Below are 115,343 nucleotides of genomic sequence, written 5' to 3'. Positions count from 1 at the left end.
GGTTATGTGGATAGCCAAAGTATTTTTCAATGGAGTGCGCGCCAAGCATATATTGTAGCAAGCTCAATGATGGACTGCGCAGCGTATTTAGGAGTAGATTCTTGTGCGATTGAGGGCTTTGAGAAAGATGGCGTTGAGCGGTTTTTGGGCTTAGATACCTTCGCGTATCAAGTGGCTTTGATTATGACTTTTGGCTATCGCCTAGAAGAACCAAAGCGAGTTTCACCTCGTATTGATATAAATGAATTTGTGCAATATATTTAAGGAAAAGGGCAAACAATGGCAATGACGGGGATAAAAGTAGTAAAGAGAAGTGGGCGTATTGAAACGCTTGATATACGAAAAATACAAAAATACACCGCAAGTGCCATAGCCGGACTAAATGGTGTGAGTCAAAGTGATTTGGAGTTAGACGCAAAATTACATTTCAAAGATGGCATTACAACCAAAGAAATCCAGCAAGCACTTATTAAGGCAGCTGTCGATAAGATTGATATTGATGCGCCCAATTGGACTTTTGTCGCGGCTCGTTTGTTTCTTTATGACTTATATCATCGAGTAAGTAGATTTACAGGTTATAGGACATTACAAGAGTATTTTGATAAAGCTGAGAAGGCTGGCAGAATTGTTATGGGCTTGAGAGAAAAATTTGATCTAGACTTGCTAAACTCCCACATCAATCCTGAACGAGATTTGCAGTTCAACTATTTGGGGATCAAAACTCTCTATGATCGGTATTTGATCAAAGATGCAAGTGGCGAGCCTATTGAGCTACCCCAGCATATGTTTATGGCTATTGCGATGTTTTTGGCACAAAATGAACAAAATCCCAATGAATGGGCAATAAAATTCTATGATCTAATTTCAAAGTTTGAAGTTGTATGTGCGACTCCAACTTTAGCGAATGCACGCACTCCAAGGCACCAGCTTAGCTCGTGCTTTATAGGCAGCACGCCTGATAATATCGAAGGTATTTTTGACGCATACAAGGAGATGGCACTGCTTAGTAAATATGGTGGTGGTATTGGCTGGGACTACTCTAAGGTAAGGGGGCTTGGAAGCTTTATTGATGGGCATAAGCGTGCTGCTGGAGGTGTTGTCCCGTTTTTGAAAATCACCAATGATGTAGCCATTGCCGTGGATCAGCTAGGCACACGCAAGGGAGCTATTGCTACATATTTAGAGGTGTGGCATTTTGATGTAACTGACTTTATTGACTTGCGTAAAAACTCTGGTGAAGAGCGTAGGCGCACACACGATTTATTCCCGGCGTTATGGATTCCAGATTTGTTCATGAAGCGTGTAGTAGAAGATAGGCTTTGGACTCTTTTTGATCCCTATCAGTGCCCAGAGCTTACAGAGCTATATGGAGAAGAGTTTGAAAAACGCTATATTGAGCTAGAGAATGACCCAAATATCATCAAAGAAGAAATTCGAGCAAAAGACTTGTGGAAAAAGATTCTTACAAATTATTTTGAGACAGGATTGCCTTTTTTGTGTTTTAAAGATAATGCTAATAGGGCTAACCCTAATGGGCACGCTGGCATTATCCGTAGCTCAAATCTCTGCACAGAAATATTCCAAAATACCGCACCAAGTCATTATAAGGTGGAGATAGAGTTTGAAGATGGTAGCAAAGAGATCTTTGAAGAACGGGATATGGTAGTTACTGATGGTGGACTTAGTAAGAAAGCTAACAAGCTAACAAGTCTAGATTCTGTTGGTGGGAAGAGAGTTTTCATCACACAAAGAATTCAAGAAGGTGGGCTCACAGCAGTTTGTAATCTTGCGAGTATTAATCTCAGTAGAATTCACACCAAAGAGGATATTGAGCGGGTAGTACCTGTGGCTATTAGGATGCTTGATAATGTGATTGATCTTAACTTTTATCCTAATCGCAAGGTGAAGGCTACAAATCTTCTTAACCGAGCTATAGGACTTGGTGTAATGGGCGAAGCAGAGCTACTCGCTACAGAAAAGATCCACTGGGGATCGCTAGAACATTTATGTAAGATTGATGAGCTTATGGAGATGATAAGCTACAACGCTATCCTAGCTAGCTCTAATCTCGCTAAAGAGCGCGGTAGCTATCCACAGTTTGAAGGATCAAATTGGAGTAAAGGGATTTTCCCTATTGATTTAGCAAATAAAGAAGCCCTAAGGCTTGTTGATAGAGGGGGACTTTTTAGCCTAAGTTGTGATTGGCAGAGTTTGCGCAAGATTGTGCGTGAAAATGGTATGCGCAATGGTTATCTTATGGCGATTGCGCCTACTAGCTCCATTAGTATTCTTGTGGGGACGACACAAACTATCGAGCCAATTTATCGTAAAAAATGGTCAGAAGAGAATTTAAGCGGGCTTATCCCAGTAGTTGCCCCTAAGCTCACGCTGGATACTTGGGAGTATTACAAGAGTGCTTATGATATTGATCAGCGCGACATTATTAAGGCTGCCGCAGTGCGACAAAAATGGATTGATCAAGGGCAAAGCACAAATATTTTCATCAAACTTAATCAAGTAAATGTAAGCGGTAAGATGCTTCACGAAATCTATACGCTTGCTTGGAAGCTCGGGTTAAAATCTACCTACTATCTTCGCTCCCAGAGTCCAGAGGCAGAAGAAGTGCTAGATAGAAGTATAGAGTGTGTGAATTGTCAATAGCAAGGAGAAACTATGGGCTTTGTTAGTGTGATTATGGGGAGCAAGAGTGATTATGAGATTATGCGCCAATGTTTGGTAGTGTTGGAGTCCTTTTCTGTCTCTTATGAGGTGGTAATTAGCTCTGCACACAGGAGTCCGGATAGGACGAAGCTCTATGTTAAAGAAGCAGAATCTAAAGGCGCGCAAGTATTTATCTGTGCTGCTGGTATGGCAGCTCATCTTGCTGGAGCAGTATGCGCGCAAACGACAAAGCCTGTCATAGGTGTACCATTATCTGGTGGGGTGCTTGATGGGCTTGATGCTTTGCTCTCTACCGCACAAATGCCCGGTGGTATGCCTGTAGCTTGTATGGCAGTGGGCAAGGCTGGCGCAGTAAATGCTGCATATTTGGCGATGCAGATTTTAGCATTGGTTAACACGGATTTAGCGGAGAAATTGCTTGCAGATAGGGCAGTGAAGATAGAGCAGATAGAGAAAGATTCTAAGAGCATTGAAGTAAGACTACCAAGTAGGGGTTAAATATGGAAGCGAAAAATACCGCGTGGTTGGAGTTGAGCGAGTTTATCAAGCTTTCTGGTCTTGAAGAGCAAAAAGTAAGAGAGATGATAGAGAGCGGTACTATTGCAAGCAAGGAAGAAGGCGGACAGTTGCTTATTGAAGCACAAAGTAGCACAAATGCGCTTATTAATCGCGTCCAAACAGGATTGACCTCAGCAGAAGCTAATGGCGTGGCGTATGACCCCGTATTTGTGGAGCGCACGATCCATACGATTATGGGACTACACGAGAAAGTAATTGGTGCAAAAGATGAGACAATAAGTGCATTTAAGAGTGAAAATAGTTTTTTAAAAGAAGCATTGATTTCTATGCAAGAAGTTTATGATGATGATAAAAAGACCATTGATATAATGCGCGAAGAGTTAAAATCTGCTAGGGAAGAGCTAGAGTTTATGAAGCGTAAGTATCGGCTTATGTGGGGAAAAGTTTCTGACCTTAGTGGTAATAAATAGTGCGTGCTACGCCAGAGTGTCTTGAGTGTTTGCGCACTCAAGCTAAACGCACTTTGTCTTATCATATAGCTGCGCAAGATTCTTTTGCTTTACCTATTTTAGACTCTCTTCCGTTATGTCCGCCACCAAAGCTTGCCGTATCTGTTTATGAGAACATTAGTGCTTTTGTGGGTAAGAAAGATTTATATAAGGAGCAAAAGACTAGAAGCATACAAAAAGCGCGTCGAGTTTTGCAGCAGCTTCAAGCTTGTTTTACTGCATCGCATTCTTTAGAATTTGGCATAAGGCTCGCTGCTCTTGGTAATATCATCGACTATGGGAGTGCGAGTGAGTTTGATGTAGAGTCGTGCTTGTTTGATATGGATTCTATGGAGTTTGCTATTTATGATATAGGGTATTTGGAACAGAAGCTTGCTAGTGCGCAAGATCTTATTTATATTGGTGATAATGCTGGAGAAGATGTGTTTGATAGTGAGTTTATCAAAATACTGCTAGCTCTTTACCCTACACTTAGAGTGTATTATTTCACGCGTGGAGCACCTATCATCAACGACATTACTTTGCAAGATTTGCACGATAATAATTCTCCCATCTTGGAAGTGTGTGAAGTGGTGGATTCTGGTGTGCGCTCACCCGGGTTTTTGTATGAGTGTGCTTCATCGCAGGCTAAAGAGTTATATGATAGGGCAGATGTGGTTTTGGCAAAGGGCATGGGGAATTTTGAGTGTTTAGAAGCTAGTGTAGATCCTCGAGTATTTTTGTTGTTTAAAATCAAGTGTGCGGTGGTGGCTAGGTTCTTACAGCAGTCACAAGGGAGTTTTGTGCTAAAAAATCTTTGCAGTAGTTAGGTGGATGTTATGAAAAAAATATATTGGACTGTACTACTTGCTTTTATGTGTCTTGCAGCAAAAGATCCAGCGAGTAGTATTTACACTGCATATAATGGTAAGCTTTTTATCGCTTACAGCTCTAGCTCAGATCCTGTGCCATTAGAGCTAGGTGGGCGCAAGATTGCGTGGATCAATCATCCAAAGCATTTGGGGCAAAAGATAGCCCTAGTGCCGATTAGTTACCACACTAAGTCATCAACCCTCAAGCTCTCCAAAGACATAACACTTGCCATCACCCAAGCACAGTATAAGAAAGAATCCATTGTAGTTGCAGATCGTAGTAGGCTTTACCCAAACAAGCAGGTTCAAAGGCGTATCGATAAAGAGCGCGATGAAGCACACGCGATCTATCAAAAATCCCATGAGAATCAGTATTGGAAGCAGCCTTTTGCTCACCCAGTGAAACGCGTATTTGTCACAAGTCCCTTTGGCACTGCTAGGGTGTTTAATGGATCGGTACAGAGCTACCACGGAGGTGTGGATTTTCGTGCGCCACAGGGGACACCTATTTATGCAGCAAACGATGGCATGGTAGTTTTAGCCAAAGATCGCTTCTTGTCTGGGAAGTCGGTTGTCATCGATCATGGCAATGGAGTTTATACGACATATTTTCATTGTAGTAGATTGTTAGCTCGTGTAGGAAAGTTTGTGCGCAAAGGTGAGACAATCGCCCTAAGCGGTGCGACAGGCAGGGTAAGTGGTGCGCATTTGCATTTTGGTGTGGTGTGTAACGGCGTGCAGGTTGATCCGATGGATTTCATTAAGCAAATCAACGCGCTTTTTGCTAGCTAGGCGGAAAGTAAATAGATTCTAGCTAGAATCTGTAAAGTTGGGTTAGTCCTTTGTTCTTTAAGCCATTAACCTTGGCATCTAAATTTAAGTTCAATCTCCAGTGTAGTATTGAAGCTATTCTTGCGTTGATCATATACTGCGTGTTTGTATAGTCTTGGGTAGGGGGTAGGGAAGTTTTGGTATCTGGCATAGATTTTACATTAAGAGTGTAGCGCGGCGTGAGATCAAAGCTCATACCAATGCTCGCTAGTATTATTTGATTAGCAGCGTTTGTGCGTGCGCTTAGTGCGAGATTAAAGGTAAAAGAAGAGTTTGGATGGGGTCATACACATAAGTCTGCGGAGTAGCACTTGAGCTTAGCGGGATCTTACTCTCTAGTTCGCCACCTGTGTCAAATGTAGATTGTCCAAAGTTTAGATTATGCTAAGCAAATCTTTGCATTTTTGTATATGAGACAAAATTGACATCAAGTAGAAAAGATCTCATTAAGATATTCAATCAAAATCTCTAGATCGCTTCAAGATCCATTACCATAGATTTCCTAAATCATCATAGCTTCCGTCTGTAAGTGGGAATCTTGTGTAAGCAGAGACCTGTCGCCACCTAATATATCGCCCTCATTGCTAAGAGACCTATCCGTAAAAGCTCTGGGTACTCTTCCCTATGTTATTGGCTCGATATACCATCTATGCCATAGATCAATAGGAGTTTCACTCTAAGTGGAGTAGCCTATAATGGAATTTGCAAGGTTTGTTCAATAAGTGCGTAATGAAGTAGTTTTGCCTGTGACAATCTCATTAACAGCTTTTTGTAAAATGAAGTATATAAGGCAGTAGAAACAGAATCTATGTATAATCAAAAAGACAACAGCGCAAGTGGTTGTAGAATTCATCAAACTTGTAGCATTCTTATGGCAATTGTGTATAATGCGGTATTTTTTTGGGGGTTTAGTATGATTGCTATGCTACACACTAGTCAAAGTGGTTTTACACAGAAGTTTGATGCTATTGTCCAAAGGGGACAAGATGACTTGCATAGTGCTGAGCAAATCGTTTTGCCGCTATTAGAAGAGATTCGCACACAAGGGTTAGAGGCTCTATTATCGCAAGTGGCGCGCTTTGATGGCTTTGCTCCAAAGAATCTAACTGATCTTACAATTACACAAGAAGAGTGTGCTAAAGCCTATCAGAATCTAGATTCTACAACAAAGGATACTCTGCATATTGCCTATGATAGAATCACGGCATTTCACACAAAGCAGAAGCAAAAATCGTGGTTTGATAGTGATGAGTACGGATCTATACTTGGACAAATTCACACGCCCATACAACGCGCAGGACTTTATATCCCCGGTGGTAAAGCTGCTTATCCAAGTTCAGTGCTTATGAATGCTATCCCAGCTCTTGTGGCAGGGGTGCGCGAGATCATTGTCTGCACACCTACGCCACAGGGACAGGCAAATCCACTGCTGCTAGCAGCATTGCATATTTGCGGGATCAAAGAGATGTATCGTGTGGGTGGGGCTAGTGCGATCGGTGTATTTGCCTATGGACTAGAATCTAGTGGGAAAACGCTAGTGCCAAAGGTTGATATCATAAGCGGACCTGGGAATGTCTTTGTCGCCACGGCAAAAAAACTTGTTTTTGGCAAGGTTGGGATTGATATGATCGCAGGTCCAAGTGAAATTGCTATTATTGCAGACTCTAATGCTAATGCTGCATACATTGCTAGAGACCTACTCTCGCAAGCAGAGCACGATGAGATGGCTTGTTCCTTGCTTTTTACCACAAGCCAAGAGCTTGCTGAAGAAGTGGCAAGCAAGGTGGAAGATCTTCTCCCAAGCCTGCCAAAATCTGCCATCGCCAATGTTTCTATACAAAATCGTGGTGCTATTGTTGTGTGCAAAGATATTAATGAAGCTATAACGCTTTGTAATGATCTAGCCCCCGAACATTTGGAATTAATGTTTGATAATGCCTTTGCTCATTTGCCAGCTATCAAAAATGCTGGGGCGGTTTTCATCGGGGCAAACACCCCAGAAGCCATAGGAGATTATCTCGCAGGACCAAACCACACGCTTCCTACGGGCGGAAGTGCGAAGTTTTTCTCTCCACTTAGTGTGGATACTTTTATGAAAAAAAGCTCTCTCATCGCATTTAGTCAGCAAGGTATTAATGAGCTCGCTGAGCCTTGTGCGCATTTAGCGGAGCTTGAGGGGCTTTATGCGCATAAGATCTCTGTCTTAGCGCGTAAGTCTTAGGTGCAGATAGTCAAAGTAGATTCTAGTTAAGGAGTAACTATGTGGAAAGAATGGGAAGATTTAGAAGTGCTAGCGGGTGATCCTACACAAAAATGGAGTGAGATTATCCTACACGCCTCGCCAACACTTGCAAAAAAGGAGCTTGATAGGCTCTTGGAGCTTTTGGCGATATATGAAGTGGCATTTGAAGAGAGTGGGGCAGATTTACGGAAGTTTATCCATACACATAAAGAAGCTATAGAAGTGCAAAAGCGCAATATTGCCATAGAGTCTAGCGCGAAAATTTTAAGTGAGAATGAATAGAGTCGTGCCGCTTCTTGCGAAATCGTGCATTGTTGTTTGGTTTATTTGGCTAGCTTGTATGCAGAATCTTTATGGGGCTAAGCCGATTTGGGATATACAAGAACAGCTATCACTGCGTAAAGATGAGATTTATGTGCAGGATTTTGCGCTCTCAGGCGTGTCAAAGACACTTAAGATCTATTGGACTTTGTATAAAAACTATGGGCTTGTAGTGCATTTGCAGTATGATAAATTCCCATATCAATTTGTGCTTTATACAGACTATAAGCGAAAAAGTTTTACACTTCCACTCTCACAAGGTCAAGATATTGACAAGACAGCCTACTTACTTTTAAGCTTCCAAGATTTTGATGAGCAAGAGAAAGTAGCAAACCTTGGATTGTTTATTATGCTTCCTAAAAAGCCAATATCTAGCCACATCAAGGACTATAATGAGTAAAGCAAGAGACAAAGCCAGCGAGCAGGAGGCTTTGAGGGCGATACAGCATCGGTGTGAGGCGTGGGTGCAGGAGCAAGATTCTGCGTTGATTGGCTCTATGTATGCGGCTATTAACCACGGTAAAATGCTACGCTCAAGGCTGATTCTAGCTATCGCAGCAGGGCAGTTTTCCACATATCAAGAACCCATCATCGATCTTTGTGCAGTTATTGAGCTTATCCAATGCGCCTCCTTGCTGCATGATGATGTGATAGATTCTGCTACTTCTAGGCGCAATCGTCCAAGTATTAATGCGCAATTTGGCGATAAAAATGCGATTATGCTGGGCGATGTGCTTTATGCTAATGCCTTTGTTAAGCTTTGCGGCTTTTCTTCCACTATTGCTCGTTGTGTCGCTGGCTCTGTAGCCCTGCTTGCAAAAGGTGAAATTGAAGATGTTGCATATAGCAAAGAGTTTCAATCTAGTTTGGAAGTGTATTACCAAATCTTGCGCAACAAAACCGCCTCGCTTATCGCTGCTAGCGCGCAAGCTGCAGCACTGCTTGTGGGATTAGATTCTAGTGCGTATCAAACTTATGGATACAACTTGGGTATGGCGTTTCAAATTATCGATGATATATTGGATATTACACAAGATGAGCAGACTTTGGGCAAGCCTGCTATGAATGACATTAGAGAGAGGAAAAGCACTCTGCCTTGCATCTTGCTCTATCATAAGCTAGATTCTAGTGAGCAGCAGGCATTCTTACACGCTTTTACTCGTGCTAACAATGAAGATATAGCTTTTATCAAGCAACTTTTGCTTACATATTCTATCATTGATGAAGCTAAGCACATTGCTTATGAATTTGTCCAAAATGCCTTGCACTCCATTGCTAGTGAGCAAAACAGCGCATTGGAATCTATTGCTAATGCATTGATTGAAAGGACATACTGATGCAAGCCCATTATCTTACTCTAAGCTTTTCACACAAAAACACCTCCATAACCTTGCGTGAAAAACTAGCGCTACCCCAACATAGGCTAGTGCCTTTTGTCAAATCTCTACGCGCAATCCCAAGCATAAAGGAGGTGTTATTACTTAGCACTTGCAATCGTGTGGAATTCTATCTTTATACGCACACACCACAAGAGTGTATAGTTGCAGTGCTAGATGCGTTCGCGCGCGAGATTGCACTGCCCTTGCATATTTTAGAGTCTCACTGTCATAGTGCGCTTGGTCAAGAGGCGGTGCATCATATTTTTAGTGTAGTAAGTGGGCTAGATAGCATTGTGCTAGGGGAGACACAAATTGTGGGGCAAATGAAAGAAGCATATAAGCTATGCTTTGAGCTAGAGTCTTGCGCACAGGAGATGACTAGGCTTATGCACTTTGCATTCCGCACAGCAGCCAAAGTGCGCACGCAAACCACCATTGCTAAAACCCCTCTCTCCATAGCTTCTGTCGCGGTGAAAAAAGCTTTGGAATCTAGCCCCAAATCAGCACTTGTGCTAGGGGCTGGGGAGATGGCGCAGCTTGCAGCAAGGCATTTGCTAGATTCTGGCGTAGCAGTATGTATGAGTAATCGCAGTAAAAATCGCGCTATCAACTTCGCCACTACTCTACTCCAAGAGAAGAAAATCAAGCAAATCGTCCATATTACCCAAGAGAGTCGCGCTGGTATGCTTAGAGACTTCGGGTTAGATTCTAGTGTGTTATGTTTGCTGGATTGGCAGGATATGCCAAACTTGTTTAATGACTTTGGTATTATCATCAGTGCCACAAGTGCGCAAGAGTTAATTATACGCAGGCAAATGTGTGAGTTTAGGGATATGAAGCGCGCGTGGTTTGATCTAGCAGTCCCTAGAGATATAGAATCTACTTGCGCAGATCTTGGCATAGAAGTGTTATGTGTCGATGATTTGCAGCAAGTCATAGAAGAAAATCGCTCACACAAAAAGGCTCAAGCCCACCAAGCTCACGCGCTTGTTGGTGTAGCGGTAGTGGAGTATTTTCACTGGATACAAAGCCTAGATGTTCTGCCATTGATTAAGTCTATGCGAGAGCAGGCAAAGCAAGCTTCTGTGCAAGAAGTAGCGCGTGCGATCAAAAAAGGCTATTTGCAAGCAGAACAAGAAGAGAGGGTGCTTAGGATTTTACATAATGCTTTTAATGTGTTTTTACATAATCCTACGCTTAATCTCAAAGAGCTATCTCACCACAAAGAGGGTGATACTATTATTCAAGCACTACAAAAAGTCTTTACGCAAAATGATAATCTTAAGCTCTTAGATCGCTACAAATGCGAGTATGATGATATATCTTTATAAGGAGGTTTTATGTTGCAATCTCGCTTACTAGCTCCAACAAGCAAAGAAACTCCAAAAGATACCGTACTAAAGAGTCATAAGCTGCTTGTGCAAGCAGGCTATATTTATCAAAGTGGTAGTGGGGTTTATAGCTTGCTACCACTTGGCAAAATTGTCCTAGACAAGATCGCTAATGTCGTGCGTAAATATATGAATGAGGCTGGCGCACAAGAAGTACTACTAAGCTTCGTAACACCAGCGGAGCTATGGAGAGAGTCCGGGAGATATGAGCTTTATGGTAAGGAGCTTTTACGCTTTAAAGATCGCAAGGATAATGAGTTTATCCTTGCACCAACGCACGAAGAGAGCATTACCCAGCTTGTCAAATCCTATGTTAAATCCTACAAGGCTCTCCCGCTTAATCTCTACCAGATCCAGCTAAAGTTCCGTGATGAATTGCGCCCGAGATTTGGGCTTTTGCGCACACGCGAGTTTCTTATGAAAGATGCTTATAGCTTTCATAACTCTAAGGAATGTTTGCTTAAAGAATTTGAGAATATGTATCAAGCTTATAGTAAGATTTTTAGCGAATTGGGACTGGATTTCCGCGCTGTGGAGGCAGACTCTGGAGCAATTGGGGGAAGCGAGAGCAAGGAGTTTATGGTGTTGGCAGATTCTGGTGAAGATACGCTTGTGGTCTGCACGCAGTGCGAGTATGCAGCAAATATAGAAGCCGCAAAGCGCGCGAAAAGAGTGGAGCCAGATTCCGCGCCTAGAGCTCAGTTTGCGCGCTTCCCTACACCAAATGTTAAAACAATCGATGATGTGTGCAAATTCTTTCATATTGATCCTTATTATGCACTAAAGGCAGTGGTAAAGGCTTACACGCAAAAAGTGGGTTCTAGGGAGAATTTAGCTTATGGGTTAGAATCTCAAAATGGCGATAAAAAACAAGCCTATGACCTAGAATCTACTTTTGAAAAAGCGCAGAGTGTAGATTCTTTAAAAAACCCAACATCCCAAATAAAAAAATTTGCAGTGTTTTTTTTGCGCGGAGATGATGCGCTAGAAGAGACTAAAGCTCTTAATGCTCTGCGTGCTAGTGGCTATGATGCTTTAGAGCTACTAGATGTAAGCGCGCAAGAGTTAGAATCTTTGGGGCTTGTTGCCGGGAGTATTGGTGCGGTAGGAATTCGCGCGATTATGGGGGACTCTCCTATAATATTTGATGAAGATTTGCGCTACGGGAGAGATATTATTTGTGGTGGCAATGAGAGAGATACACATATTGTGGGGGTGGATTTTACAGAGTTTGCTGATATGGTGTATGCTCCATTAGCCTCGGTGCGAGATGGCGATATATGTGTGTGTTGCAAAGGAGCTTTGACGCACAAAAAGGGTATAGAAGTAGGGCATATTTTCCAGCTAGGCGATAAATATTCAAGCGCGCTTAAAGCCGAGTATCTAGCGCAAGATTCTAGCTCTAAGCCCTTTGTAATGGGCTGCTATGGGATAGGGATCTCACGCTTGTTGCCAGCGATACTAGAGCAAAAGGCTGATGAAAAAGGCTGTGTGTGGAGTAAGGCTAGTGCGCCCTATGCTGTGCAAATTATCGTTGCAAATACCAAAAATGAGCAACAATCACGCTATGCCCTAGAGCTATATCAAGCTTTGTTGGCAAGGGGTGTAGCAGTGCTGTGTGATGATAGAGACTTACGCTTTGGGGTGAAAATGGCAGACTTTGAGCTAATCGGGGCGGCATTATATGGGATAGTTGTGGGCAAGGGGCTAGAATCTGGTGTGATAGAGTGTATTAAGCGTGATGGATTAGAGAAGCAAGAGTTAATCGCTAGTGAAGTACAGGCAGTGTGTGGAGCGATTATGGAGCGGCTGGAGCGATAATGCGCGGAATTGTTGTGTGGCTTATGATGGGCTATATCGCACTAGAACTGCTTGGATTTAGTATATTTATCGATTATTTTGGCGTGTTGTTTGCTGTGATTGAAGTGTTTGTATCAGGTATGCTTGGCTTCTGGCTACTTAAAAGAGAGCTAGCCCAGCTAAGTTTGATTCAGCTTTTTGTGCGATTTAGACAGAGGGATATGTTTGCTCTATTGCGCAATAGTATGCTTAGTGGCTTTGGGGCAGTACTTTTGCTACTGCCTGGGATTTGCAGTGATATTGTAGGGGTGGTTATGGTGCTTTGCGCGCTAGTTTTCTACCCTAAATCTAAGCTAGATTCTAGTCTAGAATCTAGAGGATATCAGGGCTTTGATGATTGCTTCACAAGCTCTATGCGCTACGCTTATCAAACAAAGTCTAAAGATGATGATGTGATCGATGTGGAAGTACTAGAGCCTACAAACTCACAGAAGCCAGGAGAGCAGCTATCGCAGAAAAAATCAAGGAGTGTGGAATGAGAAAGCTAGTCATTGGCACAAGAGGGAGCGCACTAGCTTTGTGGCAGGCGCACTATATCCAAGATCGCTTATTGCAAGAGTGCGGAGTAGAATCTAGCTTAGAAATCATCAAAACCAAGGGCGATAAAATCCTTGATGTCCCACTTGCAAAAATCGGTGGCAAGGGACTTTTCACCAAAGAGTTAGAAGAAAAGCTTATTGCAAAGGAAATTGATTTGGCGGTGCATTCTCTTAAAGATGTTCCAGTGGATTTGCCAGAATCTTTGGTGCTGGCGTGCATTACAGAGCGAGAAGATGTGCGAGACTGCTTTGTAAGCTATAAATACGCAGATTTGAATACACTTGCGCAAAATGCACGAGTTGGCACGACTTCTTTGCGTCGTAGTATGCAACTTAAGGCAAGGCGTATGGATATTGCTTGCCTGTCGCTACGCGGAAATATCCAAACGCGGCTAAAAAAGTTAGAATCCGGTGAATTTGATGCCATTATCCTTGCGTATGCTGGGCTAAAGCGGCTTGGCATTACACATATTCCGCATATCGTGCCACTAAGCACTACGGAAATGATTCCTGCTATGGGGCAAGCAGCACTAGGGATAGAGTGCAGGGAAGATGATGAAGACTTGCGCGCAGTACTAGATACACTTGTGTGCCCAAAAACTGCTCTTTGCACGCAAGCAGAGAGAGAGTTCATCAAAGCGTTAAATGGTGGGTGTCAAGTGCCAATTGGTGTGCATTGCAAGCTTTTAGGGGAGATTAGGAAGGGGATGATATGTATCAATGCTATTGTTGGTATGCCTGATGGAAGCAAAATACTACAAGAATCCACAAGTGCAAGCGCACAGGAAGCAAACATAGCTGCAAAGGAGCTGGCACATATATTAATCAAGCAAGGTGCTAGAGAGGTGCTAGAGCAAGCGCAGAGGTTTTTTCTCCAAGCTTAAGAGAAGTTAGAATCTACTTGGGACTAGATTGGTGGTATGTCTTTGCCCACGCTTTTTTGCTAAACCACAACACCCCAAACACTAAAGTTAAGAACACGCCAATTACCACATAGGAATATTGCCCATAAGATTCTACAAGCTCAACCACTACCTTTGAGAAATAGAATGCCAGTAGCCCCAAGCTAGTTGCCCAAATCACGCTAGCAAGCAGATTAAATATAAGAAACTTTTTAAGATCATAGCGACTCGCGCCAATAGCTACAGGAACAAGAAACTTCGCTCCGTAGATGTATTTGTTAAATAGAATTAGGATTGCGCCATACTTTTTGAGCCATATGTGCATAAGTGCGATTTTTCTGCGATGTGATGCAAAGAATCGCTCGAAGTCCTTTTTTTGATAGCGTGTTAGGAACACAAGCAGAGAGCTACCTGCGAAATTTCCAGTAGCGGCAATGATAATGCTTGCAGCAAGGCTAATATGCCCAAGAGTTGCCAGCGTGCCAGCAGCTAGAATCCCCACATATCCACTCCCCATACAATAAACGAACAGTGCCACATAGCCCCAAGTCTCAAAAGAGTCCTTAAATGAAGCGATAAAGCTTTCCATTTTTCGCCTTTAAGTTTTATTATCATTTTTGTAATTATACATACTACAAGTATATTTGTAAATTTTTTTAAGGAAAAAAAAACTTTCAAAGTTATATAATCTCGGCTTTGTAGGAGTGAATACATTAAGGAAAGTAGTATGGCAATACCTGAATGGGACGATAAGTTTAGTATCCATAATGATATCATCGATGTTCAACATAAAAAGCTGTTTGATATTGCTCATAGGGCGGGGCTACTTATCAGTAAGCAAGTTGATGGAAATGAGATTAAGAAAATTTTAGTCGAGCTTTTTGAGTATATGAAGGTGCATTTTCACGATGAGGAAGTCTATATGGCAAGTATAGGCTACCCTGATCTCGAGAGGCAAGCTACTATGCATCAGCGGATTATCCGCGATATGACAGATCTTATCCAAAATATCCGCTATGACTTTAAGCAAAAGCTCGCTATCATCACTGAAGAGTGGCTTATCAACCATATCCTAAAAGAAGATATGCAGATAGAAAATTACCGCAAAGCTCATGAAGAAGAGATCAAGGCTATGCAGGCAAAGCAAAGTGGTGAAAAGGAAATTATCCATATCTACAAATGTGCCTGTAAACCGGCGTTTAAAGTACTAAACACAGTGCATGAGAAAATCCAAAGCGGGCAGGTGTTTCACTGCAAAAAATGTGGCGAGAGTATTGTATTTGTGCGTGATGAGTAATGCTAGGCTTCGTGGCTTCTCGCCTAATTATTGCGCTGCTGCTCTGCTCTGCGGTGTCTGCTAGCGAGCCAGCACTTAGCGCGCAAGATTTTTTGCGCTACTATGAGCGCAATCTCAAAATTGCCCACCAAGCTATTTTACAAGGATCTGTGAGTAGGGAGTTTGTGCGATTTCGCGGGTATAGCTTGATTGACTACACGATTTATAAGCAAATGGATAAGCAAGAAATAAAAAATATCAAAAAACCTTTGGTATTTTTTAGTGGGGTGCTTATTGGGAGTCCTTTGTATAGCGAGTTTGGCGGTGTGAGTATCGATGCTTATGCGGATAATGAAGTGCGCGCGCATTTAAACTTTCAGGGGCGGTATTTTAGCGATCTAATTGCCATTGGGCAGGATAGATTCTACGCGCTATGCGCACTTAGCGCGATCAATCGCTGCTTGCTGTTGGGGATTGGTGAGCGGTGGTAGCCCCTATCGTCATTGTAGCAAGCACTGCTCACAATGACAGAAAAGGGAAAGAGTGAAAAATCGTGTTTGTGATACCACGCACGCAGGCGGCAGGATTTTGCGATGATTTTCTAAAGAAACTGCGCTTTGCTTGTTTTCTAAAGAAACCTGCTTCAGCTTCGCCTTGCACCGCTGCCGCTGGCTTTATGGGTTGTCAAGGCGGAGGCGAAGGGATTTACCTAAGCGGTAATGAGCAAGCATCCGCCGCAAACTCCCACAAAAGCGCACAAAAGCCAACGCCCAAAACGCGTAAAGCTGAATCCATCAACCCACAAAGGAGACCCAATGAAAACCCTTGCCATAATTATCCCTGTCTATAATGTAGAGCAGTATTTGCTAGAGTGCCTGGAGTCCTTAAGTGCGCAGAGCTATGGGGATTTTGTAGTGATATGCGTTGATGATGGCAGCACAGATTCTAGCGCGCAAATCATCACTAAGTATGCCAATCGCGACTCACGCTTTATCCTCCTAACGCAAGAAAATCAAGGCATAGGTGCTGCTAGAAATGCGGGGCTTAGGTATGTCTATGCGCATTTGCCCGAAGTGGGCTACATCGGCTTTATGGATCCAGATGATGCAGCAGGGGTGGATTACTACGCTAATCTTATCTATACGCTAGAGTCTAAGCGCGCGCAGATGGCGACCACACGCGATGTGTGTCGGTTTTTAGATTCTAGCTATGATAGCGCGATGTTTGCTCTAAGGCAGCCTAAGACTAAAGGCATTGTCCGCAAGGTTACAAGCAAAAACATCGCGCATAAAATCGAAGCCCCACGCAGTGTATTTACGCGCGCATTGCTGCAAGATCTGCGCTTCCCTATAAACCGTTTTGCTGAAGATGTGGGCTTTAGTGTGTGCGCGCACGCTCTGGCTGGTAGAGTGGCTTTAAGCAAAAGTGCTCGCTACTTCTATCGCGTGCGTAGTGGCTCACTCACTAGCAAAACCCACCCACCACAAGAGTTTTTCCAAGTTTTTGGCTTTGTGTATGAGTTTTTTAAGAAGCGCGGCTACCTAGAGTCCTACCACTTGCCTACAGATTTGCTCCGCCCCAATCGCTTCGCACAGCTAGATTCTAGCTACCTTGCACTTTTACAAGACTTTTTGCGCTCTTTAGAGCTTAGCCCAAGCGTGCTGGAGAAAAATAAGCCCCTAAAGACTGCCCTACAAGCAAAAAGCTTAGAAGAGTTTATGGCTAGGACTAGGAGCTTTAGAGAGTGGAGGGCGGATAAATTTTGCCTGCATTTGACCAAAAATCGCAAGACGATCATACTCTTTGGCAAGAGGCTTTTAGACACTTCTGCGAGCGTGCGTGCTAGATCTACCCTAGCCGCAGAGCCCAAGCAAAGCATAGCTATCATCGCTAAAGACATCACAGAAGCAGGTGGGGGCGAGCGCGTGGGCGTTAATCTGGCAAACGCCTTTGTGGAATGTGGCTTTAGGGTTAGGGTCATAAGCCTTTTTAGTAGCAATAATGTCCCAGTGTATCGGCTAGATTCTAGGGCGGAGCTACTCTCTCTCTCTCTCTCTCGTAAGCCGCGCGCGCAACACCCAGCAAATAGCATAAGCCCAAATACCCACATAATCCCCCCAAGACACCTAAGCAAGCTTACAAAGCTTTGGCAGAAGCTCTTGCGCCCCTTACTTATCTATAAGGTAGAGAGAGTCCTGCGCACCTATAAGCCTAGTATCGTGCTAAGTAACGATGGCTGGTATATCCCCCGCGCCAAGCTAGATTCTAGTGCGTATTGGCGGCTTTGGCACTTAAACGCCCCTAAGCACCTAAGCGCGCGTAAAGCTCGCAATCTAGCTAAGTTTGACACTTTAGTCGTGCTTTCAAGCAAAGAGCTAGCAATTTGGCGAAGCTACCATAAAAGCGTGTGCGTGATCCCAAACTTTCTCCCAGAGCTGCCAGATTCTAGCAGGCTTGCTAATCCTAGCACCAAAGTCGTGCTATCAGTAGGGCGGCTAAGTGGGGAGAAGGGCTTTGATAGGCTGCTTGATATCTGGGAGATGGTGCAAGATCGCGCCAAAGATTCTAGCGGATTGGCGCAGTGGCAGCTACATATCGTAGGTAGCGGGGATTTGCAAAGTGAGCTAGAATCTAAAATCGCGCAAAAGGGCTTGAAAGAAAGCGTGCGCTTAGTTGGCTTTAGGCAGGATATGGAGCGTGTGTATCTAGGGGCTAGTATTTATGTAATGTGTAGCTACTTTGAGGGCTTTGGTATGGCATTGGCAGAGGCGTGTAGCTATGGGCTAGCTGGCATAGCCTTTGATATTGCCGCTGGTCCTAGTGATATTATTGCACAAGGCGAGAGTGGGTATTTGATAGAAGATGGCGATAAGCAGAGCTTCGTCAATGGGCTTTGCCTGCTTATGAGCGATGAAGCAAAGCGTGCGGAGTTTGGCGCAAATGCTAGGGAGCTTATGGCGCGAAACTTTAGTAAAGAAGCCATAGTTCCAAGGTGGCAGGAGCTTTTTAGCAGTTATGACTCGATTGCTAGATTCTAGTTGGCTGGTTATGGATTGCCACGATTGTTTGCGCAAACTTGCAATGACAAACAAGATCTAGATTCTAGCTAGAATCTCGTTGTAAGCCCAGCACTTGTGAGCGGAGTGAAGTTAAGGATAAGCCGCACGAAGTAATCTTGCTGGATATAGAAAGGATTGTTGATGTTATTTGTCAAAATTGGTCGGCGGCGATTGACAAACTTTAGCCCTATGCCAAAACAGCGGATATTTTTATATAGCCCTATGTCCCAATCTAGCAGGGTGTTTCTTTCAGTGTCATAGCCCGCAGAAGCCGAGAAAGCAAATACGCGAAAGTCGTGCGCAATGTTTGCGCGTAAATATTGCGCGCCTGCTTGTGTAAGGATAGTGTTAGATAAGAAATCATAAGCTTCTTTATCTTTGAAAAAGTAGCTTGCAGAAGCGGAGAAAGCCCCACGGCTAAAGCTTGTAGCTAGAGCTAGCTCAGACATTTTCTTCACATAAAATGAGTAGAAAAAGCTTGCAGAAAAGTTTAGCCCAGCGATGGGGGAGAAGTTAAGCTTGTTTTCTAAAGGTCGCTTGACCATCACGCTAGAATCTACGCTCCCGCTGTTAGTGTTTAGCTCGTGGCGTAGCTCATCGAAGTTTAGCCGTTGAAACACTCTCCAATCAACAATATTGCGCCCAGTGTTGGTGAGAAAATACTGCGAGAGCTTAAGGTCAAGAGTTTGATTGACAATAGTGTAGGCACTAATGCCTGATGGATCCCAGATATCATCATAGAAATACATACTGCCACTAGGGGAGACAATGGGGAATTTGCTAAGATAGTCTGCTGCTGTGCCAAACTGCTCTCTTAATGCGATAGAGGTTTGGCGGATTTGTGCAGCTTGATCGCCGGTGGCTTGGCTTAAGAGTCCGTTATGATAGAAGAGATATGGACCGCTAAGGAGAGCTTCAAGCTGGATTGTGTGGAAGAATTTATTGTAGCTTTTGGAGAGATCGGAGTTGAGCGAGACAGAGTAGTTGGCTGAAAAGATATTGCCATTTTTGTTTGTGCCATCATTGCTTGGGATATAGCTGTTTTGCGTTTTGGTTAGGACTAGGTTTTCTGCGTAGAACTCATTCCAAAGACCGAGCGAAAGGTATTTTTTAAATAGTGAAAACTGCAGTCCTACAGGGATTCTCAAGCCATTTTCTGCATAGCCATAGCCGACTTGGCGTGTGGTGTTTTTAAACTGATAGTCTATGGCATACATAAGCTGGCGGAAAAATAGCAAGTCCATATATTTGTGGTATTGAAAGTTTGGCACAGACTGAAAGGTGCTGGAGTTATCTAGCTTTGAGAGATTGAGAAAGTACTTAAAATTTAGCCCGACATAGTGCTTTTGCGTTTGAACAAAGGCGTTTGCCTTAGAAGTGTAGGACATATCATAGACGCGTTTGTTGATCTGGCGCAAGCGGTAATAATCTAGATCATTCATATGCGCGAAGTTGATATAGACTCCATTATCAAGCTCGCTTTTAAGCTTGAAGTATTTTTGCAAAGGGCGGTTACCTAGATGATAGAGTCTAAATCCATAGATATAGTGGTTTTTAAGGTTAAATCGCTCCATATACTCATCAAAGTTATATAAATACCCAAGTTCTGCATAGGTGCGATCTAGCTTAGAATCTAGCGCGCGGAACTCTATTAGCCCACCTATACCACGCTCAGAGCGAACTTGTGGGGTTAGTGTGATGTCCCAATTTGTCTTTGGCGCGATGTAGTAGGGCAAGAAAAAGGCAAAGCCCTCAGTGCTTGAGGTAACAAAAGATGGCATAAGTAGCCCGCTTGTGCGCGACATATTAGTAGAGACATTAAAGTAAGGGAAGTAGAAAATAGGCACATCACCGATATATACGCGTGGATTCCATAGAGAAACACTCTTTTTGCTATCAGAGTATGAGCCCGAAGATGCTTCCATACGCCAAATTGGGTTTGGCACTGTGCAGCCAGAGAGGGTAGCCCTTTTAAAAGTGTAGAAAGTATCTTGCGCGGTGGCAAGACTAGAGCTTACCCATAGCCCACTCTCTATATCTTGGAGGTAAAGTGGCTCGATCACGCCATATTTGTCATCTAGGGAGAAATGTGTTTGATGAGTGCGTACAAGTAGATTTCCATCACGATAGATTCTCACTTCACCACTTGCTTGCACTTCGCGCTTTTGCATATCGTAGCGGATTGTGTCAGCTAGCACATAAAGCTCTTGGTTTATGAGAATCGCATCGCCTGTGGCGTGGATCGTGCCTTCTGCACTATGTACAGAATCTGCTAAAAGCTCAAAGACTTTTTGATTGTCTTTGTTGTATTGAGTTACGCCCTTTTTCTGCTCGGTTTTGGTGGAGCTAGAATCTGTGCTGATAGATTCTGGCTCTAAAGGCTTGGCATTAAGATATAGGGCTATACACCCTAGCAAAAACCCTGCACGCAGTTTGCTGCACCCTTTGCTCACTGGATTCTAGCTCTTTTGCATAATTACGATTGTGCGTGTGGCGCGGTCATAGAGCGTGCGCTTGAAGGCATCGCTAAAGGCAAAAATAAAGGGGATGTAATACGCTGCTTGAGAGAATGTCCTTAGGGTTGCGCGCAAAAAGCTAGCCAAAAAGCTTGGAGAATCTAGCAAGTCAATGTTGATTACTTGGATTTTGCATACAATTTTCCCAAGACTCGCCCCATACCAAAAGGTAAAAAGCCCTTGGTAAATAATCTCTAGTAAGAAAATCTGCACAATAAGCGAAGAGATTTGCTTCTGTATCTTTTGCTCTATGTTTTGCCCTAGTGGTTGGGCTTTGACACTATCTTTTAGCATAATGGCACTTGAGTTGCTATTGTGTATTTCCTGTAGTGTTTGTGGCTCGCTTAGGGCAAGGAAGGTGTTGAGATTTATCATTACCACAAGTACGCTAAGTAGCAATGCGTCAATCAAAAAGGCGTAAGATCTCCTATCAAGCGGGGCTAGGGTTAGTCCCTCTCTATCAAGGGTGTCTTGCAGGACTTCATCTCTAGAGCTTGCCATATTATACCTTTAGAGCTTTGTTGGCAATGTCTGTGCGTAGTAGCTTGCCATCAAAGTTTATAGCCTTAGCGATTGTGTAGGCATTGTCTTTGGCAAGTGCGAGTGTGCTAGCTACTCCTATGGCAAGAGCCACGCGTCCGCCACTTGCTAGCAGCTGGCTTGTGGTACTCTCTTGACTAACACCCGCATAGCAGATATGCCCTAGCTTGCTATCAAAAGGGGTGATGGATATTGGATGTGAGATGGAGCTACCAAAGGGATAATTATGGCTTGCAAGCACGACTCCTACGCAGTAGCCATCGCGGAATTGTATAGGTAGCTTAGCGATCTGCTTAGATTCTATGGCTTGGCAAATATCAAGCAAAGGTGTTTGCAAAAGTGGCAGTAGCACTTCACACTCTGGATCGCCAAAGCGGACATTAAACTCGAGTAAATATGGCTCATTATTTACCACCATAATCCCAGCAAAAAGTACACCGCTAAAGGGCGTGCCACGCTCTCTCATACCAGCAAGCGTTGGGGCAAATATCTTTGTAGCAATTTTATCAAGCAGGGTTTTATCACATAGCGGGCTTGGTGTGTAGGCTCCCATACCACCGGTATTTGGACCTTTGTCATTATCATAGAGCTGCTTGTGATCTTGGCATGGTGGTAGAAGCGTGAAGTTATTGCCATCACATAGCCCAAATACAGAGAGCTCATAGCCAGATAGAAATTCCTCTACTACCACACACTCCCCAGCTTTGCCAAACTCCTTGCCACTTAGCATACTATCGATTGTCTCTTGCGCCTGTTTATAGGATTCTGCGATGATTACACCCTTGCCCGCGCAAAGCCCACTGGCTTTGATGACCACGGGTAAATCAAGTGTGCTAGCAAAGTCTTTTGCTACTTTTGGGTCGCTTGTTTGGATATAGCGTGCGGTGGGGATATTACGCATAGCGACAAAGTCCTTCATAAAGGCTTTTGAGCCTTCAAGCTCTGCGGCTGCACGGCTAGGACCAAAGACCTTGATCCCTTGTGCGCGTAGATCATCGCTAAGTCCATTTACAAGCGCACTTTCTCCGCCGATGATCACCCAAGTGATAGAGCTACTTTGACAAAACTCTACAATGTCTTGATTGTGCGGAAGCGTGAGATTTGTGCCAAGCATTGCTGTACCAGCATTACCGGGAGTGAAAAATAGCTCCTGTATCCTAGAATCTTGTTTTAGGTGCAAGCCTAGAGCGTATTCTCTCCCACCATTCCCTACAATTAAAACCTTGTGAAAATTCTCTTGTGGATTATGTGTCTGCATAAAAGCCCTTGCGATAATACTACCCAAATAACCGCTACTTATGTTGCGTAGCCCAAAATGCCAGCTACAAATAAGGCAGGAGAGCTCTCTTAGGCGGCAGATTCTAACCCCTGTGGGGCTACAAGCGAAAACACCGACACACAAAAACTACTACCAAGCCTAAAATACTAAACAATCAACGGACTCACCAAAAAAGAAACACGAGTTATTCAGGCGACGCCATTATAGGCACTCTAGGTTTAAAATTGGGTTAGAAAATGCGAAGTTTGCTATAATGAGAGCTTTTACTCGCGCTCTTTAGCGTGATACTCTACTTTTAAGGAAGCTTATGAAAAGGGCATTGATCACAGGTATTACTGGGCAAGATGGCGCGTATTTGGCGGAGTTTCTCCTTAGTCGTGGCTATGAGGTGCATGGCATTAAGCGCAGAAGCTCGCTTTTTAATACTGATAGGATCGATCATCTCTACCAAGACCCACACATTGATAATCGCAACTTTTTCTTACATTATGGGGATTTGACAGATTCTACAAATCTTATCCGTATTATCCAAGAAGTGCGTCCAGATGAGATCTATAACCTTGCGGCAATGAGCCATGTGCAAGTAAGTTTTGAGACACCAGAATACACCGCAAACGCCGATGGCATAGGCACACTTAGGATACTAGAGGCAGTGCGCTTGCTTGATCTAATCAAGCACACCAAAATCTACCAAGCCTCCACAAGCGAGCTCTATGGGCTAGTGCAAGCTGTGCCACAGAGCGAGAGCACGCCATTTTACCCGCGCTCGCCCTATGCTTGTGCTAAGCTCTACGCCTACTGGATTACGATCAATTATAGAGAGGCATACGATATGTTTGCTTGTAATGGGATTTTGTTCAACCACGAGAGCCCTATCCGTGGCGAGACATTTGTTACGCGCAAAATCACGCGCGCTGTGAGCAAGATCGCCCTAGGCTTGCAGGATAAGCTCTATCTAGGCAATCTCTCTGCCAAGCGCGATTGGGGGCACGCCAAAGACTATGTAGAGGCGATGTATCTCATCTTGCAGCAGCAAAAGCCTGAAGACTTTGTCGTAGCCACCGGCGTTACGACACAGGTGCGCGACTTTGTGGCACTGGCATTTGGGGAGCTTGGCATTGAAGTGGAGTTTCGTGGGGAAGGGGTTGATGAAGTGGGCGTGGTCAAAGCGTGTAGGGGTGAGTATCAGCTACCGCAGGGGCAAGAAGTGGTCGCGGTGGATTCTCGCTACTTCCGCCCCACAGAAGTAGATCTACTTCTAGGTGATCCCAGCAAGGCGCAGAAGCTGCTAGGCTGGAAGCCTAAATACGACCTAGCAATGCTTGTCAAAGATATGATGCAAAGCGATATAAAGCTTATGCAAAAGGAAAAATTCTTGCAAGATAATGGCTACAACATCTTGCGCTATTTTGAGTAGCAGGATACAAATGCCGGTATTGCACGATGTTTTAAATAATAGTGATTATATGCTTGATTTATGTGCTGATAAATCGCTTACAATGGCAGATTAGATTCTAGCAGGGTGTTTCTCTGTCGTTGCTAGATAGCCAAAGCTTCCCATAAAGATTAAGAAAATATGGCTGTGTAAAGAGAGTTTAGTTAGAGTTCGTGTTAATTTTATAAAAAAGGATTGTAGTGTTAGAACAACTTCCAAAGATTTTAGAAGAGAGTAGAAAGCAGGTGGAGAGGGCGTTAAACTCGCCACTTAAGTTAAAGGCACGACCGACAAGGTCGCTAACCTTTCACAAAATCTGCAAAGCTCCCACAGCCCCACCGCAAATCTTAGAATCCTTGAAGCAGACAATCGGGGCGAAAGTGAAAAAGCCCTCTCCCCGTCATTGCGAGGCGTAGCCGAAGCAATCCATAAAAAACAAGTGGATTCTAGTATGGATTGCCACGCTCGCTATGATGATAAAGGGGTGGATTTTGTGATTGCCCCCCCCCCCTTAAAAGATTCTTACTTTTATGTGTGCGCTATGGCTTATGTGAGGTAGAATCTGTTTTGATTCTAAGTAGATTCTAGTTGGAATGTAAGTTGCTTAATAAGGGGTATAAGTTACTTCAAGCCCTAAGGATAGGATATGATAAATGGCTACTACTCTGCCACAGGTGGAATGATCACGCAGTTTAACCGCTTGGATGTCGTCTCAAACAACCTTGCCAATCTCAATACCAATGGCTTTAAGCGCGATGATGTGGTAATAGGCGATTTCTTGCGGCTTTATAAGCAAACGCAAGATACCTTGCCACTCAAAGACCACACGCGTGCTGCTGCACAATACCAAAACCGCAACCTAAACCGCGTCCCAATCATCAGTGAGGAATACACAGAGTTCTCAAGTGGTGCGATTGCGCAAACAGAGAACCCACTAGACTTCGCCCTGCAAAAGCCCAATGCCTACTTTGCTATACAAACCCCAGATGGCGTGCGATATACGCGTGATGGAAGCTTCACTATTGATAATGAAGGCTATCTTAGCACTAAGCAAGGCTTCCGCGTGCTATCTCGCGCTGGGCTTGATGGAGAAGGTGGGATCATCATAGGGCAGGGTATGCAGGTAGAAGCGGACAAAAATGGCAATCTCTTTTTCCGCTCTAGTGCTAATGAAGAGCAAAATGCCCCAGCAGAGGGCGGTGCGCTAGCGATTGTAAGCTTTGATAACCCTAAATACCTGCAAAAAGTGGGCAACAATCTTTACAGCTACCCACAAGAGCGCATAGAAGACCGCGTGATTTCTATCAATGATGGCTCGCTTGCGCAAGGATTTATCGAAAAGAGCAATGTCAATGCGGTTAAAGAAATGACCGCACTTATTGAGACAAATCGCTTAGTGGATATGTATTCTAAAGCAATGCGAACCTTTGTCGATGACTTCGCGCCTGAAGCTATTGGCAAGCTTGCTGTGAGAGCATAGGTGATAAAGCGTAAAAGTGTGCAATGATAATCGCGCAAAGGTTGTGAAAGGGGAGGCTATGAGTATGCAAGAAAAAAAAGTGCTAAAAAGACTCCAGCATTTATGCAAGGCGTTTGGGGAGTATGAGACAAACTGCTATATCGTGCAAAGTGAGCAGGGGGAGTTTATTATCGATCCGGGTATGGGAAGCGCGCAGTGGGTGCTAGAATCTAGCCCAAATCCTTTAGCGATTTTACTTACACACGGGCATTTTGACCATATCTTTGATGTGGCAAAAATCAAGCAAGCGCGCCCAGAGATTCCGCTGTATTGCCCTAGAGATGATAGCTTTATGCTAGAGAACGATTGCTTTGGCACTGGGCTTATGCCCTATGAGTTTAGTGCAAATGATGTGCTTGTGAGCTGCGATAAGGGGAGAAGTGAGTTTGTGCTAGGTGGGGTGGAGGTGAGCTACCTACACTTCCCGGGGCATACGCCGGGCTGCTCTGCGGTATGTCTAAGTCAAAGAGATAGCGCAGGTAGAATCCAAAAGTCTAGTATGTATAGTGGGGATTTTGTCTTTAAGCGTAGTATTGGTCGCTATGATTTCCCATATTCTAGCCCTAGCGATATGCGCGACTCTTTGCAACGATTTGGCGCGCTTGGGGCACAGGAGTTCGGCGGGGCAGATATAGAGATTTTCCCCGGGCACGGAGAGAGCACTTATCTAAGCTACGAGCAGAGCAATGTCGCCTTATGGTTACCTAGAATCTAGCTTTGATATTTGGTAGCAGGCTTGTCATCTAGAAGTAGAATCTAGGTAGATTTTAGGAGCTTGCAGCGCGTTAAGTGCTAGGAGTAGGGTTATAAGCACACTTTCTCGTCCTATACCTAGAATCCGCTCACGCAGTGTAGAAGCCTGCGCTAGGCTCGGGCTGCTTGCGTGTGCTGCTGGGTTGCGGACTGCTTGAAGAGTGTTAATAAATGAGCCAAGCTTTATGCCAGCAAGGTAGCTAATTTCGTGTTTATTCAAGCTAGAATCTAGCTTATAGGCTTTGTCGTGTTTCCACTGCTCTAGCACTTGTTGGGCGCATTTGCGTAGGTGCTTTGTCGTGCCAAGGGCTGGAGTGCTTTTCGCCTTGCCTTCAAGCCACTCTTGCACGCTAGATTCTACCTCCTGCACGCTGTAGGTGATCGCAGCTAGGGGGGACTCTACCTCTGTAAGCGTGCTCTCAAACTCAACGAGCGTAGCAAAAAGCACGCGGTAGAATCGCATAATTTCTTGCTCCATTGATTTGGCATAGAGTAGGACAATGCCTGTGCAGTCATAGAGCGGGTTCTCTCTGTTGGCAAGGTATTCTATCTCGGCGTTGATAAGGCTCTCCATAGAATCTGGCAGGAGCGCGTTGGCAAGCTTTGTGCCAAAGGTATAGTCGATTAAGTGCTGGCGGATTTGGATTTGCTCATTTGTTTTAAACATATTGTGGTAGTGGGACTCATCTTGGGCGAAGTAGCTTTGATTGGACTTTAGCGTGATGAAAAGCGGGTAGGTGTAGTCGTTGCCATAGATGGCAAAGGTGCGGTTATTGTGCAAGGTGATAAAATTTGCCAAGAAGTTATCGCGCACAGATGTGAAGTCATCTCGCACCAGCTCACGCATATCTGTGATTAGAAACCACAGCTCCACATCAAGCTGCTTTTGCTCGTAGTAGGCGGGGGACTCAGCTGGCTGCTCTTTGGCTATGGAAGTAACTTTGCAGACATAAAGATTAGCATAATCGCTCAAAAATAGCTGCAAGGGACTATCGCTAGAAGTGCTAGCCATAAGCTGCGCCCACGACTCATTGGCAAAGGTGGTGCTAGGTGGCTCTAGAATCTGGGCAGGCTTGCTAGGCTCTGCTTGGGCGTGTGGCTTTGGCGCGCGCATTTTGGATTTCACCTTGCCAAAGGCGACTTTGCCTTGTGCTTTAAGGATTGCAAGGTGAGATTCTATGACATTGTTTTCATAGTAGGGATTGTAGAGTATGAGTAGTGCGGTGGGGTTTGTGGGCTGGGTCATTACACGCCTTTAGGGTGGATATTGGGTATTATAGCTTAAGGTGGTGGTTTTGTGTAGTGCTGGCGATAGTAGAATCTACTTTGAAATTTGCTAGATTCTACTTAGAGTCTATGTGCTTACCTATAAATAAACTTGATAGTAAATGACTAAATTTATATAATGCTAAGCATATAAAACTTAGCAGTGATAGCTATTTGGTGTGTAGTCATTGCTTTGGGTTATATGATTATGTGGATATTAAGGAGTAAGAGATGTTTGAGAAGCTAACTAACCAAAGCAAAGAAGCCCTAGATTCTGCGGCTTCTTTGGCACTGCACGCCAATAATCAAGAAATTACTTCTGCCCACTTGCTTTGGGCTATGCTTACTGATACGCAAAGTATCTTAAACCAAGCCCTAAATGCTATGAACGCTGATAAAGCTGTTATTACACTAGAGGCAAAAAGCGCGGTAGAAAATCTCCCCAAATCTTCCCAAGTAAGCAAAGAGAGTTTGCGACTCTCCCAAGAGCTTGCCAATGCCCTACATAATGCGCAAGGATATGCCACGCAAAATGGTGATAGCTATATCGCGCTAGATAGCATTATCATCGCAAATGCTAAGAGTGAAGTGTTTGCCAAAATTTTAGGAAAGTATGTCGATATGCGCGAGCTAGCAAAGAGCCTAGAATCTATGCGTGCAGGTGCGAAAATCAGCAATCAAAATGACGATAGCACCTTGCAGTCTTTGGCGAAGTTTGGGATTGATCTAACGGCAAAAGCGTTGGAAAACAGCCTTGATCCAGTCATTGGTAGAGATGAGGAAATTATGCGAATGATGCAAATCCTTATCCGCAAGAGCAAAAATAATCCTATTCTACTAGGTGAGCCGGGCGTGGGGAAAACGGCTGTGGTAGAGGGACTAGCGCAAAGGATTGTGCAAAAGGAAGTGCCTATAAGCTTACAGCATAAGCGAGTTATTGCGCTTGATATGAGTGCGCTTGTGGCTGGGGCGAAGTATCGCGGGGAGTTTGAAGAGCGATTAAAAGCAGTTGTTGATGAAGTCAAAAAGGCTGGAAATGTGATTTTGTTTATCGATGAGATACATACCATTGTAGGGGCTGGGGCGGCTGAAGGCAGTATGGATGCGGCAAATATCTTAAAGCCAGCTTTAGCGCGTGGTGAGCTACACACCATTGGTGCAACCACACTCAAAGAATATCGCAAATATTTTGAGAAAGATGCCGCACTTACGCGCAGATTCCAGCCTATTGCGCTTAATGAGCCAAGTGTGAGTCAATCTTTACAAATTTTGCGCGGGATTAAAGAGCGGCTTGAAGCCCACCATAAAGTGAGCATTACAGATTCTGCGCTTGTGGCAGCAGCAAAGCTCTCAGCGCGCTATATTGCAGATAGGTTTTTGCCTGATAAGGCAATTGATCTAATCGATGAAGCCGCCGCGGAGCTAAAAATGCAGATAGAGTCCCAGCCAAATGCACTTGCTTCTATTAAGCGCGAAATTGAGAATCTAACCATTGAGCAAGAAGCTATTAAAATGGAGGCAAGCAATACTTCCAAAAAAGGTGCGAGCACCGATAGGCTTGCTGAAATTGAAAAAGAGCTGGGTAATACCAAAGAAGAGCAAAGGCGGCTTGAAGCGCAGTTTGAAAATGAAAAGCAAGTCTTCCAAGAAATCGCACAAAGCAAAGACAAGATAGATGCCTTGCGCAGTGAGTGTGAGATCGCTAAGCGTGAGGGTAATTTGCAAAGGGCTGCCGAGATTGAATATGGGCTTTTACCAGCAGAGAAAGAAGCATTACAGGCATTGGAGCAGAAGTGGGAAAGTATGCAAGAGGGCGGAACACTGCTGAAAAACTCTGTAACACAAGAGAGCATTGCAGAGATTGTAAGCCGTTGGACACACATTCCTGTGCGCAAAATGCTCCAAAGTGAAAAAGATAGGATTCTGGGTATAGAAGATGAGCTGGCACAGAGTGTGGTTGGGCAAGATGAAGCTTTAAAAGCCATAGCACGCGCAATAAAGCGCAATAAAGCGGGGCTAAGCGATAGTAATCGCCCCATAGGCAGCTTTTTGTTCCTAGGACCAACGGGTGTGGGGAAGACAGAATCTGCCAAGGCATTAGCGCGCTTTTTGTTTGATAGCGAGAAGAATCTTATCCGCTTTGATATGAGTGAGTATATGCAAAAGCACGAAGTGAGTCGCCTAGTGGGTGCAGCTCCGGGCTATGTGGGTTATGAAGAAGGCGGTCAGCTTACAGAAGCTCTGCGCAGAAAGCCTTATAGCGTGGTGCTTTTTGATGAAATTGAAAAGGCGCACCCAGATGTGTTTAATCTACTTTTACAAGTACTTGATGATGGGCGGATTACTGATAATAAGGGCGTAACGATAGATTGCAAAAACACAATTATTATCCTAACGAGCAATATCGGTAGTCAAAAGATTATGGATATGGTTGATAAAAAGGCGCGTGAAGTAGCGGTACGCGATGAGCTAAAATCCTACTTTAAGCCAGAGTTTATCAATCGGCTTGATGATATTGTGCTATTTAACCCACTCTCACTTGCCAATATTACACAGATTGTTGAGAATCTACTTGCCCATATTGCTACAAAGCTAAGTGATAGGGGTATTAGCATTGAGCTTACACAAAGTGCGAAAGCCTTTATTGCAGAAGTTGGGTTTGATCCAGTCTTTGGTGCGCGCCCACTAAAAAGAGCGATGTATGAAGAGATTGAGGATAGGCTTGCGGAATTGATTTTAGAAGCAAAGGTGCAAGAGGGAGACAAAGTGGTGTTTGATGTGAAAAATTCTGCTTTGAGTGTAGAGATCATACATCGAGATTTGGGTTAATATCAGTGATGTAGAGCCTTGCACTAGATTCTAGCCAGCTTAAGAATCTATCCCCATTAAGCTGAAAATAAAGCTTATTAAAAGCAAAACTTAGCTAGAATTGCCACATTTTTCATAAAGGCAAATGACAATGTTGAAAGTTTTGGATGATACAGAGGATAATGGCGAGTTCGCAAGAATGCTCGCAGAAAGAGAGAAGCAAGAAGAGCTAGGGCAGGTGAAAATAGGCAAGGTAATTGCTATTCACGACAATGGCTTACTTGTTGATGTGGGCGAGAAGATAGAGGGGTTTTTAGGGTTAGCAGAGGTTGCTGATGAGAGAGGGAAAATCCCCTTTAATGTGGGTGATGAAATTATCGTGTTCGTATCCTCTGGGAAGGGTGAGCGACCTAGTGTGTCGCACAAAAAGGCAATTAAGCTTGCTAATGTCGAGCGGAAAATCAAAGAGCTAGGTAGTGATTTCAAAGATAAGGTCGTTGAGGGCAAGATCGTTCGCAAGAATAAAGGTGGTTATGTGTTAGAAGCTGATGGGGTGGATTACTTTATGCCTCGTGCTGCTGCCGCACTTAAAGATTCTGCCAAAAACATTGGACAAAGGATCAAGGCTTGCATTATTGATGTGCGTCCAGATGAGCGCTCCATCATTGTATCTCGTAAAAGATTTTTTGAAATTGATGATGCAAGACAGGCAGAAGGTGTGAAAAAGCTTTTAGGAGAAGAGGGTAAGGTTTTTGAAGGAGTTGTCAAAAGCATCACAAGCTTTGGGATGTTTGTGGAAGTTGATGGAGTTAAGGGGCTTGTGCATTACACAGAGATTAGCCATAAAGGTCCTGTCAATACTGCAAAGCTCTATAAAGAAGATGATCGTGTATCTCTTAAGGTCGTAGGTTATGATGAAGAGAAGAAGCGATTGTCTTTCTCTATCAAGGCTGTTACGCAAGATCCTTGGCAAGAAGTACAAAAAGAGTTGAAAAAGGGCTATACAATTAAGGTTGTTGTCAGTAATATTGAAGCGTATGGTGCGTTTGTAGATATTGGCAATGATATGGAAGGCTTCTTGCATATTTCTGAGCTTTCTTGGGATAAGAATATTAAACATCCGAGCGATATTGTGAAAGTTGGTGATGAGATTGATGTCGAAGTGATTGAAATTAACCCTGCTAATCGCAGACTGCGTGTATCCTTAAAGAATCTTTTAGAAAAGCCTTTTGATAACTTTATGAAAACCTATAAGCTTAATGATGTTGTAAAGGGCAAGGTTGCTACCTTGACAGATTTTGGCGCATTTATTAGCCTAGGACAGGTTGATGGACTACTACATAATGAAGATGCTTTTTGGGAGAAGGGTAATAAGTGCAAAGATGCTTTTAAGGTTGGACAAGAGCTTGAGGTAAGAATCGTCAAAATCGATAGTGCTAATCAAAGAATCTCCCTTAGCAGGCGTACCCTTGAGGAGTCCCCAGCAGAAGTGTTTAGCAAGACACATAAAGTCGATGATATTGTCAAGGGCAAGGTGATAGATAGCAAAGATTTTGGTGTGTTTATTGAAGTTGATGGTGTTGATGCGCTTATTCGTAATGAAGATTTATACCCCTTAAAAAAGGAAGAAATAGAGATTGGTAGTGAGATTGAAGGTGTGATTGTTGCTATTGATAAGCAAAATAACCGCGTGCGTATATCTGTAAGGCGACTAGAGCGACAGAAGCAAAAAGAAGAAATCCGCGCAATCAATAGCACTGATAAAATGACGCTTGGAGACAAATTGAAAGATAAAATCCAACGCTCATAAATTGGGGCTATATGAAAACAAGGACCATCTTTATTGTCTTGCTTGTGAGTGTGTTTGTGGGGGGTAGCTTTGGGTGGCTACTCTACTATAAGACACAAGTTGGGGCTAGGCAAGTTGATGTTGAGTTCGCAACGGAAGCTCCGGTTGCGTTAGCACCAAATCTCACAAAAGACAATTGGCTTGATAATCTTAAAAATTTTAATAAAGCCTATTCTTATCCGGCGCATGAGTTTGATATTTTTGTGGATTTTGTTGATCCAGACATTCAGGCTATTCCGCAAAAGATTTTTATTGCGGCAGTAGATCAGTATTTGTTTTTCTGCTTAAATGAGCTCTTTAAGCAAAAGAATATTGAGTTTGCTTATAGTAAAAATAGCAACTCCATTGACCTAATTGTCTATATCCCTAAAGAATACCTAAAGGCGCAGCAGCTTATAAAAGAGTTGCAATACTATGAAGTGCCATACACCTATCAATAAGGAGACGCCCAATGTATAAAATAGCCGTGTGCGATCATATACATCAAAAAGGTTTGGATATGCTCGCATCCCAAAGCGACATAGTTTTGCTAAATTTAGCAGATTTGCCCAAAGATGAGTTGCTGCAGGCACTGCAAGAAGTCGATGTTGCTATTACCCGTAGCTCTACACCAGTTAAAGAAAAGTTTTTATCAGCTGTGCCGAGTCTTAAGGCAGTGGTGCGCGCTGGCGTGGGTGTGGATAATGTAGATATAGATGGTTGCTCAAAACAAGGAATTGTGGTGATGAATATCCCCACGGCTAATACCATCGCTGCCGTAGAGCTTACAATGACACATATATTAAGTGCTATACGCAATTTCCCCAGTGCAAATGCTCAGCTCAAAAATGAGCGAAAGTGGAAAAGGGAGGATTGGTATGGCACAGAGCTTAAGGGCAAAAAAGTAGGAGTAATTGGCTTTGGCAATATTGGCTCTAGGGTTGGTATCCGTTGCAAGGCTTTTGAAGCAGAAGTTTTGACATACGATCCATATATCCTGCCATCTAAGGCGATCAATGCTGGGGTATCGTATGTGAAAGATTTTGATAAAATTTTGTCGTGCGATATTATCACAATTCATACCCCAAAAAATGCAGAAACCACAAATATGATCACCGCTAAAGAGCTAGCAAAGATGAAAGATGGAGTGATTTTGATTAATTGTGCGCGGGGTGGGCTATACAATGAGGATGATTTATATCAAAGCTTACAGAGTGGTAAGGTGCGCTGGGCTGGGATTGATGTGTTTGATAAAGAACCCGGGACAAGCTGCAAGCTTTTAGATTTACCAAATGTCTATGTTACCCCACATATTGGCGCAAATACACTAGAATCACAAGAAGAAATTGCCAAGCAAGCTGCACAAGTTGCTATGGAGGCAGCGCGCGGTATCGCCTACCCTAATGCGCTCAATCTCCCAACAAGCACCACCCAGCTTCCCGACTTTGCTAGTCATTATATGGAGCTTACGCAAAAGCTAGGCTTTCTTTGCTCGCAGTTGGATAAAAGCGTGCTTACCTCCATTAAAATTACTGCACAAGGTGAAATTAGCAACCATATAGATTCTCTTGAGACTTATGCGATTGTTGGTGTTTTAAAACCATCTCTTGGCGATAAAATCAACTATGTAAATGCACCTTTTCTTGCCAAGGAGAGAGGGATAGAAATCGTCAAAGAAGCAAGCGAGAGCTCAAAGTCTTATAAAAATCTCATCACTCTCACCGCCTATACAAATAACGGCAGCCTAAGTGTATCCGGGACGGTCTTTGATGACAATATTATCCGCCTAAGTGCAATTAATGAATTTGAAGTATTGATTGAACCAAAGGGAAGAATGTTACTTTTCAAAAACACTGATGTGCCCGGTGTTATAGGAAATGTTGGACAGATTCTAGGCAAGCATAAAATCAATATTGCAGATTTTCGACTTGCTCGCAATGCTAAAAATGAAGCGCTTGCAGTGATCTTGGTGGATAATGCAGTCTCTAGCGAAGTGCTACAAGAGCTTGCGCAAGTAGAAGCCTGCATTTCTCTACATATGGTAGTTATCTAGTATGGTGGCAGTTTATAGTGTGCTTAAATCATATAAAATTAAACTTCCGTGGTGTATAATCATACCATTTTTGAATCGGTGTAAGGATGTGCGATGACGCAAGAAGAGCTAGATGCATTGATGAGCGAGGGAGATTCTGGCTTGCAGAGTATTGATATGCCAGAATCTAGTGAAGAGTCAGTAGGGATGACTGATGAGATTGCTGTTAAAGATGGGTTTGACCCTGACAATTTCCGTGTCCAAGCCTCAAGACACTGGCCACCACCTCCACCGACAGAAGACCACAAAGTCGTCCATCAGCTTGATGAAGTAACAAAAGATACAGAAGTTAAAGGTACGCAGATCTTTGACCAGCTTGAGATTATGGGCGATAGTGCGGGTAAGATTCAAAAACAAGCCAAAAGTCTTAAACAATACCTTGAAACACAAGAAGAGCTTTTCTCCAAGCTTTGTGTGGCGTTTCCACATATCCAAAGTTTTCAGAATGCTTTAGAATCTACACAATCAGTCAAAGATAATATCAAAGGGATTTTAAGTGCTTCAGATGAGATTAATGACGCATCTATGCAGGCTATGGACTTAATGCAGTATCAAGATATTCATCGGCAAAAAATTGAACGCGTTATCAATGTAATGCGTGCGTTGGCTCAATATATGAACTCACTCTTTGAGGGCAAGATAGATGATAGTAAGCGCGTGAGTTCGGCAGTATTTATCGCTGGGGACAATAAAGATGATGTGGCAAATGAAGAGGATATTGAGGCGTTGATTGCTTCATTTGGTGCGAAGCAATAGTGTTTGCCACGCTTACACCATAGAATTATTATTTTTTATGAGACATTATTATGCAGCATAGTACAGAGTGTATATCCAAAAAGGTGCAACTTCTCTCCCCTGCTGGGAATTTACATAAGCTAAAAATCGCCCTTGCTTATGGGGCGGATGCGGTATATGGTGGGGTTAGCCACTTCTCACTACGCACAAGAGCGGGAAAGGAGTTTAGCTATGAAGACTTTGCTAAAGGCGTGGAATACGCTCATAAGCTAGGTAAAAAGGTATTTGTTACCATTAATGGCTTTCCTTTTAATTCTCAACTTAAACTCTTAGAATCTCACATCGCTAAAATGGCTGATTTATCCCCTGATGCGTTTATTGTAGCAGCTCCCGGGGTGGTGCGCTTAAGCAAGAAAATAGCCCCGCAAATCCCTATCCACCTATCCACTCAAGCCAATGTCCTAAATGTGCTTGATGCAGAAGTTTTCTATGAAATGGGAGTGAAGCGCATAGTCGCGGCACGCGAGATAAGTCTAAAAGATGCAATAGAGATTAAAAAGCATTTGCCGGACTTAGAGATTGAGATTTTTATACACGGTAGTATGTGCTTTGCCTTTTCTGGGCGATGTCTTATCTCTGCATTGCAAAGTGGGCGCGTGCCAAACCGCGGAAGCTGTGCGAATGACTGCCGATTTGATTATGAATATTTTGTGCGAAATGTGGAGAACGATGAACTTGTGAAATTTGATGGCAAGGAATTTTATGTCAAAAACCCTGATAATGGCGTGATGATGAGACTAGAAGAGGAAGAGGGCTTGGGGACGCATATCTTTAACTCTAAGGACTTGAATCTAAGCGGACATATTAAGGAGATTTTAGATTCTGGGGCGATTGATGCGTTAAAGATTGAAGGTAGAACAAAGTCAAATTATTATGCAGGGATTACTGCTAGGGCATATCGTGCAGCCATTGATAGCTATTATAGTGGCGCAAGTAGCGAAGTGGATTCTAGCTTTTATATCAATGAGTTGCAAACACTTAAAAATCGTGGCTTTACTGATGGCTACATTGTGCATCGCCCTTATGAAAAGCTTAACACCCAAAATCATCAAACTGCTATAAGCGAGGGAAGCTATCAAGTCAATGCTGAAGTTGATGAAAGCGGGGAGTGGGCCGTATGTAAGCATACTATAAGAGTGGGGGAGACAAAGGAGATTGTTATGCCTTTTGGCAAAAATGTGGAATGTGGCACAAGTGATTTGGGAGAGATATTTATAGAAAATGGCGTGCAGTATATGCGATTTGATAGAATCTGCCTAGCAGATAATAAAGAGCTAGATTCTATCCATAGCGGCAATGTCAATGCTTTTAAACTCGCCTTGCCCTTGCCACCTTTTAGCTTCTTACGAGAAAAGCTTTAGCATAAAAGCTTTGGAGACTCTTACCCACTTTTAGCACCCACACTGCGTGTATTCTGCTTGATTCTACCCAAGCCACTTGTATAGCCCTACCTAGTTTTCTTGCTTAAATTCTGGCACACACTAGAGTTAATATTTGGATATAGAATTTAAAATAAGTTTAATTATTATTAAATTATAATAACGCGTTTCATTTTTGAAGCAACCAATTTTTATGAGATAGAGGAGAATTTATGAAAACACTCTCGTTACTTTTGGTGAGCATTATTACCGCTCCTTTACCTGTACTTAGTGATACCATTGTCGCTGATCAGGATTCTATGCAAAAGCGCAAAAATGTAGAAGGGGGGGGACATCTATAAACAACGATAGCGCGCCTAGCAAGGTAGCTAATGTGGTAGAGACAAAAAGTCTTGATGAGCAGGTCGTAACCGCTACTGGATATGGGCAAACTATCAAAGAAGCTCCAGCTAGCATTAGTATAATCGACAGAGAAGAGATTCTAACGCGACCTATTCGCGATCTTGGTGATGCGGTGCAAGATGTCCCCGGGGTTTATGTCGAGCAGGATAAAACAGGGCAAAACACCATCACTATGCGCGGACTTGGCTCGGCATACACGCTTATTTTGATCGATGGCAAGAGGCAAAACACCACGCGTGGCTTTGTGCAAAACGGATTTGGGAATCAAACCTCCTTTATACCACCACCTTCGATGATAGAAAAAATAGAAGTAGTCCGCGGTCCTGCCTCTATCATTTATGGAAGCGATGCGATGGGTGGGGTTATCAATATCATCACCAAGAAGCACACCAGTAAGCTTGCAAGCGGAGTTCAGTTAGAATCTAAAATGTTTGAGCCAGGTAGTGAGTGGGGCAACGCCTATGGTGCAAACGCCTATATCAACACCCCGCTCATTAAAGATAAGCTTTCTCTAAATTTGCGTGCTTCAGGGCGGTTTAATGAAGCTAATAAATTTCTAAGACCTTCTTGGGTAACATCAAACAATAATAATAACCCCTATGCTACACACTCTTCCACAGGCTCGCACAACTTTAACGGAGGCTTTAGACTCAACTATACGCCTACAAAACGCGACTATATCTACTTAGATTCTGAAGTTTATAATGGTCGTCTTGGCTCGCTTAATACTTCTAGTCGAGCGATAACTTCTATTCAAGAGCTTTTTAAGGTCAATTCCGTGCTAAACCACGAGGGGGATTATGAGTGGGGGAAGCTCTCTAGCTATGTGCAGCACTCTCTCAATCTTATAGCCCCGCACGCTAATGTCCCTGTTGGTGGGAATCGGGGCGGGTATATCAATTGGGCAAATGAGCGCATAGCCCAAACTGCGATCGCCCAAAGCGTTTATACACATAACTTTGACCTAGAAGATTATGGTGTGATCACCTTTAATGGCGGTGTTTTCTACCATTATGAGAATTTAGTTGGGACAATTTCTTCAAGGTGGAGGAATATGCACCAAAATCAAGCTGCTGCTTTTGCTGAGGGGAGCTATCTTATCAACCAATACATTAACGCCACGCTTGGTGTGCGCTTTAATTATAGTGATAGATTCTTCAACACGCTAAACCCACGCTTTTATGTCAATTACAATCCTACTAGGTGGCTTACCTTTAAAACCGGGGTCGCAAGTGGGATGCTAGTCCCCACGCTTTTGCAGAGCATTGATGGGGTGGTTAGCACAGATACCAGTAACGGCAGCACTACTACTTATGGTAACCCAAACCTAAGACCAGAGCAAAGCTGGAATTATGAGCTAAGTGCTATTATTGATACCAATCCAGCGATGTTTATCTTAACGGGCTACTACACAGATTTTAACAACCAAATCGAAACTCTAAGCATAACAGGCGCAAGTAATACACAAATCCCCGGGATTAACCAAATTTGCGCTAGTGGTACTTGTAACACCTATCGCAATATCGAGCGATCGCTTGTGACGGGCTTAGAGTTTGGCGCGAAAATTAAGCCGTGGTATGGGGTATCCCTTGATGCAAATTATAGCTACACCTACACACAAGCCCTAAGTGGCGCAAGCAAAGGCGAGCCGATTAACTCCATCCCGCGCCATAGCTTCACCCTAACGCCCAAATACCAATGGCGAGATTTTAGTATCTATGTGCGCTGGAGTGGGAAGTTTGAAACACCCACACCTTTTGCAGGGGCTAACTCGCGCACCAATGTAAGACAAATTGTAGGCAAATACTACAAAGACTATCAGATCGTTGATGTAGCAGCTACTTATAAATTCGCTAAGCACTACGCACTAACTTTTGCAGTAAATAATCTCTTTGATGTGTATTTTATGGATTATGCTGCAGGTAGCAACAACTCCGCGCAAAACAGATACCAAAGAATCTTACCAAGTAGAAACTATTGGCTAAGCTTGCGTGCAGATTTTTAAGCCCTAGCTTTAGCTAGGTAGATCTAATACCAAAGTGCAAGCTAGATTCTAGCTTTAGATTTGGCTGTGTAGAAGTCTTTGCTACAATACAGAGTCTAAAGCCTTAATGTGTAAGGATATATATGGGATCTAGCTTGTGTGGTATTTATGCGATTTCTAATGAGTTAGTAACACCCTACGAGATTCTGCCATTATGCGTAGAATCTGCACTTAAAGCAGGGGTGAAAATTTTCCAACTACGCGATAAAACCCATAGTGATGAGTGGCTCTACCCCTATGCCAAAGAGCTTTTAGAGCTATGTGAGCACTATGGCGCACTCTTTGTGCTAAATGATAGGTTAGAACTAGCACTAAAGCTTAATGCCAAAGCTTTGCATATTGGTAGAGATGATGCCAGCTCTCAAAGCGCTCTCTCTCGCGTGCGTCAAAGATTTAAAGGGATTTTAGGAGTCTCAAGCTATGGGGATTTGCAAAGGGCAAAATTCCTAGAATCTATGGGTGTGGATTATGTGGCGTTTGGAGCGTTTTTCCCATCATCAACTAAGCCAAATGCCCCGCGTGCGTCGCTAGAGATTCTAGCTCGGGCTAAAGCTGAGCTAACTCTCCCAATTTGTGCAATTGGTGGGATTAGCACTAGTAATATCCAGCTGCTAAAAATCGCCGATATGCACGCAGTGATAGGATCTCTATGGGGTGGAGGTCTGCTAGATTCTAGCCTTAAAGGCTTACAGTCCTACACAGAATTTATTGCACATAATGTCAAGGCATTACAAAATGCGCTAGAGTATCACTAAGTGTTTTAAGGATTGAGTGTGCAGGAGTTTTTCACTAGGTTAGGGTGTGTGCTAGCTACTAAAGATATGCGATCAAAGCATTTGTTGTTCTTGGATTTGTATGAAGACTTTTTATCCCATAGGCTAACAATTGCACACCACTTACCCATAGAATCCATCGCGCCCTATACTTGCGCCCCCATAAAGCCCGCGCGCCTCATTAAGCAAGGCAAGCTAGAATCTAGTAGCGGATTTGCTAGAGCATTGCACGCAATCGCCCATATAGAATACAGTGCAGTAACGCTAGCACTAGATTCTGCTTATAGGTTTCGCCACCTGCCATACGAGTATTATGCAGATTGGCTAGGAGTGGCAGAAGAAGAGTTTAGGCACTTTTTTCTCCTAGATGGTTTGCTTGGGGAGTTTGGAGCGCGGTATGGGGACTTTGCTGTGCATAGTAATCTCTATATGGCAAGTTTTGAGACTAATGCAAGCTTACTTTATCGTATGGGTGTGGTGCATAGGGGGCTTGAAGCGCGTGGGCTTGATGCCAACCCTTTTGTCTCGCGCAAGTTTGCTGCCTCTAAGCACCCAATGTTTGGCAAAATCGATGAAGTGTTGCAGTGTATCTTGCGTGATGAAATAGGGCATGTAAGCAAGGGGGATCGCTGGTGGAAATTCGCACTTTGCAGTGCTTTATCATCTCGCCACCAAGCTGTGGAATCTACCTTGCCAGCGCGCATAGCAGAATCTATACGAGCAGATGTGCAGGTACTTTTGCGCTATGGGCAGTTAGATTCTAGGGTAAGCAAGATATGGGAAGAGTTTGTGCCTACGCAAGAGCAAGAGAATGGGCTAGGGCACACTCAAGTGACTAGTGACATAAGCGAGCAAGTGTTTTTAGCATTGTGTGCAAAATTTACAAGCTTTAATCTATGTGGCAAGACCCCAAATACCAAAGCACGACTGCAATGTGGCTTTAGCGAGCGTGAGATTAGGCAGCTGGAGAGATTTTATGCAAAGGCGTTTGCCTACTAGAATCTAGGAAAAGCTTATAGCTAGGGTGTATGACTCTCTAGGGCTAGGATTTTGTTTGCTCCAAATTACATAAAAGTTAAGATTCTATTAAACTTTTTCGGTTTAAAATTTAATTTCATTTAGCTATGCATAGAGATACCCTAGCATTACTTACCTACCTTGATACAAGGAGTAATATGTCTGCCTTAGATTCTGTAGAGCAACTACAAGAGTTTGCGCCAGAGCTTGTGGGCGTAAAATATTTTGCTAGCACGCAAGCTTCATCGGTATTTACTGATCACGCGTATTTTGGGGTGTTTGTTTTATTTGTGTTAAGCTTTGTTGCGTTTAACTATACACTTAAAATCCAGCGATTTATCTCCCGCAAGCTTGCTAGAAAAAACAATGAAAAGCTAAAGATGGCACCTTATGAGTGTGGACCCGTGCCAATCAAGCAGCCAGCCAAAATTTCTCACCATTTTTTCATCATCGCGCTTTTGTTTGTGCTATTTGATATTGAAGTGGTGTTTATGATCCCTTGGGCTGTAGTGTATAAGAGTTTTGTCGCAAGTGGGCTAGGATTGTTTGTGTTTGTTGAGATGGTAAGCTTTGTCCTACTGCTTGTTGTGGGACTGACTTATGCGTGGAAGAAGGGGGCATTGCGATGGCAGAATATGGAGTAAAAGACTTGCAGGCTATGGGTGTGCCTGTTGCACTTGGCACATTGGATAAACTACTAAATTGGGGGCGGAGCAACTCGCTTTGGCCTATGACTTATGGACTAGCGTGTTGTGCAATAGAGATGATGGCAACTGGTGGGAGTCGCTTTGACTTTGACCGATTTGGCACGATTTTCCGTGCTTCTCCTAGACAGAGTGATGTGATGATTATTGCAGGCACTTTGACCAAAAAGCACGCAGAATTTACGCGGCGACTTTATGACCAAATGCCCGAGCCAAAATGGGTGATTTCTATGGGGAGTTGTGCAAATACAGGCGGTATGTTTAATACCTACTCCACCGTGCAGGGGGTAGATAGGATTATCCCCGTGGATATTTATTTGCCCGGTTGCGCACCTCGCCCAGAGACCTTGCAATACGCACTTCTAGTCTTGCAGCGCAAAATCCGCTCTAGCAAAGCATTGCCACCGAAGGCAAAGCGGATCATATAGGCTAGATTTTAGAGAGTTAAGGAGAGAGTATGTCTAGTGAAAATACCCAAAATCCCCAGCAGGATTATGACTATCTCTTGCCATCTACTACCCATGCTCCCGTAAAACCAGAGCATTCGGCGCATATTGATGTGCAAAGAAAGCCCACACATACACCTAGATTCTATCAGCCTATAGAGACAATAAAGCTGCCCATACAAGGGAGCGCGTGGGAGGTTATCTACAATCATCTAGCCTATAGTTTTAGGATTGATAGGGTGTATGTCGAGCTTGGAGTAGCAGTGTTTTGGGTGTGTAAAGATGATATTGTAGGGGTATTAACAAAGCTTAAAAGCCTAGGCTATGAAGTGCTTAGCGAGATGAGTGCAGTTGATATGCTCGCTAAAGACAATCGCTTTGAGATGTTCTATCAGTTGCATTCTGTACAAGAAGGCTTTGATGATAAGCGGCGTGTGCGTGTAAAATGCTACCTTGGTGAAAATGAGCAAATGGACTCTATTTCTTCGATTTTTTCTCTGGCTTTGTGGAGCGAGCGAGAGGCGTATGATATGCTTGGCATAAGGTTTGTCAATCACCCAAACCTTACCCGTCTGCTTATGCCAAAGGATTGGGTGGGGCATCCCCTGCGTCGCTCTTACCCTTTGCAGGGCGATGAATATGCTGCTTGGTATGAGATTGATAAAATCTTTGGCAAGGAGTATAGAGAAGTGATAGGAGCAGAGCAGCGCGATAGTGCGCGTGTAGATCCTAATGATGCGCGTAGCTTCTCTAAGCTTGATGCAATTGGAGAGGAGAGTGAAGGGCTCTATATGGATGCTTCTAAGGCTCTTTTTGTCAAAGACATTGCTAGGGCGAAAAAAATTCGCCTTGAAAGAAGGAAATAATGGGACAAAACTACACGCGTTTAAAACCGCAGTTTGAAAACATACATTTTGAGCGCGATGACAACACAATGGTGCTAAATTTTGGACCGCAACACCCATCAACGCACGGGCAGCTACGATTGGTGTTAGAGCTAGATGGTGAGAGAGTAAAAAGAGCTACCCCAGAGATTGGTTACTTGCATAGAGGCATAGAAAAGCTTGCAGAGAATATGATCTATAATGAATTTATGCCTACAACTGATAGGCTTGATTATATTTCTGCTATTGGAAATAACTATGCATTTGCGCTTGGGGTGGAGCGACTACTTGGCATACAAGTCCCACGCAAAGCTCAAGTGATACGCACGACACTCTTAGAGCTTAATCGCATCATCTCCCATATCTTTTTTATCGCTGTGCATGCTATGGATGTGGGTGCGCTATCGATGTTTTTATACGCGTTTAAGACGCGTGAGTATGGGCTGGATTTGATAGAGGATTATTGCGGTGCTAGGCTTACGCATAATGCTATTCGTATAGGTGGTGTCCCGCTAGATTTCCCAAGTGGCTGGCTAGAGAATTTGGAGCAGTTTTTACAAGAAGCAAGCAAAAGTGTGGATTTGTTTGAGGGTTTGCTTGATGAAAATCGCATTTGGAAAATGCGCCTTGAAGGTGTGGGAGCGGTCTCTCAAGAGATGGCAAAGTCGTGGGGGCTTAGTGGGATTATGCTACGCGCTACGGGCATTGCCTATGATATTCGTAAGGAAGAGCCCTATGAGCTTTATAATGAACTAGATTTTGCTGTGCCTATTGGGCATTATGGGGATAGTTATGATCGCTATCGACTCTATATGCTTGAGATTAGAGAGTCTATTAAGCTATTGCACCAGCTCATTGCGCTTTATCCAAGTAGTAATACCACTAGCACAGGAGATGACCTTATGGCGCGTGCCCCAGAGTATATCTCTGCACCAAAAGAAGAGATTATGACGCAAAATTACTCGCTTATGCAGCATTTTGTGCTAGTTACTCAAGGTATGCGCCCGCCAAAGGGTGAAGTTTATGTTCCTACAGAGTCTCCGCGTGGTGAGCTTGGATTTTTTATCCACTCGCTTGGGGAGGCATACCCCCAGAGAATGAAAATCAAAACTCCAAGCTTTGCGCATACAGCGATTTTACAAGAAATGCTTACAGGCGCATATATTGCTGACATTGTTACAATTGTGGGCTCGTGCAATGCTATTTTTGGTGAGGTGGATCGATGAGTTTATACATCTCTTGTGCAAATACAAAGCAAAGGGGTAGCAGATATGAAGCGATTTGACTTACGGCATTTGCACAATGACTTTTGTGCCCGTATGGGAGAGCTAATCAACACAGAACTAATGCAAGGTGAGGTGGGGATATTTCTCTTTGAGATTGATGACTTTTCTAATGTGGCTAAAAGTGCCGAGTTTGTCTGCAGTATGGGACATGAAGTGATGAATTCTGTGCGGTTTAACCATAGAGATTGGACACTTGTGGTGCGCAAAAGCTCCTCACAAATGTCCAATCTAGAATCTATCTCGCAAAAAGAGCTACAATCACCCATCTCACAAGAGAGTGCAAAGGTGGGCGATGAATAATCTAGCAGCTAAGGGAGTCGGCAATATGGCTAAAGCAATGGATGAAAGCTTGAGCGATGGAGCTATGTGGCTTTATGATCTAGAGGGGCTTGATAAGAGCGCGTATCGGGCATTTTTTCAAAGTGATGTTGTCTTAGCTCTAGGTGCTGGGGCATTTGAGTTTAGGGCATTGATGGATAGCTTGGGTGATTTTGATCAGTCTGTGCAAGCGCGAGTTTTGTGCTTGCATCCTTTTGTGGATTCTCGTAGCACAGATATAGAGCAATACCAATATGAAGTAGGGGCGGAGCTAGGAGTCATCACGCTTTTGCTTGCTGCGCTTGTTGGCGCACATAGTCAGCTTCCCACTGTGGCTATGGAATTTCTCAAGGACTTGGATATTGGACATATTGCTTCGGAATCTGCTCTTGCTGAAGAGGAGTTGGGAAACATTACCCACGCTTTGCAGCAGGCACAATCACCAATGATTTTTATAGGAGAGGGCTTTTTACGCCATAAGTATGCACAGCTTATTTGTAAAGTTGTTGCAATTATTGAGATGTATTCTAAAATAGCCTTTATTCCATCCCTAGCAGGTATTATGCAATGTCAAAAGCTAGATTCTAGTGATGTAGAGCAGATACTTCAAGCCCTTAACAATATCCCAGAATCTAATGGCGCATTTGTCTATCTTAGTCCATTTGATGAAGAAAATTTAGTAGCTCCAGTGCTCTATGCCACAAAGATGTTTTTGCGCCTATTGCATTTAGAGCAGGGCGAGCAAGCTAGACTTATAGTGGATTGTGCTGAAGTGGCTTGTGCTATTAAGCAGGTGGAGTATCTCAAGGGTGCTACAGCTGTGCTTAAGGGCTGGCATACTCAAAGGGAGAGATTTTACCCTTTTATCACAGCGCAATTTGCACAAAATGGGGGCTATAATGGCTAAAGTCACAATCACAATCAACAACCGAACAATCACTTGCCAAGAGGGAGAAACAATTGTCGATGTCGCTAGGGAAAATGGCATTTTTATCCCCACGATTTGCTATTTAGGTGGTTGCTCGCCAACTCTTGCTTGCAAAATGTGTATGGGAGAAAGTGGTGATGGCAAGAGAGTTTATACCTGTAATACAAAGGCGAAAGATGGCTTAGTGATCAACACAGAAACAGAGCAAATCCGCAAAGAGCGACAGATGATTATGCAAACTTATGATGTCAATCACCCGCTAGAGTGTGGGGTTTGCGATAAAAGCGGTGAATGCGAGCTACAAAATCTAACTCTCTACACTAAAGTGTCCCACCAAAATTATGCTTTAGCTGATGATGAAAAGTACGAAAAATCGTGGGCGCAAGCACTTTATGACCCTAACCTTTGCATTGTGTGTGAGCGATGTGTAACGACTTGTAAGGACAATATCGGTGAAGCCAAGCTGAAAGCTGGCAAAGCGGATTTGCACTCCCCAGATAGCTATAAAGATTCTATGCTAAAAGATCCTTATAGCGTGTGGAGCAAGAAGCAAAAGTCCTTGATAGAGTTTGTGAGTGATACACCTTGTGTGGATTGTGGCGAGTGTATTGCTGTATGTCCTGTAGGTGCACTTACTTATAAAGACTTTAGCTACACTGCTAATGCGTGGGAACTAAAGAAGACAAATAGCACCTGCCACTACTGCTCTATGGGTTGCCATATTACTTATGAGACGAGGCACCATAATACTTTAGGAGAGAAGAAGACTTATCGCGTGAGTAATGACTTCCACTTCGCGCCAATCTGTGGGGCAGGGCGGTTTGGATTCTCTGTCCTTTCCGCTGGGGCAGAATCTAGTGAGGCAAAACTAGATTCTAGTGAAGTAAGCCCTTGCTTCACGCACCTTAGCGAGGCTACTGCTATGCGACTTGGTAGCTCTATCACCAATGAAGAAGCAATGATTGCAAGCATTTTTAGTGCGCATCTTGGCATAAAGCTCTATAACGAGAGTGCGCGCGCGTATCAAAAGTTTCTGCCATATTTGCGACTAAATAACACCTTACAAGACCTCAAAGACTCTAATACCATTATCGCGCTAGGCGCGCCTGTACGCCTGCAAGCACCGCTTTTACAATATGCTATAAACAACACAATCCGCACAAAAAAAGGCATTAAATTCTACTATCTTCACCCAATGGCTGACACATTGCTTGCGTCTTTTTCACGCTCTGTGGTGCATATCCCCTATAAGCCTAAAGCCGATGAGCTAGCACTCGGCGCATTACTTATAAGTATGCAAGGCAAGCTTGAAGAAGCCATAGCCCAAAGCCCGCAGGCTAAGGAGCTGGGGGCAATGCTATCTACCTTGCTTAGCGAGATTCTAGCTAGTGAGCAAGCTCTAGCCAAGCTAGAATCTAGTGCGGATTTGGACTCTAGTGTAGAATCTAGCTCTGCGCAATCTGCAATGCCAACCTACTTGGCATTGCAAGAAGCAGGGATAGAGCTTAGTGCATTTAGCGAGCTAGCTAGCGTGAATTTGTCGCAGATGAGTGTGATTGTTGGCGAAGAGGCGATGCTTTGCACATTGCAAGAAAATAGCGCGATGGTCGCAGGGCTACAGATTTTAGAAAAATGCGGAGCTAAAGTCTATGTAATCCCAGCTGGTAGCAATACTGTGGGGATTGCTAGAATTTGCGGAGAGTTTTTGGAAGTGGATTCTAGCTTAAGTGATGAGTTTGTCATTGGGGTGCGCACACAAGGTGATGTGTTGTGGGATTGTGCGTGGAGTGATGGAGACAAAATGCTTGCTAGAGAGCCTGAAGTAGTATTGCCAAGCCACCAGCAAATGCTAGGAAGTATGACAAACTTTGAAAATCGCTTGTTGCCATTTACAAAGGTGCAGGCATATCAAGGCGATGATTTGGCAAGTATTTTGTATGCTTATAACAAATCTAGGCTAGTGGCTATTCATTATGAAAAAGAGTTAGAGCGATTTATGCCACGCACGCAAGATCGCGCAAGCACGCTACTTGATTATTTTGCAACTTACACGACATTAAGTGACTACACAAGCGCACTACCACAAAGCAAGGGCTATGCGCCAAGAGATCTTGCTAGCCTAGCAAATTACTACACACAAGGCGGAGATGATAAAAGAGGCTATATGCTTACGCCTTTACTAAGTGGCACTCTCGCTCCAGCGCACGCAATAGCACAAGCTAAGCCCATAAGCTTTAATGCTTTTATTTCTTATCCGCAAAATCTCTTTAGTATCCAAAATGTTCTGGATTCTAATATGCAGCAAAAAGATGGATTCTATACTTCTAGGACACATTTAGAAAAGCTAGGACTTACAGAAGGGGAGCATATCACGCTCTATAGTCCAAGCACGCAAGGCAGTATTACGGGCGCAGTATATATTGATTATGCGATGAGTGGGGATATGTGGCTCATTAGCCCACATATCGCTAGAGAGTGGGGTGCAAATGCCGCAAGCTCTTATACTTATGTAGAAAGCACTAAAGCCACAAAGGAGTAGGGTATGGGTGAATTTATCATCGAAACTTGTATAAAGATTTTGGTTGTTGTGCTTGTATTTTCGTTTTTAGGGGGGTTTGGGACATATATTGAGCGCAAAGTTTTGGGCTATTTCCAGCGCAGACTTGGTCCTTGCTATGTGGGACCATTTGGGTTATTGCAGTTTTTAGCCGATGCAATTAAGCTTTTTACCAAAGAAGATGTTTGCCCACAGCATGCTAATAAAGCTATTTTTATGCTAGCACCTGTGATTGCTATGATGAGTGCATTTGTCGCGATGGCACCGATACCATTTTTTGGCGAATTTGAGATATTTGGCAGAACCGTACAGCCTATAATTTCTGACATTAATGTAGGGCTACTATTTTTCCTAGCGGTTGGGGCAGTGGGGATTTACGCGCCTTTGCTTGCTGGGCTTTCATCAAACTCGAAATTTTCATTACTTGGGGCGGTGCGCGCGTGTATCCAGTTACTTAGTTTTGAAGTAGTCTCTACGCTTAGTATTTTGCCTCCACTTATGCTTGTAGGCTCACTTTCACTTGTAGCTATGAATGATTACCAAGCAGGTGGGGTGTTTGATTGGCTCTTGTTTCAACAGCCTTTAGCATTTGTCCTTTTCCTTGTGGCTAGCTATGCAGAGCTAAATCGCACACCTTTTGACTTGCTTGAGCACGAAGCTGAGATCGTAGCAGGCTTTTGTACAGAGTATAGTGGCTTAAAATGGGGGATGTTTTTCTTAGCGGAATACGCCCATCTCTTTGCCTTTGGCTTTGTGATTGCGCTTATTTTTTGTGGCGGGTATCAGCCACTATGGTTTATCCCTGGTGGGATTGCCATTATCCTAAAGGTATGCTTTTTTGTCTTTTTGGCGATGTGGGTGCGCGCGACTTTCCCCCATATACGCCCAGATCAACTTATGGGGATGTGTTGGAGAGTGCTTATGCCTTTAGCTATTATTAATTTACTTGTCACAAGTGTTGTGATTTTGCTCTAGGAGTTTGTATGAAAAACTATATCCCTATCCCTAAGCGTAAAGAGCCAAAGACTACTTATGAGAATTTTTGCAAAAGTGTGAAGATGACTTGCGGGCTGGATTTGTTCAAAGGGCTAGCCCTTACTTTAAAGGAATTTTTTTCTAAAAAGGTTACCATACACTACCCAAAAGAATATATCCCACTCTCTCCACGATACCGTGCTGTACATAGCTTACAAAGACTGCTAGAATCTGGCAATGAACGCTGTATCGGCTGTGGGCTTTGTGAGAAGATCTGCACAAGTAATTGCATTCGCATAATTACACACAAAGGTGATGATAAGCGCAAGAAGATTGACTCCTACACTATTAATCTCGGGCGGTGTATTTACTGCGGACTTTGCGCAGAAGTGTGCCCAGAGTTAGCCATTGTTATGGGAAATCGCTTTGAAAATGCAAGCTTAGCGCGTGCGCAATATGCTGGAAAACCAGAGCTTTTGCGCCCTATTGGTGAGGCTAAGACTTGCACGCAGCTAGAGTTTACCGGTTTTGGTAGCGTAAGTATGCAAGCTGATAAAACTCTGCGCCCTACACCTATTGTATGGGACAAGCCTTGTGAAGTTGCATTAGAATCTAGTGTGCAACCTGTGGGGAGTGCACAAAATGCACAAGGAGAAGCGTAATGTTTGAAGCAATTGCATTTTATTTTTTTATGGTGTTAAGTATTGTGGCTTTTCTTGTGGTAGTTAGCACGAGCAATATTCTCTATGCCTTAACAGCCCTTGCAAGTGGGATGATTTTTATCTCAAGCTTCTTTTTTCTTTTGGGGGCGGAGTTTTTAGGCGTGGTACAAATCGCTGTTTATACGGGGGCAGTGGTTGTGATGTATGCATTTGGGCTAATGTTTGTGGATACGATGAGTGAGATTAAAGAGCGACATCAAGGTGGTGTGCGCTTAAGTATTATGGTTGTATGTATCGCGCTACTTTTGGTTATACTCTTCAGTGTGCCAATTCATGAATATCGTCAAGTTGTCGTGGAAAAAGATATGCAAATTACTGCAGAACCAAATACTTTCGCCGTAGGAAAAGTGTTGTTTGGGCATTATCTCATTGCATTTGAAATAGCCGGAGTGTTGCTTTTGGTAGCACTGATTGCTGGAGTTGCACTTGGTATCAAGGGGAAAGATGAGATACAAAATACTAAGGCAACAACTACTTCATCTCTTAAGCAAGGAGATTCTCTATGATTACTATGCAATTAAGCCCATATGTGAGCATATATGATTTTTTGTTGCTATCTATTGTGCTTTTTGCTATTGGATTATTTGGATTACTACGCAGGAAAAATATTTTAATGCTATTGCTCTCAAGTGAAATTATGCTAAACGCCTTAAATGTCGCATTAGTAGCAGTTGGGGCAATGTTTAATGATATGGGTGGGCAGATGTTCGCGCTTTTTATCATCGCGCTTGCTGCAAGTGAAGTGGCAGTTGGACTAGGACTTGTGTTGCTATGGTATCGCAAGCACAAAAGTCTTGATATTGATACGCTTTGCACAATGAAAGGATAAAAATGGGCTGGATAGATTCCATAGATATTGGCACATTTGCTACATTGTTACTAGTGGCACTCTTTGCCCCCTTGGTTGGCACTGTCGTTGCCGGGGTGCTGGGCACACGACCAAAGATCATCGCACTTGGCTGGTTTAATAGTTTTTGCATTTTTATTGCTTTTCTTGCGAGCGTGGTTCTTGGATTTAATGCATTACAAGGAGTCAGCTTTTCTATTTCGCTTTTTGATTGGATAGTAAGTGGGAGCTTTGGAGTTGATTTTGGGTTTAGCCTAGATATGGTTAGTGCTGTGATGATTGTTGTCATCACGCTTGTGTCGTTATTAGTGCATATTTATTCTATTGGCTATATGGAGAATGATATAGGATTTAATCGTTATTTTAGTTTTCTTAGTGGTTTTGTGTTCTCTATGATGTTTTTAGTGTTAAGTGATAACTTCTTAGGGTTGTTTGTTGGCTGGGAAGGGGTTGGAGTATGTTCTTATTTGCTTATTGGATTCTGGTATCGTAAGCGTAGTGCAACTTTCGCTGCCATGGAAGCATTTATTAGCAATCGTATCGCGGATTTGGGTATGCTACTTGGGATTTTTCTACTTTTTTGGACATTTGGGACACTGAATTTTCAAGAGATTTTTCACGCCATTGCTAGTGGGACAAAGACTTCTTCTGTTATCCTTAGTTGCATTGGGATTTTGCTTTTTATCGGTGCTATGGGGAAATCCGCGCAGTTTCCTCTTCATACTTGGCTAGCAAATGCAATGGAGGGACCAACCCCCGTATCAGCCCTTATTCACGCTGCTACGATGGTAACAGCTGGGGTTTATCTTGTTGTGCGCACCCACCCCATTTATATGGAGATCCCACACATCGGCGAAGCGATCGCTTATCTTGGAGCATTTGTCGCGTTATTTGCTGCTTCTATGGCTCTTGTCAATAGGGATTTAAAGCGTATTATCGCTTACTCCACACTCTCTCAATTAGGCTATATGTTTGTAGCAGCTGGACTTGGAGCATATTGGATAGCACTTTTTCATCTATTTACTCACGCGTTTTTTAAATCCCTGCTTTTCCTTGGTGCAGGCAATGTAATGCACGCTATGCGCGATGGGCTTGATGTTATGCGTATGGGGAGACTTGCACGCTCATTGAAATACACGATGATATTTATGCTGATTGGTAATCTCGCACTATGTGGGATACCTCCATTTGCGGGATATTTTTCTAAGGACTTAATTTTGGAATTTAGCTTCAACTCGGGATATAAAATTCTTTGGGGCATGCTTATCTTTGGCGCATTTTTGACGGCGTTTTATAGCTTTCGTTTGTTTATGCTAGTCTTCTTTTCACCAAAATCTAAAGAAGCTTACGATGTAAGCCATCCGCACGAGGCAAAATCATTGATGCTCTATGCAATGACACCTTTGGCTTTGCTTGCCATCATCTCTGGTATGATTTATGACCCAGTACTATTAGCCTTGCAGTATATCTTGACATTTGAAATGCCACATGGTCACTTAAGTGCAGAATCCCTAGCTGGGATAGCACTGGGGGCTTCTTGCTTTGGAATTGTTGTGGCGTTTTTCAAATATAGATGTTTTACTTATATTCCAAGTCAAAATATTTTCTACACGCTTTTATCACAGCAATACTATATACCAAAGCTTTACGAGCTTGTGTTTGTCAAAGGATTTGGTGCGCTATGTCGTGTGCTGTGGCTGAAGGTTGAGATTCTTGTATTTGATAAAAGTATGCAAGCAGTAGGTAAGCTAGTGATGTGGCTCTCTACACTTTGTGCATTGTTGCAAAATGGTAGTCTTAGTAGTGCGCTACGACTGATGGCTTTTGGGGTTTTACTACTGCTAATTAGCTTGACAATCAGCTTATTTATGTTATTGTGGAGGTAGTGTATGGAGTATTTGCTAAGTATTATCATATTCTTCCCATTGTTTGCTGGGTTGGTTGTGTTTGCCTTAAAAGATAAGGTAGCAAAGTTTTTTGGCGTGAGTTGTGCGAGTATCGAGTTTGTTTTGGTACTTGCCTTATGGGCGGGGTTTGATAATAGTAGCTCTAGTATGCAATTTGAAAACTTACTTATGCTAATCTCTGCGTTTGGCATTAGCTATCATATTGGGATTGATGGAATCTCTTTGGTGTTGATTTTGCTTAATGCTATTGTGATTTTGCTAAGTGTGTTGTTCCTACACAGCAAGTCCAGTGCTAGCCATTTTGTCGCTTGTCTATTGCTCTTAGAATCTATTCTTATGGGTGTATTTAGCGCGCAAAATGTCGTGCTGTTTTATGTGTTTTGGGAGCTATCCTTGCTACCAATTTTATACATGATTGGTATGTGGGGTAGTGGAGAGAAGCTTAGGGCTGCGTTGCAGTTTTTCCTCTATACATTTTTTGCTTCGCTGATTATGTTGCTTGGGATTTTATATTATCGATTTTTATTTTTCTTGCATTCTAAATATTTTAGCTTTGAGCTAGCAGATTGGCTAGCGATGCCACTGCCCGCTAGCTACCAGCTATGGCTATTCTTGGCATTTTTTATTGCCATTGCAGTGAAAATCCCCATTATCCCTTTCCACGCGTGGCTACCTCACGCCTATGGTAGTGCCCCTACACTAGGCTCTGTAGTGTTGTCTGCTCTTTTGCTAAAAATGGGGACTTATGCTCTTGTGCGTTTTTGTCTCCCACTTTTCCCAGATGCAAGCATTGAGCTTAGCTTGTGGATTCTAGGGCTTGGACTTATTATGATCATCTATGGTGCGATGGTAGCCTATGCGCAAACAGATATGAAGCAAGTGGTTGCGTATAGCTCAATTTCTCATATGGGCGTTGTGGTGCTTGGGGTTTTTTCTTTTACGCTTATTGGTGTTTCTGGTGCGGTGTTTATGATGTTTGCTCATGGGATTGTGGGGGCTGCACTCTTTATGCTAGTTGGCATATTTGCTAAGCGCACAGGGTCTAGAGAGATAGGCTCTATACAGGGTGTGGCTAGGGTTGCACCGGTGTTTTGTGCGATATTTGGGCTTGTAGTAATGGCAAATGTTGGACTACCTTTGACGATAGGATTTGTAGGGGAATTTTTAAGCTTGCTTGGCATATTTGCTACTTACCCACTCATCGCACTTCTTGGTGGGCTTACTATCATCTTATCAGCTGCATATATGCTTAGTTTATATAAGCGTTTGTTTTTTGGTAAGGAAGATGGGCAAAGACTAGCAAAATTCACTGATGTTGATAGGCGGGAAAGACTTGTTTTGGGGATATTTTCTACTTGCATTATCGTGCTTGGGGTCTATCCCAAACCGCTATTGACACTTATAGATTCTGGAGTAAAACCTGTGCTAGAGACTATGACAGCGCGCGCGCAAGTGAGCTCATCAAAAATCCTACTTGCCACACTTGCTGGCAAACAAGATCGCACACTTGATCAAATCAAATCATTTGATTTTATGGGCGAGCATAATGCGGAGATGTTGGATCCTGCTCAAGTGTTAGAGCCAAGTCAGTTAGAATCTAACCCCGCTCAACAATCCACCCCACTTCTTTTTGGAGAATAGCAATGGATCTTTTACCTCCTTTAGACTTTGCTGAGTTGTCATTAAGTGCTATATCGCCGAGTCTTGTGCTCATTGCAGGGGCTTTGCTACTGTTGCTTGCCAATGTATTTGTACGGAGCTTTGATGTGGCGTTTCGTGGAGTAAATGTCGCACTATGTGCTGTGTTTTTGGGATTTAGCATAGTCTGTAGCTTGCATCTTAATTTGGGTAGTGCATTTTTTTCACTTATCCATATTAGCGGCATAACAATTCTATCCCAAGTAACTATGGAATTTGTCGCACTCGGATTTATTTTACTTTTTTTTACAAAGCAGGAAGCAAGCGAGTATTCCACTAGGGTAGGGGAGTTTTACCCACTATATTTGCTAATGATTGCTGGGTTTGATATTATGGTATCAAGCCAGCATTTACTTATTATTTTGCTAGGGCTTGAGATTGGGTCATTATCGCTGGTCGCACTAATTGCCTTAAGTGGTAATCCTAGGGCGATAGAAGCTGGTGTGAAGTATTTTGTTCTAGGTGTGCTTGCTAGTGTATTTTTCATCGTTGGGGTGCTGTGCTGGTATTTTGCTAGTGCGACATTTGATCTTAACGCCCTAAGAAATGCGCTTTTTGCTGGAGAGTATATTTCTTTAGCTGCAATTATGATGGGACTTGTGTTTATGATAGGAGCGATCGGGTTTAAAATCTCTGCTGTGCCATTCCACTCGTGGATGCCTGATATTTATCAAGGCTCAAATGCCATTGTTACTGGGGTTGTATCCATTATCCCAAAAATCGCCGCTTTTGCTGTGGCTATTAGTGTCTTTAGTATATTTATCCGTTTTACTTCTTCTGTCTGGATACATAATGTGCTTTATGTGCTTGTTGTGCTCTCAATTACACTACCAAATATCGCTGCCCTAGTGCAAAAAGACATGAAGAGAATGCTTGCTTTTAGTTCTATTGCACATTCTGGATTTGTGCTAGCTTGTATTTTTATTGATAAACAAATGAGTCTTAGTGCGCTATATTTGTATTGGTTTTTGTTTGTGTTTAGTAATGTTGGAGTGTTTGGACTCTTGTGGTTTGTGCGCAATATATCAAATGATACCTATGAATACCACCGTTTTAGTGGCTTGGTGCGTACGCTACCTTCTTATGCTTTGCTCGCTGGAGTATTCTTCATCTCGCTTGCTGGAATTCCACCTTTTGGGCTATTCTTTGGCAAGGTCGCTGTGGTAGTAAGCGCATTTAATGCGGATTTGATATGGCTTGGGGTTATTATGATGATAAATAGTGCTATTGCAGTCTTTTATTATCTGCGTCCAGTTATTACGATGTTTTTACTCCCTCCATCACAAGGCACTCTATCTGCCGCAGATTTGACCTATAATGCCAATCTTTTATCTAAGTCAATCATTTGGATAATGGGTATTATGTGCTGTATTAGTATTTTTGTGGTGCAGTTTTTGCTTGACTTTATAGAAAAATATGCAATTGTTGGGGTTTACTGATTGGCAAAACTGTTTTTCTCTTGCTGGCTATTGGTGTGTGTTAGTTTAAGTGCGCTGGAAATTTCTACGACTTTTGGCAAAGAAGCAGGAGAGGATTTCTCTGTATTGACCTTGCGAGATGACTCTGCCTTTACTTGTCGTGAAGTGCTTGATGTTTATGGCAAGGTGCTTTCGACTGAGTGTAAAATCGCGCGCATACCTAATAGAGGTTTTCCGGGATTGGAAAATAGCTTTTTCCGCGTTACTTACAAGATAATTGATGGAGTTTTTTGGCTCTATATCTATCCTAAGTATCAGCAAAAGCTTTTTGCTATCCCTAAAAATCCTAAAGGGGATTTTAGTATCGATAAATATCCACATAATGTCGCGCATTTATGGCAGATTGTAGGGTATAAAAAGATTATTCCTTTTCTCTCTCAAGAGAGTTTTAAACATGGATTGCACTTCCCGGTAAAAATCCTTGGGGAGCAAACTCCAACAATTCCTGAACTAAATGCGGATAATAGACCACTTAAAGCTACAAAAAATAAGGATTTTGAGATTTACTCTCTTGTCAAAAGTGCTATGGCTCGTAAGGACTATATCACTGCTATTACTGACATCAACGAAGCCTTGCGACAGAATCCAAACTCCATCTTTCGACGCGACCTTACTTATGATAGGATTATTGCAAGCTCAAAACTTGATCTTGAAGAACAAGATGCTTTGATAGAATCAGCATTAGAATGGGTGCGGAGTTTTGCATCTGACCCCGATGTGCCAGAGATTTTATATATCCTTGCACAAGCTTATGTTAAAGATAATGTTCCAAGTGAAGCTGAATATTATTATAAACGCATCAATGTCGAATACCCAGAATCTAAATTTACTCCATTGGCGCAAATGCAGCTTGCCAACCTTGCTAGAACTTATGCTCCCACACAAGCTAGAATCTACTTCCAGCGAGCATTTATCGATGCTAAGGATATTCCAAGTGCGAGTGAGATTGCAATAGAGTGGGCAATTTTTGAGCTTGAGCAACAAAACACCCCAAATGCCACAGAGCTAATCACAAAAGTGCTCAACAATTACCCAAAGTTTTTTCTGGAAGCAGGAGAGATTACAAAAAAGCTCACCGTAGCTCTGCTTGAAGTTGGAGATTATGCTATGGCAGCTAGTATTACGCAATATTTAGTTGATAATACGCAAGACCTACACTTTAAGGAGGAAAAAATGTTTGCTCTTGGGGGTTATTATCAACAGGCAAAAGACTTTGATAAAGCCCACCAAGCAAACCAGCAGTATATCGAAGCATTTGGCGAGGATTACCCAGATCGTGCCAAAGTCGTGCAAGAGAGAGATGATGCGATTTTATTTGCTGTACAAGGTGGAGATGAGGAAAAGCTCAAGCACTACCTTTATCTTATTGACAAATATCCTAACACACAAGAAGCTGCAAAAGCTAAAGAGCTTACTGCCCAAATACTGCTACAAAAACATAAATACCAAGAAGTATTCACGCTCTATAAAGACGACACATCTAGCCCATACCGCCAGCAAGCTCTAGACTCTTTACTTAAGCAAGCTATCGCGCAAAAAGATTGCACCAAAACCACTAGCTACATTATCCAAACCTCTGTGTATAACTTAGATTCTAGTGAAAAACTTTTTGCCTTTGATTGTGCAGATGTATCGGGGCTTAATACCGCTGCCAAGCAGATTGCTAGTAATATGGCAGAATCTAGCAAGACACAGGCTGAGCGTTTAGAATGGCTTTATCGAGTGGCAAATAATCTCTATAAACTTGGAGAATATAAAAATGGCTCACTTGCTGCTCGTGATGCATTTAATCTTGCCACTATTCAAAAGAGTCATTATGATATTGTCTTCACATTTTTTGCTATTTTACAAGCCCTAGAATCTAAAAGTGAAGCCAAGAAGCTTCTTCCATTTTTACAAGAGCATTTTGCTAAAGATGAGCGCATACTTCCAGTATATGCGACACTTTTAGACTATGCCATTGATGAAAAAGACACAACAGGCATAGAAGTTTATGCAAGCAAGATTCTAGAACTACAAAGGGTATTAAAAAGTGATGAATTTACGCCTTATGCGGAGTTTGCGCTCGCTAGCGTTTTGCGTGAAATGAAGCACTATGATAGGGCTTTGGCGGTGTTGCTACCATTAGAATCTGCCACGCTTACTAAAGAGGATTCTACGCAACTTCTCTATCATATTGCCAGCTTGTATAATATGCAAAACTCCCCGCAAACTGCACTAAAATATTTTGACAAATGCGCCAAGAGTGATGGACAAAATGAGTGGAAGACGCTCTGTGAGCAAGCAAGCGGGCTACTCACAGAGCGTATGCAAGGATCAAATGCCAAAGATTCCGCAGCACAAGAGAGTGGAAGAGAAGATGTAGATTCTAGTCCAAATAGCTAGGCAAATGGGTTAGTTTTGGTAGGTTGGTTTGCTACTTTGCGTTTATAATAGCCTTTGATTTGTATTTGAGGAGCTAATATGGATATGAGTATATTTCGAGAGTATGACATACGAGGGATTTATGAAGAGAATCTAACAAAGGTAAGCGTATTTGCCATTGGTTTTGGACTTGGAAAAAGAGTACTAGAAGCAGGGGAAAATAGTGTCGCCATAGGCTATGATGCACGCACGCATTCCCCCATTTTATATGAATGGCTAAGGGATGGGTTTTTGGCAAGTGGGGTTGAAGTGTTTTTTATGGGTATGATTCCTACTCCTGTAGCATATTTTGCAACTTTTCAAACCCAGAATCTAAAAAGCTCTGTGATGATTACAGGCAGTCATAATCCTCCGCAATACAATGGTTTTAAAATCACTATCTCACAAAAGCCTTTCTATGGCGAGCAAATCCAGCATTTAGGCAGAGAGATTGCCAGTAGCAATATAGCTTATCAATCATCTAACAAAGTAGCTGTAGAGCTTCCTGTATTGCAGCAGTATCAAAATTTTTTCATTAAGCATTTTAGCAAGCTTAAAGATTTTCCCTACGAAGTAGTGTTTGATTATGGTAATGGCGTAGGTGCAATTGGTCTAGAGCCAGTGCTAAAAGCTCTAAATATCAAACATATCAGTCTATTTAAAACCCCAGATGGCACATTTCCTAATCATCACCCAGATCCAAGTGAAGAAAAAAATCTTCGTGATGTAAGAGCAACGATGAAATCACACCAAATCCCCATAGGCATAGCCTTTGATGGTGATGCTGATAGGGTGGCTTTGATGAGCGAAAACCATCACTATAAGGGTGATGAGATGGCTATTTTATTTGCCAACGATATGGCAAAGCATATTGTTAATCCAGTAGTTATAGGTGAAGTGAAGTGCTCACAAGTAATGTATGATGAGATTAATCGCATTGGTCAAGCTATAATGTATAAAACTGGGCATAGTAATCTAAAAACAAAGCTTAAAGAGCTAAATGCTCATTTGGCTGCTGAAATGAGCGGGCATTTGTTTTTTAACGATCGATATTACGGCTATGATGATGCGCTCTATGCAGCTCTTAGGGCTTTGGAGTTGTTTATTGAGACAAGCCCTAGCCAAATGGAGATAATGATTAATGCCTTACCCAAACTATACTCCACCGATGAAGAGAAAATCCACACAACTGAAGAGAAAAAATTCACCCAAATTGCTGCATTGCATCAGGCACTATTAAATCCGCCCGCAAGCTTCCCGCACATACAAGAGATTATAACCATAGATGGTGTTCGTGTTATATTTGACAATGGCTGGGCTCTTGTGCGGGCAAGCAATACTACACCCGTGCTTGTAACACGCTTTGAAGCGACTTCGCAAAAATATTTAGAGATCTATAAGCAGCAAATGCTTCAGCTTTTAGAAAATCTGTCGTAGTGCGTTATTTACGCAAGCTTGATTCGCGTTGGTTTGATGGGATAAACAATGAAAATAGCGTAGATACTTGATTTTAAGGTACAAAGTAGCTACAATAGATGCGCTTTAAATTTCATATCTTAAGGAGACACCATGAATAAAGCAGAATTTGTCGATCTTGTAAAAGATGCAGGAAAACTTCCAAGCAAAAAAGATGCGGAAATTGCTGTAAATGCGTTTATTGTAGCGGTAGAAAAAGCATTAAGTAAGAAAAAAAGTGTTGAGCTTGTTGGTTTTGGTAAATTTGAAGCTGTTATGCAAAAGGGTAAATCAGGTAAGGTTCCTGGAAGCAATAAGACATATAAAACAGCCGACAAATATGTGCCAAAATTTAAGCCAGGCAAAAGCCTAAAAGATCTCGTAGCGAAAAAATAGTTTTTGTTATCCCCCATTCTATGGGGTTTTGTCCCCGTAGCTCAGCAGGATAGAGCGTACGATTCCTAATCGTAAGGTCGTGGGTTCGAATCCCGCCGAGGACACCATCTGCTTTTACTATCTCTTTAAATATTCTTAGTTGTTTTTCTGCGTAGCTATATTTTAGGAATATATTTTGCTTATTGTTTTTGATAAATAGGATTTTATGGAGTGTTTAGTATGAAAAGGATTGTGGAAAAAAAATGGAGTTTCAATAATCCAGCCCGCCAAGCAAAGCTTTGTGTCGTTATGCTGCTTTGCTACATCATAGCTTCTTCATCTCCTGCGTTGGCAGCAGATGAAGAAGGGCGGTTTACATATGGTTTTGATAGAGATGCCATAGCACAAAATGGCGCGCAATATAATGACAGCAATCTTCCGCCACCCTCGCAGAACCCAAATCTCGCTAGTAATGCAATCGCAAACGATAATGCGCCGCTAGATCCAAATGCCCCTAGCTTCAATAATCCTATCTCACAAGATTCTGGTCTGCTACCACACCAATACCCTTTAAGCGATAGGATCACATCACCAGATATTCCAACTGCCCAATTAAAAGCCGCCATAGATGCAATGAAGAAAAACGATGTAGTAACAGCCTTTGGGTTATTTAAAAAATCTTGTGAAGGTGGGAATCCTTCTGGTTGCTTTGGTCTTGGGACAATGTATGTTACGGGTAAGGGCGTGGATGTCAATCTTCAAAAAGCACAACGATATTATGAGATGGGTTGCTCTGCTGGAGACCCTACTTCTTGCACAAATCTTGCTATGCTCTATAATGAAAAAACTGGTGCAAGTAGAGATGACAAAGAGCTAGCTGTGCAATTTTATATGACTGCTTGTCAGGGGGGCGATGCAATCGCTTGTAATAATCTAGGCTTTATGTATGCTAATGGTGATGGGGTGGGCAAGGATTTTTTCAAGGCAATTCGCTATTATAAGCTTGCTTGCAATGGTGGGAGCAATCTTGGCTGCTATAATCTTGGGCTTATGAGTAATACCAAAAACATCTATGGCAAAAATAAAAGCTCCTTATCAAAGGGAGATTTAAACTATGTCGCTTGCAATGCTGGAGATATTAAAGGCTGTGCAAATCTAGGGTATATGTATGCCAACGGACTTAATGGCGTGCCATTAAGCTATGCTTATGCGGCAAAATATTTCAAAATGGCGTGTGATTCTGCTGATGTGAATAGCTGCAATAATTTGGGGGTGCTTTATCAAAAGGGGCTAGGCGTTACACAAAATATAAGCTATGCTACTGATCTTTACGCTTATGCTTGTAATGCGGGCTTACAACAAGGTTGCGACAATTATCGTATCTTAAAGCAAGATTTGCAGATTAATCCAAATCCTACCTATACAATCAAGCCTAAGCCATCAAAGCCAGCCCCCTTTTATAAACGATAGGATAAACTAGTAAAGGAGAAATATGGATACAAATACCATATCAAAGCTTTTTGGTAAGTTTGCTTCTCATTCGTTTCCTCGGTGGTTTCAGCGCATTATCAACCGTGTGTATGTGCGGATTTTTACCATTGATCTAAGCGACTTTGCGCCAGCTGAATCTTACCCCACACTTAATGCACTTTTTACAAGAAAGTTAGCGTGTCAAAGAGAAATAGATCCTAGCGGGGATGCTCTCATCTCTCCAAGTGATAGTCTAATCACAGAGCAAGGTGCAATTGCCAATAATCTTGCTCTGCAGATTAAGGGGATGTCCTATCCTATTGATGAATTTCTTGGCATACAAGCAGGAGATGCTGATGGGTTTTCTTATGTCAATCTCTATCTTTCTCCTAGCGACTACCACCGCTATCACGCGCCATGTGATATGGAGATCATAGAGGCTCGGTATTTTGGCGGAGAGCTTTTGCCTGTAAATTTCCCATCATTGCGTAAAAATAGTAATTTATTTGTGCGCAATGAGAGAGTAGTACTTGTGGCAAACACCATTCCGTACAACACTAGAATCTACTTCGTGGCAGTAGGTGCGCTTAATGTGGGGAAGATGACATTCCACTTTGATTCTAGGATTAATACCAATGCCACGCCAGATGCGCGAGATATTTACACTTATGATACGCCTATATGTGTGAAAAAGGGCGATGAGCTTGGGTATTTTCAAATGGGCTCTACCATTGTACTAGTTATGCAAGATAGTAGTCTTGAGTCATTGACAAATCAAAAGGTGCGTTTTGGAGAGCGGATTGCACACTTTGGCGTATGAATTGTGAAGCACTTTTTATAGAAGCACTGCGTAAATCCGGGGTCTTGCTTGGTGTAGGAGATGATGCAGTGCTTTTGCAAGATAACTCATATGCCACTGGAATCCAAAGCCCTAAATATAAGCATTTACAAGGATTTTCTAGCAAAGAGTTTGCTAGAGTGCTAGATAAGCACAAGAAGCTTCTCATCGCCACAGATGGATTTTGCGAGCATATACATTTTAAGCGAGAATGGCTAAGACTTGATGAGATTGCACATAAGGCTATGCTTGTAAATCTCTCTGATATACTTGCTATGAATGCCACGCCAAAATATGCTCTACTATCCATCACACTCCCTATGCTAAACCCCAAAGAAATCACACAAATCGCCATAGCTCTAGCAAAAGTTGCTAAGAAGTATGGCATTAAATTCATTGGTGGTGATACAACCAAAGGGCAGAATCTAGCCTTTCATATAACAATGCTTGGGATACCAAATGGCAGAATTTTAAAGCGCAAGGGGCTCAAGGTGGGAGATTTGATATATTGTACAGGGAAGGTTGGGCAGAGTCTTTATGCATTATCACACTTGCTCAGAGGAGGGAAAATTGCGCGATCCAAGCGGTTTGCTCGCTTTATAGCACCCTGTTTGCGTGGTGAGTTTATCCGTCATATCGCACCTTTTGCTAGAGTAGGGCTTGATGTATCTGATGGAGTTTTAGCAGAGCTACATACGCTTAGCACGCTTAACCATCTACGCTTTAGCCATATCAAAAAATCTCGCATACCTGCATATAGAAGCGGGGAAGAGTATGAACTGCTCTTTGCCATTGCGCCGCGTGATAAACGCAGGCTTTTATGTCTAGCTAAAAGGACTAGGACACCGCTAGAGTTTATAGCAAAAGCTTCGCACATAGGCAAGCTTCCTAGAGCTAGAATCTGGCATTAATATGGGCTATAATGTGGTTAGATTCTAAACTAAGGGGGCTATGATGAAAACTTTTGGCAAGATGATGTCTGTGTTGCTATTGTGCAAGGGTCTTTGCGCGCTAGATTTAGAGAGTCAAACGCGCAATAACTACTTTGGCAATTGGTGGCAGCTTGCGACTTTTCACATAGGCTCAAGCATTGAGCTAAACACTCCAAGCGGAGGTGCTATGGGGCTAAACATCGGCGTAAGTACAGGGTGGAACTATATTTTTCATAATGATATAGATATAGGGCTAAGAGCGAAATATCTTTATGCTAATACCTCTGTTTCCACGCATTCTTTTGGGACTATGCTCTATGTGCATTCTTGGAGACAGCCTAATGCGGGGCTTTTTTCTTTCGCTCTGGGTGGTGGTATGATTAGTGCTAATCGTGCTGGACATAGTGTGCTTGGTGGGTATGTGGAAGCTGGGGTTGCTTTGTTTAAATTTTTCCCAATCAATGGGGATTTGCTTTATCGAGCTAGTTTCTATCCCGCGGGTAATGCCCTATCTATGGCTGAAATGGTGCATGGGATTCAAATTGTGTTTGGGTTTTTATAGCTAGCGCACGCGGTAGATATAGACACCAAGAGGTGCGTTAAAAATATTACTACTAGATAGGTTCTTGGTGTATTTTGGTGCATAGTGTAGTAAAAGATACTTCGCAAGACTCTTTAGTCCAACATCATAGAATCCAACATAGCCAGAAGAAAATATCACTTCATAATCCACACTAAGCCTAGCTAGAATCTGTGGCGTGATATAGGCTTGCGTATAGGAATCTAGGTATAAAAGATCTCCACTTTTTAGCGAGTCTATGGCAGTGAGAGTAGGGCTTGTCGCAAGCGCGAAGTCCTTGCCACCAAAATAGCGCGCGAACCACTCCAAATATCCACAAAACGCCTTGCCAAGCGGATCGCTCCCCTGTCCTAGCATAACAATATTCGTGCCAGCATTTGCGTGCGTATAGTCTGCTAGAAATTGTGTAGCTTGTAGGTAGTGTGGTGGCAAAAGCTTAATGCTTGTATAGCGCGAGAGCGCGCTTGGGACATTGACTAAAATATGCGCTAGCACAACAATGATAAATAGCTTACGCAAATGGACATAATACATCTTTGTATAAAACGCCACAGGCAAAAGTGCCATAACATAGCAAGGGAAAAAGTAATATGGTGTAAAAATCATTAGCACAAAAAAGCTAGCCCCATAGGCTAGAGCAGCTACAAGCAAAGCATCATAAAAGGCATAGCTTGTATGCAGGGCTTTTGTGTCATTAGTCTTTAGTGCTTGTAGCACTTTTTGCACGCGCACTGCTAGCACAGCTGGAGCAAAGAGAAACAAAAAGGGGTGATGCGCGATGGCATTTAGCATATCCTTTGCTACTTGCAAGTTTTTTAGCCCAAAGTTGGCATAGGATTTTTGGATATTTGGCACAACAAGCCATAGATACAAGCCTATAAATACGCACACTATAAGCCCTAAGGCAAGCCCCACAATGATAATAGGCATAGTAATGCGCTTATTTTTCGATCTGCTCTTATGTCCATAGTAGAATCTAAGTGCTATAAACATCGCTAAGCTCCCGCAGATGAAAAGACAATCTGGCTCTTTGTAGAACATACTAGCCCCGCCACACACGATACACACCAATGCCCACAGCCCCGATCGCTTCTGCTTGTGAGCCTTGTGAGCTAGGACAAATAACCCTAAAATATACCCACTAAGCCACACGACTTGCACTCTCTCAGGGAAGCAAACCCCCATAAACACAATCACAAAGCCAATATTTATAAAGCATATAAGCAAGGCTGCCACGCTATGGGAAAGAGGTAGGATCTGCATAAGCAGATACAATAGCACGCAAGTAAGCAGGGCAAAAAGCACAACATTGGCAAAAAAGTAGATTCTAGGTGCGGTGAGAATATCGCTTGTGGGGAAAAGGCGCATAAGGAGATTGAGATCCATAAAGGCTAGGGGGTAGAATCTACCTTTGTCAAAGTGATCAACCCCCCAATAAATAGGCTTAGATTCTATGATGTTGAAAAAAATCAGCGCATCATCAAGATTGAAGCTAACGCTTGGAGAGTAGTATATAAGCCCCCCCCCCTATAAGAATCATTACTAATGCGCTAATAGCTGCGAGTGGTTTGGATTGTGTTGAGGCTTTCATAATAGCTACCCTTTACTTGGCTACCTTTACTTGCGATTATAAAAGGCGCAATGATACCACACCAGCAAGCTAGATTCTAGGTAAAGGGTAAGGTGGCTTTACTAGAAGTCCATTTGCACAGAGATATAATATCTCCTACCCTCTCGAATATAGTTGTAAGCATTGGCGTAATTAGTACCACTGCTGACGGTATAAGGGTGATAATCCACAAAATTTACATTAAACAAATTATACGCCGCTACATTAATGCGCATATGTTTGCTAGGCTTATAGTAGCCACCTAAATGTGTAAGATAAATCGGCTTATAATATTCTCCAAGTGCTCTTGCTGCGCTATTAGCTACGCTTGGATCACCACGATAGATCCCAGCTTTTACCTCTTGGCGGATATATGCACCAAAATGCTCACTATCATAGTTGATAGAGGCGTTAAAATTATGCAATGGGACATTGGTCAATCGTGTGCCCACTTGCGTCCTATTATTTGATTTGGTGATTTTTGTAAGTGTGAAAGTATAGGCAGCGTTTAATCCTATCGCACCATAGCCCACGCTAATTGGCTTAATACTAAGCGAAGTTTCTGCGCCATAGCTTATGGCTTCACCGATATTGATATAAGTCGAGCACCCATTAGTGGCATTACAGGTAAAGCCGTTGATTGTTTGGTTATTGTTTGTAGTTGGGGTAGTAGAAATTCTATCAGTAAAGTTTGTAAAAAACCCGGTAATTGATGCGGAGAAATAGGGATTATCGCTTAAGGCAGAGAGCTCATAGTTGATACTAGATTCTGGTTTTAGGTTTGGATTCCCATAGGTGTGTGATTTTCCTTGCGCGCTTAGATTAACTACGCCATTGACAAGATTGGATAGAGATGGGGTCTTATAGCCTGTGGATATACCGCCTTTGAAAGCTAGCCAGCCACGCTTTATGGCATTATAGGAGAGATAAACTCTAGGACTTGCATTTGCTCCAAAGATGGAGTTGAAGTTCCCCCTTATCCCAGCTGTCAAAAACACTCTGTCAAATAGCCCAAGCTCACCTTCACTAAAGATTGCGCCGATATGCTGAGATTGTGTCGCATTCTTACCTGCTATTTGGAGAAGCTTGTCTCTAAAAGTGTTATACCAATATCGCCCACCGACACTTATATTTACCCCCCCCCCCCCAAGAAAATCTTCTTTAAATGCTAAAAATGCATTACTTTTATGATCTATTATCACATCGTGGCTCTCTAGTTCTCTACTATCGCCAGCATTAACGCCATTAGCACCATTAGGCTTGGCATCATTTGGCACATAGCGGTTAGGGTTAGAGGTTAGGTTATACTGCAAGCTAGAGTTTGTGCTAAAGCTTTGGAAGCTAGATTCTATATTATCGTAGTAATGCCCCTTATGTGTAGCAATCACATTAAGCCGATAAAAGTCCATATCGCTACCATAGCCATTTGCTGCAGTGCCTCCACTGCTAGTGTAGTTACCTAGGAGACCTTGAGAGTTATCATAGTTTTGCTGTGAATAGTCGATGTCTAAGTACGCGGTATTTCGCGCCTTGCTCCCTACTGACACAAGCTCGCTCCAGTTAAGCCTACCGCCGATATTGTAGCTATCAAAGGGAGCGAGTCCTACGATGTTATTTCTGCGTGCAGTTTGTAGAGCCCCATTGCTACCGCCGGGGTATTTAGCAAGATTTGTAGTAGGGACAAATGCCCTGCTATACTGCCTACCCCTAAAAGATAACCCCCAATTTTTCATCTCGTTGATGGGTCCTGCTGTGTAGAAACTAAATCCTTGCGTATTACCAAATGATTTGTTTTCTTGGAATGTATAGTCATAGCCGATACTAGCCCCCCATTTATCATATCTCTGCTTAGTGATGATATTAACCACCCCGCCAATGGCATCGCTCCCATAGAGTGTAGAAGCAGGACCACGCATCACTTCTATCCGCTCTACCATAGAAAGTGGGGGCATAAAGCTTGTAATGGAGTCGCCAAAGCCATTGGGGAAAAGACCAGAATCTGCATTGATACGCTTACCATCGACTAAGATTAGCGTATAAGAGCTTGGCATACCACGGATAGAGATGCCATAGCCTCCTGTTTTTGCCACGCCAGAATCTATGCTAACTCCGGGCACATTAGACAGTGCTTCTGCTAAGTCTCGCACTGGACGAGATGCGATGTCTTGGGGCGTTACTACAGAGATTGATCCCGGGGCTAGCAGGTGGCTTTGAGTAAATCCAGAAGCAGTGACAACCTGCTCATCTAGGAGCTTTACTTGCGGCACTGCTCCTTGCTCCGGAGAGTTAGGCTCTGGCTGAGCTAGGAGCAGTAGCGGAGCTAGGGGGATACCTAGAATCTTTGCTTTGCAACCAAAGTTGCTTGTATATGTGTAAAAAATGTATTTCATCTTGTGTCCTTTAGTTAGCATTTAGGTTAAGTAATCATTTGTAATATTATAATAATACAAATGATTATCAAATAGATAATAGTGCAACAAAACTGAAATCTATCTAAAAATAAAAATTTTTCTTATCATTAATTTTAGTAGATTTGGGGGTATTGGTGCTGTTTGTGGGTAGGGTGATCTGGACTACTGCCTTTTAATGCGCACTTTCATAATACTCTTGCGCTCACCATCATAGCGTATCTCAAATACACCGTCTTTGCTTTCTTGGCAGATTTGTTTAAAAACATCGCCCCAGCTTTCCTTGCTATATGATGAAGCACTTTTATAGTAGTTGTGCTTTATCCAATTGCCAATGGTGGAGACAAGAGCGAAAGATTGAGAGTCTTGTGTGTTGTCAATAGCTTTGCATAGGAGCTTGATTAGAGCTTTGTTGTTTGCAAGAGTGATTGGCGTATCTAGCTCATCATAGCTATTAAACGCCTGCTTTAGCTCCTCTCGTGCCTTATGACTCCCAAAGCCAATGGCTGGGATTGCCCATCTGCGTATCTCTTGGGCTAAAGAAGCAAAGTCGCTATCACTTGTAGCAAGTGCGAAGCAGTCCATTGTCTGCTGATAGAGCGTATGCATCACATCAATGGTTAGTCGTATATCGCTGGCGTTTTTTGCCTTATGGGTGGAGTCCTTGGCACTAGATAGAATCTGTATAGGCTCGATGGAGTATTGCAGTAGTGCTTCTGTCCAAGGACCTAGCATTTCCTTGCGCCAGTCCCCATACGCCTTTTTAATGCATACTTCCCCAATTTCATCAAGTCTCTTCATAATCTCGTGGCATAGTTTATGACTAATGTTTTCGCAGTCGATAAAAAGCGCGATTTTCTTCGCCCGGCTAGATTCTATCATTATCTACTTCTTGTTTGAGTTGTGAAAAGCTTCTGGGTATTTCGCTTGCAATGCGTGGATAATGGCAATGATCTCTTCTTGCCCATAAGGTGCTTCATCATCAAAGCTATCAAGCTCATCGCTATAGGCTTGGAGAATTTGCTTGAGTGCTGAGCGTTTAAGCCCAGCAAAATGTAAGGCGACACAAAGCATATCAAAAAGCTCTAAATCGTTTTCATTTGTAGAATCTACTTTTTCATTCTTGCTAGATTGTGCGCAGTGTTTGCTCATTGCAATCTCCTTATGTTGTTTTAATTGTGATAAGACTTTGCACCTGAGCTTTTATCTCATCATAAAAAAAGCTCTCGCGAAACCCTTCCATTTTGCCACCAGCAGCATTTTTATGCCCCCCGCCATTGAAAATCTCCTTACTCACCGCACACACATCACAACCCCCATTAGCACGCAAAGAGATATTGCCTTTAGCATTTATATCGATATAAAAGTCATATTCTGGATTTTGGCGTAGGAAAAGATTAGCAAGCACGCTAATCCCACCCATAGAGTAGCTTAAAAACCCCACCTTATCGCGATAATGTATGGTGCATTGCTCTTTGAGTGTGCCAAGTAGTGCAACTTGCTTTGTGCTTGTAATGTGATCCATTGTTTCATTATCTGGATCGCCTTCTAGTGCGCATTTTTTAAGTACAAATATAGCATTGTCAAACTCTACTGCGTCTTTCTCTCTCCCTAAATATGATCTAGCTGCTTCAAGCAAGTTAAACTTATACACTCTATGGGGCTTATCAAACATAAAGCGATTGAGCTCATTGCTTCCGGCAATGAGCCCCAAAGCCACCTTACCAAACTCAAACCCATAGCCATTTTCATACCAGATATCCACGGAGTTTATCATTTCCACCATATCGACAAGCGGGGCAATATGCGTGGGCGAGTGGATTACTTTTAGCATTATAGATTCTACTATGTCTTCAAATCTCTTTGTTTGAGTAGATTCTAAGGCTTTTGGGTAGAGATTTTGTAAGGTTTCAAAGGTGATTTTTGTCGCGCATTTACTAGAATCTAAATGATACCAATCAAACATTTTCGCGCACTCTTCCCCACTAATGTGATGATCGAGTAAAAGTAGGGATACATCTTTTTGCTGGAGTTTGTAAGCATTGACTCGCTCATAGGCATATTTTGCTTCACTAAGGGTAAGATTAAGATCGGTAATGAGGATCAAAAAGCTTTGGTGTGTTTTGGTGCGAAATCTCTCTTCAAAGGCAAAATGTGTATCAAGGCGCGTGAAAATACTCTGCAATCGCACCATAATCTCTCTGCCGTAATTGGCATTATAAAACTCTATATCATCAAAAAAGTAGCGCGAGATAAACTGCGCCCCATAGCCATCAAGATCAATATGCGAGAGATGAAAGACTTTCATAATCTATATCCTTGTGTTGTTATCAAAAGTTTGGTGAGATTAAGCCTACTTGCTCAAATTTTGCATTTGGATCAATTTCTGCATAGCTTATAACTGGAATCCTTGCTTTAATATCACGCACTTCTTTAACCATAACACGCCGTAACTTAACATCAGTGGCGATGACGCCATAGATATTTTTCTCTTTCATTGCCTCTATGGCATTTTTAAGTCCTAGGGTAAATTGCTCAGATTCTGCGGCAGTGAGTGCTAGCACTTGTCCGTAATCTGGGTCATTTTTAATGCGCGCTTTAAGATATTCTTCATCAAGTGGAGAAAATCCTATAATCTTCAGCACACCATCAGAATCTACAAAAGTCTGTGTAATCACTCTAGCAAGCCTAGCGCGCACCCCTTCAATAATCACATCAAGATCCAAGCCTAGCGCGTGCTTATCAATAGTTGTTTCAAGGATTGTAAGCATATCTCGTATAGGCACTCGCTCTGCAAGTAAAGCTTGTAGTACCATACGGATAACAGATGAGATTTTGCGCGCTTCTTCGACTAGGGCAGGGTAGTCATCGCTCATACGACTTAATATGCCATTAACTTCATCACGCGTAATAAACTCTTGTGCGTTGCGCGTCACAAGCTCACTAATATGCGTAGAGATTACAGAAGATGGGTCAAATACTGTGTATCCCGCAATAATGGCATCTTCTTTGTCTTTTGCATCAATCCACACTGCATTCATACCAAATGCCGGCTCTTGCACTTCTACACCTTCAATTTTTTTGCCCACAACACCTGTGTCAAGGGCTAGAAATTTGGTGGGCATAACCATCCCCTCACCGATGACCACACCCTTTAGCTTGACTTCATAATTTGGCGATGGGAGCATAAGATTATCACGGATTCTAATTTGAGGCATTAAAAATCCATAGTCGTGCGCGATTTTTTTGCGCATTGATCGCACGCGCTCAATTAGCAAGCCACCTTGCTTTTGATCTGCTAGTCCAATAAGCTCAAACCCAAGTTCAAGCTCTAGGAAATCAACCTTTAGCGCATCTTTTAGATTTTGCTCCTCTTCTTTGCGGATTTCTTCTTGCGTTTTTTCTGGCTTGGGGGCAGGGGAGAGATCAGGCTCTACTCGAGACTCTTCTACGCCTGCGCTGAAGTTTGTGTTAAATTTCTTATTCACCCAATCAAGCAGGATAGAAAATAGGCTTTTTTCATCTTCTCTAGAGAGTAGCCAAGCGACAAAGAGCAAGATGGTCCCCACAAACAGCAGCGAGAAAGTAGGAAGCCCGGGGATTGAAGCAAAAAGTAGCAAGATCATACCCACAATGACTAGAGTTTTCGACTGAGAGGTAAGCTGGGAGACCAGATTTTGCGCGAAGCTTTCTTTGGTATTTTCTTGCGCAGCGGTGCGTGTAGCTACAATGCCCGTAGCCGTAGCAATAATAAGGGCTGGAATTTGCCCGACAAGTCCATCGCCTATGGTAAGAATCGTAAAGGTCTGTGCTGCTTGCGCTAAGCCCATATCATACTGGATCATACCGACTAAAAATCCGCCAACAATATTGATGATAGTGATGATAATAGAAGCGATTGCATCACCTTTGACAAATTTGCTCGCCCCATCCATTGAGCCATAAAAATCCGCTTCTTGTGATAGTGCGCTGCGACGGAGTTTGGCTTCTTTCTCATCGATTAGCCCACTATTAAAGTCTGCATCAATTGCCATTTGCTTACCGGGCATCGCATCAAGGGCGAAGCGTGCGCGCACTTCTGTAACGCGCGTAGAGCCGTTGGTAACGACAAGGAGATTTACAAGCACCAAAATACTAAAAATAATCACCCCTATGACATAATTTCCGCTAATAGTAAATTCCCCAAATGCGGTGATAATATCACTCACAGCACTAGGTCCGCGATAGCCCTCTGTAAGAATCATACGCGTGGTAGCGACATTGAGTGCTAAGCGAAATAGCGTAACAATGAGCAGTAGGGTAGGGAAGGCGGAAAAGTCCGTAGGCTTAGTGATATAAAGCGCGATGAAAACGATGAGAATTGAAAGCATAATGGAAATAGTTAGCAAAAAGTCCAAAACTATTGGTGGTAAAGGGACTATGATAATCATAAGAATGCAAAGCAAAAACGCCACAACAGTCAAATCCTTACTATGTAGCATAGCCTGTGCAAATGCAATAAGCTTTTGCAGTGCTGTTTGTCCCTTAGATGCCATATAATGCCTTGTATGTGATTGTTGCAAGTGCGGATTTTAGCGAGTTTTTTGTAAAAAATAGCTTTGACTTTAAGAGTCAAAGCTTATACCTAATGTTGTAGCGGACACCATAGAATACAGAGATTTAACTTTACTTTTAGATTCTATTTTATACAATCACAACTTTATTTTAACTACCAATCAGGAGGTCATTTATGGCTTTGGATACGGCGAAAAAGCAGCAGATCATCGGTGATTTTGCTCGCGATACAAAAGATACAGGTTCCTCGGAAGTGCAGATTGCTCTCCTTAGTGAGAGAATCTCCACGCTAACTACACACCTAAAGGCAAATCCTAAGGACCACTCAAGCAGACTAGGACTGCTAAAACTCGTAGGACGCAGAAAACACTTGCTTAAATACCTAAAACGCACTAAATACGAGACTTACACGAAACTCATCGCGACTCTCAACATCAAAGATCGCTAGGTAGATTCTAGGCTACCTACGCGCTATCTACCATATGTACGCTGTGGTAGTGGGTGGATAACTAAAATATAGTGTCGCATTGTTTAATTTAGTTTAGTTATGAAAACTATAATTTTCATACTTTTACATATATTATCTGTATCCTAATATCCCTTATATATGACTACGCTTTTGTTTGAATCTATGCCAAAATGCGCGTAAAAATTGGCGAAGTTTGCGATATGGGGATTTTATACAATCTTCAAGTGCTAGCAAGTGCATTGCGCGTTTGTACCGCTGTTTTTAGACTGTTCCATTCCTAGAATATCCATAGTTGTTATGGTGCCACTTAAGTAGGTCTAATTTTCGTGGTAGAATATTGGACTTAAGTTTGTATCAACAACTAGCCCCTCTCTCGTGTGAAACTTTTTAAAGAGAGAAGCTAGATTAAAATGCAGGTTGAAAGCGATTATAAAAGCTTATGCGTTAGCACTCAGCCAGTTATTCAGCAACTTTTACTAAGCGGTCATTTAGCATTTGTGGTTGTCGAGCATTGTCTTTCATTACCATATGTAAGTTGGCAATTTGTTTTTCGCTAGCAGTTTGTTGTGCTTTTAGCACCACCCATTGGACCTTTTCAGTACAAGGAGGGGTTGTTAGGCTACCTGTAAATGCGTAGTATCCATGTTTTGTCGGCAATAATTTATCCGGATTGAAATCATTGATATCTAAAACAATACCCACTTCTTTTGGTGTAGCAATTGAGATTTTATTTAATTCCATATTCGCCGCACCTTTTTCAAAAAGAACTGCCAAAACTAAAATTGCACCATCTTTTGTTTTATGCACAAAATGTGCTTCTAGTGGATATTTTTTACCATTTAACTGGTTTTCAGATGGTGTGTGGAAATGCGTTTGTATAAGCTTGTAAGCTTTTCCTTCAAATACTACATCTCCGCTATCATCAAAATTCGCTTGGATAGTGTGTCCGTTATTTACCAAGCTAGCTGAACTTGGCTTATAGGCTATATTTAGCTCATTTTTAGTTGTTTTTGCATTTTTTGCGATAATATTAACGGGAGATTGAGTTGTCCCAATTTTACAAGTTTCATAGCCCAAATTGCCCCATACTTCTGGACCATTATCCACTTCATACCCCCAATGAGTCATATGGTTATCGCTAGCATATGCTATGGATGTAGCCACTAAAATAAAACTAAGAGTTGATAACATTCTTTTCATTATCTATCCTTCCAAGATATAGCTTTGTATGAAAACTTTACCTAGTTAGTTTTGAGTTTTCAGCTATTAATTCTAGATATAAAAAAATAAAATAATACTTAATACTTTTGAGTTTTAATGGGATTTTTATTCTTTTTTAAACTCATATATCTCGCATAAGCCATAATGTAATTTCATCGGCCAATAATATATCATTGGCTAAGAGATAATTGTCTTTTACAGTGCATATTTTTTCTTCTAATAGAATTGCTAAACGATTTGCATTGATATGTGGATGGATAAAAGGAAGCAATACCCCAGAATCGCTCCTAAGTCCCAAAAACACTGCTTCAAAGGCTAGATCCCCGGAGCTTAGATTCTCACATTCTTTGGCTAAAGGATTTTGTATGTAGGCTCGCAAATCTTTTGCACCCTTGTAGCGCACCTTCCCTACCCTACCCACTGCCCCTACTCCACAGCCCAAATACTCCTCCCCAGCCCAATATTTGCGATTATGTAGGCATTTGTAGGGGCGCGCAAAATTTGAAATTTCGTATTGGGAGAATCCACACTCGCTAGTAATTGTGCGCACAAGCTTTGCTTGCATAGCAAGATCATCTCCTTGCTCGCGTGTGGAAGTGGCTAGGGATTGATACTTGTAAGCAAAGCGCGCGCCTTGCTCAATCATTAGTGAGTAGGCGGAGAGATGATCAACAGCAAGCGCGCAGGCTTTTTGTATATCATTATAAAGCGTAGTCTCATCATCAAAAGGTGTGCCATACATCATATCTATGCTTCTATGTGGGAAAACTTGCGCTGCTTCTAGGGCTTGGTAAATATCTTGCCCACTATGATCGCGCTCTAAAAATGCAAGCTTGTTTTTATCAAAGCTTTGCACGCCTAAGCTTATGCGCGTTACTCCCAAGCTTGCTAGATCCTTACACCACTGCGATTGCAGGGAGTTTGGATTAGCTTCTATAGTGATTTCTTGCACACTTTGCATATCGCAAAATCGCGCGATTTGCTCAAATATCAGCGCATACGCGCTACTAGGCAGTAAGCTTGGTGTGCCACCACCAATGTAAATGCTATCAAGCTGCACAAAATTAGCACTAGATCTTAGCGATTTAGATTCTAGCACTCCAGAATCTTGTATGCTAGATTTCTGCTCTATCCCCCTAGAATCCAGCAAGCTAGACTCCAATCTGCCGTGATAGTATCCATCTAGCGTGCTAGCAATATCAAGCAGCAGGGCTTGCACATAAGCTTGCTTCACACTAGAATCTGCTCCCGTATAAGAGCTAAAAGCACAATATCCACACTTACTCGCACAAAATGGTATGTGAATGTAGAGTATCATAGGGCGCAGCTCCATAGCATTTAGATTCTAGCTTCAAGCGTTTTCTACTAGAATCTTAGCTTATTCTACACTTCAGGAGTATTGATAAAAAAGTTTTTACTATTCTTGCTGTGTGCATTTGTAAGCACACAGAGCTTCAAGCTATCAGCCTATCACAAGCAAGAGCACAGGGCTAGCTGTCTCTACGCACGAGCTAGAGATGCCATTTGCTACATAAACCCAACACTTCTTAACTTCTGCCATATTATACTTGGTGTTTATAACTTCTAGCCCCTAGAATCTAGCCACCAAAGCACACGCCCATAAATTTTTCTCCAAGCCCGCCACCCAAAAGCTGCCGCACACGCAGAGCTTCAATTTCATATTGTCTAGGATTTATCTCAAGTAGGCTTTGTAGCAGCTCCGTAATCCCAAACTCCACCAAAAGCGTATTAAGCCTATCGCAAAATATCTCGCGCGCGCCATTTTCTATAAATATCTGCCTTAATAGAGTAAAATCAACATTATAAGTGAGATCAATCCTACCAAAAAGCTTAGGAGCATCACGCATAATCTCTGCTAGATCAAAGATTCTATGCTCCCCATACCCCCGTAAGCTAAGCCCCCTACTCCCCAAAGGCGCGTAATCAAAGCTTAGAAATCTCCAGCATTTTGCCCCTTTGGCAAAGCTACAAAGCCCACGCACAAATTCCACCCACCCAAGTGGAATCTCGCCACTAGTAAGCCCATAGTGTTGCATAAAGCCATCGATTTCGCGCGCATTTTTAGCACGCGCGAAATCTTGCCACTCTAGGCGTAAAGATTCCCTAGAATCCACTATATTCTGTCCATTTGTAAAGCCACAGAGCATTTCTCTATGTCCGCCCCGCTCGCACACAATCTCACAAGCAAATGCATCAAAGAGCTCATTGCTTACGACAAACACACTCTCATCTATCCCCAAAGCTACATCATCAAAACTGTTTGCTTGCATAATCGTACGCGACGCAATGTTTAGCCTAGCTTTAGTCTGCAAGGTTGCTAAAGGCTCGATAATAGTGCATTTCGTATAGGGCAAGACGCCTTCACTTAATACATCTAAAAAGTCGTATATATCACATAGTAGCTCGCCGTGATGTGCGCCAATCTCCACGATATGCAACGGTAGCGTAAGCTGGCTAGATTCTAGAAGTGTAAGAATATGGCGTGCGATCGCCCCGCCAAAAAATCTCGAAGCACTCACTGCAGTGTAAAAATCTCCACCTTTACCTATATGCGCGTGATGATAGTAGCCTAGCTCACCATAGAGCCATTGCTCCATCACATTACCAAAGCTCCACTCCATAGCCTACCTAGAATCTATATGCGTATAAAAACCCTAAGCGCAAATGCCTAGGATAATTTGAGACAATGAACGATGAGTTATTGTTTTTGACCTTAAGATTTGCATACACAGGCATACCAAAAAACACTTCAAAGTAGTGATGCTCACGCCCTTCAAATCCTATCCCCACCTTTGGCATAGTTTCTTGCAGAAGTAAAAGTATCTTATCTTGCTTGTAGTAGTAAGTGGTGTATTCTGCGCTAATGGCAAGACTCCAAGAGAATCTATCCCCTAGGTAGAATCCCCACTCATAGCCAAGCCCTGCGCCAATTTTAGCACCATTTAGCTCAAATAGCCCGGGCTCTTGCGCGCTGTGAAAACCAATTGATGAGAATCCAGTGTGCAAATCATAGCGCAAAATGTGTCTAGGAGCTACACGATACACTCCACCGAAAATCCCCATAATGTTGCCATCTTTGGCGTGGATCTTTTTGGTTATGTTTAGTGTAGTGTCTTTCTCAAACAGCACCCCATCACCGCTAAGAATTGACACGCCAAGTGTTAGGGCGTGCTTTTTGACTCTTTTTTGATCCTGTGTTTGCTCGATCTTTGCGCAAGAGCTATATTCTTCATTGCATAAACTCTGGGACAAAGATGCAAGCGCACTGGCATAAAGCCAAGGAGTGATCGCACAAGCCACCAGCAACAAGACACGCACAGGAAACCTTTACTAGAAATGCTATATTATAGCAGAATCTAGCGTGTATCAAAATGGATTCTAGGGTCAATTAGCGTATAAGTAATATCACTAATAATCCCAAACGCAAGAGCCAAAAGCGTGAAAATATATAAGCTACCAAACACTACTGGATAATCTCTATTTAGCAAGCTCTCATAGCCCAAAAGTCCTAGCCCATCAAGGCTAAAGAGCATCTCAATCATCAAGCTCCCGCTTAGAAACATTCCTAGAAATGCACTAGGAAAAGATGCGATGACCAGAAGCATTGCATTGCGGAAAATATGCCCATAGAGTATGCGCGCTTCATTTGCACCCTTTGCCCTAGCACATAGCACATAAGGCTTGTGTAGCTCATCAATGAAAGAGTGCTTTGTGAGAAAAGTAAGCCACGCTAGAGAGCCAAGAGAAAGACATAGCACTGGTAGTGTGATATGGTGGAGATAGTCAAGCACCTTACCAAACACGCTTAAGGAAGCAAAATCATCGCTTGTAAGCCCACGCAGTGGAAACACTTGCCACATACTTGCTAGCAACACTATCCCCACCACGCCAAACAAAAACGGCGGCACAGCATTGCATACCACAATGATAAAGGAGCTTATACTATCAAATGTAGAGCCATTGCGATAGGCGTTATACACACCAAGTGGGATAGAGATAAGATAAATAAGCAAAGTGCTAAATACACCAAGACTAATGGACACAGGCAACTTCTCGCAGATAATCTCCCACACAGGAGCTTTTCGGTAGTAGCTCTCCCCAAGATCAAAGACAACATAGGATCTAAGCAGTAGCGTAAATCTCTCCCACAAGGGCTTGTCAAAGCCATATTGCACCTTAAGCTCCTCTATAAGCTCTTGAGATAAGCCTTGAGTAGCTTTATAATCTTGGGGCTTGATCCCGCCTCCAGCTTCATTAAGGTTTGCGCTCTCTATTTTGCTTATTATCTGCTCCACAGGACCGCCAGGTGCGAGCTGTATAAGCAAGAAATTTAGCACAATAATGCCAAAGAGCGTGGGGATAAGCAGTCCCAAACGCTTTGTAATGTAGGCAAACATCGGATACCTTCTGTATTATGCTATATCTTAGAGAGTTACACCAGGATTCTAGGACCACGCCTTAAGTGCGCTAGAATCTAGCTAGTTTTAATTGCCACGGACAATTGTTGTGTAAGTGTTATAAAACCCAAGCACACTAAAGACTTTAGAATCTACACTTTTAATGGATTGTATCTTGCCATTTTTTGCTGCAGTTTCTACTGAGCAATCACCCGTGGATACAAGGCTTAAAATGCTTGTGCAAGTCGCTTGCCCTTCTTTAGAAGCACCACTGGCAGAAGTCGCAGTTATAGGCAAAGACACATCAGTATAAAGCATACCAACAGGGGAAGGAAAAGCACATCCAGACAACGCCAAAGTCGCCACCATACTCAAACCTACAAACACTCTTTTCATACAAACACTCCTCAAGATTCTTACACCCATTGCTAAAAAGGTGAGCTAAGATTGTATAAAAAAAAATTTAAATGGATTCTAAACGATTCTAAGAATTACGGTGGGGCTTTATACTTAATAGCATCGCAGGGATAATAAACACACTCACAATAGAAGCAAACATCAACCCACCAATAAGCACCGAGCCAAGCCCACGATAAATCTCGCTCCCCTCTCCTGCAAACACTACCAAAGGCAGAAGTGCCAGCACACTTGTAAGCATACTCATATAGATAGGTGAAAGGCGTGTTTTGGTAGAATCTAGCACACTCTGTATCCAAGGCATTTGGTATTCTCGGTAATTAATCTGCGCTTGATAGATGATTAAAATCGCATTATTTACCACACTTCCCACAAGGATAATAAAGCCTAGCATCGTGATGACATCAAGATTTTGCGGAGCGATGAAGCAGTTGGTAAAAAAAAGCCCCATAAGTCCCCCGCTCACAGCCAAAGGCACAGAGGCGATGATAAGCAACGGGTAGAAGAAATTTCCATACAGTGCGCACAAAACTAAATAGGTAATCGCCACAGCGAGCAAAAATCCGCCTAAAAGCTCACCTTTTAGGATACTAAGCTTATCAGCATTACCATTTAGTGTGATTTTCAAATTGGGGTAAGCTTTGGCGATTGGCGGGATAATATCGGCTCTAATGATAGAGATAATTTCTTCAAGTGGGGTATTGTCACTTGGGTTGATAATTAGCAAGAGATTGCGCTTTTGCTCAAAATGGCGGATTGTAGAGACTCCTAGCGTACTTTGCACTTCGCTTAATGCTCCCAACATAATGATTTTGCCATTTGGCGCGTAAATTGGTGCGTATAAAATATCTTCTGGCGAGTGGTTTCTATCTCTAGACAGCAAGATAAGATCCCTATATGTATCATCAATCTTCGCAGATCCTAGTGGCTTCCCACCTAGCAACACGCTGACAATATTCCCAAAACTTGGGATATCAAACCCATTTTCTAAGAGAGCAAAGTTGTTGGGGTAGAGATTGATCTCTCGATTATTAGAAGCAAGAGCGGGCACTACGCGCACACTCATATTGCTAAAATGCTCTTTTATACGATCGCGCATTTCTTTGGTCGCTTCAGCAATATGATCCAAATTGTCCCCGCTAATATTAATGTCAATACTTGAGCTAGAAGCCCCGCTAAAGATCTGCTGTCGCAGTGCCACACCACTAATACCCGGGATTTCATCGATCACTTCGCGTGCAAAATCTACAAGCCTTTGACTCTGCTTAGGATCATCAGCAATAAGATAGAATGCAATCGAGCTTCCCGCACTAATGAAAAAACTCTTAATTGCTGGTATATCCTTTGGGCTAGCTTGCTTGTAGCCATTATCTTTCAAAAAAAGGGTGATTTTCTCTGCGATTTGCTCCGCGATATAACGCTTTTCGACAAAGGATAAACCCGGAGGCATAGAAATGTAGGTGTTGATGAAGTTGCGTTCACCCTTTGGTAAATAATCTGTCTTAGGGAAAGTGATGAAGTTAAAAATAACGCAAAAACCCAGAAACCCAGCTATGGTATAGAATCTAGTTTTATTACTTTGGACACATTTATACACAAAATACATAATCCGATCGCTACATCTTGTACCAAATGCACCAATCCTTTGGCTAAATGAGTTCTGGGCTTTAGGCTCTTGTAAAAAAAGTAGCAAAAATGTTGGCACGATAAGGACACAAATCACAAATGCCAATACAATGGCACTGCTAGTAGCGATCCCAATATCTGCAAAAAGCTGTCCTGCCTCATCTTTAAGATACAAAATAGGCACAAAAATCGCAATGGTTGTGATGCTTGAAGCAAAGAGCGCCCCCACAACTTCTCTCACCCCTGTAAGTGTAGATTCTACGGGGGAGTCTGGCTTATTGGCGCGATTGCGGATAATGGACTCTAGCACGACAATGGCAGAGTCTATTACCATAGAAACAGCAAAGGATATACCCGCAAGGGAGATAATGTTTAAAGTTCTGTCACAAATATGCAGCACGATAAATGTCCCCACAATGCTTAGGGGTATCACAAGGGCTACGAGCACCAAGGAAGTAAGATTACGCAAAAATAGCAATAAAACCAAAATAGCAAGCACCATACCTAGCAGCACACTTCGCTTCACTTGCGCAATGGCATTTAGGATAAACTCTCTTTGATCATGTCCCCATTCAATTGCTAAGCCGTATTTTTCTAATACTTCTGTATTTAGCTTATGTGTAAGCTTCTCTATAGAATCTGTCATTTCTAGGATATTGGCATCAGCAGTGGGGCGGATTTGGATAGAGAGCACATGCTCACCATTGTAGTTATTATAGTTTGTTTTTTTAGAGTAGCCTTGCTCCACGCTAGCAATATCCTTTAGGCGAGTTACCTTGCCATTTTGCACGCGAATAATGGTCTCTAGTACTTCATCAATGGAGCGATACTCGCCGATGGTTTGCACACGATAGTTACGCTGATCAAAGTCAATACTCCCAGCAGATATGTTGCGGTTTTGCTTGTTTATGGCGTTGATGATGTCTTGGATAGTAATGTTATTAAATGCGAGCTGAGAAGTGTTTAACACGATTTGGATTTGTTGCTGTACACCACCTGTAAGTATGACTTCCCCTACACCCGCAATACGCTCATAATGCTGAAGCACTTCACTCTCTATAATGCTCCTTTGCTCATCAACCCCCCTATCAATCATACCATCATTATCTATGGAGAGCTTCTTGAGCGAAACAAAAAGATATACACTTACAGGGATTATTTCACCTGTAGTTTTAACAATGGGCTTTTGCACATTCTCTGGGTAGCCAGAAATCTCTTCAAGCTTGGCACTCACTTCTACAAAGGCATTTTGCAAGTCTGTATCAAGCCCAAATTCAAGATTAACAATCCCTATACCATCACGCATTGTAGCGGTTAGCGCTTGGAGATTTTTTAGGTTTTTTAAGTAGGATTCTTGCTTTTGGATAATTTCCTTTTCTACTTCATAGGGTGAAGCACCCGGATAAGAAGTGTAAATACTAATTGTTGGGCGTGTGGTTTGAGGCAGGAGTTGGTAAGGGATTTGCACAAAAGAAATCACCCCAAAAAGCACGATAAATATCGCTACAACACTCGCTAGCACAGGGCGCAAGAGAAAAAATCTAAGCACACTCATTTGCGTTTTACAACTCGAACTTCTGCATTATCACTCAAATTATCCTGTCCGCGTAACACTAGTAAGTCATCAGTCTTTAGTGCGCCAGAGACAAGGGACTTAGAATCTTGCGTGGCAAGGATTTTTACAGGCAAACGCACAGCCTTTTGCGCACGGATTGCAAAGACAAAGGTGGCGTTGTTTTTATACACTATACTATCACGCGGAACAATGAAACCTTTCTCTCCTCCTGATATATCAAGGAGTGCGCGCGCTGCCATTCCATCCAAAAAGCTCCCATCATTACGCACAGCAATATATACAGGAAATGTTCTAGAAAGCGTATCGGCACGTGGGATTAGCGCAGAAATTGCCCCCTGATATTCTCTCCCACCTATGATGAGCTTGACCTTTTGCTTTGGGCTTAGGGCGCGCGCAACAGAACTTGGCACATCAATGATCACTTCTGTATCACGCGAATTTAGGATCTGACACACCACTGCTCCTGTTTGCACCCATTCACCCTCATGTGCGCGCTGCTCCACAACTATCCCATCAAAAGGTGCGTAAATGACCTTTTGATTCTTTTGCACTTTGGAAATTGCTAGTTCGCCTAGCAAGGCTTGGATTCTAGCTTCTTGGGATTTGACTTCATACTCTAAGTTTTCATACTGCTGGATAGAGATTGATTGAGACTGCAAGAGATTTTTATACCGCTCTAGTTCGTTTTTCTGTCGTTCTAATGTATAGCGCGCATCAGCGATCTTTGCTTGCTTGATCTTGATATCCTCCAAAAGCAAGGCAGAATCTAGAGAAATAAGCCTCTGTCCCTTTTTAACATTATCCCCAATAGAAAAGTACACTCTTTGCACCACGCCTTGCGCAGAAGTAGCCACGGAGCTAATCTCCTTAAAGCGCACGATTCCCACAAAGCTCTCTATCTTGCTTAGTGCCCCATACTTAATCTCCACACTCTCCACAGGCACACTCTTTGCCACTCCTGATTGCAAAAAAGCTATGCAAAGCAAAGTGGTGATTTTTTTCATTGCAGCGCCACTTTCTCAATTTTTTCAAGTAAACTACGCAAAAGAACCTGATCTTGCTCGCTTAAGGCTGTATCAAAAATTGTGTCCATTTTGTCTTTCAAAAATGAAATTTCTTCAAGTTTTTGTAACCCTGCTCGCGTAATATACACATACGCTACACGCTTATCCTTTGGGTCTTTATACTTACTAACAAAGCCCTTTTGTTCAAGCGTGGAGAGTAGGCGCGATGTAGTTGTGATATCTTTTAGTAAAGCTTGTGTAAGATCACTTACACGCATTTCTTTATCCATTGAGTGTAGGATATGTAGCACCCAGAGTTGCTCTAGTCCAATACCAAAAGGACGCAAGAGATTGATCATATAAGTTTCAAGTAAGCGCGCTGTGTGCCCAAAAAACGCCCCTACACTCTTTTGCTGCAAGTCCTTTTTATTGCAACATGCCATACCCTTCTCCACTGCTATTAGATATTTTTGATAAAGGCAACCACTTCTTGCACAATCCAATCTGGCGTAGAAGCCCCAGCAGTGATTCCACACATTTGCTTCCCTACAAACCAGCTAGAATCTATCTCACTTGTATCTTCTATAAGATAGCTATCTTTACAATGTTCAAGTGCGATGCTTAAAAGTTGCTTGGTATTAGAAGAAGTCTTGCCACCTACTACAATCATAATATCCACTTCCTTGCTAAGCTCCTTACAGGCACGCTGATTATCAAAAGTCGCATTACAAATCGTATTAAACACACGCACTTCTGCACAGTTTTCTATAAGATAACCAGCAATCTCATTAAATTTCTCTATTTGCTTAGTGGTTTGAGAAATTAGGGCAACTTTGCTTTTAAAGCTATGCTGCTTTAGCTCCTGTAAGCTTGCTACCACCAGTGCGCCATTTTTTGCGTAGCTTTTCACACCTTTAATCTCTGGATGATCTTCATCACCAAAAATCACCACTTCATAGCCATCTTCACTCATCTTCTCCACAATTTGCTGTGGCTTAGTAACAAATGGGCAAGTCGCATCAACTATACGGACAGGCTTTGTAGTGATTGACTCTAGGACTTGCTTGGGGATTCCGTGAGTGCGGATAATGAGCGTAGAATCACCTTGTATGTTATCATAAGTTTCTTTAAGCTCTACATTAAAGTCGTTTTTTAGGCGATTGATTTCTTGATAGTTATGGATAAGCGGTCCTAGCGTAGAGCTGTTTTTGTTTTTTTCAGCGATTTTTATGGCTCTACGCACCCCAAAGCAAAATCCCAGCTTCCTGGCAAGCTTCACTTTCACATCATCTCCTTATCTAATAATCTAGCAAACGCACTTCTGTTATCTCACGCAAAATCTCTAAAAAATTGGGAAACGACACGCCTATGCACATTTCATCATCAATCGCTACCCCTAGCCGTAGCCCCATAATCGCAAAGCTCATAGCGATCCTATGATCCCCAAAACTACGCAACAAGATAGCACTAGAATCTACCTTTTTAGATTCTAGCCCATTGCTTAAACCATCTATGCCAAAACCATCTTCTTTCTCTTCGCAGACAATACCTAGCGCAGTAAGATTGTTAATAATCGCGTGGATTCTATCTGTTTCTTTCACGCGCAACTCTTTGGCATTACTTACTTCACTACGCCCACTAGCAAAGCAGAATGCTATGGCAAGTGCTGGCAGTTCATCAATGAGCCAAGAAATATTATGGCTCACATTCACTGCCTTTAGTGGGGCGCTTTGCACATAAATATCGCCCACTTCTTCATAAACACACGCTTTGTAGCGATACTCAATAATCACACCCATAGATTCTAACACCTTAAAAGCCTCAATGCGTGCGGGGTTTAGCAAGACATTTTTTAGCAATACGCTAGAGTCTGGAGTGATCGCCGCAGCCACCGCGAAAAAAAACGCACTTGATGGATCAGCGGGGATAGCTATATCAAGTGGTTGTAGTTTATGGCTTAGTGGATTGATAGTAATGCTACATAGTCCCTGCTTGCTCTCTTTAGCGATCTGCGCACCCATACCACAAAGCATTTTCTCTGTATGATCCCTTGTGTGCTCTCTTTCGCTATACACACTAGAATCTTTAGCAAAAAGCGCGGCAAGAATGAGTGCGGACTTTACCTGCGCGCTAGCTATCTCACTTGTAAAGCGAAAGCCCTGCAGCTCTCCGCCAACCACACTAAGAGGCGCATAGCCACCACTTCTACTATAAATCCGCGCACCTATGCTTTGCAAGGGCTTTATCACGCGATTCATCGGGCGAGCGTGTAAATACTTATCTCCACTTAGGACAAAGTAGCCATTTTGCGCGCTTAAAAGCCCTGTATAAAGGCGCATTGCAGTTCCTGCATTTCCGCAATCAAGCACAGAATCTGGCTCTGCAATTTTGCTAGGAGGAGTGAATATAAAGTTTCCTCTACAGCTCTGCTCTTCCACCTTTAGCCCAAGCTTCCTAGCTATTTCAAGGGTATGGAGTGTATCTTGTGCGAGTAAGTAATTATGCACGACACTTGGGGCTTCAGCCAGCAAGGCAAACATCGCACAGCGATGAGAGATTGACTTGTCTGGTGCGATAGAATCTATCTCTTTGTGAAAGCCTTTAGCTCTAGGGGTGATAGCTAGCATTATACTTTCAACTTCGCGCTAAACTTCTGCTCTAAACACGCTAGCACTAATTGGATTTTACTTGCAAGCTCTTCTTCTGTCAAACTCTTTTCCTGTGCTCGAAACACTAGGCGGATTGTAAGTGCAAACTGCGTATTCTCATATACATCAAGTGGATAAACTGCCTCTAAATCTTCTATATCTGACGCCCTAATAGCTTCTTGTATCTTGTAAAATGGTGTGCTTTTATCGATGATAATTGTAATGTCACGGATATTTGCGTGCAGTCTTGGATACGGCTTGGCAGAATCTAGCACGCGTGCTTTAAGCGTGTAAATTTGCACATAGAATGCATCGCAAATATCTAGGGACTTCTCAAAGCTTGGGTGAAGCTTGGCGATAAGTCCTATAACCTTGCCATCTTGCATAATATCTGCACAAATATGTGGGTGGGCGTTTTTGGGTGGAGTGAGTGTCTTTACCAATGTAAAGTCGCCAATAATCGCACTAACTTCTTTAGCAAAACTATAAAAATCCCATTTTTCTCCCTTGGGATAGGGATAGGCTTCTTTAGTCTTTAATCCACTTACAACAATACCCAGCTCCTTGCGCTCTTCTCTCCTTGCGTTATATACACTGCCAATTTCAAATAGCTTGATGCTTTTAAAGCCTAGGTTGTGGTTGCGACTTGCAGATTCAAAGAGAGCTGGGATAAGGCTCGTGCGCAAAGTGTCAAGCTCACTTGTGATTGGGTTTTGCAAATCAAGGCTAGGCTCTAGCACTTCATAGCCCCACTCAAGTAGCTTAGATCGCTGGTAAAATACATAGTGGATACACTCATAAAATCCAAGGGTAAGCGCGCTCTTAGCGATTGCTCTAGCGTTTTGATGCGCGAGCAAAGTAGTAGTAACATTAGACTTCTGCGCACTTTTGTAGGGAAGCGGCTGGATATTTTTAATCCCATAAATGCGCAAAAACTCTTCTGTAATATCTTGCACGCTAGCAATATCGTGGCGATATGGCGGAGGTGTGATATGTAAAAATGCTCCATCACCGCTTGCTTCAATATGGAAATTAAGCTGCTTTAGCACTTGGGCGATTTCTTCTTTTTGCACATCTTTGCCGATTGCTTGCGAGATCGTGTGAAAATCCATAGTGATTAAACACTGCCCACTCTCCTCGGTCATATCAAGCTCTTGATAGCCAGAATACACAGAACACTCAGCATAAGCATTAAGCAGCTCGCACAGCAAACTAACTCCCATTAATAGCTCCGTATTGCTCCCACGCACCGATCGATAGGTGGTAATGGGATCTTGTTCTATGCTATGAGAAAACAACGCTTTAGCAAGCATTTCTGGTGGTGTGAAGCTTGCTTGGATAATAGCAAGGCTTGGGTAGGATTCTAGTGTCTTGGCATAGTTTTTCACTCCAATAACACAAAGTTTATTGCCTTGAGCATCAAATACACACTCAAACCCCTTTTCATCTTGACGCACTTTAAGAGCAGTGGGTGTTTGCGCCTGCTCTGGCAAGGGATAAATATCAAACATTACCCCACTCATATACATAGCAAATCGCTTATGATTCTCTAATACATTATCACTCAAAAGTCCATTATAAGAGAGCATAATCTGCTCTTGTAGAGCATTTTCTATGCGATCAATTTGCACGACCTTATACAAAAGGCGCGATTTGATGTGGCACTCTGCAGAGAGATTGATCGCACGCCCTATACCAAGAGCTATACCATACTCCTTTTCTTTTGGGGTTTTGACCATAAGATTATGGGCTGAAGCTAGCTCTCTAGCAATGCCTAGGACACATAGGCAGTCCCCCCTGTTTGGCGTTAAAGACACTTCTATAAGATGCTGATTGAAAAAGGCATAATCACTAAGCTCTTTGCCTAGCACAAGCTCGCCAATGCTAGAATCTAGCACCATAATCCCATCATTAATCACACTAAGCCCAAGTTCGCTAGAAGAACAGATCATCCCATAGCTTTGCACACCTCTTAGCGTGCTTTGCTTGATTGTCAAAAATGCTTCATTTTCGTTTTTTGATGGGAGCTTTGCGCCCTCTAAAGCTAGGGCCACAAATTGATCTTTGGCGACATTCTTAGCACCGCATACAATTTGCAATGTCTTTTCCCCAATATCGACTTGACAAATATTGAGCTTATCAGCATTAGGGTGTGGGACCTTTTCAAGCACTTTGCCCACAACGACATTTTTAGAGATTTGCAGTCTATTGCACCGCTCAATCTCTATACCTATATCATTAAGCGTTTCACAAATCTGGCTTATACTAAGATGCTCTATATCCACAAAATAGGATAAGAAATGGCTAGAAACTATCATCAAAACTGCTCCAACAACCGCAAATCTGTCTCAAAAAAGCTACGCAAATCCCCAATACCGAGACTTAGCATACAAAGCCGCTCCACCCCCATACCAAAGGCATAGCCACTTACATCTTCATAGCCAACAGCCCTAAATACATTATCATCAACCATTCCGCACCCTAAGACTTCAAGCCAACCAGTGTGCGAACATACACGACAGCCATTACCTTGGCAAAATACGCAAGAAATATCCACTTCAGCACTAGGCTCTGTAAAAGGGAAAAACGAAGATCGAAATCGCACCTTAACATCACCAAACATATAGTACAAAAAGCTCTCTAGCACATACTTTAAATGCGCGAAATTTACCGCCCCTGCCCTATCGACTACAAGCCCTTCTACTTGGTGAAACATAGGCGAATGTGTAAGATCATAATCCCTGCGAAATGTCTCTCCGGGGCAAATCATCTTGATCGGAGGCTTTTGATCAAGCATTGTGCGAATTTGCACAGGAGAAGTGTGGGTGCGCAAAAGTTTATTATCGTGGAAATAAAAAGTATCTTGCATATCTCTTGCGGGGTGGTATTCTGGGAGATTGAGTGCAGAAAAGTTATGAAAATCATCTTCTACAAGCGGACCCTCGCATAACTCATAGCCCATACGCGTAAAATACTCGATAATTTTGTCTTTTGTGTAGTTGATAGGGTGTCCTATGCTACGCTTGCTACCTAGATTAAATAAGCTTACATCAATGCTCTGCGCACTCAAAGCAGATTCTAGCTCTATAGATTCTAGCTCTATAAGCTTTGCTTGAAAATGCTCTTCAAACTCTTCGCGTAGGCTATTTAGCGAAGTAGCAAACTGCTTTTTCTCAGCTTCTGGGAGAGATTTAAGCGTACTGAAACACTCTGTCAAAATTCCCTTTTTCCCTATGGTTTCTATGCGGATTTGCTCTAGGACGCGAGTGCTTTGCGCAGTACGGAGCTTATCAAATGTATCTTGCATAGCCACTTGTGGATCATTTGGGCTGCTTACTTTAGGGTTTCTCGGCATTTTCTCTCCTATGGGTTTTTCGAGATAATATTTATTTCAAGGGTTGAAAATTTGGCTTGCAGGCACTTCGGGCGCATTGTAGCGAGAGAATCCTTAATTTTTGATTGCCATTAGTTTGTGTTAAACACTTGCTCTAGCATAATGAATTAGAAAACTTGGATAGAGATTTATACAAGCAGATTCTAGCTAGCGAACACGACAGACTAGCTAGAATCTAAATATGCGTAATAAAGTCTATGATAGTCTTAAGGCATTAGTTTGTTTGCCAGCCCCATTTCTTCCACACTTGTTCTGCATCTTTAGATCGCACAAAATCAACAAACTGCTGTGCTACATCTTTTTGCTTAGAAGTGTTGCTTACAGCAATTTCTGCCGCTCTATAAATCACTTCATCTGCTTTAAGGCTTATAAAAGTCGCGCTTTCACTCCCTAAAGTGTGCGCCCAATGAGACCAAATAATTAGTGCATCAATGCTTTTATCTTGATTCCATTTCTCTACGGCTGCTTTAGATGTTGGTGCGTAAAACACAATATTGTTACGCAAAGCGACGAGATTTTCTCTCTTACCCTTGCGCAATGCAATATCTTCATATAGCCCAACCTGCCCAGCCCCAGCGACAACCATTACTTTTACACCCTTTTGTAAAATATCGTCAAAGGTCTTGATTTTCTTTGGATTACCGGCGCGCACAACAATCCCTGCTTGACGGATATTGAGCACTTGGATATTGTTTGTTTCAAGCTGTTTTGGCAAGGTTTTGACAAAGCCGTCCATCATTGATGAATTACCAGCAAAAATAATGTCTGCGTCTTTTTTCGCCTGCTCTATCCACGAGGACGCAGGACCAGCGACTACTTGAATCTTATGTTTTGTCTGCGTCTCAAACTGTTTGGCTAGCTCTTTAAGCACTGGAGCAGGACCACCCGGACCATAGACTATTATATCTGCCTTTAATGCACTTCCCAGAAGTAGTAGCGCACCAACACTGCATACTATACGCTTCATTTAGATTCTCCTTGTAGATAATGTAGAGCGCGAAGTGTAGCAAATGAATCTTAATCGCACAATAAAGCCCTTTAGATTCTAATAGAATCTACTGCCACTCATAAGGTTTTTTACCCTTTAGCTGGCGCAGTCGCTCTACTTCCACAAGCACTTGAATCACAGCAGTGAAGAACACCGGTGGGATTTGCTGGTCCAAATCCACATCTTTATAGAGACTACGCGCCAGCTTTGGATTCTCTATAATTTCTATATCATTGTGCCTAGCGACATCTTTAATACGAATAGCAAGATGATCAATGCCCTTTGCCACCACTCTTGGCGCGGAGTCTTTTTGCGGGTCAAAGGCTATTGCTACAGCATAGTGGGTAGGATTGGTAATGACAACTTTAGCTTCTGGGACTGCGCTCATCATACGATTCATTGCATTCTTACGCATAATTTGTCTTATGCGGGCTTTTATCTCTGGATTCCCCTCGTGCTGAATAAACTCATCTTTGACTTCTTGCTTGCTCATTTTCAAGGTTTTTAAATATTGTCTGCGCTTTAGCGCAAAATCAATCAACGCCATAAAGGCAAACACCCCAAGCATAGCTCCTATTAAAATCAGGCTTTTATCACGCCACCACAATACTTGCTTCATCAGCTCAAAATGCGCTACACCGGCAATATCGTGCAAAAATAGAGCCAAAATAATCCCCCCAACAACCAGTGCCACAAGCACCTTTAGCGTGATCATTCCTCCATCAACCAATTTTTTAATAGAAAAGACATTTTTAAAACCACTAATGGGATTAATCTTGCTAATTTTTGGCTTGATAGCCTTTAGTGTTAGCAAGAATCCAAACTGCATAACATTGCCTACCACGCTCGCCACTAAAAGCACTAAAAAAATGGGCAAAAGCATAATCCCAGCCGTGCCAACTAAAGTCCAAATAATTTCGGATACATCACCTTTGGTTATATCTTCTTTAGGGAATGCAAGCGCATAGACATAGATTCCACGAAGCTTCTCTAACCAAAATGGAAACAGCACAAAAAGCACCGCAAGCCCCACAAACATTACCATAACCCCACTTACCTCAGGGCTTTTAGCGACATTACCCTCTTGTCTGGCTTTTTCTAACTTATGCGAGGAAGGGGCTTCGGTCTTTTCCTGTTCATCTGCCATCTAGCATACTCGTAGCTCATTATAAAGACTATCGCGCTCTACGGGGATAAAGCCCGCATCTTTAATGTAGTGGATAATCATCTCTTCACTCATACCCCTCTTAGACTTTGCGCCAGCAGCAGATTGTATGCTCTCAAACTCAATAGTCCCATCCATATCATCTGCACCAAACTCCTGGGCTAGGAGTGCGACATTGGTGCCTAAAGTCGCCCAATATGCCTTAATATGTGGGATATTTGCCAATACGATTCGAGCAATCGCTATAGTTTTGATAATTTCTTGCCCACTTGGTGAGATTTGAACATTGAGATAATTATTATCGCGCTGATAGAGCAAAGGGATAAAAGCATTAAAACCACCGTTTTTAGATTCTACAATTTGCGTATCGCACTGCGCATTGGCTAAACGCAACATATGATCGAGCCTATGCTCCCTAGATTCTATATGTCCAAAAAGCATAGTCGCATTGCTCATCTTACCAATGGAGTGCCAATGTGTGTGGATCTCAAGCCATCTGTTTGAGCCAACCTTGCCAGAGCAAATATGCCTACGCACCTTTTCATCAAAGATTTCCGCCCCACCTCCGGGCATAGAATCTACCCCTGCGCGTGCCATATCTTCTAGCACTTTTTGATATCCTATTCCAAACTTCCTGTCAAGGTAATCCACTTCCGCAGCAGTCATCGCTTTTAGGTGGATTTGTGGCACTGCGCGCTTCAGCTCAGCAAAACAGGTCATATACCACTCGTAGCTATAATTTGGACTATGGGCTGAGACAATATGCACTTCTTTTGCGCCATTTTTGTGTGAAGCAATTGTTTGCGCGATGATTTCATCAATGGTCATTTCATAAGGGTTTGGATTCTTTCTGCTTGCTGAAAATGCACAAAATTTGCACACATCAGCACAGATATTTGTGGGGTTAATATGGCGATTCATATTGAAAAATACCTTTTTACCATACTTTTTCTCTCTCACGGCATTTGCCGCTTGCCCTAGGGTAAAAATATCATACTCATACAATTTAGCTAACTCACTCGCACTAAACTCCCTCCCTTGCAATACCTGATCCAATATATCCATATCTCAATCCTTATATTAATGTTAATCTCTACCAAATCCGCACTTCTGTCTTAGTGCTTTTATACAATCTATCATCAGTCCCAGCAACATCATACTCTATAGCAAAGCCGTATTTGACACGCGCTATACCTCCATCTTTAATTCGCACACTCTCATACGCTGCGCCTGTGATAGGGAGTGCACCCACTGCCACGCTTGATCTTGGTGGGATCTTCTTGCCCAAACTTTGGTCAGAAACAAGATTGTCATCCATATATAACGCCCCATAAGTGATGGTTACAAATTCATCAGTAAGATTGGTTATTGTAAGGCTCACGCTCCCTGACCCCACACGAAACGCAGAGCTTACTAGGCGGATATGCTTATCTTCCATACTCATTGATGGGACATTAACATTGGCTAAGATGTATTGCGCTGGAGTATCGCCTTTATTGTTTTGTATATACATATTTGCTCCATAATTCATAAGCAGTGCAATCATCTCACTATTTCGCGAAGCAGTAGCATAGTGCAAAGCAGTATTACCGCGGATATTGTCTTTGATATTAGGGTTTGCGTAGTGTTTTAGCAATGCTTGAGCAAATTTAAGATTATTAAACTGCACGACTTTATGCAAAGCAGTCTCTCCATGAGAGATGGCATTCGCATCAGCACCCCTGCGTAAAAGCAAGTAAAGAATCTCCATATTATTCTTCCTAGAAGCATCATAAAGAGGCGTACTGCCACGAAGCCTAGCATTTACATCTGCACCCAAATCTACGCCTTTTCTCACATCTGCATAAGTATTTGAAAAGAGCAAATAATCGTAGCGATTCGCCTGCAAGTAAACATAAGCAACACACAGTAGCAACAAGACTCTAGTAAATACCCTACCCTTGCTTTTCATTACGACTCCTTATGTCAAATGTATAGCAGCTAACTCTTTAACTTGCTGATAGATAGCCTTAAAATCCACACCATAAGTGCGACACTCACTAATCGTGGTGAAAAAGTTCGTATCCGCACTAAATCTAGGCACAAAATGCCAATGCAAATGCTCTGGTATCCCTGCTCCAGCAATTTGCTTAATATTCATTCCCATATTTATGCCTTGCGCGCCAAATGCTTCTAGCAAAGCTATGCTTTTATGTGCTAGATTACTTAAGTGCAAGAAGCTTTGCGTGCTTAGAGCACTAGGAGAGTCAATATGTTCATAGGGGATTAGCAGAAAATGTCCGGGTGTGTAGGGGTAGCGGTTCATCACACCATAGCACACTTCATCGCGGTAGAAAACGAAGTTTTTCTCATCATCTTCAACATTTAATGCAATAGCGCAAAATGGACAGCCAGAATCCGTGCCTGTAAAATACTCACTTCTCCACGGAGCGTAAATATGCTGCATCAATACTCCTTATGTGACTTAGCCTTAAATGTAGCTTGGCGCATCATTAGCAAAATACACCAAATCTCCATTATTTACCATACCCTTTAGCACATTTTCTAGCTGGGTTTTATCTTTTAAGATGACGCGCTGTGTGTGCTGCAATGCTTCAGCCATTATATCACTATTGCGCTCCCCTGTAACAATAGCTAGATCAAAGACTTCATCAATGGCGCGCGCAAGCTTGTGATTGGACTCTTTATCACTCTCAATGAGTCCGGGCGTAACGATAACTTTCCTTCCTTGATAGAGATTGCAAAGTCGTATGCCCTCTAGCATACCATTGATATTACCATTAAAGCCATCATCAATGATTGTTTTGCCATTGGAGATAGAGAGATTGAAGCGGTGTGGGATTGGAGAAAGCTTTTTGACAAGCTTTTGGATTGTAGTAACCTTCATACCCAAATAATGCGCCACCATCACTGCCACAGCGATATTATCGACATTAAATCGCCCAAGGATATAAGTCTCAAACTCCACCCACTCACCATCTAGCTTCATCTCAAAGCGCGTAGATTCTAAAGTCGTTTCAATATTGCGCAAAGATAGCGGATAAGTTTGTATAAGAGCTTGCTTACTAGAATCTATATCGTTAGGTAGCGTGTTTTTCTCATAGACAAAGATCTTTTGCAAGCGGTTAGATTCTAGTAGCTCAAATTTTGTTTTTACTATGGATTCTAGAGATTTAAAATACTCAATATGGGCATTACCTATCTCGCCGATGACTCCAATTTGCGGATGCAAAAGTGTGGCGATCTCTCTAATATCTCCCTGCATCCTAGCCCCAGCTTCAGCGATATATATATCTGTACCAAAAGCTAGGTTATTGTTAATATCTGCAACAATACCCTTAAAAGTATTAATACTGCGAGGCGTGAAGTGGAGATTATACTGCCCTTCCAAAATCTGAGCTAAGAAGTTTTTGATACTTGTTTTACCAAAACTTGCTGTGATCATAATGATTTTTAGATTGTGCATCATTGCTAGCTTGTCTTTGGCTAAGGCGGTAAAATTGCGTAACAAAATTGCTTCATAAATCTCGCAAATAAACGCCCCAAAGATAAAAGGCATAAGCCATAGATAATACAATGAAGTCGCATCAAAACCAATAAATATGGCTTCATTAAGCACAGCAAAAATCGCAATAATTCCAAAAAATCGCCACACTCTAGGCGTGAAAACTATCCTTTTATCAAGCCTAAAAGCCCACATAATCAACATAGGCAAATACACAAGATACAAATACGCATAAAATACCACACCAAAACCAAGTGCAAAAAGTGCGAAAAACACTACAATAGGCAACACAAAATACAGCAAATGCCATCGCCATTTATGGTGCTTAGTGATTACGCGAAGCGGATTGTAGCTATACCACTGCAAAAGAGTGATGGTGTAGTAAGAAATCCCAAGCAAGAAAAATAATCGAGAAAATAGCTCTAAAATATGAATCATCAATTCTCCTATGTCAAGATCCTAAACTCACTAGACTCTAACCACTCCTGCCTAAGTGCGCAAGGCTCACTACGCACTTCTTGCACCTGCGCCCTGCTTGGTCCCAATCGCAAGGCTTGCAAAAACTGCTCCAAGCTTCCACTATCCCCACACGCAAATATCTCCACGCTCCCATCGGGGAGATTTTGCGTGCTACCACAGAGTGCTAGCTTATCAGCCTTAACCTTAGCAAACTTCCTATATCCCACACCCTGCACTCTGCCACTTACCTTAATATGCCACGCTTGCAACTGATACATAGACTCTATCCTTACTGCTTGATTGATGAAAAAGTAATGATCCCCACTTAAGACAAATAGTCTGCTATCTGGAATAAGCGCGTGAATTTTCTCACCAGATTCTAGTGGTGTGTCCTTATCATCTCTCCCCCAAAAGATATATACCCTATTAGTGCAAGTAGCAAATATAGGGGAAAAGTCCTCATCAACCACGCGCTTAAAAATGTTGTACATTGTGGGATTAAGTGTCCTAGCATCACTAGCACGCAAAAATGGTAAGCGGATATGCACTAGCTTGGCAATCTTAGCGCAAGCAATCTTAGCGCGGACTTTCAAAGGCTTTTTGCACACAATGCCAGCAGAGCTGAGTAGCACAATCTCTCCTATGCGTGTGCGGTGAGACTTAGCTTTTGGGCTAGAGTCCTGTAACTTGGTGAGAGTTGGTATGTTTTCCCTAGAATCCACTTTTTGGTTATCGCTTTGAGACTCTAGCATTTTCGAAAAGCCAACGCCAGAACCAAGCAGAGCCGAATCTTCAGCCCTAGAGTCTATCTCAGCACACATCACAGCCACTTTACCACCAAAGCTATGCCCCACAATAATATCCGCTCTAATACCAAGCTCACACAAAAACGCTAGCACAATATGGGCATAATCACTTGTGTCTAAAATCCTTAATTCCTGCGTATGCAAGCCAGAATCCAAAGTGGATTCTGGCTCTTCTCCATAAGGGCTAGCACCAAAGCCGGGTAAGTCAATGTAGTAGTGCGTATAGTCAGCAAAGCTTCTTGCAAACGCTTGGTACATAAGCTCCTTATGACTCCCCCAGCCGTGTAGGAATACAATATTCCTAGACTCTTGAGTCTTTTGGCAAGTTTGCTTAATATAGGCTATCTCAAGCGACTCTCCTAGATAGGTAATCCTACGGCTTGCCATCATTTGCCTTTTGCTGCACGGATTTTTTGCACATAGTTGTAAGTGATTTTGATAGGTTTAGATCTTGGCAGGGCTTGTGAGAGTGCTTGAATATGACTCGGAAAATTCTCAAAGAGATAGTGCGCCATAGAGCCGGGAATTGGGTTGATCTCATTAAGATAAATTTCACCATCAATGACAAAAAAATCACATCGTATAAGCGCGCCTACAAATATATCACCATAAATGCGCCTAAAGGATTCTTGCAGTTTAGATTCTAGCTCTTTATCTATATTAGCTTGTCTTGTCTGCGTGGTGCGAGAAAAGTCTAAATACTTATCGTCAAAGCTTAGAAGCTCTGTTTTTTTAGGCTCTTCAACCATAGAGAAGACCATTTCCCCTTGGGCGTTTTTATAACCCGCTAGGTTGTATTCCCTAACACTCTTATAAAATGGCTCAATTAGTATCTCTCTATCATAGCTAAAGGCAGAATCTAGCGCGTATTCCACATCGCTTTGCTGCTCTACGACACTCACGCCTATGGAACTACCAAGTGTGGCAGGCTTTACAATAAATGGGTAGGCAAAAGAGCAATGCACTTCATCACCATAACGATAATACTCGTAGGGTAGAGTTTTTACCCCGATATGTACGGCATAATTTTTAGTCAAAATCTTATTAAAGCTAAGTGTGCAGGCAGCGACTCTGGGGGCAATGAAAGGGAGTTTATAAAACTCAAGCACGCTTGAGACCACGCCATCTTCTCCATCTCCCCCGTGGATAAGACTTAGCACCACGCCCACATTATTAAGCCTCTTGCTCCCAAAGAGCCCCTTATAGCAAAGCCCCCCTAGAATCCACTCTAGCTGCTTGCATTGCTTATACTCCCCTGTGGCAAAAATTTTTGCCTGCATTTTATCCGCTGGGATAAGATAAAGATGATGCCCACCATCAAGGAAAATAAAATGCGCGATATTATCTCCTAGGACCTTTTTTAAACTAATGGCACTCACAATGCTAATCTCGTGCTCAAAACTCGTTCCACCAAACAACACACTAACCTTACTCAACACCTAACTCCTTGCATAGATTCTACTACTTCCACATCATACTTGCACGCCACTAAGGGCATAAATGCAAAAAGCGAAAGTATAGCTAAAAGTACAACTCTCTTATTAGTATTTGGCAAGTTTAGCACCTTGTCCCTTAAGATTCTAGCGTGCTTTTACTAGGACTAGGCTGCTGCCATAGCGTATAAAGTAGCTTTATCATAATGCTAAACACCACGCCCTCGATCATCGCTGCTAAGATAAAGGCATAATATACATCTTGGCTAATAGCGTGCCAATCAATAGCAATCTTTGCCGTGGCGACAAGAAAGGTAAGTGGCATAGAATCACTAAGAGCAAAGAGCATTACATCTTTGGGACTACGAAAATACTTGGCAAACGCCACATTTGCTGCTACAAGTCGTATCACAATCATTCCACCCGCGATATATGCACCATAGATGATATAAATGGGATTAGAGATGATAAGTGCTAAATCAAGCGTGCTGCCCACATAGATAAAAAACAGCGGGACAAAAAACCCAAACCCCACATCATTGAGCTTATGCACCAATTCGTGCTTATAGGAGAAAAATATCGCTACAATCATTCCAGCTAAAAACGCTCCAAGAGCTATCTCTAGATCCAAAAACAGCACCAGTGCCACTAGCACGATAAAGAGCATCATCACAAAGCGGATATCCTGATTGCTCAAGTCGTTATAAGGCATAATGTAGAGTTTAAGATTAGGAAACCACCAAAACAGAATCTTAAATAGCCAAAACAACCCCACAATCACTACGATAAACGCGCAAAGCACCGCCAAACTCTCATATAGCTCCCACGAGTTCCCATAATGGTAGAATCCACTTATAAGCGTGAGTACAGCAATACTTACCACCTCTCCTATAACCCCTACGCGTAGCGCAAGCTCTAGCCACTGTTTATCTTTACCATAGTCTTTAATGAGCGTCATAATCATACCAAGACTCATTACAGGAAATGCCGCGATAAAGATTTTATTAAGCCCAAACACTAGCACTAGTGTGATAGATAGCCCATATAGCACGAAAAAATACACCAAAACATTACGCAAAAACTTTTTCCCAAGATTTTGGAAGCCGCGTAAATCCACCTCCATACCGCACAAAAACATCAAAAACAAAAATCCAACTTTAGCCATTATAGCTAGGCTTTCACTTGCCTGAAATATTCCAAAATACAATCCCAAACAACCTAGACACATCTCCACGACAACAACCGGGATCTTACTCGCCTTTGCCAAAATAGGTGCAATAGCAATGAGCAAAGCGATGATGGCAAAATTGACAAAAATATCACCCAAGATATGTTCCATTATCGCTCCTGCTCATTAGATTCTACCCTCTCGCCAAAGACTTTAATGATAGCTTCAATAACGGCTTTAGGATAAAGCTTATGCTCTAGGGCGTGGATTCTGCTCTCAAAGTCCTGCAGGCTCTCTCCTGCTATTTTTGGAAGCTTCTCTTGCATAATAATCGCCCCAGAATCTAACTCTTCATTGACCCAATGCACGCTAACACCCCCAAAATTCTCTGCTCCATTAAAACTATCAGCTATGGCGTGCGCACCCTTATAAAGTGGCAAAAATGACGGATGAATATTAATAACCCTAAACTTTTCTACAAACTCTTCCCCCAAAATCCGCATAAATCCAGCTAAAACCACTAAATCTATCTTATAGCTCTCTAAAGCTTGTGCCAAGTTTTGCTCAAATAGCGCGCGTGAGACAAAGTCTCTATGATCGATCACCTTGCACTCTAGCCCTAGATTTTTGCAGCGCGTAATCCCATATGCGTTAGGGTTATTACTAATAGCTAGAATGATATGTGGTGCTAGATAATATGGGCGCAAGGCAGTAGCAATTGAGTGCTCTTGCGCAATGATATTTTCTAAATTACTACCATTACCGCTAAATAGTATTGCTACGCGCACCTGTACTAATCCTTGATCTCGCATTCTCTCTCTTTGTTGGTAAGCTATAAAATCGCACATTATAGCAAAATCCTTGCTACACGACAAAGCTCCCAAGCGGCGAAACAGAAGTAGCGCGCATTGTAAGCGACTTTTAAGGGGGGTGGGGTGGCTAGAATCTGCTCTACATAAACAATAAGGAGTTTGTATGAGAATTGTTGTAACTGTTGCTATGCTACTTATTGGTAGTGCATATGCTGGTGCATAAAGAATCTGTAGAAAAAGATTTGTTTGATTGTTCGGTTAATAAAATTCGAAGTAGTTCTTTTTATAGTGGATCCACAAGTGATGTTAAAATGGTTTGTGCGTATTGTGCTGGCAAGCTACGCGACCAATATGATCTAGAAGATCATATTGTAGAACGCGATTATGTTGGGCGATTTGACATTTTTAACGATTGCGATTAGGGATTTATTTAAAGAGGATTTATAAAGCAGTAAATAACTAAAGCTTATTTAAACGTAGAGTAGCAACACATCTTTTGAGACGGGATAGGACTTCAGTGGTAAATTGAATAGGGATAGCTTGCAGAATAGATTTAATAAAAGGACAAGAATGAAAAAGTTAATTTTATTATCGCTATGCTTGCTTTATATGCAAGCTGGAGAGCAGGTAGTATGTAGGGATAGGAATTACGACAAATTTTTTAAAGAAAGTCTTCGGTGGAACATTAAATGGGAAGTTAATTTCTATGAAGGCGGCGATGACTCTAGCGATGCCATTGGTGTGGAAATACAAACTCCATATCTAGTAGATGAAATTATTAGCAAAAATATCGGTGGCATTTTAGATGAAGCTATAAATTCTACAAGAGAAATGTTGATAGCTGGGGGACATTGCAAGAAAGTTGTCTTTGAATAAGGAACAAAAATAAGTTTAAAACTACGCTTACATAAAAGACCTAAAAGATGATCAATTCACTTTCTAAGTACCGCCAAAGTGCTAGAATCTAGCCCAAGCCATAAGCTTAACTAGTTAGATTTTATCTACTAGTTAGCCATTCATACACAAATACCCCCCACACCAGCACCGCAAACCCCAAGCTCAAAAACTGCGCCGCACTACCCATATCTTTTGCCTTTTTAGCAAAGGGGTGGGGCTCTATACTTGTGTGATCGATCGCATTTTCTATGGCTGAGTTAAATAACTCCACAATCACGCAAAGCACTCCGGGCAAGATCAAGAGTACCTTTTGCGCAAAGCCATCTCCAAACCATAGCCCAAAAACCAGCCCAAGAGTAGCCACCATAACCACCTGACGAAACCCCTGCTCCTCTCTCCATGCAGCCAAAATCCCATCTTTAGAATACAAAAACGCATTGCGCATGCGCACCAAGCCATCTTTACCTTTTTGCGCATTACGCTTGGAGCTATCCACGCTAGTCCTTTTTAGATTCTACTTTAGACTCGGTAGAATCTAGTGGTACTTCTTCAAAACTAAATGTAGCCCTAGATTTTTACAAAGACAGCACGGGATTATGTAGCCACTCCCCAAGAGATAGGGATTTATGAGTATTTGCATCATTATGTCTTAGCTCATACACTACACCATTATTTTCGCCCAAAATCATAGCCAGCACTCCATCAACCAATGGTTCAAGGTTCTGTGCTTTTTCCCCAACATCACTTAGCAAAGCGATGTATATTACAAAAGCCTTCATAGACTGCAAAGATCGGGCTAGATTTGCGTGCTGCTGCTGGTAGGCTTGTGTGTCTAGCTCCTTGTCTTGGGCTAGCTTCGTGATAATTGTGCGTGCTAAATCCTTAGGCTCTAGGGATAGCTTGGCACTTTTAAATAGCACGAGTGTTTGTGTTAAGAGCTTTTGACTATCTTCTTCATAAGCCTTAATCATTGAAGAAAGCACATCGCTAAAATGCGCAGGAGGAAGCTCTAGCATAGCACCAATCTCAGCTTGCATACCCCACGCAAAGCTATAAGATAGATTCTCTCCCTTAGCAAGACAAGTAGCAGTAGTATCCATCGTATCCACATCTTGTGCTTGCTCACTTTTGCCAAGCACTCCGCTAATGCTACAATCAAGTGATTTTGGCAGTAATACATCAGAGAAATCCATATCTTGTGCTAGCACGCCAAAAAGCAGTGTCAAAAGCTCTTCTCCAGCAAATGACATTTTCTCACTCACTATGCGCACACTTCCTTGATTTTTCGTAAATTGCCCCACCTCTAAGCGCACATTTTCTAGCTTCACATCTTTAAAGCCTACGCCAGAAGACTTGCAGACTATTTGCTTAAGACCACTGCAACTAAATGGCTCATAGGAAAAATTTGGCACAGATTCTTGTAGCACTTGCAACCGGGCATTAATACTATCTTCTATGTTACCTTTAAGTCTATGGCTCATTACAAAGAGTAACACAAGCAGTACTACTATCACCACCCCACCAAATCCTAAAATCCCTATAAACACCCTTTTCATATCTATCCTTTACAAGTAGATTCTAGCACTAGCCAATAATCTCGCGCGCGCCCTTTGTATTAGGCGCAGATAAAAAGCCCTGCTTCTCCAGCTCTTCTACAAGACTTGCGGCTTTGTTGTAGCCTATGCCAAGCCTGCGCTGAAGATTGCTAATAGAGGTCTTGCCATCAAGTTTCATTGCCCTTTTAGCTTCTGCAAGCAAGTCGCTCCCATCACCATCACCACTCTCACTCTCCGCATGAAGCGCACCGGGGTCTGCTAAAAAGCTAGAATCATACTGCACTTCTCTTTGCTCGCGGATAAAATCAACAATGGACTCTATCTCATCTTCACTCGCCCAAGGTGCGTGCAAGCGTAATACACCACCGCCACCACCAAGGGAAAATAGCATATCGCCCTGCCCTAGTAGATTCTGCGCACCTTCAGCGTCTAAAATCACGCGAGAGTCCATTCTTGAGCCTACTTTATAGGCAATCTTTGCTGGGAGATTGGTTTTAATAAGTCCTGTTACGACATCGACACTTGGTCGTTGTGTAGCCACGATTAAATGCAAGCCCGCCGCCCTACCCATCTGTGCTATGCGAATGATCGAACTCTCTGCCTCTTTCCCACCTGTCATCATAAGATCTGCTAGCTCATCAATAATAATAACAATAAAGGGCAAAATCTCTCCCCCTTCACTCCTAGCTTTAGCATTGTAGCCATCAATGGTTTTTGTCTTAATAGCTTTCATCATCTCATACCTGCGCTCCATTTCCCTAGCAACATTATTAAGCGCGATAATCGCCTTTTTAGCATCGGTAATGATGGGGGTTAGTAGATGCGGGATTTCTTCATAGAGACTAAACTCTACTTTCTTAGGATCAACCATTATTAAGCGTAAATTGTCCGGAGAATTGCGGTAGAGCAGAGATAAAATCATCGCATTGAGCCCCACACTTTTCCCACTCCCTGTTGTCCCTGCTATGAGCAAGTGTGGAAGCTTCTGTAAGTCTGTAACAAATGGATTCCCCACAATATCCTTACCAAGCCCAAGCACAAGTAGCGAAGAAGAGCTTTTAAACACTTCACTCTCTAAAATCTCGCGCAAATAAATCATCTCTTTTTGTGAGTTTGGCACTTCAATCCCTACAACATCTTTCTCCGGTATGGGGGCTTGGATGCGAATTGAGCGCGCACTTAGTGCCATAGCAAGATCATCGCTTAAGTTTTGGATTCTGCTGACTTTGACATTAGGAGCTGGGCGAAACTCAAAGGTCGTAACCACAGGACCAGAGTAGATCCTAACCACATCACCATCGATTTTAAATACCTTAAGCTTAGTTAGGAGATTTTGGATCTTTTGATCAATCTCACCTTCTTCAAAGCTCACTTTCTTATCCTGTGCGGGCTGCAAGAGTGTCGTAGGAGGTAAGGTGTAGTCCTTAGGACACGCTAGCTCGCCACGATCTAAGCTCTCTAAATACTGCGCACTAGATTCTAGACTTTTTGCTATGGTGGGTTGCATTTTTTGGCTTAAAGCAGAGCTAGATTCTAAGTCTGGTATAGAGACAAGTTTAGAGTCCAGCTCTGGCAAGGAAGCTTGGGCTTGTTCCCCTAAACTTTCATCACTCCCAGCTTTAGAATCTAGGCTAGATTCTAAAGAGTTAGATTCTAGGCTATGCTGTCTTGCTATATGTGCCACTGTATTAGAATCTAGTGCGATACGATCAATGGCAGGAGAGTCGATGGTAGGAGAACTTGCCACTTCATCAAAGCTAGATTCTAAGCTAGCTGGCTTAGAATCTAGCTGACTTAGTCGTTGAGAATCAATGATCTTTGTATAGTAGGTGGGGGCTTCTTGCGGAAACACTTCTTGCTCGTATGCCTTAGCTCGAGATATTGCTCGACCTACATCAATGCGTAGTACTTCAGTGTTTTTATCTGCTTGTTGCCTATCCACAAGTCGCACCATCGTCTTATAGCGTGCTTCATCTTGCTCTTTTACACGGTTTTCTCGCTCTTCATTATGATAAAGCACGACTACTTCTTTTTCATCAAACTCCAGCTCTTCTCTACACTCTTGGCTAGAATCTAGCGTATTTGCCTGTGGATATGGCTGGATAGTAGGCTTGTAGCTTTGATGTGGCTGTGCAATGGAGTTAGATCCTACTTGAGACTGCTCTTTTGCGCTAAAATCCCTATCAAACTGCTTGATTGATGGAGAAGCAAAAACCTTTTCTAACCACGAAGCTAAAGCACAGTAGTAGCCCTTAGCCCTATACACAATGCGAGGAGCAAGATAGCTATATGCTTCCTTTGCGTTGCGCACAAGATAGAGAGCAAGCGCCACTATGACATTTTGTAAAGACTTTTGCACAGCGATAACCTGCATGGGTAAAAGCAAAAGCACGCCAACATAAAAGCAGCCAATCACCAAGATCCACACCCCAAATATACCAAAGCTTGGCATGATTTTTGTGATGAGAATCTCACCTAAAAGCCCTTTGTCAAGCCAGAGTGATTGCAGTAATAGTACTCCTAGGCTTATAAGTAGTACTGCTATGATGATCTTCACGCGTCTTGCACTAAGTGCGGAGTCTTTATAGAGCGCGTAAGCAGGGTATAAAAAAAATAGCAAATACACATAGCCCAAATAGCCAAACCATGAGAGATTAAGTAACGCAAACGCTCGCCCCATTTTACCCATACTGCCACTCTCGCCAAAAATAGTCGCCAAAGTTAGGATAAGAAACAGCGCGCACCAGGCGCATAAGATGTAGATTTTTTTAATGGTCTATCCCTTTTAAGCAAATTTTTTTTAAAGATATTATAGCATAACACACAAAGACTTCATTTTGCCAAGGGGGTGTAAATGCACGGGAGAATCAGCCGTTATTCTATGGCAACAGGATCTGGTGTTGTTACCAATTATTCTAAAAAAATCTTTGAGCTACGCAAGGAGCATTGGCACGATCGCAAACTTTTGCCCGCGGCGGGAATGTATGTAGAATTTAGACTTGATGAAAGTGGGCATATCGTAGATGCACACAGCTCTGCATACCAAGAATTTGGCACAGATTCACTTATTAAAGAAATGGATTTTTGGAAGACAGATACCGATGAAGAGTTGCGCACAAAAGAAACAGACCTACGCAATCAAATCGCAGAAAATATCTTTAAGCAGACAAACTACCTAGAGATGAAAACTATCGAAGCATCTGTATCTGTGGAGGACTGTTTGAAAGAATACTTCACCCCAGAATCTAACTCCATTAAATTCTCACTTGCAGACATAGAAGAAATTGCCCCAGAAAACCAACTCAACTACCTAATCGTGCGCCGATTTCTCTCAAAAGCTATGGACTATCTAGTATATTGCGACAAAAACATCACACCAGATGTGTTTGCTAGCGACTTACAAAAAGTCAACAACCTAGAATATTCCTACAAAGCCCTAATCCAAAGCACAAATCTAAAGCCAGAATCTATCTACCAAGATATGTTTTTAGAAAAACAGCTCCACTACCGTGGTGCGATCAAGGCAATTTTGGGTATTAAAGATAAGACTATCCAGCTACGCAATAAGGCAAAATTTTGTATGAATGAAGTGCGTAAGCTTAGGAATCAAATGGAGCTTAACAAAAAGGACTCCACACTCCCAGCCAAGATTGAGACACAAAAGACCATTATGGCAAAGACAGAAGAAGAAGTCAAAATCCTAACAAGTTGCCAAGAACGGCTGGAAACAATCACCAAAAACTTTAGAGAAAACTACTTGAATGAGTTTAGCGAGACATTTCACAAAATGCACAATGACCTAGTCGATCAAACGCGCGAAGCACTCAACCTTGTCGCTACAGCACTTGATAACAAAATGTGGAAAATCGGTATGGCTTCTACTTCTGTACATAATAACTTTTTCAAGCACGATATTAATAACCCTTACTGCACGATGACTTTTTATGGGCAGTATCTCAAGCGACTTGATAAAAACAAGCTCGCTGATAACGAAAAAACCGGCTACAACTACTTCCATAAATACAAAAAGCAACATGAAAAGCTCTTCTTAATCTACACCACCAACCAAAAGCTTGAAATGTATCTAAAGCTTCAAATAATGTCCGCCTCTAAAGAATATAGTGTCGTAATCGCTAAGACTGATGGAGAATTTCTCTCACATATCAACTCTCAATCATTTGAGTTAGGCTATATCGACCCATTTATCCGTGGTAATCCAAAGCAGCTTGTTGAAGATGCCAAAACTTCTAAACACAACAAAACCACCCGTTTTGTTGTCATCTCACAAAAACAAGCCCAGATTCTAGCAAACAAATAGTCTCATGCGCGCACGAGCTAGAATCTAGCCTATAAACTCATATCATTGAATTTGACTAAATATTTGGCGCGCTTAGTTTAATTAAGGATCACCTAAATGATAAAAAAACTTTTTTCACCTATTGTTGCCGTGTTTGAGTGTATCACTAAATACTTCAAAGCCTTTGTGTTTTTGCTTATTGTAATAATACTGCTACTTAACATAAAAGAGCCCACTAAGCACCCAAATCTCGCTAGAATCCACCTTAAAGGCGCAATTATGGACTCTAGTATGCTACGCGCACAAATCGAAGATCTACACAATTACCCCAGCTTGCAAGGTGTGCTACTAGTGATCGACTCTCCGGGCGGAGCAGTTGGAGCAAGCGTAGAGATGGCTGACCTTATCCAAGAGCTTGCTAGCACAATGCCTGTTGTCGTGCATACAGAGGGCGTTATGGCAAGTGGGGCATACTATGCAGGAGCTTATGCAAGTAGAATCTATGCTAATCGTGGCGCACTTATTGGTAGCATCGGTGTGTTATTTAGCGGTGTAAATATCAAAGAACTGCTCAAAAAAATCGGCTATGAGCCAAATATCATCGCTGCTGGCGAATATAAAGAAGTGGGTGCATATTACCGAGACTGGACACAAAAAGAGCGCACTTATATAGAAAACCTTATCCAAGAAGAATATCAAACTTTCATTATTGATGTCGCAAAAGCACGAAATTTGGAACTAAAGGATTCTAACGAGTTTGCGCAAGGAAAGATATTTAATGCCGCTAAAGCCAAAGAACTAGGACTCATAGATGATGTGCTATCCCGCAATCAAGCCATAGAAAAACTCAAAGAACTATCCAAAGTAGAAGATGTGATATGGCTACAAAAAAGCTCGTGGCAAAGTTATATCGACACACTTGTAGAATCTAGTGTTAATAGAGTTCTAAGTGCAATGTTGGGAATAGGCTTGCGATGAAGCATATGCTACTTATTAGCACCAAAGATAGAAGTGGTCTTATCTATCAAGTTTCTAGGATTTTACACGAAGCTGGACTTAATATTGAGAAAAATGATGAGTTTGTCGATAGAGATACAATGCTGTTTTTTATGCGCACACAAATTGCTGGCGCACTAGATTCTAGGGAAATCTTGCTCTCTTTGAGCAAAGCTCTTGGCGACAAAGCATGTATTACATTAAAGCCTGTTGCGAAAAAATCCCTAATCATTCTTGCCACCAAAGAAAACCACTGCCTAGGTGATTTGCTTCTGCGTTATGAGAGTGGCGAGCTAGGTGCCCGCATTCAAGCAGTCATCGCCAATCACAATGATCTAGAAACCCTTGTTCGTCGCTTTGATATACCATTTTACTGCGTGGAGTCTGGCAACGATAGAGAAGTACACGAGCAAGCACTTAGTGCCATCATTGATCGCTACCACCCAGATGTAATCGCCCTTGCCAAATATATGAGAATTCTCTCCCCAGCATTTGTAGCGCGCTATCAAGGACAGATGATCAATATCCACCATAGCTTTCTTCCCGCGTTTATCGGTGCTAACCCCTACAAGCAAGCCTATGAAAGAGGGGTAAAAATCATTGGTGCAACGGCGCATTTTGTTACCCAAGAGCTTGATGAAGGACCAATCATCACACAAGATATTATTAAAATCGACCACACATATAGCTGGCAGGATATGCAAAAAGCAGGGCGCAATATTGAAAAAAATGTTTTTGCCCACGCACTTGATCTCATCTTACACGATCGAGTGTTTATCAATGGCAACAAAACCATTGTATTTTAGATTCTGTAATGGTTTAGTCAAAACCTAGCACATACCAACACAAAGGGATCTTATGGATTATTTACACATTATTGGGGGTACTAAGCTACGCGGGCAAGTGCAAATCTCTGGAGCAAAAAACGCCGCGCTCCCCCTGCTCTCTGCCGCACTTTTATCTAACACCCCTATGAAAATCGACAATCTCCCAAATGTCGCTGATGTCAAAACTCTAGCGAAGCTTTTGGAACATTTGGGTGCTATAGTTAGCTGGGATAGTGCGCATAGTGTGGAGATTGATGCAAGCCACATTATCCACACTAAGGCAATTTATGACATTGTGCGCAAAATGCGTGCCTCAATTCTTGTGCTTGGACCTCTGCTTGCGCGCTGTGGGCATTGTGAAGTAAGTTTGCCTGGCGGCTGTGCTATTGGCGCGCGCCCAGTGGATCTCCACATAGCTGCTATGGAAAAAATGGGCGCGCAAACCACTATCCAAGGGGGCTATATAGTGGCTAGTGCTCCAAATGGGCTGAAAGGCGCACAAATTGTATTTGACAAAATCACCGTAACAGGCTGTGAAAATGTCATTATGGCGGCTGCTCTTGCTAAAGGGCGCACGCAAATTATCAATGCAGCTAGAGAACCTGAAGTAGTTCAGCTGTGCGAAGTACTTATGCGAGCAGGCGTGGAAATCCAAGGCGTAGGCTCTTCAGTGCTAGAAATCCAAGGCACAGATAGAGAGCTGCTTAGATTTCAGCCCTTTTCTGTCATACCAGATAGGATTGAAGCGGGTACTTATCTGTGCGCTGCTGCAATCACAAATAGCCACATACATTTAACCAACGCTAATCCAGTACACCTTGAAGCTGTGCTTGAAAAACTACGACAAATTGGCTTCACACTAGAATCTACTAGCGATTCTGTAAGCATTTTCCCAGCAACTAAACGACAAGGCTTTGAAATCATCACCACAGAGCACCCCGGCTTCCCTACTGATATGCAAGCGCAGTTTATGAGCTTGGCGACTCAATGCCATGGCACAAGTGTCATACAAGAGCGACTCTTTGAAAACCGCTTTATGCACGCAAGCGAGCTTCAACGACTTGGATCAAACATCACACTTAAGGGCAACACTGCCACTATCATTGGTAACGATGAGCAAAATCCACTTGTAGGCGCAGATGTAATGGCAACAGACTTACGCGCTTCTTCAGCTTTGGTGCTTGCTGGGCTTGTAGCGCAAAATAGCACAAATGTGCACAGAATCTATCACCTTGATCGTGGCTATGAGTCTCTGGAGCAAAAGCTTAGCACACTCGGAGCAAATATCACTCGTCAAAAAGAATAAATGCAATCCCCCCCTTAGAAAAAAGTATCTATAAACTTAGCGAAAAATATTGTAAATCTGCATTTTATTTAAAAATTATTTAACCAAAGATTAAAGTAAAATTTAAGTGTTTAGCGTTACAATCGGCATTTCAAAAAGTCAAAAAGGAGAGAGTATGGCTGAAGTCAAAAGACGCGATTTCTTAGGCTTGACGCTTGGTGGTGTCGCCACTGTCGGTGGTATTGCCTCCCTAATCGCTATGAAGAAGACTTGGGATCCATTGCCAAGTGTTGTCTCTGCTGGATTTACGACAGTTGATCTAGGCGTTTTGCAAGAAGGAGAATTTGCCCAAGTGGAGTGGAGAGGTAAGCCTGTATTTATCATAAGAAAATCTAGTGGCGATGAATTTAATGATCGCCGAGATTTTAAGGTTGGCGATAAGGTCTATACGCTTGGCTTGCAAGTTTGCACGCATTTAGGTTGTATCCCACTATACAAGTCAAGCGAGAAAGAATTTCTCTGTCCGTGCCACGGCGGTAAATTTACTATCGATGGCATCAATGTCGAAGGCACACCACCTCCACGCCCATTTGACATTCCACCTTTCAAGGTAGAAGGTATGACCCTAACGCTGGGTGAGGCTGGGGAAGAATACAACAAAATGATCGCGCTGGCATAAGGAGAGAAAATGGCAGAAATTAAAAAAGCAGATGGACTTGTTGATTGGTTTGATCAACGACTTGGTGTGAAAAAGTTTCTCCAGGTAATGATGACAGAATACTGGATTCCAAAGAATATCAACTTTCTTTGGGCAATGGGTGTGTTGCTTCTTACGCTATTTACGCTACTTGTAGTAAGCGGTTTGTTTTTGCTGATGTATTACAAGCCTGATGTCAATATGGCATTTTATAGTGTAAACTACACGATTATGCAAGAAGTCGATTATGGTTGGCTGTGGAGACATATCCACGCCGTTGCTGCTAGTATGATATTTGTGATTATTTATATCCATATGTTTGTGGCTATCTATTATGGCTCTTATAAAAAAGGGCGCGAGATGGTGTGGATTGGTGGCATGTTGCTTTTTGTAGTGTTTTCCGCAGAAGCATTTAGTGGCTACATGCTTCCGTGGGGGCAGATGAGCTATTGGGCAGCAACCGTTATCACCAATCTTTTCGGCGGTATCCCTTTTATAGGTGATGATGTAGTTGAGTGGATTCGAGGTAATTACATTGTGGCTGATGCGACCTTGACAAGATTTTTTATGTTACATGTTGTTTTGCTCCCTGTTGTTATTATGCTTCTTATTGCATTCCACTTTTATTCTCTCCGCTTTCCGCATGTAAATAACCAAAATGGTGAAGAAATAGATTTCGAAGCAGAAGCGAAGAAATACCAAGAAGGCAAGAAAAAAGAAGCCAAGGTAATTCCATTTTGGCCAGTGTTTATGTCTAAAGATATTTTTGTGGCTTGTGCGTTTATGGCGCTATTTTTCTATCTTGTATGCTATCACTTCGACTTTGCTATGGATCCGGTAAATTTCGATCCAGCAGACTCCCTTAAAACTCCACCACATATTTATCCAGAGTGGTATTTCCTATGGAGTTATGAAGTATTGCGTGGCTTTTTCTTTGATGTTGGTCCAATTAAAGCCGCTGACATTGGTCTTGTAGCATTTGGTGTGGCACAAGTAGTGTTTTTGCTTCTCCCTTGGCTTGATAGAAGCCCTGTTGTGCGCCCAGCCCATCAACGCAAAGGATATTTTGTATGGTTTTGGTCGCTTATAGTTGTGCTTATCGTGCTTACTGTGTATGGCAAGCTACCACCAGAGGGTGTTAATACCTACATTGGCTTTATTGCTTCTATTGCATTTTTGCTTCTTATCTTTGTTGCGCTTCCACTTATTACAATCAACGAGCGCAAAAATTCAGGCTGCTGTGGTGGTTGCAATAATGCAGGAGGTGCAAAATGAGAGAGCTGAAAATCCTAGCAATCCTAGTCATTGTCGTGGGTGTGATATATTGGGGTGTAGAGCCTTTGGCACATAGTATTATGCACCCCAAAGTTGCCGATACACAATATGACTATATTAAAGCAAATGCTGATGATGTAGCAGAACTAAAAGCTATAATCGCAAACCTTGAAACAGAGCTTCAAAGTGCGCGCAATGCAAATAATGCGATTGATATCGAGCGTTTGGAGAAAGAGCTTACCAAAAATCAATCCTATCTCGCTGGGCTTGAAAATTTCTGGAAGGAAATAGACCTGAGTAAAGGCAATGCGCAAGCTGGGCAAGCTCTTGTAGAGCAATGTCTCGCCTGCCATACTATTGACTCCCAAAAACTCGCTCGTTCTAGCGGGCAAAGCGATACCGATGTATCTGCTGCTTATGGTGTAACACCCCCTGACTTGTCCAATATCGCTGCCGTATTTGACCACACTTACTTGGCACATTTCTTAAAAGATCCAGTGTTAGCATCAAAACTTTGGCATAAAGATGGGCTTGCCTACCCTATGCCACCCTACTCATATCTTAGCGATCAGGAAATTGCAGATATTATTGCATACTTCACATCAATTGCGCCAAAGTCTCTAAATGACAAACAAGTGTTTGAGCAGGCGTGTGTGCGTTGCCATAGTGTAAGCTATGATAATCTTGCAAGCACAAGCGATCCGCAGGATCTTAAGCGATACCTTGGGGCAAAAGTCCCAGATCTTTCGATGATGATTCGATCTCGTGGAGAGCACTACCTAAGTAACTTTATCAATGATCCCCAAAGACTCTTGCCACAAACTGCAATGCCTAGGGTTGGTGTTACAGAGCAAGCAGAAAAACAAATTGTCGCATACCTAGACTCTGTGGGAGATAGCAAAAAACACGAGCGTAATGCACTTGGATTTAAGATTATTGTATTCTTCCTTGTTATGACAGTTCTTGCATACCTATGGAAGCGTAAAATATGGAGTGATCTCCACCAGCATATACTCGCTGCATAGTGCAGCGAACTATCTCAAGCACAAATTCGCACGTTGTAGCCCACCGATCACGCATACGCCTAAATCCAAGCTAGAATCTAGCAAGAGCTATTTTCTATATAAACTGCAAGACAATCTCAAGCCACACAGCCAATCTGACAAAATCAAAAATATCTAAATACACATTTTCGAAATCTTGCTTACTTTAAGTTGTTTTTTGATTAGAATACTCATTCTAGTTCAATACAAAGGAGTTTTATGTAATTTATCAGGCACATCTTTTTACCACTCACGCCTAGTTTTTTAATTAAAAACCACATTTGGTATTTACCTTGAGGTGGTTTGGTATTTATTTTGCCAGATATTCGAATAGCATTATTGTCATCTTGACAATAAATTGCTTTTCTTTTGTTTGCCACACTTGTTTGGGATGAAATGCACGATACAATTATAGGAAACTACGATATTTTACCACTCTGAGCTATGCTTGTTATTAAATTTTTTATCAAAATGTATGATATTTGCTTTTTGCAATTCCTGTTGGGGTGCTTGAGATTCTTATAATACAAGAGAATTCGTTTAATGTCTTTTTATAACCCCCACTCCCAAATTTCCTGCACCTGTTTAATATCGCACTCTATTTGAGTCTTAAGCTCTTGGAGTGAGGTAAAGTGGCGATTTTCTCGGATTTTTTTATACATCTGTATTGTCAATCGATTTGGCACCTGCGTAATTTCACTATTAATAATGTGGCTCTCTATCGCATACATTCCATCTGTGCTAACACGATGTCCAAAGAAGCTCACAGCCATTTTTCCATTTACGCGCGTAGCATACACGCCACTTGCTGGCAAGATATAGCCTTGGGTACGGATGTTTATTGTGGGAAAAAGCTCCTTGCTCGCTATCCCCTGCCCACATATCACCTCACCTACTATCGTATAATACCAGCCCAACATTGCATTAGCTAGGTTTATATCTCCGTGTCTCACAAAATCTTTAATCACGCTTGCGTGTAAAGGTATTTCACCATAGCAGACTTTGGGGACAATGAGTACCTGTGTCTCCTGTCTTTGAGCTACCTGCTTAAGCTTACACAAATACCGCAAATCGTCCGCCCCACAGAGTCGATCTCTACCAAAGCGAAAATCATACCCCACGATAATTGTCTCCAAACTTGACAAAGATTCTAGTAGCGTAATGACAAACTCCTCCCCACTCATATGTGCCACGCTTGCAAACTCTACAAAATAGGCATTTGGCAAGCGATCAAGCCGATCTTGTAGTGAAGTAAGGAATCCCTGATTCTGCACGCTTGGATTTTGACTAGTTAGATTCTGCTCAATTGCTTTATCGATAATTAGCACTGCACCACGATTGCCTAGCAACTCTAGCAATTTCCTATGCCCTAAGTGTATCCCATCAAACTTCCCAATCGCCAGACTTGTAATCTGCTTAGGCGCAAGACTCTCTGCAAGCATAGATGAAAAACTCTGCATTGCCTTCCTTTCCTTTCACACTAGATTCTACCACCAAACGCACAGAAAATCTGCGTGCGCAAATAGTTGCGATACACTCTTGCAATGCACTTTGGGCTGCATTTTGATCTTGCACCACTCCTCTTTTGCTTCGTTTAATCCCTCTACCCACTTCAAACTGTGGCTTAAAAAGCACGATAAGATCACCACTTAGCCTACATAAATCATCAATAATATGCCTGATACTAATAAAGCTCACATCACACACCACCACATCAAAATACCTATCAAACTTACGCGCAAATACTCGTATATCACACTGTTCAAACACCTCTACGCGAGAATCTTTAGCAATTAGTGGGTGTAGCTGATTGCTTCCTACATCAACACAGCAAATATGCTTAACCCCGTAGCGGAGCAATACTTGGCTAAATCCACCCCTAGCAGCCCCCACATCAATGGCATTCTTCCAAGATCTAGCGACTCCTTGTCGCCTACATTCTTCCAAAAACCCTTGTAGTTTCCTCCCAGCCCGAGAGACAAACTCCTCTCCACTCACTTCAATAACCAACTTAGATTCTAGCCCATCTGCTATCCCATCCCTACTCTCTAAACTAGAATCTCTAATCTCAAATGATGGCTTTTTCACTACTTTGCCGCCAAGCATAACTCTGCCAGCCCTAATCGCCTCTTGTGCCTTTTGTCTAGAATCAAATTTTCCTATGTCTACCAAATACCTATCAAACCGCATAAATCCCCTATAATGCCTGAAATGGTATGACTTTAAAGCTATAATCAAGCCTTTCTTCGTGCTCATCTACAGCGATACGCAAAAGCATTTTATCTGCATCAATAAGTGTAGATTTCGCAAATGCCACAAGATAGCAGTTTGACCATTTATTAATGGGGCGCAACACTTCATCATACTCATCTTTATTAAGCAAACGGATATATTGTGGATCTAACCACGATTTGCGATCGCGTGTAGCGAGATTGATGCGCAATCGCTTAAAAATAATAGGCTCTTGGCTTGGTGCATAAATCTCTATAAAAAAATATTCCAAATTCTTATAATATGTCCGCTCAATATCATTCAAGTAAGTTGCAAATACAACCAAGTCAATTTTATCATTACGAATTATTTGAAATTTTCTTGTAGCCTGAATTTTCCTTTCTTCTAATAATTCTGGGCGATAGCCTTTCTCAAAGTAATTTGTGCAAGACACAAAGGTAAAAGCAAACACCAAAACCAGCCCTGCTCTCCAAATCCCCAAAAGCAATCCTTTAACTTTTCTTGTGAAAAAAAACGCTATGATTATATCCATTTTTACCAAATACCAAGGAAGCCTATGCGCCACCTTATAGAGACAAGCGACTTATCTATAGATGAGATTGAGTACATCTTGTGTAAAGCCACGCAGTTTCTCCCTATGCTGGATTCTACAACTTTAGATGCTAGCAAGAGACCAGCGCAAAGCCTAGCGCATACTAATATCATCACCATATTTTTTGAAAACTCCACGCGCACTCTAAGTAGCTTTGAATGCGCGGTAAAAAACCTTGGCGGCTCTATCACAAGACTTGATGTCTCGCGATCTTCAACTTCAAAGGGTGAGACGATTTCTGATACAGCGGCAAATCTCAATGCTATGTCGCCACACGCTATCATTATCCGCCATCAAAGCTCTGGTGCACCTGTGCATCTTACTAAATCAGTTTCTTGCCCTATCATTAATGGTGG

Annotated in this window: 104 protein-coding genes, 1 tRNA gene and 1 pseudogene (1 of these 106 running past the window's edge); 66 read left to right on the top strand and 40 right to left on the bottom strand. The window is 42.4% G+C overall.

Annotated features, from left to right (window positions below; genetic code table 11):
- The 14 genes from IKB69_RS04405 to hemC all read left to right on the top strand — a co-directional run.
- Positions 1 to 264: the 3' portion of an NAD(P)H-dependent oxidoreductase gene (locus tag IKB69_RS04405; RefSeq protein WP_290946480.1), read on the top strand. Its footprint begins 372 nt before the window's first position; the window shows 264 of its 636 coding nt (coding positions 373-636); the start codon falls outside the window, past its left edge; the stop codon is at positions 262 to 264.
- 21 nt (positions 265 to 285) lie between these two features.
- A complete protein-coding gene (locus IKB69_RS04400) occupies positions 286 to 2,661 on the top strand; it encodes a ribonucleoside-diphosphate reductase subunit alpha (protein ID WP_290946565.1) in 2,376 nt (791 codons plus the stop codon).
- 12 nt (positions 2,662 to 2,673) lie between these two features.
- A complete protein-coding gene (purE, locus tag IKB69_RS04395; protein WP_290946478.1) occupies positions 2,674 to 3,180 on the top strand; it encodes a 5-(carboxyamino)imidazole ribonucleotide mutase in 507 nt (168 codons plus the stop codon).
- 2 nt (positions 3,181 to 3,182) lie between these two features.
- On the top strand, positions 3,183 to 3,671 hold the full coding sequence (locus IKB69_RS04390; protein ID WP_290946476.1) for a DUF3972 domain-containing protein: 489 nt from the start codon (positions 3,183 to 3,185) through the stop codon (positions 3,669 to 3,671).
- Positions 3,671 to 4,519, top strand: a complete 849-nt coding sequence (locus IKB69_RS04385) for an ARMT1-like domain-containing protein (protein ID WP_290946474.1) — start codon at positions 3,671 to 3,673, stop codon at positions 4,517 to 4,519. Before IKB69_RS04390 ends, IKB69_RS04385 begins: the two co-directional genes overlap by 1 nt.
- A gap of 9 nt (positions 4,520 to 4,528) precedes the next feature.
- Positions 4,529 to 5,353 carry a M23 family metallopeptidase gene (locus IKB69_RS04380; RefSeq protein WP_290946472.1) on the top strand — a complete coding sequence of 275 codons (825 nt, stop codon included), beginning with the start codon at positions 4,529 to 4,531 and terminating at the stop codon, positions 5,351 to 5,353.
- Between the two features lie 952 nt (positions 5,354 to 6,305).
- Entirely contained in the window at positions 6,306 to 7,613 is a 1,308-nt protein-coding gene (gene hisD / locus IKB69_RS04375; RefSeq protein ID WP_290946563.1) for a histidinol dehydrogenase, read from the top strand.
- A gap of 39 nt (positions 7,614 to 7,652) precedes the next feature.
- Positions 7,653 to 7,916: a DUF2018 family protein gene (locus IKB69_RS04370; protein WP_290946470.1), complete on the top strand. Its 264-nt coding sequence runs from the start codon at positions 7,653 to 7,655 to the stop codon at positions 7,914 to 7,916.
- Positions 7,909 to 8,355, top strand: coding sequence for a hypothetical protein (locus IKB69_RS04365; RefSeq protein ID WP_290946469.1), 447 nt, complete (start codon positions 7,909 to 7,911; stop codon positions 8,353 to 8,355). The genes IKB69_RS04370 and IKB69_RS04365 overlap by 8 nt, the downstream gene beginning before the upstream one ends.
- Positions 8,348 to 9,292 (top strand): polyprenyl synthetase family protein, encoded by a 945-nt coding sequence (locus tag IKB69_RS04360; protein WP_290946468.1) that lies wholly within the window; start codon positions 8,348 to 8,350, stop codon positions 9,290 to 9,292. Before IKB69_RS04365 ends, IKB69_RS04360 begins: the two co-directional genes overlap by 8 nt.
- Positions 9,292 to 10,665 carry a glutamyl-tRNA reductase gene (gene hemA / locus IKB69_RS04355; RefSeq protein ID WP_290946466.1) on the top strand — a complete coding sequence of 458 codons (1,374 nt, stop codon included), beginning with the start codon at positions 9,292 to 9,294 and terminating at the stop codon, positions 10,663 to 10,665. The genes IKB69_RS04360 and hemA overlap by 1 nt, the downstream gene beginning before the upstream one ends.
- A 9-nt stretch (positions 10,666 to 10,674) precedes the next feature.
- Positions 10,675 to 12,546 carry a proline--tRNA ligase gene (locus IKB69_RS04350; RefSeq protein ID WP_290946463.1) on the top strand — a complete coding sequence of 624 codons (1,872 nt, stop codon included), beginning with the start codon at positions 10,675 to 10,677 and terminating at the stop codon, positions 12,544 to 12,546.
- A complete protein-coding gene (locus IKB69_RS04345) occupies positions 12,546 to 13,064 on the top strand; it encodes an FxsA family protein (protein ID WP_290946460.1) in 519 nt (172 codons plus the stop codon). The genes IKB69_RS04350 and IKB69_RS04345 overlap by 1 nt, the downstream gene beginning before the upstream one ends.
- A complete protein-coding gene (gene hemC / locus IKB69_RS04340) occupies positions 13,061 to 14,008 on the top strand; it encodes a hydroxymethylbilane synthase (RefSeq protein ID WP_290946457.1) in 948 nt (315 codons plus the stop codon). The genes IKB69_RS04345 and hemC overlap by 4 nt, the downstream gene beginning before the upstream one ends.
- A gap of 13 nt (positions 14,009 to 14,021) precedes the next feature.
- On the opposite strand, the gene IKB69_RS04335 is transcribed toward hemC, so the two are convergent.
- Positions 14,022 to 14,615 (bottom strand): DedA family protein, encoded by a 594-nt coding sequence (locus IKB69_RS04335; RefSeq protein WP_290946455.1) that lies wholly within the window; start codon positions 14,613 to 14,615, stop codon positions 14,022 to 14,024.
- A 138-nt stretch (positions 14,616 to 14,753) separates the two neighbouring features.
- Between IKB69_RS04335 and IKB69_RS04330 the strand changes: the two genes are divergently transcribed.
- The 4 genes from IKB69_RS04330 to IKB69_RS04315 all read left to right on the top strand — a co-directional run bounded on the left by IKB69_RS04330 (position 14,754) and on the right by IKB69_RS04315 (position 18,340).
- The gene (locus IKB69_RS04330; protein ID WP_290946453.1) at positions 14,754 to 15,323 is read left to right on the top strand and encodes a hemerythrin family protein; all 570 of its coding nucleotides are present in this window, start codon (positions 14,754 to 14,756) and stop codon (positions 15,321 to 15,323) included.
- Positions 15,323 to 15,793 carry a hypothetical protein gene (locus IKB69_RS04325; protein ID WP_290946451.1) on the top strand — a complete coding sequence of 157 codons (471 nt, stop codon included), beginning with the start codon at positions 15,323 to 15,325 and terminating at the stop codon, positions 15,791 to 15,793. The genes IKB69_RS04330 and IKB69_RS04325 overlap by 1 nt, the downstream gene beginning before the upstream one ends.
- A 62-nt stretch (positions 15,794 to 15,855) precedes the next feature.
- Complete coding sequence (locus tag IKB69_RS04320; RefSeq protein WP_290946448.1) at positions 15,856 to 16,152, top strand: hypothetical protein; 297 nt, start codon at positions 15,856 to 15,858, stop codon at positions 16,150 to 16,152.
- A complete protein-coding gene (locus IKB69_RS04315; protein WP_290946445.1) occupies positions 16,118 to 18,340 on the top strand; it encodes a glycosyltransferase in 2,223 nt (740 codons plus the stop codon). The genes IKB69_RS04320 and IKB69_RS04315 overlap by 35 nt, the downstream gene beginning before the upstream one ends.
- A gap of 68 nt (positions 18,341 to 18,408) precedes the next feature.
- On the opposite strand, the gene lptD is transcribed toward IKB69_RS04315, so the two are convergent.
- From lptD to purD, 3 genes are read right to left on the bottom strand one after another with little or no spacing between them, the layout of a single operon-like run.
- Entirely contained in the window at positions 18,409 to 20,814 is a 2,406-nt protein-coding gene (lptD, locus tag IKB69_RS04310; protein ID WP_290946443.1) for an LPS assembly protein LptD, read from the bottom strand.
- Positions 20,815 to 20,820: 6 nt separating this feature from the next.
- Positions 20,821 to 21,378: an RDD family protein gene (locus IKB69_RS04305; protein ID WP_290946441.1), complete on the bottom strand. Its 558-nt coding sequence runs from the start codon at positions 21,376 to 21,378 to the stop codon at positions 20,821 to 20,823.
- A 1-nt stretch (position 21,379) separates the two neighbouring features.
- Positions 21,380 to 22,819 (bottom strand): phosphoribosylamine--glycine ligase, encoded by a 1,440-nt coding sequence (purD, locus tag IKB69_RS04300; protein ID WP_363240217.1) that lies wholly within the window; start codon positions 22,817 to 22,819, stop codon positions 21,380 to 21,382.
- Between the two features lie 184 nt (positions 22,820 to 23,003).
- Between purD and gmd the strand changes: the two genes are divergently transcribed.
- From gmd to IKB69_RS04275, 5 genes are all read left to right on the top strand, one after another.
- Entirely contained in the window at positions 23,004 to 24,113 is a 1,110-nt protein-coding gene (gene gmd / locus IKB69_RS04295; protein ID WP_290946438.1) for a GDP-mannose 4,6-dehydratase, read from the top strand.
- A 218-nt stretch (positions 24,114 to 24,331) separates the two neighbouring features.
- Complete coding sequence (locus IKB69_RS04290; protein ID WP_290946436.1) at positions 24,332 to 24,547, top strand: hypothetical protein; 216 nt, start codon at positions 24,332 to 24,334, stop codon at positions 24,545 to 24,547.
- Positions 24,535 to 24,690, top strand: a complete 156-nt coding sequence (locus IKB69_RS04285) for a hypothetical protein (RefSeq protein ID WP_290946434.1) — start codon at positions 24,535 to 24,537, stop codon at positions 24,688 to 24,690. Before IKB69_RS04290 ends, IKB69_RS04285 begins: the two co-directional genes overlap by 13 nt.
- Before the next feature lie 87 nt (positions 24,691 to 24,777).
- Positions 24,778 to 25,611, top strand: a complete 834-nt coding sequence (locus IKB69_RS04280; RefSeq protein ID WP_023930719.1) for a flagellar hook-basal body protein — start codon at positions 24,778 to 24,780, stop codon at positions 25,609 to 25,611.
- Between the two features lie 58 nt (positions 25,612 to 25,669).
- Positions 25,670 to 26,365, top strand: coding sequence for an MBL fold metallo-hydrolase (locus IKB69_RS04275; RefSeq protein WP_290946431.1), 696 nt, complete (start codon positions 25,670 to 25,672; stop codon positions 26,363 to 26,365).
- A gap of 24 nt (positions 26,366 to 26,389) precedes the next feature.
- On the opposite strand, the gene IKB69_RS04270 is transcribed toward IKB69_RS04275, so the two are convergent.
- The gene (locus IKB69_RS04270) at positions 26,390 to 27,649 is read right to left on the bottom strand and encodes an HP0729 family protein (RefSeq protein ID WP_290946429.1); all 1,260 of its coding nucleotides are present in this window, start codon (positions 27,647 to 27,649) and stop codon (positions 26,390 to 26,392) included.
- A 251-nt stretch (positions 27,650 to 27,900) separates the two neighbouring features.
- Between IKB69_RS04270 and IKB69_RS04265 the strand changes: the two genes are divergently transcribed.
- From IKB69_RS04265 to IKB69_RS04110, 32 genes are all read left to right on the top strand, one after another.
- Positions 27,901 to 30,498: an AAA family ATPase gene (locus IKB69_RS04265; protein WP_290946427.1), complete on the top strand. Its 2,598-nt coding sequence runs from the start codon at positions 27,901 to 27,903 to the stop codon at positions 30,496 to 30,498.
- Positions 30,499 to 30,628: 130 nt separating this feature from the next.
- On the top strand, positions 30,629 to 32,287 hold the full coding sequence (locus IKB69_RS04260) for a 30S ribosomal protein S1 (RefSeq protein ID WP_290946425.1): 1,659 nt from the start codon (positions 30,629 to 30,631) through the stop codon (positions 32,285 to 32,287).
- An 11-nt stretch (positions 32,288 to 32,298) separates the two neighbouring features.
- Positions 32,299 to 32,766 carry a hypothetical protein gene (locus tag IKB69_RS04255; protein WP_290946422.1) on the top strand — a complete coding sequence of 156 codons (468 nt, stop codon included), beginning with the start codon at positions 32,299 to 32,301 and terminating at the stop codon, positions 32,764 to 32,766.
- A gap of 11 nt (positions 32,767 to 32,777) precedes the next feature.
- Complete coding sequence (gene serA / locus IKB69_RS04250) at positions 32,778 to 34,358, top strand: phosphoglycerate dehydrogenase (protein WP_290946420.1); 1,581 nt, start codon at positions 32,778 to 32,780, stop codon at positions 34,356 to 34,358.
- Between the two features lie 93 nt (positions 34,359 to 34,451).
- Positions 34,452 to 35,153 (top strand): chemotaxis protein, encoded by a 702-nt coding sequence (locus tag IKB69_RS04245; RefSeq protein WP_290946416.1) that lies wholly within the window; start codon positions 34,452 to 34,454, stop codon positions 35,151 to 35,153.
- A 50-nt stretch (positions 35,154 to 35,203) separates the two neighbouring features.
- Entirely contained in the window at positions 35,204 to 36,553 is a 1,350-nt protein-coding gene (locus IKB69_RS04240) for a peptidase U32 family protein (RefSeq protein ID WP_290946415.1), read from the top strand.
- A gap of 230 nt (positions 36,554 to 36,783) precedes the next feature.
- A complete protein-coding gene (locus IKB69_RS04235; protein ID WP_290946413.1) occupies positions 36,784 to 36,912 on the top strand; it encodes a hypothetical protein in 129 nt (42 codons plus the stop codon).
- Between the two features lie 32 nt (positions 36,913 to 36,944).
- Positions 36,945 to 38,978, top strand: a complete 2,034-nt coding sequence (locus tag IKB69_RS04230; RefSeq protein ID WP_290946411.1) for a TonB-dependent receptor — start codon at positions 36,945 to 36,947, stop codon at positions 38,976 to 38,978.
- Positions 38,979 to 39,100: 122 nt separating this feature from the next.
- Complete coding sequence (locus IKB69_RS04225; protein WP_290946408.1) at positions 39,101 to 39,772, top strand: thiamine phosphate synthase; 672 nt, start codon at positions 39,101 to 39,103, stop codon at positions 39,770 to 39,772.
- A gap of 18 nt (positions 39,773 to 39,790) precedes the next feature.
- Positions 39,791 to 40,789 (top strand): ferritin-like domain-containing protein, encoded by a 999-nt coding sequence (locus tag IKB69_RS04220; RefSeq protein WP_290946406.1) that lies wholly within the window; start codon positions 39,791 to 39,793, stop codon positions 40,787 to 40,789.
- Between the two features lie 176 nt (positions 40,790 to 40,965).
- Entirely contained in the window at positions 40,966 to 41,451 is a 486-nt protein-coding gene (locus IKB69_RS04215; protein WP_290946404.1) for an NAD(P)H-quinone oxidoreductase subunit 3, read from the top strand.
- Positions 41,433 to 41,939: an NADH-quinone oxidoreductase subunit B gene (locus tag IKB69_RS04210; RefSeq protein WP_023930734.1), complete on the top strand. Its 507-nt coding sequence runs from the start codon at positions 41,433 to 41,435 to the stop codon at positions 41,937 to 41,939. Before IKB69_RS04215 ends, IKB69_RS04210 begins: the two co-directional genes overlap by 19 nt.
- A gap of 29 nt (positions 41,940 to 41,968) precedes the next feature.
- Positions 41,969 to 42,823, top strand: a complete 855-nt coding sequence (locus IKB69_RS04205; protein ID WP_290946399.1) for an NADH-quinone oxidoreductase subunit C — start codon at positions 41,969 to 41,971, stop codon at positions 42,821 to 42,823.
- Entirely contained in the window at positions 42,823 to 44,067 is a 1,245-nt protein-coding gene (nuoD, locus tag IKB69_RS04200) for an NADH dehydrogenase (quinone) subunit D (protein WP_290946397.1), read from the top strand. The genes IKB69_RS04205 and nuoD overlap by 1 nt, the downstream gene beginning before the upstream one ends.
- A 45-nt stretch (positions 44,068 to 44,112) precedes the next feature.
- Entirely contained in the window at positions 44,113 to 44,427 is a 315-nt protein-coding gene (locus IKB69_RS04195) for an NADH-ubiquinone oxidoreductase subunit E family protein (RefSeq protein ID WP_290946394.1), read from the top strand.
- Positions 44,420 to 45,352, top strand: coding sequence for a hypothetical protein (locus IKB69_RS04190; protein WP_290946392.1), 933 nt, complete (start codon positions 44,420 to 44,422; stop codon positions 45,350 to 45,352). Before IKB69_RS04195 ends, IKB69_RS04190 begins: the two co-directional genes overlap by 8 nt.
- Positions 45,345 to 47,912 carry an NADH-quinone oxidoreductase subunit G gene (locus tag IKB69_RS04185; protein WP_290946390.1) on the top strand — a complete coding sequence of 856 codons (2,568 nt, stop codon included), beginning with the start codon at positions 45,345 to 45,347 and terminating at the stop codon, positions 47,910 to 47,912. Before IKB69_RS04190 ends, IKB69_RS04185 begins: the two co-directional genes overlap by 8 nt.
- Positions 47,913 to 47,915: 3 nt before the next feature.
- On the top strand, positions 47,916 to 48,905 hold the full coding sequence (nuoH, locus tag IKB69_RS04180) for an NADH-quinone oxidoreductase subunit NuoH (RefSeq protein ID WP_290946388.1): 990 nt from the start codon (positions 47,916 to 47,918) through the stop codon (positions 48,903 to 48,905).
- Between the two features lie 8 nt (positions 48,906 to 48,913).
- Positions 48,914 to 49,567: an NADH-quinone oxidoreductase subunit NuoI gene (gene nuoI / locus IKB69_RS04175; RefSeq protein WP_290946385.1), complete on the top strand. Its 654-nt coding sequence runs from the start codon at positions 48,914 to 48,916 to the stop codon at positions 49,565 to 49,567.
- A complete protein-coding gene (locus IKB69_RS04170; protein ID WP_290946382.1) occupies positions 49,567 to 50,133 on the top strand; it encodes an NADH-quinone oxidoreductase subunit J in 567 nt (188 codons plus the stop codon). Before nuoI ends, IKB69_RS04170 begins: the two co-directional genes overlap by 1 nt.
- Positions 50,134 to 50,138: 5 nt before the next feature.
- Positions 50,139 to 50,456, top strand: a complete 318-nt coding sequence (nuoK, locus tag IKB69_RS04165; protein ID WP_290946557.1) for an NADH-quinone oxidoreductase subunit NuoK — start codon at positions 50,139 to 50,141, stop codon at positions 50,454 to 50,456.
- Positions 50,457 to 50,458: 2 nt separating this feature from the next.
- Positions 50,459 to 52,360 carry an NADH-quinone oxidoreductase subunit L gene (nuoL, locus tag IKB69_RS04160; protein ID WP_290946380.1) on the top strand — a complete coding sequence of 634 codons (1,902 nt, stop codon included), beginning with the start codon at positions 50,459 to 50,461 and terminating at the stop codon, positions 52,358 to 52,360.
- Positions 52,361 to 52,363: 3 nt separating this feature from the next.
- Positions 52,364 to 54,022, top strand: a complete 1,659-nt coding sequence (locus tag IKB69_RS04155) for an NADH-quinone oxidoreductase subunit M (protein ID WP_290946378.1) — start codon at positions 52,364 to 52,366, stop codon at positions 54,020 to 54,022.
- A 2-nt stretch (positions 54,023 to 54,024) separates the two neighbouring features.
- Positions 54,025 to 55,518 carry an NADH-quinone oxidoreductase subunit N gene (locus IKB69_RS04150; RefSeq protein ID WP_290946375.1) on the top strand — a complete coding sequence of 498 codons (1,494 nt, stop codon included), beginning with the start codon at positions 54,025 to 54,027 and terminating at the stop codon, positions 55,516 to 55,518.
- A 33-nt stretch (positions 55,519 to 55,551) separates the two neighbouring features.
- Complete coding sequence (locus IKB69_RS04145; protein ID WP_290946373.1) at positions 55,552 to 57,942, top strand: outer membrane protein assembly factor BamD; 2,391 nt, start codon at positions 55,552 to 55,554, stop codon at positions 57,940 to 57,942.
- Between the two features lie 84 nt (positions 57,943 to 58,026).
- On the top strand, positions 58,027 to 59,397 hold the full coding sequence (locus tag IKB69_RS04140) for a phosphomannomutase/phosphoglucomutase (RefSeq protein ID WP_290946370.1): 1,371 nt from the start codon (positions 58,027 to 58,029) through the stop codon (positions 59,395 to 59,397).
- A 132-nt stretch (positions 59,398 to 59,529) separates the two neighbouring features.
- A complete protein-coding gene (locus IKB69_RS04135; protein ID WP_290946367.1) occupies positions 59,530 to 59,811 on the top strand; it encodes an HU family DNA-binding protein in 282 nt (93 codons plus the stop codon).
- A 30-nt stretch (positions 59,812 to 59,841) separates the two neighbouring features.
- Positions 59,842 to 59,918 (top strand) — tRNA-Arg (locus tag IKB69_RS04130).
- A 112-nt stretch (positions 59,919 to 60,030) separates the two neighbouring features.
- The gene (locus IKB69_RS04125; protein ID WP_290946365.1) at positions 60,031 to 61,260 is read left to right on the top strand and encodes a tetratricopeptide repeat protein; all 1,230 of its coding nucleotides are present in this window, start codon (positions 60,031 to 60,033) and stop codon (positions 61,258 to 61,260) included.
- Positions 61,261 to 61,282: 22 nt separating this feature from the next.
- Positions 61,283 to 62,080, top strand: a complete 798-nt coding sequence (locus IKB69_RS04120; RefSeq protein ID WP_290946364.1) for a phosphatidylserine decarboxylase — start codon at positions 61,283 to 61,285, stop codon at positions 62,078 to 62,080.
- Positions 62,077 to 63,009: a thiamine-phosphate kinase gene (locus IKB69_RS04115; RefSeq protein ID WP_290946363.1), complete on the top strand. Its 933-nt coding sequence runs from the start codon at positions 62,077 to 62,079 to the stop codon at positions 63,007 to 63,009. The genes IKB69_RS04120 and IKB69_RS04115 overlap by 4 nt, the downstream gene beginning before the upstream one ends.
- Positions 63,010 to 63,049: 40 nt before the next feature.
- The gene (locus IKB69_RS04110; RefSeq protein WP_290946361.1) at positions 63,050 to 63,592 is read left to right on the top strand and encodes a hypothetical protein; all 543 of its coding nucleotides are present in this window, start codon (positions 63,050 to 63,052) and stop codon (positions 63,590 to 63,592) included.
- On the opposite strand, the gene IKB69_RS04105 is transcribed toward IKB69_RS04110, so the two are convergent.
- From IKB69_RS04105 to flhA, 6 genes are all read right to left on the bottom strand, one after another.
- On the bottom strand, positions 63,593 to 64,978 hold the full coding sequence (locus IKB69_RS04105; RefSeq protein WP_290946360.1) for a hypothetical protein: 1,386 nt from the start codon (positions 64,976 to 64,978) through the stop codon (positions 63,593 to 63,595).
- Positions 64,979 to 65,302: 324 nt separating this feature from the next.
- The gene (locus tag IKB69_RS04100) at positions 65,303 to 67,609 is read right to left on the bottom strand and encodes a TonB-dependent receptor (RefSeq protein WP_290946358.1); all 2,307 of its coding nucleotides are present in this window, start codon (positions 67,607 to 67,609) and stop codon (positions 65,303 to 65,305) included.
- A 183-nt stretch (positions 67,610 to 67,792) separates the two neighbouring features.
- On the bottom strand, positions 67,793 to 68,509 hold the full coding sequence (locus IKB69_RS04095; RefSeq protein WP_290946357.1) for an NYN domain-containing protein: 717 nt from the start codon (positions 68,507 to 68,509) through the stop codon (positions 67,793 to 67,795).
- A gap of 3 nt (positions 68,510 to 68,512) precedes the next feature.
- Positions 68,513 to 68,779, bottom strand: coding sequence for a hypothetical protein (locus tag IKB69_RS04090; RefSeq protein ID WP_290946356.1), 267 nt, complete (start codon positions 68,777 to 68,779; stop codon positions 68,513 to 68,515).
- Between the two features lie 10 nt (positions 68,780 to 68,789).
- Positions 68,790 to 69,935, bottom strand: a complete 1,146-nt coding sequence (locus IKB69_RS04085) for a 3',5'-cyclic-nucleotide phosphodiesterase (protein ID WP_290946354.1) — start codon at positions 69,933 to 69,935, stop codon at positions 68,790 to 68,792.
- A 22-nt stretch (positions 69,936 to 69,957) separates the two neighbouring features.
- The gene (gene flhA, locus IKB69_RS04080) at positions 69,958 to 72,162 is read right to left on the bottom strand and encodes a flagellar biosynthesis protein FlhA (protein ID WP_290946353.1); all 2,205 of its coding nucleotides are present in this window, start codon (positions 72,160 to 72,162) and stop codon (positions 69,958 to 69,960) included.
- A 194-nt stretch (positions 72,163 to 72,356) separates the two neighbouring features.
- On the opposite strand from flhA, the gene rpsO reads away from it, so the two are divergent.
- A complete protein-coding gene (gene rpsO, locus IKB69_RS04075) occupies positions 72,357 to 72,629 on the top strand; it encodes a 30S ribosomal protein S15 (RefSeq protein ID WP_290946352.1) in 273 nt (90 codons plus the stop codon).
- A gap of 480 nt (positions 72,630 to 73,109) precedes the next feature.
- Here rpsO and IKB69_RS04070 read toward each other — a convergent pair whose 3' ends face one another.
- From IKB69_RS04070 to purN, 23 genes are all read right to left on the bottom strand, one after another.
- Positions 73,110 to 73,850, bottom strand: a complete 741-nt coding sequence (locus tag IKB69_RS04070; RefSeq protein WP_290946350.1) for a carbonic anhydrase family protein — start codon at positions 73,848 to 73,850, stop codon at positions 73,110 to 73,112.
- 142 nt (positions 73,851 to 73,992) lie between these two features.
- Entirely contained in the window at positions 73,993 to 75,189 is a 1,197-nt protein-coding gene (hemW, locus tag IKB69_RS04065; protein ID WP_290946348.1) for a radical SAM family heme chaperone HemW, read from the bottom strand.
- Positions 75,190 to 75,469: 280 nt separating this feature from the next.
- Positions 75,470 to 76,513, bottom strand: a complete 1,044-nt coding sequence (locus tag IKB69_RS04060) for an SAM-dependent methyltransferase (RefSeq protein ID WP_290946346.1) — start codon at positions 76,511 to 76,513, stop codon at positions 75,470 to 75,472.
- 7 nt (positions 76,514 to 76,520) lie between these two features.
- Positions 76,521 to 77,210, bottom strand: coding sequence for a hypothetical protein (locus IKB69_RS04055; RefSeq protein WP_290946344.1), 690 nt, complete (start codon positions 77,208 to 77,210; stop codon positions 76,521 to 76,523).
- A 38-nt stretch (positions 77,211 to 77,248) separates the two neighbouring features.
- Positions 77,249 to 78,289 carry an ABC transporter permease subunit gene (locus IKB69_RS04050; RefSeq protein WP_290946342.1) on the bottom strand — a complete coding sequence of 347 codons (1,041 nt, stop codon included), beginning with the start codon at positions 78,287 to 78,289 and terminating at the stop codon, positions 77,249 to 77,251.
- An 87-nt stretch (positions 78,290 to 78,376) separates the two neighbouring features.
- A complete protein-coding gene (locus IKB69_RS04045; protein ID WP_290946340.1) occupies positions 78,377 to 78,685 on the bottom strand; it encodes a TRL-like family protein in 309 nt (102 codons plus the stop codon).
- Positions 78,686 to 78,773: 88 nt separating this feature from the next.
- Positions 78,774 to 81,881 carry an efflux RND transporter permease subunit gene (locus IKB69_RS04040; RefSeq protein ID WP_290946338.1) on the bottom strand — a complete coding sequence of 1,036 codons (3,108 nt, stop codon included), beginning with the start codon at positions 81,879 to 81,881 and terminating at the stop codon, positions 78,774 to 78,776.
- 2 nt (positions 81,882 to 81,883) lie between these two features.
- Positions 81,884 to 82,912 carry an efflux RND transporter periplasmic adaptor subunit gene (locus tag IKB69_RS04035; protein ID WP_290946336.1) on the bottom strand — a complete coding sequence of 343 codons (1,029 nt, stop codon included), beginning with the start codon at positions 82,910 to 82,912 and terminating at the stop codon, positions 81,884 to 81,886.
- Positions 82,909 to 83,355 carry a MarR family transcriptional regulator gene (locus tag IKB69_RS04030; protein WP_290946335.1) on the bottom strand — a complete coding sequence of 149 codons (447 nt, stop codon included), beginning with the start codon at positions 83,353 to 83,355 and terminating at the stop codon, positions 82,909 to 82,911. The genes IKB69_RS04035 and IKB69_RS04030 overlap by 4 nt, the downstream gene beginning before the upstream one ends.
- Before the next feature lie 17 nt (positions 83,356 to 83,372).
- A complete protein-coding gene (locus tag IKB69_RS04025; protein WP_290946333.1) occupies positions 83,373 to 84,197 on the bottom strand; it encodes a 4-hydroxy-3-methylbut-2-enyl diphosphate reductase in 825 nt (274 codons plus the stop codon).
- A 13-nt stretch (positions 84,198 to 84,210) separates the two neighbouring features.
- A complete protein-coding gene (gene aroA, locus IKB69_RS04020; protein ID WP_290946331.1) occupies positions 84,211 to 85,539 on the bottom strand; it encodes a 3-phosphoshikimate 1-carboxyvinyltransferase in 1,329 nt (442 codons plus the stop codon).
- Entirely contained in the window at positions 85,539 to 87,878 is a 2,340-nt protein-coding gene (gene pheT / locus IKB69_RS04015; RefSeq protein ID WP_290946329.1) for a phenylalanine--tRNA ligase subunit beta, read from the bottom strand. The genes aroA and pheT overlap by 1 nt, the downstream gene beginning before the upstream one ends.
- Positions 87,878 to 88,867 carry a phenylalanine--tRNA ligase subunit alpha gene (gene pheS / locus IKB69_RS04010; RefSeq protein WP_290946554.1) on the bottom strand — a complete coding sequence of 330 codons (990 nt, stop codon included), beginning with the start codon at positions 88,865 to 88,867 and terminating at the stop codon, positions 87,878 to 87,880. Before pheS ends, pheT begins: the two co-directional genes overlap by 1 nt.
- A 301-nt stretch (positions 88,868 to 89,168) precedes the next feature.
- Positions 89,169 to 89,921 carry an extracellular solute-binding protein gene (locus IKB69_RS04005; RefSeq protein WP_290946327.1) on the bottom strand — a complete coding sequence of 251 codons (753 nt, stop codon included), beginning with the start codon at positions 89,919 to 89,921 and terminating at the stop codon, positions 89,169 to 89,171.
- Between the two features lie 88 nt (positions 89,922 to 90,009).
- Entirely contained in the window at positions 90,010 to 91,089 is a 1,080-nt protein-coding gene (gene flhB / locus IKB69_RS04000) for a flagellar biosynthesis protein FlhB (RefSeq protein WP_290946325.1), read from the bottom strand.
- Positions 91,090 to 92,172 (bottom strand): aminofutalosine synthase MqnE, encoded by a 1,083-nt coding sequence (mqnE, locus tag IKB69_RS03995; protein WP_290946323.1) that lies wholly within the window; start codon positions 92,170 to 92,172, stop codon positions 91,090 to 91,092. It lies immediately after the preceding gene.
- 28 nt (positions 92,173 to 92,200) lie between these two features.
- A complete protein-coding gene (locus tag IKB69_RS03990; RefSeq protein WP_290946320.1) occupies positions 92,201 to 93,058 on the bottom strand; it encodes an ankyrin repeat domain-containing protein in 858 nt (285 codons plus the stop codon).
- Between the two features lie 9 nt (positions 93,059 to 93,067).
- The gene (locus tag IKB69_RS03985) at positions 93,068 to 93,553 is read right to left on the bottom strand and encodes an HIT domain-containing protein (RefSeq protein ID WP_290946318.1); all 486 of its coding nucleotides are present in this window, start codon (positions 93,551 to 93,553) and stop codon (positions 93,068 to 93,070) included.
- A 24-nt stretch (positions 93,554 to 93,577) separates the two neighbouring features.
- Entirely contained in the window at positions 93,578 to 95,050 is a 1,473-nt protein-coding gene (gene murF / locus IKB69_RS03980) for a UDP-N-acetylmuramoyl-tripeptide--D-alanyl-D-alanine ligase (RefSeq protein WP_290946317.1), read from the bottom strand.
- Positions 95,051 to 95,058: 8 nt separating this feature from the next.
- On the bottom strand, positions 95,059 to 96,267 hold the full coding sequence (locus IKB69_RS03975; RefSeq protein ID WP_290946315.1) for an alpha/beta fold hydrolase: 1,209 nt from the start codon (positions 96,265 to 96,267) through the stop codon (positions 95,059 to 95,061).
- Complete coding sequence (locus tag IKB69_RS03970) at positions 96,264 to 97,313, bottom strand: D-alanine--D-alanine ligase (RefSeq protein WP_290946314.1); 1,050 nt, start codon at positions 97,311 to 97,313, stop codon at positions 96,264 to 96,266. The genes IKB69_RS03975 and IKB69_RS03970 overlap by 4 nt, the downstream gene beginning before the upstream one ends.
- 136 nt (positions 97,314 to 97,449) lie before the next feature.
- A complete protein-coding gene (locus IKB69_RS03965) occupies positions 97,450 to 98,649 on the bottom strand; it encodes a cation:proton antiporter (protein ID WP_290946312.1) in 1,200 nt (399 codons plus the stop codon).
- On the bottom strand, positions 98,649 to 99,290 hold the full coding sequence (purN, locus tag IKB69_RS03960; RefSeq protein WP_290946310.1) for a phosphoribosylglycinamide formyltransferase: 642 nt from the start codon (positions 99,288 to 99,290) through the stop codon (positions 98,649 to 98,651). Before purN ends, IKB69_RS03965 begins: the two co-directional genes overlap by 1 nt.
- Positions 99,291 to 99,499: 209 nt before the next feature.
- Between purN and IKB69_RS03955 the strand changes: the two genes are divergently transcribed.
- Together IKB69_RS03955 and IKB69_RS03950 are read left to right on the top strand one after the other, a co-directional pair.
- Positions 99,500 to 99,712: a hypothetical protein gene (locus IKB69_RS03955; RefSeq protein WP_290946308.1), complete on the top strand. Its 213-nt coding sequence runs from the start codon at positions 99,500 to 99,502 to the stop codon at positions 99,710 to 99,712.
- 148 nt (positions 99,713 to 99,860) lie between these two features.
- Complete coding sequence (locus IKB69_RS03950; RefSeq protein ID WP_290946306.1) at positions 99,861 to 100,166, top strand: hypothetical protein; 306 nt, start codon at positions 99,861 to 99,863, stop codon at positions 100,164 to 100,166.
- Positions 100,167 to 100,287: 121 nt separating this feature from the next.
- Here IKB69_RS03950 and IKB69_RS03945 read toward each other — a convergent pair whose 3' ends face one another.
- From IKB69_RS03945 to IKB69_RS03935, 3 genes are all read right to left on the bottom strand, one after another.
- Positions 100,288 to 100,683 (bottom strand): diacylglycerol kinase, encoded by a 396-nt coding sequence (locus IKB69_RS03945; RefSeq protein ID WP_290946304.1) that lies wholly within the window; start codon positions 100,681 to 100,683, stop codon positions 100,288 to 100,290.
- A gap of 79 nt (positions 100,684 to 100,762) precedes the next feature.
- Positions 100,763 to 101,743, bottom strand: coding sequence for a hypothetical protein (locus tag IKB69_RS03940; protein ID WP_290946302.1), 981 nt, complete (start codon positions 101,741 to 101,743; stop codon positions 100,763 to 100,765).
- 28 nt (positions 101,744 to 101,771) lie between these two features.
- A complete protein-coding gene (locus IKB69_RS03935) occupies positions 101,772 to 104,432 on the bottom strand; it encodes a DNA translocase FtsK (RefSeq protein ID WP_290946300.1) in 2,661 nt (886 codons plus the stop codon).
- A gap of 165 nt (positions 104,433 to 104,597) precedes the next feature.
- Between IKB69_RS03935 and IKB69_RS03930 the strand changes: the two genes are divergently transcribed.
- The 7 genes from IKB69_RS03930 to IKB69_RS03895 all read left to right on the top strand — a co-directional run bounded on the left by IKB69_RS03930 (position 104,598) and on the right by IKB69_RS03895 (position 112,145).
- On the top strand, positions 104,598 to 106,061 hold the full coding sequence (locus tag IKB69_RS03930) for a hypothetical protein (RefSeq protein WP_290946298.1): 1,464 nt from the start codon (positions 104,598 to 104,600) through the stop codon (positions 106,059 to 106,061).
- 96 nt (positions 106,062 to 106,157) lie between these two features.
- Positions 106,158 to 107,018, top strand: coding sequence for a signal peptide peptidase SppA (gene sppA, locus IKB69_RS03925; protein ID WP_290946296.1), 861 nt, complete (start codon positions 106,158 to 106,160; stop codon positions 107,016 to 107,018).
- Positions 107,015 to 107,842 carry a formyltetrahydrofolate deformylase gene (gene purU, locus IKB69_RS03920; RefSeq protein ID WP_290946295.1) on the top strand — a complete coding sequence of 276 codons (828 nt, stop codon included), beginning with the start codon at positions 107,015 to 107,017 and terminating at the stop codon, positions 107,840 to 107,842. The genes sppA and purU overlap by 4 nt, the downstream gene beginning before the upstream one ends.
- 52 nt (positions 107,843 to 107,894) lie before the next feature.
- Entirely contained in the window at positions 107,895 to 109,169 is a 1,275-nt protein-coding gene (murA, locus tag IKB69_RS03915) for a UDP-N-acetylglucosamine 1-carboxyvinyltransferase (RefSeq protein WP_290946293.1), read from the top strand.
- 154 nt (positions 109,170 to 109,323) lie between these two features.
- Positions 109,324 to 109,827, top strand: coding sequence for a Rieske 2Fe-2S domain-containing protein (locus tag IKB69_RS03910; RefSeq protein ID WP_290946291.1), 504 nt, complete (start codon positions 109,324 to 109,326; stop codon positions 109,825 to 109,827).
- Positions 109,828 to 109,836: 9 nt separating this feature from the next.
- On the top strand, positions 109,837 to 111,120 hold the full coding sequence (locus tag IKB69_RS03905; protein WP_290946289.1) for a cytochrome bc complex cytochrome b subunit: 1,284 nt from the start codon (positions 109,837 to 109,839) through the stop codon (positions 111,118 to 111,120).
- Entirely contained in the window at positions 111,117 to 112,145 is a 1,029-nt protein-coding gene (locus tag IKB69_RS03895) for a c-type cytochrome (RefSeq protein ID WP_363240195.1), read from the top strand. The genes IKB69_RS03905 and IKB69_RS03895 overlap by 4 nt, the downstream gene beginning before the upstream one ends.
- 569 nt (positions 112,146 to 112,714) lie before the next feature.
- On the opposite strand, the gene IKB69_RS03890 is transcribed toward IKB69_RS03895, so the two are convergent.
- The 3 genes from IKB69_RS03890 to IKB69_RS03880 are packed head-to-tail and all read right to left on the bottom strand — an operon-like array spanning position 112,715 to position 114,876.
- Positions 112,715 to 113,623, bottom strand: coding sequence for a bifunctional riboflavin kinase/FAD synthetase (locus IKB69_RS03890; RefSeq protein WP_290946287.1), 909 nt, complete (start codon positions 113,621 to 113,623; stop codon positions 112,715 to 112,717).
- Positions 113,580 to 114,353 (bottom strand): TlyA family RNA methyltransferase, encoded by a 774-nt coding sequence (locus IKB69_RS03885; protein WP_290946286.1) that lies wholly within the window; start codon positions 114,351 to 114,353, stop codon positions 113,580 to 113,582. Before IKB69_RS03885 ends, IKB69_RS03890 begins: the two co-directional genes overlap by 44 nt.
- 7 nt (positions 114,354 to 114,360) lie before the next feature.
- Positions 114,361 to 114,876 carry a hypothetical protein gene (locus tag IKB69_RS03880; RefSeq protein WP_290946285.1) on the bottom strand — a complete coding sequence of 172 codons (516 nt, stop codon included), beginning with the start codon at positions 114,874 to 114,876 and terminating at the stop codon, positions 114,361 to 114,363.
- Between the two features lie 75 nt (positions 114,877 to 114,951).
- Between IKB69_RS03880 and IKB69_RS03875 the strand changes: the two are divergent.
- A pseudogene (locus tag IKB69_RS03875) lies at positions 114,952 to 115,343 on the top strand (aspartate carbamoyltransferase); the annotation flags it as partial.

Origin of the sequence: Helicobacter sp., assembly GCF_017502485.1 — a bacterium.
In the GTDB taxonomy this organism is placed as follows: Bacteria; Campylobacterota; Campylobacteria; order Campylobacterales; family Helicobacteraceae; genus Helicobacter_B.
Note: the sequence above shows the minus strand (reverse complement) of the source record. Positions and strands in the feature narration are given on the sequence as shown.

Excerpts from the sequence above, each read along its gene's own strand:
- IKB69_RS04400 (WP_290946565.1), top strand. The coding sequence starts at position 286 with ATGACGGGGATAAAAGTAGTAAAGAGAAGTGGGCGTATTGAAACGCTT.
- purE (WP_290946478.1), top strand. The coding sequence starts at position 2,674 with ATGGGCTTTGTTAGTGTGATTATGGGGAGCAAGAGTGATTATGAGATT.
- IKB69_RS04390 (WP_290946476.1), top strand. The coding sequence starts at position 3,183 with ATGGAAGCGAAAAATACCGCGTGGTTGGAGTTGAGCGAGTTTATCAAG.
- IKB69_RS04380 (WP_290946472.1), top strand. The coding sequence starts at position 4,529 with ATGAAAAAAATATATTGGACTGTACTACTTGCTTTTATGTGTCTTGCA.
- hisD (WP_290946563.1), top strand. The coding sequence starts at position 6,306 with ATGATTGCTATGCTACACACTAGTCAAAGTGGTTTTACACAGAAGTTT.
- IKB69_RS04370 (WP_290946470.1), top strand. The coding sequence starts at position 7,653 with ATGTGGAAAGAATGGGAAGATTTAGAAGTGCTAGCGGGTGATCCTACA.
- IKB69_RS04365 (WP_290946469.1), top strand. The coding sequence starts at position 7,909 with ATGAATAGAGTCGTGCCGCTTCTTGCGAAATCGTGCATTGTTGTTTGG.
- IKB69_RS04360 (WP_290946468.1), top strand. The coding sequence starts at position 8,348 with ATGAGTAAAGCAAGAGACAAAGCCAGCGAGCAGGAGGCTTTGAGGGCG.
- hemA (WP_290946466.1), top strand. The coding sequence starts at position 9,292 with ATGCAAGCCCATTATCTTACTCTAAGCTTTTCACACAAAAACACCTCC.
- IKB69_RS04350 (WP_290946463.1), top strand. The coding sequence starts at position 10,675 with ATGTTGCAATCTCGCTTACTAGCTCCAACAAGCAAAGAAACTCCAAAA.
- IKB69_RS04345 (WP_290946460.1), top strand. The coding sequence starts at position 12,546 with ATGCGCGGAATTGTTGTGTGGCTTATGATGGGCTATATCGCACTAGAA.
- hemC (WP_290946457.1), top strand. The coding sequence starts at position 13,061 with ATGAGAAAGCTAGTCATTGGCACAAGAGGGAGCGCACTAGCTTTGTGG.
- IKB69_RS04335 (WP_290946455.1), bottom strand. The coding sequence starts at position 14,615 with ATGGAAAGCTTTATCGCTTCATTTAAGGACTCTTTTGAGACTTGGGGC.
- IKB69_RS04330 (WP_290946453.1), top strand. The coding sequence starts at position 14,754 with ATGGCAATACCTGAATGGGACGATAAGTTTAGTATCCATAATGATATC.
- IKB69_RS04325 (WP_290946451.1), top strand. The coding sequence starts at position 15,323 with ATGCTAGGCTTCGTGGCTTCTCGCCTAATTATTGCGCTGCTGCTCTGC.
- IKB69_RS04315 (WP_290946445.1), top strand. The coding sequence starts at position 16,118 with ATGAAAACCCTTGCCATAATTATCCCTGTCTATAATGTAGAGCAGTAT.
- IKB69_RS04305 (WP_290946441.1), bottom strand. The coding sequence starts at position 21,378 with ATGGCAAGCTCTAGAGATGAAGTCCTGCAAGACACCCTTGATAGAGAG.
- gmd (WP_290946438.1), top strand. The coding sequence starts at position 23,004 with ATGAAAAGGGCATTGATCACAGGTATTACTGGGCAAGATGGCGCGTAT.
- IKB69_RS04280 (WP_023930719.1), top strand. The coding sequence starts at position 24,778 with ATGATAAATGGCTACTACTCTGCCACAGGTGGAATGATCACGCAGTTT.
- IKB69_RS04275 (WP_290946431.1), top strand. The coding sequence starts at position 25,670 with ATGAGTATGCAAGAAAAAAAAGTGCTAAAAAGACTCCAGCATTTATGC.
- IKB69_RS04270 (WP_290946429.1), bottom strand. The coding sequence starts at position 27,649 with ATGACCCAGCCCACAAACCCCACCGCACTACTCATACTCTACAATCCC.
- IKB69_RS04265 (WP_290946427.1), top strand. The coding sequence starts at position 27,901 with ATGTTTGAGAAGCTAACTAACCAAAGCAAAGAAGCCCTAGATTCTGCG.
- IKB69_RS04260 (WP_290946425.1), top strand. The coding sequence starts at position 30,629 with ATGTTGAAAGTTTTGGATGATACAGAGGATAATGGCGAGTTCGCAAGA.
- IKB69_RS04255 (WP_290946422.1), top strand. The coding sequence starts at position 32,299 with ATGAAAACAAGGACCATCTTTATTGTCTTGCTTGTGAGTGTGTTTGTG.
- serA (WP_290946420.1), top strand. The coding sequence starts at position 32,778 with ATGTATAAAATAGCCGTGTGCGATCATATACATCAAAAAGGTTTGGAT.
- IKB69_RS04245 (WP_290946416.1), top strand. The coding sequence starts at position 34,452 with ATGACGCAAGAAGAGCTAGATGCATTGATGAGCGAGGGAGATTCTGGC.
- IKB69_RS04240 (WP_290946415.1), top strand. The coding sequence starts at position 35,204 with ATGCAGCATAGTACAGAGTGTATATCCAAAAAGGTGCAACTTCTCTCC.
- IKB69_RS04235 (WP_290946413.1), top strand. The coding sequence starts at position 36,784 with ATGAAAACACTCTCGTTACTTTTGGTGAGCATTATTACCGCTCCTTTA.
- IKB69_RS04225 (WP_290946408.1), top strand. The coding sequence starts at position 39,101 with ATGGGATCTAGCTTGTGTGGTATTTATGCGATTTCTAATGAGTTAGTA.
- IKB69_RS04215 (WP_290946404.1), top strand. The coding sequence starts at position 40,966 with ATGTCTGCCTTAGATTCTGTAGAGCAACTACAAGAGTTTGCGCCAGAG.
- IKB69_RS04210 (WP_023930734.1), top strand. The coding sequence starts at position 41,433 with ATGGCAGAATATGGAGTAAAAGACTTGCAGGCTATGGGTGTGCCTGTT.
- IKB69_RS04205 (WP_290946399.1), top strand. The coding sequence starts at position 41,969 with ATGTCTAGTGAAAATACCCAAAATCCCCAGCAGGATTATGACTATCTC.
- nuoD (WP_290946397.1), top strand. The coding sequence starts at position 42,823 with ATGGGACAAAACTACACGCGTTTAAAACCGCAGTTTGAAAACATACAT.
- IKB69_RS04195 (WP_290946394.1), top strand. The coding sequence starts at position 44,113 with ATGAAGCGATTTGACTTACGGCATTTGCACAATGACTTTTGTGCCCGT.
- IKB69_RS04190 (WP_290946392.1), top strand. The coding sequence starts at position 44,420 with ATGAATAATCTAGCAGCTAAGGGAGTCGGCAATATGGCTAAAGCAATG.
- IKB69_RS04185 (WP_290946390.1), top strand. The coding sequence starts at position 45,345 with ATGGCTAAAGTCACAATCACAATCAACAACCGAACAATCACTTGCCAA.
- nuoH (WP_290946388.1), top strand. The coding sequence starts at position 47,916 with ATGGGTGAATTTATCATCGAAACTTGTATAAAGATTTTGGTTGTTGTG.
- nuoI (WP_290946385.1), top strand. The coding sequence starts at position 48,914 with ATGAAAAACTATATCCCTATCCCTAAGCGTAAAGAGCCAAAGACTACT.
- IKB69_RS04170 (WP_290946382.1), top strand. The coding sequence starts at position 49,567 with ATGTTTGAAGCAATTGCATTTTATTTTTTTATGGTGTTAAGTATTGTG.
- nuoK (WP_290946557.1), top strand. The coding sequence starts at position 50,139 with ATGCAATTAAGCCCATATGTGAGCATATATGATTTTTTGTTGCTATCT.
- nuoL (WP_290946380.1), top strand. The coding sequence starts at position 50,459 with ATGGGCTGGATAGATTCCATAGATATTGGCACATTTGCTACATTGTTA.
- IKB69_RS04155 (WP_290946378.1), top strand. The coding sequence starts at position 52,364 with ATGGAGTATTTGCTAAGTATTATCATATTCTTCCCATTGTTTGCTGGG.
- IKB69_RS04150 (WP_290946375.1), top strand. The coding sequence starts at position 54,025 with ATGGATCTTTTACCTCCTTTAGACTTTGCTGAGTTGTCATTAAGTGCT.
- IKB69_RS04140 (WP_290946370.1), top strand. The coding sequence starts at position 58,027 with ATGAGTATATTTCGAGAGTATGACATACGAGGGATTTATGAAGAGAAT.
- IKB69_RS04135 (WP_290946367.1), top strand. The coding sequence starts at position 59,530 with ATGAATAAAGCAGAATTTGTCGATCTTGTAAAAGATGCAGGAAAACTT.
- IKB69_RS04125 (WP_290946365.1), top strand. The coding sequence starts at position 60,031 with ATGAAAAGGATTGTGGAAAAAAAATGGAGTTTCAATAATCCAGCCCGC.
- IKB69_RS04120 (WP_290946364.1), top strand. The coding sequence starts at position 61,283 with ATGGATACAAATACCATATCAAAGCTTTTTGGTAAGTTTGCTTCTCAT.
- IKB69_RS04115 (WP_290946363.1), top strand. The coding sequence starts at position 62,077 with ATGAATTGTGAAGCACTTTTTATAGAAGCACTGCGTAAATCCGGGGTC.
- IKB69_RS04110 (WP_290946361.1), top strand. The coding sequence starts at position 63,050 with ATGATGAAAACTTTTGGCAAGATGATGTCTGTGTTGCTATTGTGCAAG.
- IKB69_RS04105 (WP_290946360.1), bottom strand. The coding sequence starts at position 64,978 with ATGCGCCTTTTCCCCACAAGCGATATTCTCACCGCACCTAGAATCTAC.
- IKB69_RS04100 (WP_290946358.1), bottom strand. The coding sequence starts at position 67,609 with ATGAAATACATTTTTTACACATATACAAGCAACTTTGGTTGCAAAGCA.
- IKB69_RS04095 (WP_290946357.1), bottom strand. The coding sequence starts at position 68,509 with ATGATAGAATCTAGCCGGGCGAAGAAAATCGCGCTTTTTATCGACTGC.
- IKB69_RS04090 (WP_290946356.1), bottom strand. The coding sequence starts at position 68,779 with ATGAGCAAACACTGCGCACAATCTAGCAAGAATGAAAAAGTAGATTCT.
- IKB69_RS04085 (WP_290946354.1), bottom strand. The coding sequence starts at position 69,935 with ATGAAAGTCTTTCATCTCTCGCATATTGATCTTGATGGCTATGGGGCG.
- flhA (WP_290946353.1), bottom strand. The coding sequence starts at position 72,162 with ATGGCATCTAAGGGACAAACAGCACTGCAAAAGCTTATTGCATTTGCA.
- rpsO (WP_290946352.1), top strand. The coding sequence starts at position 72,357 with ATGGCTTTGGATACGGCGAAAAAGCAGCAGATCATCGGTGATTTTGCT.
- IKB69_RS04070 (WP_290946350.1), bottom strand. The coding sequence starts at position 73,850 with ATGAAAAGAATGTTATCAACTCTTAGTTTTATTTTAGTGGCTACATCC.
- hemW (WP_290946348.1), bottom strand. The coding sequence starts at position 75,189 with ATGATACTCTACATTCACATACCATTTTGTGCGAGTAAGTGTGGATAT.
- IKB69_RS04060 (WP_290946346.1), bottom strand. The coding sequence starts at position 76,513 with ATGGAGTGGAGCTTTGGTAATGTGATGGAGCAATGGCTCTATGGTGAG.
- IKB69_RS04050 (WP_290946342.1), bottom strand. The coding sequence starts at position 78,289 with ATGTTTGCCTACATTACAAAGCGTTTGGGACTGCTTATCCCCACGCTC.
- IKB69_RS04045 (WP_290946340.1), bottom strand. The coding sequence starts at position 78,685 with ATGAAAAGAGTGTTTGTAGGTTTGAGTATGGTGGCGACTTTGGCGTTG.
- IKB69_RS04035 (WP_290946336.1), bottom strand. The coding sequence starts at position 82,912 with ATGAAAAAAATCACCACTTTGCTTTGCATAGCTTTTTTGCAATCAGGA.
- IKB69_RS04030 (WP_290946335.1), bottom strand. The coding sequence starts at position 83,355 with ATGGCATGTTGCAATAAAAAGGACTTGCAGCAAAAGAGTGTAGGGGCG.
- aroA (WP_290946331.1), bottom strand. The coding sequence starts at position 85,539 with ATGCTAGCTATCACCCCTAGAGCTAAAGGCTTTCACAAAGAGATAGAT.
- pheT (WP_290946329.1), bottom strand. The coding sequence starts at position 87,878 with ATGATAGTTTCTAGCCATTTCTTATCCTATTTTGTGGATATAGAGCAT.
- pheS (WP_290946554.1), bottom strand. The coding sequence starts at position 88,867 with ATGCAAGATACATTTGATAAGCTCCGTACTGCGCAAAGCACTCGCGTC.
- IKB69_RS04005 (WP_290946327.1), bottom strand. The coding sequence starts at position 89,921 with ATGAAGCGTATAGTATGCAGTGTTGGTGCGCTACTACTTCTGGGAAGT.
- flhB (WP_290946325.1), bottom strand. The coding sequence starts at position 91,089 with ATGGCAGATGAACAGGAAAAGACCGAAGCCCCTTCCTCGCATAAGTTA.
- mqnE (WP_290946323.1), bottom strand. The coding sequence starts at position 92,172 with ATGGATATATTGGATCAGGTATTGCAAGGGAGGGAGTTTAGTGCGAGT.
- IKB69_RS03990 (WP_290946320.1), bottom strand. The coding sequence starts at position 93,058 with ATGAAAAGCAAGGGTAGGGTATTTACTAGAGTCTTGTTGCTACTGTGT.
- IKB69_RS03985 (WP_290946318.1), bottom strand. The coding sequence starts at position 93,553 with ATGCAGCATATTTACGCTCCGTGGAGAAGTGAGTATTTTACAGGCACG.
- murF (WP_290946317.1), bottom strand. The coding sequence starts at position 95,050 with ATGATTCATATTTTAGAGCTATTTTCTCGATTATTTTTCTTGCTTGGG.
- IKB69_RS03975 (WP_290946315.1), bottom strand. The coding sequence starts at position 96,267 with ATGATGGCAAGCCGTAGGATTACCTATCTAGGAGAGTCGCTTGAGATA.
- IKB69_RS03965 (WP_290946312.1), bottom strand. The coding sequence starts at position 98,649 with ATGGAACATATCTTGGGTGATATTTTTGTCAATTTTGCCATCATCGCT.
- purN (WP_290946310.1), bottom strand. The coding sequence starts at position 99,290 with ATGCGAGATCAAGGATTAGTACAGGTGCGCGTAGCAATACTATTTAGC.
- IKB69_RS03955 (WP_290946308.1), top strand. The coding sequence starts at position 99,500 with ATGCTGGTGCATAAAGAATCTGTAGAAAAAGATTTGTTTGATTGTTCG.
- IKB69_RS03950 (WP_290946306.1), top strand. The coding sequence starts at position 99,861 with ATGAAAAAGTTAATTTTATTATCGCTATGCTTGCTTTATATGCAAGCT.
- IKB69_RS03940 (WP_290946302.1), bottom strand. The coding sequence starts at position 101,743 with ATGAAAAGGGTGTTTATAGGGATTTTAGGATTTGGTGGGGTGGTGATA.
- IKB69_RS03935 (WP_290946300.1), bottom strand. The coding sequence starts at position 104,432 with ATGGGTAAAATGGGGCGAGCGTTTGCGTTACTTAATCTCTCATGGTTT.
- IKB69_RS03930 (WP_290946298.1), top strand. The coding sequence starts at position 104,598 with ATGCACGGGAGAATCAGCCGTTATTCTATGGCAACAGGATCTGGTGTT.
- sppA (WP_290946296.1), top strand. The coding sequence starts at position 106,158 with ATGATAAAAAAACTTTTTTCACCTATTGTTGCCGTGTTTGAGTGTATC.
- purU (WP_290946295.1), top strand. The coding sequence starts at position 107,015 with ATGAAGCATATGCTACTTATTAGCACCAAAGATAGAAGTGGTCTTATC.
- murA (WP_290946293.1), top strand. The coding sequence starts at position 107,895 with ATGGATTATTTACACATTATTGGGGGTACTAAGCTACGCGGGCAAGTG.
- IKB69_RS03910 (WP_290946291.1), top strand. The coding sequence starts at position 109,324 with ATGGCTGAAGTCAAAAGACGCGATTTCTTAGGCTTGACGCTTGGTGGT.
- IKB69_RS03905 (WP_290946289.1), top strand. The coding sequence starts at position 109,837 with ATGGCAGAAATTAAAAAAGCAGATGGACTTGTTGATTGGTTTGATCAA.
- IKB69_RS03895 (WP_363240195.1), top strand. The coding sequence starts at position 111,117 with ATGAGAGAGCTGAAAATCCTAGCAATCCTAGTCATTGTCGTGGGTGTG.
- IKB69_RS03890 (WP_290946287.1), bottom strand. The coding sequence starts at position 113,623 with ATGCAGAGTTTTTCATCTATGCTTGCAGAGAGTCTTGCGCCTAAGCAG.
- IKB69_RS03885 (WP_290946286.1), bottom strand. The coding sequence starts at position 114,353 with ATGCGGTTTGATAGGTATTTGGTAGACATAGGAAAATTTGATTCTAGA.